This window comes from Microbulbifer elongatus (genome assembly GCF_020524885.1).
GTDB classification, from domain to species: domain Bacteria; phylum Pseudomonadota; class Gammaproteobacteria; order Pseudomonadales; family Cellvibrionaceae; genus Microbulbifer; species Microbulbifer elongatus_A.
In genome coordinates this window covers 56261-171603 of sequence record NZ_JAIVKJ010000004.1, presented here as the reverse complement: position 1 = coordinate 171603, position 115343 = coordinate 56261, and the positions used below count along the sequence as shown (strand labels likewise).

Sequence of the window (115343 nt, the reverse complement as noted above, 5' to 3'; positions counted from 1 at the left end):
AGATTCGGTCCGCAAACTCACGACACATGGCCACCAGGTCATTATCTCCGCGGGCGCCAAATGAACCGGCACACATGGTGAGGCCGTTGGAGGGGCTGGGGCAGGCGGCCAGCATCGCGCGGGCATCGTCCGCGGTGGAAACCACGCGCGGCAATCCGAACAGCGAGAAAGGCGGATCGTCGGGATGGACGCACAGCTTTACGCCGACCGATTCCGCCGCGGGGACGACTTCCCGCAAAAAAAGAAACAGGTTTTCACGCAGGCGATCGGTCCCGAGCTCATTGAATAACTGGATAGTCTTGCGAATACCGCCCCGATCATGGGAACCCTCGCCGCCGGGCAGCCCAGCAATGATATTGCGCTCCAACTGCAGGATCTGTTCGTCATCCAGGCTTTTGATGCGGGCATTGGCCTTGTCCAGCAACTCCTGTGAATAGTCGCCTTCGGCGCCGGGGCGATTCAATACATGAATATCGTAGGCCGCGAAATCGGCCATCTCGAAGCGCAAAGCCTGCCCACCATTAGGAAGCGAATAATTAAGATTCGTGCGCGTCCAGTCCACTACTGGCATAAAGTTGTAGCAGATGGTTTTAATACCTACGTTGCCGGCATTAATCACCGACTGGCGATAATTTTCGATCATGCGTGCGTAATCGCCACTGCGCGCCTTGATATCATTATGCACCGGAATGCTCTCGATCACTGACCAGGTAAGCCCTTCGGAATCGATGAGATCTTTTTGGCGACGAATATCCTGCTCCGACCAAAGCTCTCCGGCTGGAATTTCGTGCAACGCACTGACAATTCCAGACGCACCAGCCTGTGCGATATGTTTCAGTGAAATACTGTCGGTGGGCCCAAACCAACGCCACGTCTCTTGCATCGGAGTATTCCTAATAATCGATAGTATGCCTTCCATTGAAGGCTTGAATGTTTTCTTTCGGGAGGAAGAACCAGGCGCCCGACGCGATCACGCGAGACGCCTGGCCCAAACGGGCTATTTATTTCACAGGCAATTAGAAGTTAGCGCGGAAACCAAGCTGGAAGGTTCGACCATAATCCTGGACGCTCTCAAACATACGCGGTGCGTTGTTTCCATTGCGGAATACACGCACATCTTTGGCCTCATTTAGATTGATGGCATCGAAGTAAATACTCATAGTTTCCGACAGGTAATAGCGGGCTCCGAAGTCCATGGAGAAGCGAGCTTCACGAATTTCATCCGCTGCCGGATCAGAAGCAATCGTCTCCAGTTTTTCACCCACGTAGTTACCGGACAAACGCAGCGAAATCAGCTCGTTTTCGTAGCCTAGTGACAGGTTACCCACGGACTTTGGCTGGTCCGGAAGGCGGAAGGTCTCGCCAGGACGAATCTGCTCGACGCGGCTGGTACTATCCGCAAAGGTCACGTTACCGTCAACGAAGACTCCCGGGATGGCAGCGAAGGACTGGAAGTAGTTGAGCTCGACACCCTGTACTTTAGCCGTTTCCCCATTAAAGAAAGTGGTAACAACATCGTAGCCACCGTTCTGGGTACCATCGCCAACGCCAAACCCGGCCTGAGTTACCGTGCTCCCTTCCAGCGTACCCTGAACGATAAAGTCCGTGATGTCCTTGTAGAACAAGCCACCGGAAAGTGCGAGATTTTCGCTGGGGTACCAGCTAACCAGGAAATCCACCTGATCGGCGTGCAAGGTTTCGAGGTTCGGATTACCGCCGACATAGGCGCGAGAGTAACTGCCGTCCTCCTGCTCTTCGGTAATAACGGCGATATTCGGACGGTTCTCGTTGAATGCTGGGCGCTTGACCGCTGTAGTCAGTGCCAGACGCATCACCAGCTCATCACTGGGCTCATAACGGAAGTGCACGCTGGGCAATACATCCGAATAGCTTTGCGATTCAACAAGGTCCTCACCCAATATCTGGGTCGTGGTGTACATAGCGCATTCGGCGTCATCGCAAGTGCGGAGGCTTTCGGTGATATTGCCAGCAGATTCCAGCTTTGTCTGTTCAACTCGCGCACCCGCAATAACGCTCCACTCTTCACTGAAGTCATACTGCCCCATGACATAGGCAGCATTGATCTTTTCGTCAATGGTGAAATCGTCATTCGGATTGCTGGTATTGAATCCATTTGGCACCATCAGGTCGCGCGCCTGGAAGAAGAGATCCTTAGCGGCATCCAGGTCCGGAATCAATACGAAGTTATCCAGGTTGGTGTCTTTCGGATTGAAGTAACCGATGTCAGCCATGGTTACGTCAAACCCGAAATCACCCGGGCTCATGTCCAGCTGCTCTTTGTCCTGCAGCTTACTGCGATCGCGAACCTTGATACCTGCTTTGATGTACCCGGTGTTACCACCAAAATCGAAGTTCCACTTGCCGTCCACCCGCGCGGAGCTGATCTCATCCTCGGACCGCACATCGTCGATGAGAATATTGTCGAATGCAAAATTGGCAGGATCGCTAATATCGACACCACTCTTGTTTCGGCTGTAATCATCGGTATCCGGCGTCGCGTCGATCATAACGCTGTCGTTGGTCACGGTATATTTGATCAGCTCATCACGTTCGCGAAAACGACCACGGGTACCCAGCGGGTTGTCATAGCTGCTTTCCGAACGATCCACCTGATAGCTCAGCTCAAACTGGTCGAACAGATGTTCGCCGCCAAGGCTAACAGAGAAATTCTTGCTGGTAGTGTCTTTGTAGAAAATCTGTTTTTCCAAATCTACATCGTCGAGGACGCCGCTATTCGGGCCGATAACCTTGATCTCACTGCCAGAAGCACGGCGGGTTTCCCATTCCTGCTGCACGCGGACATCTTCGTCGCGCAACTTTGACGCTGTCAGGTTGAGATACAGCTCGTTATTTTCGTCCGGGCGAAATGCAATATTGGCGGTTGCGCCGGTGCGGGTACGGGTGCCGATTTCCAGGCGCTGGTCGATTTCCTGCGGCTGGTAGAAGGTGCCTTCGGCCGTTTCCCGCGCAATCAGGTCGGTGCCGTCGGAGCGGGCCACCCGGAAGTCGTCGAGACGGATATCCCGCTCAAAGCCGCTGCCAGTCAGGGCAATACCCAGCGTATCTTCACCGAAGGCGGTATCGAAGAGCTTGGTGAAGCTGCCAGAAACCTTAGGTGACATTTTGCCGGAACGCTCGTTATAGCTGCTCTCGGTACGCACCGCGAATGAGTCACCCTTGCGATCGAAGGCGGTCAGTGTCTTCAGGTTGACGGTACCGGCAATGGCGTCACCATCCATATCCGGGGTAGAGGCTTTGGACACCTCAATGCCATTGAGAAGGTCGGATGGAACAGTGTCGAGCGAAACGATATTGTCGCGCGACTCCTCTCCGGTGCCCCCCATGCGCACACCATTGATGGTGACATTATTGAACGCAGGCGAGAGACCGCGAACGATCACATTACGACCTTCGCCTTCATCGCGACTAATGGAAAGGCCGGGAAGACGCTGTAGTGATTCGGCAACATTCTGGTCCGGGAAGTTACCGATGTCATCTGCAGCAACCACGTTCTTCCAAACGTCGGACTGGCGCTCCAGGTCACGCGCACGCTGGAGGCTAGCCTGGGTACCAACAACGGAAACCTCCTCAACGAGCTGATCATCAATTTTTGATTCTGTACCGGCTTCCTGCGCCTGCGCATGCACGGCGGAGGCAATAGAAATTGCCAGCAGAGTTCGGGCGGGAGTCGAATTTATTAGCTTGAATTTAGGAAACATGGAGCCTCCCCGAGGCGATCTATTGATAATTATTATTAAGCTTTGCGCCAATTAACGACGCTTCATCACCGTACCACAACATACATCAGTCATCATACGACTGATGTATGTTGATAGCATATTACATACAGCCGATCAAACCCGTTTTGAAAATTTTGGGAAATTCCGGCCACAATGAATGCGAGCGCGCCGATCAAACAGTGAGCAGCCCCCCTTCCTAATACACCGCCTCCAACATACGCCATCTCAGACTGTCCGGCTGAGCGAGAACAATAACAAAATTACGCGCCAGAAAAAGTGGTGTGAACTTTTACATGAGAGCATGAAAGCGAAGTTGAGACAGCCACCCGTCACTGATGGTTAGAAGCGGAAAAAGAACTGAAGATCCGACGCCGCTGGCTTATCCAGGTACAGAGCAACATCCGGGTGGACACGCAAAATGGATGCGGGACACGTTCGCCCAATTTCCCCCTCAAGGGCAGCCTGCACAGCCTTGGCCTTACGCGCATCCGGGACGGTACAAATAATCGATTTCGCCTTCAGAATCTGGCGTAGGCTCATGGATATCGCGGTTTTCGGAACCTCATCGATATGTTCGAACCAACCCTCATTAACCTGCTGCTGGCGCGATACCTCGTCGAGGGTAACCAGTATATAGGGGGAGGTCGCATGAAAATCTGCCGGGGGCTCATTGAACGCCAAGTGCCCGTTCTCTCCGATACCGATAAATGCCACATCAACCGGCGCCCGCTCTATCGCACTGCCGAGACGGATGAGCTCGGCATCAAGGTCTTCCGCGTCCGCGTCAATCCAGGTAAAAGACTTCAACCCCGCAACGCGGTCGGTAAAGCGCTCCCTCATATAACGACGAAAACTAACTGGGTGTTCACGGTCGATGCCACAATATTCATCAAGATGAAAAGCCGTCACTCGCGACCAGTCGATCGCTTCCCGGGTCAGGACCTCCAGCATTTCCAGCTGACTTGCGCCGGTTGCCAGCACAATGGTTGCCTCCCCCCGGTCGCGAATAGCCGCACGAATAGCCGCCGCGCCGTCACGAGCGGCACATACCGCCATCTCGCTTGCGGTATCAAGAATTTGCACACGCACAGATATCTTCCTCACGCATTATTGTTATCACTATGCCGGCGGCGGACTGATCACTTTTTATCCGCACAGGTTCCGATGTCGTCAGAATATCCAACGGTTCGCCGATAAACAGATCACTCCAACGACAAGTGCTGTTATAGTACATCATACATCTGTAGTTGGCGATCAGCCGACAGAGAGACATCAGTTCCAGGCTTGATAACATATGAAAATAAAAGGAAGCAGCATGACACCGATATTTGAAAGGCGGCCCCGCTCACGCATTGCGATGGCCCTGAGCGGCCTGTTGACGGTGGGCGCCACGGGCGCACTGGCAGCAACGTCCAGCAGTCCGCTCGCTCACTTGCTCGCACATGACGCCACCCTGACTTTCGATGCAGGCACTCCGCAACGGCAAACTGCTGACAGCCTGCTCCTGGAAACCAACAGCCGTTACACGCCACAGCAAGGCTACGGCTGGCTGCCAGGCAAGAATGAGCCCACTTTACTCGTGCGCGATGAGCTCGCACGCAGTCGCGACGACCTGACTATCGACAGCCTGGGCGCAAAGGAACTGCGCTTTCGCGTGGACCTGCCCAGAGGCGAATGGCGACTAAACCTGTGGATGGAAGCCGGACTGGAGTTTGTGAATACTGCCAGGGTGACAGCCAATGGCCGTCCACTGGATCTCAACTGGCACAAATTTGAGCGACCCGCGGAGCCGGTAACCAGCCTGCGACCGGAATACCGCCTTTGGCAGGGGCAAGTGTCCGTGACGGAAGATGCGCTCGAATTGGTCTTCAAGGGCGGCGAAGACGACATTCGTGTAAACGGACTGCAATTTGTCCGTGCCGGGCATGAGTCCACCCCCACTCAGGACATCAGCCTGGCAAATGCACAGGACATGCTGAGATTAAAAGCGGCCGGGCGATTCAACAGCAACGTCTCTCTCGACGCCCTCGCCAATCGCTTCAAGACGCGCCTGTCTGCGGATGGGACCGACCGCTTCGCAGCTTACTGGCTACCCCAGGTCGAAGCACTCGCCAAGGCGGAGGAATATTTCGAAGGCCTGCGCGGCTGGGAGTGGGCGCGCCAACAAACCGGCCTGAGTATGTTCGGACGCTATAACCAGGCCATCATGCTCATTGATGGACTCCTGGCGACTGCTGACGAAACGCATCCACTCTACGAGCGCGCGCGCTACCAACGCGGCCGCCTGCTGTACTGGATCGACAGGGAAGCCCACGGCAAGCATTATGATGGCTGGATCGCACCCGACCTCGCCTACCTCGCGGCGAAGTACCCGAGCCATAATCTGCTGAAAATGTACGTCGGCGGCAAAGTCGAAGAGTCCGATGCCTGCGACAAACTGTCCACAGCGAAGATGTCTCCAGCCTGGAGTATTGGCCAGAGCGAAATGCTGTGCCGCACCCGCATGCTGAGCAACTGGTGGGTGCAGGAACGGCAGGATGACAACGGTGAACTCGGCGGCAAGTACGGTGATGACGTCGAAATGCTGCGCTGGTGGGCCCTGCCGCTGCTGGCCGGCGATCCGGTGACCGCGGAAGGCTGGCAGAAACTGGCCACCGGCGTGTGGCACAGCGACCGACTGGAAGACGGCTACTTCAAGAAACCAAAAGACGTAGAACACGCCTCCGAGCCGATCTCTGACACTGCGCCCCTACTCAGCTACCTTGGCGACCCGCTCTATGTAGAGCGGCTTTCTCACTCTGCACGCCACTTCCTGGAGCGCTGGACCAAGGAAGAGGACGGCACGCGCCTGTTCAAATCAGCCTGGTTCGGCGCCCATACCATCGACGAGCGCCCGCCTCGCAACCGCGATGTACCTATGAATGGTCGCGCCGCGAAGGCCGTCGTCTATTACGCTTGGGCGAGCGGCGATACGGCGGTGATTGACGGCCTGCACCAGTGGGCGAAAGGCTGGCACAAGGCGGCGATGAGCACCGCCAAGGGTAAACCCGCCGGCCTGATTCCGGCCTCGATTCGCGCAGAAGACGGTGTAATCAATGGCGATGAACCCAATTGGTACCACGCCAATATGTTCTGGGAATATTTCAACTGGGACCACGAATCCGGCCAGCAGATTTACGACCTGCTCCTTTTTGTCTCCCAGCTCACCGGCGACGAGGAGCTGCTTGAGCCACTGTATACCAGTGCCGATCTGGTGGCCGCGCACCTGGCATCCAACCCCAAGAGCGCTGAGGCCTATAAGAAAGGTTCCCGCGATTGGGCCGCGGCGACGCTCGCCTCCAAGGGCGGCTTCTGGAGCGTGCTCGAACAGTGGCGTCTGCTTAGCGATGACAGCCGCTACGATGCATTGCTGATGCAACACGGCGGCGCCTATACCAAATTCCGTCTGAGCGGCGACGAACGCTACCTCGCGGATGCCGCAACCCCGATACTCGACAACATTCGCTACAACTTCCCGATGCGCACCAGCGAAGCCCTGTTTACCGACCGTGTATACATCAGCAAGACAGACGCCATACCGGCAAACCTGGGCATGCTTACGGGCGGCGTGCGCACCTCAGCACCCTATGCCGCAGTCACCTGGCAGGATGCGCCCGAAGGTTTTTCCGCCCTGGTGCGGGACAGCGGAAAAGATCGACTGAAGGTGGAGTTGTTCATCAACAGCGACGAGGAACAGGCCCCCATTAATCTGCGCTTATGGCAACTTGCCGCTGGAGATTACCGCCTGACCCTGAAGGGAGGTGACACGGATATCCGCGGCGAACAATTTGCCGTAGAAGGCCCCGGCAAACCCTTCGAGCTCCAGGTGCCCACACGCAAGCGCGTCACCTTGGAAATTGCCCGACACTGAGCTGGGACACGCCCCCAAAACAGAAAAGGCCGCGAGTTTTGCTCGCGGCCTTTTCTGCTTATGCACATTTCTTTACGCCTCGGCTTACCAGCGTAGCGATTACCCGCAGTCAGCCGAGCAGCACTCGCTGCCAGCGGTCCCGAACCGCAGCCAGCCCATCTTCCGGCGCCAGCAATCCTTCACTGGCAAAAGCACGCACCAGCGATTTTTCTGCCTCACAATTGAGATACTCAACCGGGGATTTGCCATCTACTCGTGCCAGCATCATCGCGTAAAGCAGGCTGACCGCACGCCGCTCCAGTTCTGCCACCGGTTCCCAGCACACCGATTCCGCATAACTGTCACGGAAAACCGTAAACGCATCCAGGAAGTCATCGCGGGCTACCGGGCACCACAAACACTTGAGCAGCAGGTGGTTCAGGCAAAACGCGAGGTCAAACGCGGGATCACCATACCAGGCGGTTTCCGCGTCAACGATAAAGGGGCCGCTGGGGCCCACCAGAATATTCTTCGGGCTCAGGTCCCCGTGTACCAGCGCCAGCTTGGTCTGCATCAGGCGATCTACCAATTCGTGCAGCACCGGTGCAAGCTTGGGATTACGCTTGGCGGCAGTCAGGAAATAGGGATCCGGTCGCAGCGACATGAACATATCATCGGTGGCGAAAGTACACGCAATACGGGAATCCCCCGCGGTCTGTGCGTGAATGGCTGCAATGGCCGAGGCGATTTCCCGGGCAACCTCGCGGTCCACCCGACCTCCCGCAAGCAATTGTTTCCAGCTCGAATAATCCTCGGCAGGCAGGTACTCCATTGCGAAGCTGCCACTTTGGCGATCCTCGCCCACAATTTCTAAGATGTTCTGTGGCCGTATGGAGAAGGCCTCCTTGAGCCACAGAATCTCAAAGTGTCCGCGCTCCACGGGTGCCTGCCAATCAGCGGCGACCTTTAACTGGGCCAAGGCTCGCTTGATGCAAAAGCTACGCGTACCTTCAGCACCAATAAGATCCACCTTCCAGATATCCGACGAGACACCACCGGTTAATGAACGGGCCTCGATGCGCTCGCCTTCGCTCAGCAAGCGCATATTTTTCAGCCCCACCTGAACGAACTCTGGAACCTGTTGCAACATCATTTACCGGCCCACTCGCAGTGGCGCCGCGCCGGCGTAGACCGCCCTGCCACCCAGGGCTTCTTCCAGCCGGATCATGCTGTTCCATTTAGCCATGCGCTCCGAACGGGAAAAGGAGCCCACCTTGAATTGCCCGGCGCCCCAGCCATAGGCGAGATCTACGATCGTCGTATCTTCGGTCTCGCCGGAGCGGGCCGACACGATCACATTCCAACCGTGCCGGTGGGCGCAATCCAGTGCCTGTTTTGCTTCGGTAAGCGTCCCGGCCTGATTGGGTTTACACAGCAGGGTATTGCAGGCGCCGGCTTCCGCTGCGGCATTTACTCGTTCCGCACTGGTCACCAGCAGGTCGTCTCCAATAACCTGAACACGCTTACCGACTTCTGCGGTAAATGCCGCGTGACTCACAAGATCGGACTCGATGAACGGGTCCTCAATGGACACAACCGGGTAATTCCGCACCCACCGCAGCATCATTTCGTACCACTCTTCATCGCAGAGATGGCGCTGCTCCGCCTTGAGAAAGTATCCCCGTCCGTCGTGCACCTGATTGGCAGCAATGTCGAGGGAAATACCGACCTGTGTCGCCGGGTCATACCCCGCGCGCTCAACGGCTTCGACCAGGGTCCGGATGGCCTCTTCGTTGTCGTCGAACAGCGGCCAGTAACCCCCCTCGTCGGCGACACCGGCACATTTGCCGCGCCGGTCCATAATCCGCCCGGCGGCCAGGTAGACTTCGGCAACCCACTCCAGGCCCTGGGCGAAACTGTCAGCACCAAATGGCACCACCATAAAATCCTGCAGGTCCATCGAGCCGCGGGCGTGCGCGCCACCACCAAAGATCTGGATCTCAGGCAGTGGAATATGGTGTACCCGTTCTCCGGCGAGGTACTGCCACAGTGGCATACCAGCACCGGAGGCCGCTGCATGGGCAACCGCCATCGACACGGCAACCATCGCATTGCCGCCCAGCCGGCTGCGCGTTCGCGTGCCATCCAGCTCGATCATGGTGTGATCAATCAGCGCCTGCTCACTGGACTCCAGCCCCACGAGCGCTGGCGCAATGACATTGTTGATGGCTGCCACTGCGGAATTGACCCCGTAACCGCCCAGACGGCGGCCGCCATCGCGCAGGTCCAGCGCCTCACCGCCACCGGTGGATGCACCAGCTGGCGCAATGGCGCGACCAAAGCCACCGCCGGCAAGCCGCACTTCTGCCTCGACTGTGGGGCGACCACGACTATCCCAAACCTGACGCCCGACCAAAGAACGGATTTTCAGTTCCGACACGCTGTGCTCCGTCACGCTTCTTCGATAACTTGCTGCGTCTGCACGCCAAGTTTTTCGATACCGAGGCGCATGTGATCACCCGCCTTCAACCAACGCGGATTTTTCATGCCCGCTGCCACCCCGGGCGGAGTGCCCGTAGAAATAATGTCGCCAGGCTGCAGGGACATGAACTGGCTGATGTAAGACACTACCTCTGCCACCGGGAAAATCATCTGATCGGTGTAGCTCTCTTGCGCCATTTCACCGTTGAGTTCGAGCCAGATTCGCAGGTTTTGCGGATCACCCACCTCATCCATGGTCACCAGCCAAGGGCCAACCGGACCAAAGGTGTCGCAACTCTTGCCCTTTACCCACTGGCCACCTCGCTCCAACTGGAAAGCGCGCTCGGACAGGTCGTTCACCACACATAGTCCAGCGACAGACTCCAGCGCATTTTCCACGGCAACATGCTTGGTGTGTTTGCCGATGATAACACCCAGCTCGACTTCCCAATCCGCCTTGCTGTGCCCCTTGGGCAGCATCACCGGATCGTCGGCACCCTGTACCGCAGAAGTCGCCTTCATAAACAGGATCGGCTCTTCCGGCGTCGGCAGCCCAGCTTCCTTCGCGTGATCCGCGTAGTTCAGACCGACGCAGATAAACTTGCCGACATGCGACACCGGCACGCCCATACGGCATGAGCCCTCGACCAGAGGAAACTGGGCCAGGTCCATTGCTGCCAGCTCAGCAAAAGCGTCACTGGCCAGAAAGGCGGGTGTAATATCATCGGTGTAAGTTGACAGGTCCCGCAGCGCGCCCGCGGCGTCAATGATTCCGGGTTTTTCCTGTCCACACTCTCCAAAACGTACCAGTTTCATATAAATTTCCCCTTACAAACTGAATCCACCGTCGATGACGATGTCCGACCCCGACATAAAATTAGCCTCACCTGAGGCCAGCATCAGCGCCACCGCGGCGATCTCCTCGGGCTGCCCGAGCCGCCCCATCGGCTGACGCGCGACAAAATCGCGCAGCGCCTGCTCGCTGTCGCCGGAGGACGCGATCCGCCCCTCGAGTGACGGCGTGAAGATGGTGCCGGGACTGATACTGTTACAGCGAATACCTTGCTTGATGTAATCAATGGCTACCGATTTAGTGAGGGCGACGACCGCGCCCTTGCTGGTCGCATAGGCAAAGCGATTGATCGCACTTTTGGACGCTGCGGCCGCAGAAGCGATATTGATGATCAGGCCGTCTTGTTTCGCGAGCATATGCGGGAGACACACGCGGATGGTGTGGTACATCGACTCCACATTGATATGGTAGGCCTCCCGAAAATCCTCTGCGGGACAATCAAGCAAGGTCCCGTGATGCACAACGCCCACGCAGTTGACGAGAATGTCCACGTCCGGGTGCGCTGAGCCGCACGCATCAATCATTACCGTATCACTGACATCGAGCCAGTATGGCGTGATGCCATCAACCTGAGAAATCCCACCCAGGCTCTCTTCATTAATATCCGCCGCGACAACCTGAGCGCCCTGCCCCGCATAGGCCAAAGCAATTGCCCTGCCGATTCCCTGACCAGCACCCGTAACCAGTGCCTTTTTGCCGGCAAGCTTGTTATTTGTCCCCATATCCTACGGCCTATTTTTTTATTGCTGTTATTCATTGCACTGTTTGTAACGCAGTACTCCCCACAATTACTGCAGGCAAAGGTAATATTGCCGATCTAAAGGAAGTCCTGGATCATGCGGTGATGGCCGCTCGTCAGACCGCCATCTACGACCAGGCTGCTGCCATTGATAAACGCCGCCTCTTCCGAGGCGAGAAACGCTACCGCAGCTGCGACATCCTCTGGGCGCCCAACAGCTCCACCCGGATACCACGCGTTCATTTTTTCCATCACCCCCGGATTTTTTTCGATGCGATCGTCCCAGGCCGATGTACGAATGGTGCCCGGCAACACGGCGTTGGCTCGCAGTCCCCGAGAGGCATATTCGGTGGCAAAGCTGCGGGTTAACGCAAGCATCCCCGCTTTCGCCGCGCTATATGCGGGAACACCGATCGTCATCAATGCATTGACCGATGACACATTCACGATCGCAGAGCGCTTATTGGTAAGCAGTTGAGGCAGCACCGCCCTGGATACGCTAAATGCGCCATTGAGGTTGACGTCTACATTCCAGCGCCAGGTTTCATCGTTGGTCTCTTCCAGGCTCTCACCGCGCACAGCGCCGGCGCAATTTACCAACACCTGCAGGCCGCCGAGGGCGCCAACCAGATCTGCTGCCGCCGCTTTGACCGCACCGGGATCGGTGATATCAGCCGCAGCAAAAAATACCGGCTTGCCCTCGGACGCGCACGCCTGCGCATAGGCTTGCCCGGCGGCGACATCCGCATCCATGATGCCTACGCGCGCGCCTTCTCTCAGGAAACGCTCTGCAATCGCACTGCCAATGCCCTTGGAGGCACCAGTAACCACTACAGCCATGTCAGCAAATCGCCTCATACTCCAGCCCCCGGCTGAAATTCAGTACATAGTCAGACATCATACAAGTAACCGAGTGATGAAAGAAAGTGTTTTCTACCCCGCCCGGCTCGTGTCGCCCGGCGGGGTGAAGGGGTCCATCCCGCGCTAGTTAATTGAGTATCTGATAGCGGTTCTTGTGCGCTGCCACCTGGTTTTCCGGCAGGTTGAACGAAAACTTCATATCACCACCGTGACGCACCAGTTTGACCATCAGGTAGTTTTTGCCCGCCTGCAGCGGCAGGCGGATGGTGTCCTCGTCGATCACCAGCGGCCGCTCGCCATCGTGGCGGTATACGCTTTCACCGTTCACGAACACCTCAATCGAACCCGTAGAGCCCACCGTTGCCTTGGCCAGACGCTCGTCGGGACTGGTAAGCTCGGCAAATTCGTAGATTACTGTCTCTTCAGGAACGCTGGGGTTCAGGCTGAGCAAATCCACCGCATCGGAAGCATTCGCCAGCACCCGGTGCCAGCGGTACTTATGTCCGCCCGAGACAATCGTATTGGTTACCTTCGGTCGAGCTGCGGCTTCGCCACCGCTTTCAGCCAGGTAATCGAAATCCAGCGCAGATGCGGTGTCCTCGACCGGGAACGCATCCAGCTCCAGCCAGCCCATAAAATACTGCCCCGATAGTGGCTCAATCGACAGGCGCACGTTCGCAGGCGCCTCTATTGCACGCCCCATATCCAGGTCGCGCAGACTCACCTTGACCCGCGCATGGGCATCGGACCAGTTATCGATGTGGTCTTGATAGCGGTCGAGCACGTGATCCAGCGAATAGCTGTGATTTTCCCTCAGCCATAGACTTTCGTAACGGTCGTGCAACTGGCGCCAGCCGCCGGACACCTCGCTCAGCAAATCGAGAGAGGCGAGCAGGTGTCGCCGCGCCAGAACCGGGTCGCGGAACTGGTTGCGCGACGCCAGGCTGTAATTGGCCGCTGCATCCAGCGCATTGAGACGTGTCTTCGCCAGGGTCGCGAAAAGCGCGGCGGAAAACTCGTATACCTCGGCATCTTCGTTGTAGATCGGCAGATCCGCCGCAGCCATCAGTACCTGCGCCCGCTCGGCCCGCTCGAGTACTTCGGCCCAACCTTCCGCATCGATACGCCCGGTTTCACCACGGGACGGGATGGCGTTCCGCCACAGAATGCGATCCTTGAAGCCCCGGGTGGGTTTGAGGCCGTCGAGCTCGAACAGCACATCCAGTGCGGCCGTGAATGTACTATCTTTCGCGCCATAGACACCGGCGAGCAGGCGGCGCTCGAAACCCTCTTTATCAATGGTTTCCGTGTTTTGCCAGCTCTGGTCCGCGGCATAGGCGAGTCCGTACCAATCGTGATTGAACAGCGCCATGCCGCCGTCGTCCCACACGGTGGTCCAGGCTCCAAGCACTCCGGTCTCCACGGCAGCACCAATAAAATTACGCAGGTTCTGTCGCGCCTCGTCGAAATTGGGAATGATGCGGTAGCTATTCAGGATCCCGGCCGTAGCAATGACGTCGTAGCCCGCCTCCGCGAGAGGCTTGATCATACCGACGAAATCACCGGTGGCACTGTAATCCCAAGGCATCATGATGGTGTCCTTGGGAATGCGGTGCGCGATTTCCGGGTGTTTGGCCACAATATCCGCCCACAGCATCATGCGCACACCGTGACGGCCGGTCTGCTTGTGGAGCCAGTTGATATGGTCGGCGTAAACCTCTCCGATACCCCGGCTGTCCACAGCGACCTTGGAGTAACCCTGCCCGAGGTCGAAAGTCTCGTCGCTGTTGATACAGAAATAAGGTGCATCAAAAGCAGGGATAATCTCATCGAGCATGTCCGTCAGGAATGCGCGACTCTCCGGCAACACCGGCGAGATCATACGATCCTTTTCCCCTAGCGCGCGCACCGCAGGGTGCGCGAGAGATTTCTCGAAGTGGCCAAAAGACTGGTAATTACCCACCAGCATGATATGACGGTCACGCGCATAGGCCGCAAGGGCCTGCCACTCGGGTATCGAGATCGAACCCGTCGCGGGCGCGACTTCCGGGTGACTCCCGGTCTGAATGATGTGTTCCGAGTAATAAGACAGGCGGTTGAATTTTAGCTCCGATAGCCGGTCGATCTGGTGTCGGATATAGTCGACCGAAGGCACCGGTCCACGACTGATATCGTCGAGCACGCCGCGGAATTTCAGGTCCGGCCAGTCCCGGATCGACTGCACCGGAATCGCCCCAGAAGCGGCATGTGCGCGCAACAACTGTCGCAAGCTCTGCACCCCGTAGAAAATCCCCGCCTCCGTTGCGGCCCGCACCGAAATACGGCGCTTTTCCACTCGCAGGCGATAGGATTCATCGTTGGCATCGCCGCCGCTGGAGAGTTCGAGGTGCACACTGGCACCCGCCTCGGCATCATCAGCCACCACCCTGGCGCCCGCGCGGGCCAGCTCCTGCCGAAGTTGGTCGAGTTCCAGCGTAAAATCGACCGAACCATTCTCAACAGTTAGCGCGATCGGTTCGCCCGCGATCGCGAATCCGCCCCTGCCAAAGCTGACCTCCTGTGGCGCCGGCACGATAACGGTTTCCGCCGCGAGTACCGGGACGGCCCCCATGCAGGCCAGCATTGACAGGCAGCCAAAGGCCAATGCGCGAACGTTATTGTTATTTTTCATGATCACCTCTGTATTTTCTATCCGCCAATCTGCGCCAGGCCGATACCCAGGAGGATAAGCCCCCCCACCAGCAGCCAGGCAAGCGCGAACCCCACCACGTCGATGCGGTAGCGTTTGAACGTGAATTTCCTCGGCAATGACAACAGGTCCACCAGCAGCAAGCTGTACCCGCGCTCCAGCATGGGCCCTTTGGCGGGATCCGCCTGCTTGATATTGTCACCCTCGAGCATGATGTCCACGCCCGCCGCTTTCAGCTTGTCCTCTTCTCCCACCGGCGTTTTGAGCAGTGCATAGAATTGATCCAGCTGGCGCTCATTCTCCGGCCTGGTGATCAGGCTGGCGATTATAAATGTAACAATACCCGCCGGCAGATACAGCGCAATCTGGTATTCAATATCCCAGTCCAGACCAAAACTCGTAATGTCACTGGTGACGAGTACGCAGGCTATCATGACGATAACACTGGTAAAGACGCCGTAGCGGTTTGCCCGGCGCCATACCAGCGCCATCCAGAAAGCCACGCCGAAAAACGCGGTAAATTTCCACAACAGCAATACACCCTGAATCACGGTGTCCAGCCAGTAGGCATAAGCAACGCCGCCGACGACCACCACCAGCGACCCCAACCGGGCCACGCGCAAATAGTGCTGTTCACTGGCATTGGGCTTGAAATACTTGGCATAGAAGTTACGCGTAAACAGCGCCGACCCGCCCACCATAAAGCTGTCGCAGCTGGACATGACCGCTGCCGCCATAGAGGCCAGCATCAGGCCGATCAGGCCCGCCGGCAGCAGGTGATTAACCGCCATGCCAAACGCTTCCTCGCGGTGCTCATTACCCAGCTCAGGAAACAGGAACGCCGCGAACACCCCCACAAAGGCCCACCCGAGTGTCATCAGCCGTTTGACGAAGTTGCCGTAGGTCCAGCCCATGCGACAGGAAAATTCGTCCTTCCCCGCACCGCCTACCGCCATGTGGTGGGGCTGCACCACGATACTGACCAGGCCATTGATAATGACCATCACGATAAAGAAGAGGGTGATCCCCTCCGGGGCAATAAAGCTGAACATATAGTCAGGCAGGCCGCTGTGAATTTCCGAGATACCGCCGGCGGCGTTCAACGCAAAGGGAATCAGCAAAAAAGACAGAACTAGGATAAACAGCCCCTGAATGAAATCGGTGATCACAGCAGCCACCAAGCCGCCGATCATGCTGTAGGTGACGAACAACACCGTCATAATGATCACCGCGTAATCGCTCGGAACCTGACCGCCGGTAACCACATCTACGGTTGTAGCGGTCCCCTTCAGCATCAAGCCACAGTTGGTGGTGAAATACAGCAGCCCCATAGCCGCATACCAAGCACCGAGCGTCTTGCCGTAGCGCTTTTCGAAAAAGTCGCCGGTTGTGACGTAACGCAGACGCCGATAGACCGGCGACAGCAGCCAGTAGAACGGCGTACTGAACATCCACATCCACTGATACCAGATACCAGCCAGCCCGTACTGGTAACAGGCGCCAGCCACGGCTACTGGCTGATCGGTGTGGGTGCCGGTTCCCATCGCGTGACCGACCATCAAGAATTTATTGAAGCGGCGCCCACCCATAAAGTAGTCGCCGGTATTCTTGATCGAGGAATAGGTTGAAACACCAATCCAAGTAAGACCGGCAAAATAGGCAAAAATTACCGCAAGGTCGAGATAAGACAGGCCAAACATACCGCGCCCCCTAGGCTTCACTGCCAAATACGAAGGGCACCGACCAGCGCTCCTTCAAGCGGAAGGCGGCGAGCTTCGGTTCACGCGTGCGGGTGAACACGCCCTTCAGATTCAGAATCACGCGGCGATGATTTTGCGCGGTGCGAAAATCCGCGAAGTTCCACACATGCGTACCGATGGCATTGGGATGGTTTTCAATAACATCGCAATAGGTTTCCAGGAAGCGGGCCTGATACTCCTCGGTAAACAACTGGTCGGTTGTACTGTGGGCGCCGGCGATGGTATCTGCACCGAACTCCAGCACCAGGATCGGCTTGTCGTGCTCTGCAGCAATATCATCGAGCTCCTTCTGCAGGCGCACTGCGGCACGGTCGAGCTGGCCCGGCATGTCATACCAGCCGTAATAACGATTGATAGAGACAATATCGACGTAATGAAAGGAGGGATCGTTGGTGCTGATGCGGCCGACGTTTGCCACCGTAACCGGGCGGCTTGCATCCAGCTCCCGGGTGTAGTCGCAGAGATTTTTCCAGTAGTGGTGGCTCGCCTCTCCTTGGTACTCCTCTTCACCGAGATAGCCGGGCTCGTTCGCCACCGACCACATAATCACGCTGGGATGGTTCTTGTCGCGCGCTATCTGCCGCTCCAGTGTGCGGCGGTGATTGCGCAAGGTTTCCTCGTCAGCGATACGGAAATCGAGATTTACCGATGCCAGCTCGGAAATGACCAGCACACCTTTGCGGTCCGCGTAATCCAGGATTTCTTCGGCGTAGGGGTAGTGGGAGGTGCGGAAAGAGTTGGCACCGATCCAATGCATCAGCCCAAAGTCTTTCACCATTAACGGCAGATTGAGGCCCCGACCGTGAACCGGGAAATCCTCGTGCTTGCCGAAACCGCGCAGAAATACTTTCTCACCATTCAGATATAGGCGACGACCGCGCACCGTAATCTCCCGCACACCGGCGTGCAGTGCATAACTATCTACGGTCGTGCCATCCACTTCGAGCTCAAGGCTCACATCGTAAAGGTAAGGGTCCCGCAGCGACCAGAAGCGGCAGTCCTCAATACGAAACTGGGCTACGGCATTGCCTTCGACAATCGGCAGGGTCTCTACCTGACCATCAGATACAGCAACCTTCAATTGCCCCCCATCAGGAGCGTTTACCTGTGCGCGCACGGTAAGCAATCCAATGCTGCCGTCGATATGCGTATCCAGGGTCACATCGGCGATATGAACCCGCGGAATCGCGCACAGCAGCACCGGCCGCTGAATACCGCCATAGGGAAAGAAATCCGGTCGCGTTGCCGGAAATTGCTCGTCGCGAATACGCTGCTCGCGGATGTAGTCATCGATCGCCACTCCGGGCGTAATCGACTGATAGCGCTGCTCATTATTGACCCAGATCACGATCCTGGCCTTTTCGCCAGGAGTGATATAGCCATCCAGCGCACCGTCGTATGGCAGGCACAGCAGATCATTCTCGGCAATCAATTGGCCATTAACCCAGAGCTTGCTTTCAAAATCCGCCGAGCCGACCCGCAGGAAGACCTGCTTGCCATCAAAGTGATGGGGGATGTGGACCTCGCGCTGGTACCAGGCGCCGCCCACGTAGTTCATCAGGTCAAATTCCTGCAGCTGCTCGTTCCAGCTCCCCGGGACTGCGCACTCGTGGGTGGACTCAAAGCCGTCACCCCATCCATCCTTCAGGCCGAGCCCTTCCGGATCGGGGCGGAAATCCCACACCCCCGAACAATCGACAATATCCCTGTGGGCATTTGATTTGGGAAACAGCACAGCACCCCCTAATTCTTCAGTGACTTTATTCTTATTTATCGGCTCGCAGCATCGCCTGCGGTGCGGATTTTAACGGCCAAACAAACCGCTTGTAGGATGACATACAAGGAAACCGCACGCGACGGAATATATCTTGTCAGATATATGATGACAAGATAAGCTGAATTGAACTTATCGATGGCGCGCCAGGCGCTACCCGCTGGACGCCCACTGTTTACGGCGTATGGAAGGGATAAAAAGAGGCCAATAACCGATGCATAAAAATGTAACTCCCTGGTCAAAACATATTCTGATGACCTGTACCGCGCTTGGATTCAGCCTGCAGGTTGCCGCGACACCCCAATCCTCAGTGACGATTCCGGATCCTGCCAAAGTGGTCCAGACAGTGGCGGACCGCCTGATTGCCGACACCACCTTTGCCCTGAAGCCCGCACTACCAAGGGCGCTCGATGAGGGTTATAGCTACATCGACTTTTATGACTCGCTGGCAGAATCCAGCGGGGGAATCTATTTTGCTCGCGCCCAGGTTCACGTGAACACCAGCGAACCGTCCCATGTGCTCCCGCACGATGCGCTGTCAACCGCCCGCTTCGGCATCTCCCATTCCGCGGGAACCGTGCGTGTCCTTCTCGATGGCGAAGTCATTTACCAGCGCACCACTGAGAGCGACCACAAGCCTCGCGGCACAGATTACGACCGTTACAATGCCAAGAGCTATGTGAAAGTCGACCTGCCACCCGGCAGCGAACATGAACTCATCGTTAAAATGAAGCCCGCCGGGAGCGAAGCGCGGGTGTGGCTGGGCTTCTTTGGCGCGAGCGGCGCCTCGCTGGGCCACAGGGTCTCCCTGAACCCACCCGGACTGGAAGAGGCACCCGAATACCTACACTATCTGGTCGCCGGCCCCGTTGATGGCGAGCAGCACAAATTTGCCGATCGCCACCCGTTTGAAGCGGATACCATCGACTACACCCGCCCCCAGATCGGCGCAACGGGTGAACAACTACTCTGGGACCTGCCGCGAGTACACCTGCACCGCAAGCACAGCGACAAACTTGAGTTTGCAGACTGGCGCTATTTCTCCGGCACCATTCTCGACTCCCTATATACAGTGAGCGACACCTTCGACAGCCTCGACTATGGCGACTACATCAACCGCCATATGAACTTCTTTCTGCAAAACCGGGACTCGGTCGCCCGCGAACGGGATGCCCACGGCCTGCTGCACAGCCCATTTGGGCACTATTTCCGCTACGCACTGCTCGATGACACCGGAGTCACTTCACTGCCCTTCGCCGAGCGCTATATCCGCACCTACGGTGCCGGCAGCGGCAAAGGACTCGACAGCACTGATTTCCGCATTGCCAAGCGCGCCGCCGAGCACATCGTGAACGATATCCCCCGGCTCGACGACGGCACCATCGGTCGCGTAAATCCGGTGCCATTGACCATCTGGGCCGACGACATGTACATGGGTGCGGGCATTTTGATGCGCATGGCGCAAGCGGAGGGCAACACCGCGTACCGGGACGAAGCCATCAAGCAGATCTTGCGCATCGACAACCACCTCCGCGACAAGGAAACCGGCGTATACTGGCACGGTTTTTTTGGCGACAATCAGCAACATTCCTCTAGTAAATGGGGGCGCGCCAATGGCTGGACCATCATGGCCAAGACCGATGCACTGCTGGCCCTGGATGATGAACATCCCTCACGTCCGGCACTGCTCGACGCCTACCGCAAACAGGCGGCCGGCCTGCTGAAGCTGCAAAGTGCGGAGGGTCGCTGGCACCAGGTACTCGACAACCCCACCACTTATCTGGAAACTTCCGCCAGCAGCATGTTTGTCCGCGCCTTTGCCGAGGGCATTCGAAACGGCTGGCTGGAGCGGGATATCTACCTGGACGCGACAATCAAGGGCTGGAAGGCAGTATCCGCCCAGGTCGACGCGAACGGCCGGGTCCAGGGCATCGTCAAGGGAACACCCATCCTGTTTAATGACGAGCAATACAACCAACAGCCTATCCGGCTGAATGACCCGCGCGGGCTCGGCGCATTCCTTTATATGGCGAGCTCGGTGGAGAAACTACTAGAAGCCGAGAAACCGGCTTTACATGCGCGACTGAAACGCTAAATACGGCGATCTCCGCGAATGCAATAAACGGCAGATTTTTCGATATGGCCCATGAAATGATCAAACCCCTGAACAAGCGCAAGTCCCTGACGGCGGAGTTAATTGAACAACTTCGCTCGCAGATCCTGAGCGGCAAATTAGCCCCCGGAGACCGTCTGCCCACCGAACAGACACTGGTGACCAGTGCGGACGTCAGCCGCACCGTGGTAAGGGAAGCGGTGGCCGCCCTTAAAGCTGATGGTCTGGTGATTACGCGCCAGGGGGTTGGCGCCTTCGTTGCGGAGAATGCCGGGAAGGACACTTTCCGGATACGTCCCGGTGAACTGGCGACGCTCGAGGAAATCATCAATGTGCTTGAGCTCCGCATGGCCGTGGAGATCGAAATGGCCGGTGCCGCTGCCGAGCGCCGCAACCAGAGTGATATCGACGCCATGCACACCGCCCTGAAAGCGATTGACGACTGTATCGCAAGTGATGTAGATGCATCCGCGGCGGATTTTGAGCTACACAACGCCATTGCCGCTGCGGCCAATAACCCACAATTCGTGCGCTTCCTCAGCTTCCTGGGAACTCACCTGATCCCGCCTCACGACCTGCTAATGAAGTACGATCTCGATCAGGCGGGAACCAGCGAGAGCGACCGTCAGGCCAGCCTTCTCCAAGAAACGCAGCAAGAACACAAGGACCTGGTGAGGGCGATCGAAGCACGCGATCCACAGGCTGCGCGGGAGGCATCCCGTCGCCACCTGGCGAACAGCATCAATCGCCATCGCAAAGCTTTCCACATGCGCCAGGAACTGGCCGCATCCTGAACCTCCTCCGGCTCCACTCACCCCCGCTCCGGGGGTGCGGTCCGGGCCGCCCCCATCAATTTTCACGAATTTCCACTGGTAGTCCCCGCGAATCCCAATTTTTCAAGACCGCACTTGTCACATGTCTGACATCGCAGTAACTTGGGAGCAATTCAAATAATAATGAGGGGATCGCCGTGAGTAACGAAAATCTAACTACAACCAACGAGGGAGTGGCAACCGCCGGCCACATGCTCGCCAAAAACTCCCTGTGGAAAAAGATCGCTCTGTTCCTGTCCACCATCGGCCCGGGCCTGTTCCTGGTGGGCTACAACATCGGTACCGGCAGTATCACAACCATGGCATCGGCAGGCGCCTCCCATGGCATGATCCTGTCATGGGCGGTGCTGCTGTCCTGTATTTTCACCTACTTCCTGATTGTCTATTTCGGACGCTACACGCTGCTTACCGGCGAGAGTGCACTGCAGGCATTTCGCAAGCATTTCGGGCGCAAGGTGGCGCTGTTTGTGCTGTCGGTACTGGTATTCACGGAAATGGTATCCAGTATCGGCGTCATGGCCATTGTTACCGATGTGGTCAACGAGTGGTCCAAACCCCTCACCGCCGATGGCGAGGGTATCAGCACCATTTTGCTCGCGATCCTGTTTGGCGGCATGCTGGTATTCCTGCTCATCAACAACCGCTACGGTTTTATCGAAAAACTGCTGGCACTGTTCGTTGCCCTGATGGGCATATCGTTTCTGATGACCGCGACCATGGTCATCCCGGACGCCTCGGTGGTGATTGCCGGGCTGGTGCCCAGCATTCCCGACACCGCTAATGCGGGCTTGATCGTCGCCGGCATGATCGGTACCACCATGGGCGGGGTACTCTATGTTGCCCGCTCCATCACGGTAAAAGAAAAGCAGTGGAAAGCATCCGACCTCAAGCTGGAAAAGCGCGATGCCTTCATTTCTTCTTTCCTGATGTTTTTCCTCAGTCTCTCCATCATGGCAGCGGCCGCAGGCACCCTGCACCCGCAGGGACTGCATGTGGAAAATGCCATCGACATGATTCAGCTGCTGGAGCCACTGGCAGGCCGTTTCGCAATTTCCATTTTCGTCGTGGGTATCGTCTGTGCGGGCCTTTCCTCACTGTTTCCGCACTACATGCTGGTACCACTGCTGCTGGCAGACTATCGCAACAAGCCGATGGACCTTTCCTCTAAAACCAACAAAACCATCATCATTTTTTACGCAGCGCTGGGCCTGGTCGTACCCATTTTCGGTGGCCGGCCGGTACTGGTGATGATTATCACCCAGGTATTTGCACTCTTGATCACCCCGATCATCCTGATCCTGATGACGATACTGCAGAACCGCAAGTCGGTGATGGGCGATCAAACGGTATCCCCGATTTCCACCTTGATGCTTGTGGCCATGACCCTGTTCACCATTTTTATGGCCGTGGTCGGTGTCATCGGCATTATCGAAGCGATTTAAATAATTAGGATTTAGTTATGTACCATGACCGCATTGTCTGCGCCTACCTGTACAGTATTACCAAGTACGGCTACCCACCGAAGGCGGAGCTGACGGAAACTTACCTCGAAGAAATGCACTCCCTTGGCTTTTCCTCTGTGGAACTGGAAGGGATCCGAGAAGAGCACCTGATGACGGTTTACGAATATCGTCATCGGATTGCCGACAAAATCAGGGAGCTGAACCTCTCTGTCCCTTATTTCTGCGTGGTATTGCCCGGCCTGTCTTCACTCGATGAGCGCGAACGGGAAAAGCAACTGGCCCTGTTCGAGCGGGGCTGTGAAATTGCGCAGCTCTTCGGCGCCAAAGGCGTGCTGGATAATGCCCCCCTGCCCCCTTACCAGTTTCCAGCAGATATTCCGGTGGTGCGGCACTACAATGAAGAAGTCCTGGCGTCGGCGTTTCTGCCACAGAAGGTGCGCTGGGAAAATTTCTGGGCGACGCTGGTCGAAACCTACGGGCACGCATGCGATATCGCGGCGAAATACGGCCTGACTTTCCATATGCATCCGGCGGAAGGGTTACTCGCCTCCAGTACCGATGCCTACCTGCACTTCCACGACGCAGTCAAACGCGACAACTTGCGCTTCACTTTGGATACCGCCAATCAGTTTGTCATCCGCGACAATCTGGCGCTGTCGATGATGCGACTCAAGGATCACGTGGACTACATCCACATCTCCGACAACGGCGGCAAAAAAGTGGAACATCTGGCGATCGGTGATGGCCGTATCCGCTGGGACATTTTCTTCGACACACTGAATCGGGTGGGCTTCGAAGGCCACCTGGGACTGGATATCGGCGGCGATGAATCTGCCGTGCCCGATCTCGACCAGGCGTATAAATTCGCCGCGGAGTGGCTGCAGAGGGAATACCTGGACGGTTAACACGCCAGTGCCGGTGCCCATCACAATGGGCACCGGCTATTGAGCAAACGGCGCAGTGAGACGATTAGCTCGGGGGGCAAATCTCGCTCAGCATCTTCACAAGCTCCGCGGTCACCAGGGTAAAAATTTTCTCACCCTTCTCCGCCGTGGCGTAACTCGGCGCACCGTACACGCCGGTACCGGCGGTCAGCTCTGACATGGAGCGCTGGTGCGCACCACGGCTGCCGGTCAGCAGATCGGCATCCGCCCAGGCGTAAGTGGATTGCAGCGGGGTATCTTTAATCGTACCGGTATCAATCAATTCCGGCGCGACATGCATAATCATCGAGGTTTCAAATTCGCAGGCATGTCCCACACCACCGAATTCACTTTCCTGCAGCGCCCTCAGTGCATCTGGAGCCAACTTCCACCAAGTGAGCATAAAGAAATCCACTTCCGGGTGACGGTGCCCCAACTTTTCAATGATGACCTGACCAATGGCGAGATTACCGCCGTGACTGTTGAACAGCACGATATTGGTAAAGCCGTGTGCAACCACTGACTGCAAGACATCACATACATAGGCCAGCATGGTCTCGTGAGTGACCGTCAGACTACCCGGGAAACTCATATGATGCTCACTGCAGCAGACCGCCACTTGCGGCAGTATAAGCACCTGGTCACCGAGCGCTTGGTCCGCCAGCTCGAGAAAGTGACGACCAATCAATGCATCGGTCACCAGTGGCAGGTGTGGCCCGTGTTGCTCGATGGCACCTACATTCAGGATGACGGGAGTACTGCGATCAAATTCATCCAGCGCGGGGCTGGTCAGGTTCTCCCACTTCATCGTTTTGCCGCCCACATTTCAAGTTCCACCAGAAGTCCCGGCAACAGTCCAGCCTGAATGGCAGTGCGTGCCGGATAGGGTTCACGCATATAATCCACATAAATTTCGTTAAAGCGGCCCCAGTCAGAGAGATCCGGCAGGTAGACATTCACCTTGAACACATCACTCAGGTCACAGCCACCATTGGCGAGCTGTCGCGCACAGTTTTCCAGGGTGTAGCGCACCTGCTCTTCGAAGGATTCACCAACGATATTGCCCGCCATATCGATGGCACACTGGCCGGAGATGACCACCAGTTCTTCGGCGCGCACGTTCAGCACCGGCGAATAGGGACCCGCGGTTACATGCTGCTGCGCGGGCGGAGCCGTGATTGACGCGGCACCATCTTTCCCCATGACTGACGGTAGAAAACCGACGAAAGAGGCAATTTTCCAGCAGCCGTCGACCTTGCGCATTACATAGAGTGTCTGCCAGTCGAGAAGGTCCTTGCTGCCATCCTTTTTCGGCACCGCGCCTTTAATTTCTTTGTGTGCGATAGCGTGACCGCCATTGACATCGATACTCTTCAGGCGCGAGGCCGCGTAAAGCGGCTCACGTACAGTCTCCCGTTCGGACTCCGCGGCCGAAGCCTGCGCCGACTGCAACCACACGTCGCGATAGGAAGCGAGGTCTGGAAAAGTCATGACCCAGTGATCCGGATTGTCTTTATTCTGGCCATCGATACCAAAAAAGCCCTCTTCGACAAAGTCGTGTTTTATCGCATCCCAGTCTGCGGCAAGGAAGGCCTCAAGATCCCGACGAACAAGGATCTCCCAGATTTCGCCGCGATCCGCGTCACCTGTAAACGGGTTATCAAATACACTCATTCGCTATCTCTCACTCTACCGTCGTCGTCGATACGCGATGTTCAGCGATCGCCTCTTCATCCAGCTCGATACCGAGACCGGGCCCCTCATCGGGTACAAACGCATAGGGCGGATCAAAGCGAATAGGGGATTTAAGCAGACAGTGAGACCGCAGCATGCGCCCAAAGATATCCCCCGGCCACACGCAGCTTTTTGCAGCGATGGATTGGTGCAAATACATGGACTCAAGGATACCCAAGTCAGCCTCCGAACCGTGCCAGCAATTTTTGCGCGCGGCGGAAGCAATCGCATCCAGCTGGCGGAACTTTGCCAGTCCCGCATTAAAGTTGAAACCGTCCACCGCATTATGCTCGATTACACTGATGGCATCGTGCACCCTTTGCCCCTGGTATACGTAGGGCAAGGAAACGTGTTGCACGATCGGGATGGTGGTGAAATTGCGCAGTTCGGCGTAGTCGCGCAGCATCCATTTACAGATCGGGTCCTCCAGCAGCAGCACGTTGCCAACCGCCTCCAACCCCCTCAGGCGACGGCGCGCCTCACCGGAATTTTCCCAGCGTTGGTTCGGATCAAAAATCACTTTCATGCCCGGGGCGTGGTGCTTGATCTGTTCGCACCAGCCAACCACGTCGTCCTCCAGGTCGCACTTGAACTTGATGCAATCGTAGCCCTGTTCCGCGTAATTCTTTGCCACCAGGCCAGCTTCCTCGACCGTGCGATGGCTGGACCAGGCGCCCACATACACCCGGTCGCGCACAACGCCGCCAAGCAACATGTACAGCGGCACACCGAGCGACTTGGCGTAAGCATCCCAGATGGCGCATTCAAAACCATCGTATTCGCGACAAAGTGGGATCGGCAGATCCTGCAGGCAAATGGTGCGGATATCCCGTCCCAGCAGGCTTTCCGCCACCTCACTAACCAATGTCCAGTTGTGGTCACGGTAGAATTCACCGTACCCCACGGTGCCGTCAGAAAGTTCCAGCTTGAGAATTAGCTTAGGCAGTTCGTCGAACTGCATGCTCCACTCACGCTTGCCGCCAACCGGCAGCATATGCAGCGGCTTGCGCATCCCCGCGGAATCGATTACACCCGGCTTGGCCGGAACCACCACTTCGTCAAAATGAAATCGTTTTATTGTTATCTTTTTAGTCATGCTTTACCTACCTGATTCCGGGCAACCAGCGAATCTTCGCCGGGCCAGCGCCCGATCGCACACCGAGGTACCGCTTGCTGCCGCCCAATAATCCACGGCGCAGCACCTAGTTTGCACTACTGAAGAACACATGCATCCGGCACTGTGCAACATCGATACATTCGGGATAAAAGTACAACCTTGCCGGGCACCGGAAACGTGAGATGAATCTTGCTTATTCTTACTCTTGCATTGTCGCGCACCACCAAGGGAAAGATGCGCGAGATCATTCAATCCATGCTATCCATGGCCCTATTCCATGTCCAGATTTATCGCCTCTAAAATGGGGATTTTCTCGGGTAATTGCCGATCAATCTTCAGCCTGATAGAAACATCTACTACTCAATTACCATGTAACACCACGCATTCCAAAACTTGTCGTCATCCGGAATAACAACAACCAGGTGATTCACTCACACCCGTCAATTCCCCCCCAGGCTTGCCATAATCAGGTGACGCTGATAATTTTCTACGCAGGGATGTGCAGTGATAATAACAAGCCGTTCAGAGCAACCCGCCCCTTGTTTTCACCTCGCCATCGGCGGCATTCAACATTAAGAATATTTAACAGTTAGAATAATTTTCTAATTCTGAATGTCATTTTTGCTCAAACGCTACCAACGTGCCAATGAGCGCTGCCCGATTACTGAGCCAGGACGTCCAATTGCGGAATACCTGCGCACCCCGACTGATTATCGCGACCGCCACCAGCGAAAACCGTCGCAAAATTTTGGATGCGTCTACTAAAAAGAGAAAAAACCATGACCCGTTCCAGCAAATATTCATCCCATTCGATCCACGGCCTCGGCGCGATTGCCGGTGCACTGCTGCTCGCCGGCTGCGGCCACGAAGCTTCCACAACCGCCAACGAAACGAAGAGCGCGATCGCCACGTTTTCCGCGAGCAACCCTTCGCAATTTGCTCGCCACGATGCCCGGGTCACCTGGCCCCTGTCCGAGCTCGGCCTGACTCCAGAAAAAGCCAAAAATCTGGTGGCGAGATCCGGAGATGCGCTGCTGAGCGGACAGCTCATCGACAGTAACGGAGACGCCACTGCGGACAGCTTTTCGGCCGTCATCAACCTTGACATACTGGAAACGCGAAAAATTGAACTGCTCGACGATGCGAGCCTGGCCTCAGAGATTGAAGAGCACGCACCACGTACGCGCGCGGAGATTTCGATAAAAGAGGGTGGACAGTGGAATGGTAAGCGCTACGAAGGTGGCGAGTTTGTCAATGTGGAAACAGTAACGCTGCCCGCGCAGTACACCGACCACAGCGAGTGGATTCGCTACGAGGGCCCGGGGATTGAATCCGATCGCGTGGCCTACCGCATTTATCTCGACTGGCGTAATGGGTTCGATATTTTCGGCAAGAAACAACCGGGGTTAAAACTGCGAGATATCGGCCTCGACGGCTACGATAGCTATCACGAAATGTCCGATTGGGGCGCCGACATTCTGAAAGTAGGCGATAGTCTCGGAATGGGCGGGTTCGGCTTCTGGGATGGCGAACAGGTAATCCGTGTCGAGCAAACCGATGGCCGCGGAGCAACCGTTAACAGCAGCGGGCAGATCCTGTCCTCTCTAGCCATTGACTACAGTGGCTGGGCCCTACCCGACCTCAAGACCGACCTGGATGCAAACCTTTCCATGAGCGCAGGCAGCCCGCTGGTGCACGTGACGCTATATACCAGTGAAACGCTACCGAATATGGCAATCGGCCTCGGTAAGCACGACGCCGCGGAGTTAATAACCGGCGACCTTGGTGACGATAGCGGCTGGGCTTTCCTCGCCACTTTTGGCCAGCAGACCTTGTTCGACGACGAGCTCGGCAAATTCATTCTCTATCGCAAGAGCGATGCGCGACAGCTGGTCGAAGATCCACACAACCACGCGATCGTCATGAAGGATACCGACGGCGGACTCGAATATTTCTTTGGCGCAGTGTGGTCCGGCGAAGCGCAGGGCATCAGCGACCGCGGCACCTTTGAAAAATTCCTTGCGCAAGAAATCGAGAAGCTTGCGCAGCCGGTTGTACTGGTGCGCAACACCGAAAATTAACCCGAGTCGCGGGCAGTGCCCGCTTTACCCCGCCCAATAACGAATATATAACCCGAAGAACCTTGTGATGACTGTAGAATTTGAAGTTCGCCATGCCGTCCACCCCCAGGACTACACCACCTATACCAATAAACGCCTACGCGAAAATTTTCACGTCGGCAGCCTGTTTGTCGCAGACCAACTGAAGCTCGTCTACACACAGATCGACCGCTTTATCGTCGGCGGTGCCATGCCGCTTAACGGCGATATCGCCCTGGAAACCATCGACCCGCTCAAAGCACCCTATTTTCTCGAGCGCCGCGAACTCGGCGTCATCAATGTGGGCGGGCCCGGCCGGGTAACGGTCGACGGTGAGACCTACGAGCTGGACTACAAAGACGCACTTTATGTGGGAGCCGGAAACCGGGAAGTGACGTTTGCCAGCGACGACATCAACCGGCCTGCGAAGTTTTATCTCAATTCCGCCGGCGCCCACAAAGCCTGCCCAACCAAAAAACTGTCGCTCGCAGACGCGGTCAAGGTCGAACTTGGAGCCATGGAAACCTCCAACCACCGGGTCATCAACAAACTGATGGTCAACCAGGTGGTGGAAACCTGCCAATTGCAGATGGGCATGACCGAGCTCAAGCCCGGTAGCGTCTGGAACACCATGCCGGCACACACTCACAGCCGTCGCATGGAAACCTACTTTTATTTCGAGGTGCCCGAGGACCAGGCGGTTTGCCACTACATGGGCCCACGGGAGGAGACCCGACACCTGTGGATGGCCAACGAGCAGGCTGTTATTTCTCCAACCTGGTCGATCCACTCCGGCGCGGGCACCTCGAACTACACATTTATCTGGGGAATGGCCGGCGAAAACATGGATTACGACGATATGGACAAGATTTTTCCGGCAGACCTGGCCAGTGGGGAACCCGCATGATGGACCTATCAGCGTTCGACCTGAGCGGCAAAGTCGCGCTGGTAACCGGGGCCACCCACGGACTCGGCATGGCGATGGCAAAAGGACTGGGGCGCGCGGGCGCAATCCTGGTCATCAGCGGCCATTCCAGCGATGAGAAAATCGCGCACGCGGTCGAAGCCTACCGCGCGGAAGATATCGAGGCGTACGGCTATCGCTTTAACGTCACCGACGAGGCGGCGGTAGAGGCCGCCGTTACCAGGATCGAGGCAGAGGTCGGCCCCATCGACATCTTGGTAAATAATGCCGGCATCATCAAACGAATCCCACTGCTCGAGATGGACGTAAGCGAGTGGGAGGAAGTGATCAATACCGACCTGACCGGCGTCTTTATCATGAGCAAGGCGGTGGTACCGGGGATGATCCAGCGCGGTGGCGGCAAGGTCATCAATATCTGCTCGATGATGTCGGAACTCGGTCGCAACAGTGTTGGCGCCTACGCAGCCGCCAAGGGCGGACTGAAGATGCTGACCCGCAACATGGCCACCGAATGGGCGCGTCATAACGTACAGGTAAACGGCATAGGTCCGGGCTATTTTGCCACCAGCCAGACAGAACCCATTCGCGTCGATGGCCACCCATTCAACGAGTTCATCATCAACCGCACGCCGGCAGGTAAATGGGGTGACCCCGACGACCTACAGGGCACTGCGGTGTTTCTAGCTTCGAACGCCAGCAATTTTGTAACCGGGCAGGTGGTCTATGTTGACGGCGGCATCCTGGCCACCATCGGCAAGCCCCTCGGCGAAAGTTGATGTACGCGGCCGCCGGCGCTCTGCGCAGCGGCCGCCTGGATAAAGTCGCTAAAAAAGCACATGACGGGATTGAGGGGGAGATACCAGTAATGCAGGTCACCGGGCTGGATTGGACAATAATCGCCATAACACTGGGCACCATTCTGCTTGTGGGCAGCCTGGTTGCACGGCGCGCATCCAAGGACAGCGCATCCTATTTTCTCGGCGGGCGACGCATGCCCTGGTGGCTGCTCGGTACCAGTATGGTCGCCACCACTTTCGCCGCCGACACCCCCAATCTGGTCAGCGACCTGGTGCGCTCAGGGGGCGTTTCCGCAAACTGGAGCTGGTGGTGCTTCCTGCTGACCGGCATGCTGACGGCTTTCGTGTACGCCAAGTTGTGGCGTCGCCTGGGTGTGACCACCGACAATGAGTTCTACGAGCGCCGCTACACCGGCAGGCCCGCGGCCTTCCTGCGCGGCTTCCGCGCCATTTACCTGGGGGTATTTTTCAATGTCCTGATCATGGGCAGCGTGACCCTCGCGGCGATCAAGTTTGGCGCCGTGCTTTTCGACTTACCACCGGAAGTGGTGGTGCTGGTCGCCGGCGGAATTACCGTTATCTTTTCTGTAGCGGGTGGCCTGCTGGGTGTACTGATTACCGACCTGATTTTGTTTGTCATCGCCATGACCGGTGCGATATTCGCGGCCTACTTTGCTCTGGAACACCCGGCGGTTGGCGGCCTCCATGCGCTTACCCAGCACGCTGATGTCATTCCGAAGATGGCCATGCTGCCGGATTTCTCCGATATGGATGCGCTGGTCACGCTGCTGATCGTGCCCCTTGCGGTACAGTGGTGGGCGAGCTGGTATCCTGGTGCCGAGCCCGGCGGTGGCGGTTTTGTTGCCCAGCGCATGCTTGCTGCCAGAAATGAGCGTCACGCTGTCGCGGCGACGGTATTTTTCAATTTTGCCCACTATGCCCTGCGCCCGTGGCCGTGGATTTTGGTGGCGCTGGCATCGCTCATTGTATTCCCCGATCTCGCCAGCCTGCAGCAGGCGCTGCCGAATGTGGACCCGGCAATCGTCAGAAACGATCTCGCCTACCCGGCAATGCTGACCTTCCTGCCGGCGGGTATTCTCGGCCTGGTGCTGGCGTCGATTGTCGCCGCCTACGTATCCACAATATCCACCAGCCTCAATTGGGGTGCTTCCTATCTGGTAAACGATGTCTTTGTCCGGTTTGTGGCCCCAGACGCATCGCAGCGCGCCCAGGTCATGGCCGGGCGGGTCATAACCGTACTACTAATGGTGCTCGCGGCGCTGCTGGCACTGCAGCTGGAAAGCGCGACCCAGGGCTTCAACCTGCTGCTGTCGGTAGGTGCCGGCACCGGCCTGCTGTTCCTGTTGCGCTGGTTCTGGCACCGCATCAATGCATGGTCCGAGATCTCGGCCATGGCCATATCCTTTAGCGTTAGCTGTGCACTGGCCTTCACTGAACTGGGCCTCGCGCAGTGGCAGGTATTCGCTCTGTCGGTGGCGATTACCACGGTGGGCTGGGTAGGCGTAACACTGCTGACACCGAAAACCGATGCGGCCACCCTGGCGGAGTTTGACCGCGTCAATCGCGAATACCTTGCCGGCGAGAGTGTGCGCACAGGGATAACCGCCATGCTGTGGGCGGTGCTCGCCGTCTACTCGCTGCTGTTCGGTACGGGTCATGCGCTGTACGGCAATACAGACTACGCCCTGGGCTTTGCGCTGGCTGCGCTCATCGGTACCTGGAAAACCGTGCGCAATATCCTCGCGATCAGCGAAACCGACGCAGCAGGCGGCGCACTTACGGCGTCGACATCGGCACCGCTCGGGACGGCATAGCCCCAGTGGGCGCTGTTGTAGCACCGCTCGAAGGAATAACTGGCCTTACCATAATCGTCATGGCGGGTTGCGGTATTTACCGGAAATACGGCGGGGTGATTCAAATGAACATACGTGCCGGCCTTATTTTGGAAGAGCCCGCGGAAATTTAAAGAGAAAGGGCCTTACCACAAGCATTGACCGGCAAGGCCAATTTTTGGCAACATGACGACAACCAGTGCCGGTCTCGATTCCGAGCCGGCTCTGCGGTTTTCTCCATCGCCTGGCGCATCGGGCGCATGAGGCTGGCTTGGGCCCGAGCACCCGTCTTTCGCGCATGCCGCCGGCTTCCGCCACAGCCATTCGCTGGGCGGCGAGCCGGGCTTTTTCTGTGCGTGCGCTCGTGACGATGACAGGAATACACAACAATAAACCCGGCCGACCGGAACCCGTCGGCGCGGCTAATGGCAACCCCAAATACTGGAAGTATCCAACATGACACGCCCTCTGATCCTGCACCCCGACCGTCTGTTTCCGGCCGATAAAGTGAGCCGGGATATCGCCCGCAAGCTTTACGAGAGCGTAAAAGACCTGCCGATCATCAGCCCGCACGGGCACACCGACCCGTCCTGGTTTGCCGAGAACCGGCCCTTCGGCAACCCGGCAGACCTGCTGATTCGCCCGGACCACTACGTATTCCGCATGCTCTATTCCCAGGGCATCCCGTTGGAAAGTCTGGGCATTCGCACCCAGGACGGTACTCCGGTAGAGCAGGATCCACGCAAGATCTGGCAACTGCTTGCCGACAATTACCACCTGTTCCGCGGCACCCCGTCGCGCACCTGGCTGGATACGGTATTCCACGATGTGTTCGAGCTGGACGTGCAGCTGAGCTCAGAGACCGCGGATCTCTATTACGAGCGTATCGACAGCTACCTGCGCCAGCCGGAGTTTCTGCCGCGCGCACTGTTCGAGCGTTTCAATATCGAGGTGATCGCGACCACCGAATCCCCGCTGGATGACTTGCGTCACCACCAGAAGATTCTGGACAGTGGCTGGAAAGGCCGCGTGATTACGGCCTTCCGCCCGGACCCGGTACTGGATCCGGACTTCGAGGGCTTTACCGATAACCTGGCGCAGCTGGCGGAAATCACCGGTGAAGATACTTCCACCTGGTCCGGTTACCTAGCGGCGCTGCGCAACCGTCGCGAGTTCTTCAAGCAGATGGGCGCGACGTCGACCGACCACGGTCACCCCACCGCCACGACGGCCAACCTGTCCCCGGCGGAAGCGGAAGCGCTGTTCCTGAAGGTGAGCACGGGTAACGGCAGCGCGGAAGATGCGGAGCTGTTCCGCGGTCAGATGCTGACCGAGATGGCGCGCATGAGTATTGAAGACGGCCTGGTGATGCAGATTCACCCGGGCTCTTTCCGTAACCACAACAAGGTGGTATTCGAGCGCTTCGGTCGCGACAAGGGTTGCGATATTCCTTCGCAGACGGATTACGTACACGCGCTGCAGCCGCTGCTGGAAGCGGTGGGCAACGAGCCGAACCTGAGCATTATTCTGTTCACGCTGGATGAGACCAGCTACAGCCGCGAACTGGCACCGCTGGCCGGTCACTACCCGGCACTGAAGCTGGGTCCGTCCTGGTGGTTCCACGACAGTCCGGAAGGCATGCGTCGCTTCCGCGAGCAGGTGACCGAGACTGCCGGTTTCTACAATACCGTCGGCTTCAATGACGATACCCGCGCATTCCTGTCCATCCCCGCCCGTCACGATGTGGCGCGTCGTATGGACTGCGTATGGCTGGCACAGCTGGTCTCCGACCATCGCCTGCAGGAAGACGAAGCCTTCGAACTGGCCGAAGATCTCGCCTACAACCTGGCGAAAAAAGCGTACAAGCTCTAATAGGTAGAAGAAAATGAGCCAGCAAAGACTCAACAACACTATTCTCGAAAGCCTCCCCGTGGAAGTGATCAAGCCCGCTTACGACCGCAGTGAAGTTACCACCGGTATCGTGCACCTGGGCATCGGTGCTTTCCATCGCGCGCACCAGGCGTGGTACACGGAAAACCGTATTGCCGCCGGTGAAACGGACTGGGGCATTGTGGGCGCAAGCCTGCGCTCCGCCGGTGTACGCGACCAGCTGGTGCCGCAAGATGGCCTCTACTCCGTGGTAGAAAAATCCAACGCGGGCACCAAGGTGCAGATCGTCGGCGCCGTCAGCGATGTACTGGTGGGGCCGGAAAGCCCGCAGCAATTACTGGAACTGCTGGCGCAGGAGAACGTGCGCATCGTTTCTCTAACTATCACTGAGAAAGGCTATTGCCACGATCCCGCGAGTGGCGACCTCAACCCGCAACACCCGGACGTAATCCACGATCTGGCCAATCCGCAGAATCCAAAATCTGCGCTGGGATATATCGTTGGTGCGCTGGCGCTGCGCAAAGAGCGCGGCCTGCCGGGCTTTACCGTGCTGTCCTGCGACAACCTGCCCTCCAACGGCAAGCTACTGGGCAAGGTGTTAGGCCAGTATGCAGAGAAAGTGGATAGCGAGCTGGCGGTGTGGATTGCCAACAACACCACCACCCCGGCCACCATGGTCGACCGCATTGTGCCGGCCACGACCGACGCGGATCGCGCGGAGCTGGAAGACCTTCTGGGCTGCCGCGACGAGGCGGCCGTGATGGCGGAACCTTTCGCGCAGTGGGTTGTGGAAGACAACTTCCTGCGCGGTCGCCCGGAGTGGGACAAGGCCGGTGCGACTTTCGTGGACGATGTGGAAGTCTACGAGCTGATCAAGCTGCGCCTGCTGAATGGCAGCCACTCTATACTGGCGTACAGCGGCTACCTGGCTGGTTGCGAAACGGTAGCAGATGTAATGGCTGTACCGGCGTTCAACAAGTTGGCCCTGCACTTTATGCGATCCGAAGCCACCACTTCCATTGATGTGCCTGCCCAGTTTGATATTGCCGCTTACCAGGCAGAACTGATCGAGCGCTTTGAGAACCGTGCACTGCGCCACCGCACCTGGCAGATTGCCATGGACGGTTCGCAGAAGATTCCGCAGCGCTGGCTGGGCACCCTGCGCCACCAGCTCGATAATGACGGTCCTATCGAAATTGTGGCCTTTGCGCTTGCGAACTGGATTCGCTACGTGTCGGCCGTGGATGAGAAAGGTGAGACTATCGAGGTTTCCGACCCGCTGGCGGCAGAGCTGAAAGCGCTGAGCGATCAGTACAAGCCGCAGGGTAGCGAAGCACTGGCTTCCGCATTCCTCGGGTACTCACCGGTATTCGGCGATGACCTGCGTAACAGCGAGCGCCTGCAGGCAGCTCTGTCAGGTTGGCTGGAAAAGCTCGAGGGCGAAGGCACCCTGGCCTGCGTGCAGAAATATTTTACTGCATAGCGCTAACCGTAACGGCACCAATATGCTATTCACCTGATTCAGGCATGTTTTTTGTCACGATTTATTTTTAGTTTTCTCGCTAGTTTCCATCCCTCATCTGAGGGTTTCTCTTGGAGGCAACCTTTTCATCCCGCGATTTCTATCGCGGGATTTTTTTACCCCGTCATAACAGAAACCTCACTCATCAGTTCTGCTCAGGTTCGGGGACTTGTTCATCCTTCTTCCTATCCAGATCGAGCGGATTATCTTCACCGAAGCGACTGGCATCGTGGGCGGGATTATCCGGGCCCCAAGCGTCCTCGTTCTGCATATTTGGCAGGTGATGCGCGATACCACGGTGACAGTCGATACAGGTCGCATTACCGGTCGCGAGCTGGGTCGAGTGCAGCTTGCGTGCACGCGCGCTCTGCACACTGAAATCCATAAATTCGAAGTCATGGCAATTTCGGCATTCCAGAGAATCATTCGCCTTCAGCCGGGCCCACTCGTGGCGCGCCAACTCCAGACGCTTGTCGAGAAATTTATCCCGCGTATTGATCGTGCCGAAAACCTTGCCCCACACCTCTTTAGAGGCCTGCATCTTGCGCGCTATCTTGTGCGTCCACTCATGGGGAACGTGACAGTCCGGGCAAGTAGCACGTACACCAGAGCGATTGGTCCAGTGGATGGTTCCCTTTAGTTCTTCGTAAACGTTATCGCGCATTTCGTGGCAACTGATACAGAACTTTTCCGTATTGGTTGCTTCGAGCGCAGTATTAAAGCCACCCCAGAAAATAATGCCGGCTATGAACCCGCTCAGCACCAGAAAGCCGAGGCTGAATGCCGTTGCCGGGCGGCTGAGGGTCTGCCAATAGCCTTTAATCCAGTTAATCATCGCTCAGGTTCCGGATCCGTTACTGGGAAGGTTGCTGCTTCTCGTTCCGCAGCAAGATATCCACATCCTTGAAGGTATTACCAACAGATGATTTGGCATTCGTCTGTGGGACATGGCACTGCAGGCAGAAATAGCGGCGCGGTGCTACATCCGCAAGCGCCTGGAAATCACGGTCCATAAAGTGCGTAATACTGATCATCGGTGCGCCACTAACACCGGTTTGGATCCGGTTGTGACATTCCAGACAGCGGTTTACATTCTTGTTGATCTGATAATCGCGAATGGTGTGGGGGATGGTCGGCGGCTGTTCCGGATAAGCGCGTACGCGCCTCCCTTCCGCATTGACCGGATCAGCGAGTTCCGGGGCCGGCTTTTCTTCAAACAGGGTGCCGCCTTTGCGAATACCGTCCGGCCCGGGTGTCACCGGGAACTGCTCCGCAATGGCCGCCAGGCCGAAAACAAAGACGACAAGGGCGATGGCGGTGGAAAAAACCTGCTTTCTGCTCATGATCGCTACTCAGCTATAAGTTTGGCGCCGGATGGGCCGGCTTTAGGCCAGCGACACTAGCTCCAGCTTAACGGCACATTTCTTGAAGTCTGTCTGCTTGGAAATCGGATCCGTCGCATCGAGTGTGACTTTATTGATTAGGCGCTGGGCGTCGAAGAACGGAACATACACCAGGCCCTTTGGTGGACGTGCGCGACCACGGGTTTCCACCCGACCGATCATTTCACCGCGCCGACTCACCACCTTGATATCACTGCCGCGACGAAATCCCTGCGCCTGGGCATCGTCCGGATGCATGTACACCACCGCATAGGGAACCGCGCTGAATAGTTCCGGTACGCGCTGGGTCATGGAACCGGTATGCCAGTGTTCGAGCACCCGCCCCGTACACAGCCAGAAGGGGTATTCTTTGTCCGGAGATTCTGCTGGAGGCTCGTAGGGAAGAGCAAAGATGCGCGCGCGACCATCTTTATTACCGTAGAACTCCACCCCGGCGCCTTTTTTCACGTAGGGGTCATACCCCTCTCGGAAGCGCCAGCGGGTTTCCTTGCCATTCACCACCGGCCAGCGCAGACCGCGCACCTTGTGGTAAACATCAAAGGGCGCCAGATCGTGGCCATGTCCGCGACCGAATTCCGCATACTCTTCAAACAGGCCCTTCTGGATATAAAAGCCGAAGGCATCCGACTCGTCGTTGGCAAAATTTTTGTCCCGTTGCTCGTTCGGGAAACGATTGGCATGGCCGTTAGCAAACAATACCTCGTAGAGGGTTTTCCCCTTGTAGCCGCGCGCCTTGCTCAGCGCTTCCGGCCATACTTCATCTGTGGTGAAGCGCTTGGAAAACTCCACCAGTTGCCACAGGTCTGACTTGCTTTCGCCCGGTGCTTTTACCTGCTGATGCCAGAACTGGGTACGTCGCTCCGCGTTGCCATAGGCCCCCTCTTTTTCCACCCACATGGCGGTAGGCAGAATCAGGTCGGCGGCCTGAGCCGATGTGGTGGGGTAGACATCGGAGACAATCACAAACGCATCCGGGTTACGCCAGCCAGGCAACAGTTCCTGCATGAGGTTGGGGCCGGCCTGCGCATTGTTGGAAGCCTGGGTCCAGTAGACCCTGAGCTTGCCATCTTTTAATGCCCGACTTTGGGCGACCGCGTGAAAGCCGGGTTTTGGCGGAATGGTGCCCTTCGGCAATCGCCAGATTTTTTCTGCGGTTTCCCGGTGCTTGGGATTGGTCACCACCAGGTCTGCGGGTAGCCGATGCGAAAAGGTACCAACCTCACGGGCGGTTCCGCACGCCGACGGTTGACCGGTCAGGGAAAAAGGACTGTTGCCAGGGCTGGAAATCTTGCCGGTCAGCAGGTGTATGTTGTAGACCATATTGTTCGCCCAGACACCTCGTGTGTGCTGGTTAAAGCCCATGGTCCACAGGGACATCACTTTCGTTTTCGGGTCCGCATAGAGCTCGGCCAGCTCCTTTAGGCGCGCCTTGGGAACACCAGTTTCTTTTGCGGTGCGCTCCAGTGTGTAGGGCTTCAGAAATTCAGCGTATTCCTCAAAGGTCATATCCTCCCAGGTATTCGCTTTTTTTCGTCCACTGGCCTTCATTTCCCGCGGGTCATCATCCCGCAAACCGTAACCGATATTGGTTTCCCCGCGCACGAATCGGGTGTGATTTTTGACAAACTCCTGATTCACTTTGCCATTTTCAATTATGTAGTTGGCAATAAAATTCAGAATATGCAGATCCGCGTGGGGGTTAAATACAATGGGAATGTCAGCGAGTTCAAAGCTACGGTGTTCATAGGTGGATAAAACCGCTACTTTGCAGCCAGGATGCGACAGTCGGCGGTCGGTGATACGTGACCACAAAATGGGGTGCATCTCCGCCATATTGGAGCCCCAGAGCACAAACGCATCGGCGTTTTCGAAGTCGTCGTAACACCCCATGGGCTCGTCGATACCGAAAGTGCGCATGAACCCCATCACGGCAGACGCCATGCAGTGACGAGCGTTTGGGTCGATATTATTGGACCGGAACCCGGCCTTCATCAGCTTACTGGCCGCATAGCCTTCCCACACGGTCCACTGCCCTGAGCCAAACATGCCAATGGACTCAGGCCCGTAATTCTTGATCGCCTCTTTGTACTTTTGCTCCATGATGTCAAAGGCCTGATCCCACGACACCTCAGCAAAGTCTCCCGATTTGTCATACTTGCCATTTTTCATTCGTAGTAATGGCTTCATCAGGCGATCACTTCCGTACATAATTTTCGACAGGAAATAACCTTTTACACAGTTGAGCCCACGATTGACTTCAGCCTTGATATCACCATGGGTAGCGACAACACGGTTATCTTTTGTAGCGACCATTACGCTACAGCCAGTACCGCAAAATCGGCATGCAGCCTTGTTCCACTTCAGTTCATTTGCGCCGGCTTTACTCACCAGATTCTGTGTTTTTGCCGGTACCGACAGCCCAGCCGCTGCCGCTGCCGCCACGACAGCGCTGGCTTTGCTAAATTCACGCCGGGTGATTCCCATGTCACAGTTCTCCTGGAATTTTTACCGGTTGCGCGGCATCGAGTTCGTTTTGTGACCCGCGGCGCCCCGCTTCTTCCGCAAGCTCGTCATATAGATCTGCCAGCGCGAGTTCCTCGTGATAGACCATCGCCACATTCAGCACACCGGTTTGATCCTTGATGGATTCAATCAACGGATTGATCTGATGGTGATCCCGGGTTTCCACAATGACTACCAGCTTGCCGGCATCATCGGACAGGTGGATCTCCAGCTCGGATTGTGTGTTAAACCATTCGCTAACCACCCCCAGGTTTTCCGGTCGTACGTGTACCAGTAGACTGGCGATATGTAAGCTTTCAGGCTTTCCCTGGCTGCTGCACTGACCGGATTTCGCGTCTTTCATCTGCTTTCTCATTCATTCAATGTCTTGGACTCGCACCGTCACACTTCCCGCTCATGGAGCGGCAACCTCTCTGGCATTCATGCGGGAGGCCCGGGTGGCCCGAAAATCATTTGCAGTATCCATACGGCAAATCCATAGCCACCGACAATGGCAATCGCCAGGATCGGAAACAGGAATACAAGAATAAACAGCACCAATCGCCCTTCCCGTTTGCGCTGCTCAGTTGTCGTCGCGGGTTTCAGATCAGCCAAGGGAGCCCCCTGTTCATTAAGAAAGGAAATTAGCGATGGGCCTTATATATGGAAATACCGCTTTCGCGGCACGATCACATCGCATCGGAGCGAGATTGATGGGCGCGCAAAGTGTTGCGCCAACTCAGGCCACCTACCTTGAGTCTAGAAAGGGCGTGCGTTCCGGCAAGAAATTCCGCGGATATCAGAAAATTTCTACGTCGAAATCAGGAGGGAAGCGTAAATTGATCTTAGCCAAAAAAAATGCCGGGCAGAGCCCGGCACCAAATGCGAATATCTATCGAAAACTTAAGGAGGAGATGAGCCAATACTCATCGTCGTGACGTGAATTTTAACAAGCCAGTTATTCGTTGGCGGGTTTACCAATGGTGGCGAGGATTCCGCCATCCACATAGACCACCTGACCGTTGACAAAATTACTCGCATCACTGGACAGAAATACCGCGGCACCCTGGAGGTCTTCCGGATTTCCCCAGCGGCCAGCTGGTGTTCGACCGACAATGAAGTCGTTGAACGGATGGCCGTCCACGCGAATCGGCGCGGTCTGGCTGGTAGCGAAGTAACCCGGGCCAATACCATTAACCTGAATATTGTGGCGCGCCCACTCGGTGGCCATATTCTGGGTCAGCATTTTCAGGCCGCCTTTGGAGGCCGCATAAGCGGAAACACTATCGCGCCCCAGCTCGCTCATCATCGAGCAGATATTAATGATCTTGCCGGCACCACGCTCGATCATGCGCTTCACTACCGGGCGAGTCATTACCATCACACCGGTGAGGTTTGTTTCCAACACCTTGTTCCACTCGGACAGCTCCATTTCCAACAGCGGCACACGACGGATGATACCGGCGTTATTCACCAGTACATCGATGGGTCCCTGCTCCTGCTCGATCACCGGCACCATCTCGTTTACTTGATCTTCGTTGGTGACATTGAACAGGTAACCGTGGGCGTCGTAGCCCTTTTCGCGCAATTCGGAAACAGCCTTGTCGAGTTTCTCCTGAGAGGAGTGGCCGGTGATGACCAGTTTGGCGCCGGCATTGCCAAGGCCTTCTGCCATGGCCATACCGAGGCCATGTGTGGCTCCGGTAATCAGTGCGAGCTTTCCGGTTAAGTCAAACAGTGACTTTGACATTTTCTAACTCCAATTTTTCGCGATCTTTCTGGATCAGCGCAACTCGGTAGGCTGCACTTTATCCATATCATCGTAATCGTGGTTTTCGCCCGCCATCCCCCATATAAAGGTGTAGTTACTGGTACCGACACCGGAGTGCAGGGACCAGGTCGGGGAAATTACGGCTTGTTCGTTGTGCATCCAGATAGTCCGCGTTTTCTGGGGTGGCCCCATAAAGTGGCACACGGCCTGGTCTTCCGGCAGGTTGAAGTACATATAGACTTCCATGCGACGACTGTGTGTGTGACACGGCATGGTGTTCCAGCAGCTCCCCTGGGCCAGCTCGGTCATGCCCATCTGCAGCTGGCAGGTTTGCAGTACATCTTTTACCAGTAGTTTGCGCAGGGTGCGCTTGTTACAGGTTTCCGCCGCCCCAAGCTCGATTACCTGAGCATCACCCTGCCCCACTTTGGTGGTCGGGAATTCACGGTGTGCCGGAGTGGATAGTATGTAAAACTTCGCGGGAGCAGATTTCACATTGCTGGAAAACTTCACATTTTCGGAACCGCGGCTGACATACAGCGCTTCCTTTGTGCCAATCTCATAGACGGTGCCATCGACTTCCACACAGCCCGGCGCACCGATGTTAATAATGCCGAGTTCACGGCGTTCGAGAAAATAGTCGGACTTCAGCGCGTCCACAGTTTCCAGTTTTACTTCCGCTTCGACGGGCATCACACCACCCACGATCACCCGATCGACGTGGGTATAGGTAAGGTTAACGGTGTCGGCGGTGAAAAGCTTCGGCACTAGATACTCGTCGCGCAGACGGTCGGTGTCATACTTCTCATAGTCTGCCGGGTGGCTGGCATAACGCTCTTCAAATACGGTTGTCATAACTCTATCCAGAAAATTCGGTAACAGCTCAGGATTCGGATTTCAGCAGCTTGTACATCTCAACACCGGAAGTGATAAACGGCGCGGTGCCTTTGGGGTCGTCATCGTAGATCGGCTCGCTCATGTAGTAGTCGTAGCTGCCGTCGCGGCCATAGCCCAGCCCTGCAACCTGACACATATCGGTGATACTGATGGTGCCATCGGCGTGTACCTGAACGAATTCATCCAGCAGCCCCTGATACGCTTTTTTCGCAGTATCCAGGTACTGGTCCTTAGGTAAGTAACCCTGATTCAACGCCTTGGCATAGAAGTAGGTGAACATGGTACTGGCAGTGGATTCCAGGTAATTCGCGCGCTTACCGGGCTTGTCGATGATCTGCCACCAGGTGCCGGTTGCGGGGTCCTGGTATTTCGCGATTACCGGTGCGATTTCGCTAATCATGCCCAACAGGTACTGACGCTCTTCGACATTTTCCTCGGGGATAAAGTCCAGTACATCCACCAGCGCCATGGCCAGCCAGCCCATGCCGCGCGCCCAATGGTATTGCGACAGGCCGCTTTCCTTGTCTGCCCATACCTGCTCTCTCTTCTCATCCCAGGCGTGATAGAACAGACCGGTTTCCGGGTCTTTGAGGATTTCATTGACCACTTTGAATTCCGCCAGCACTTCCTGAACGTCGGGCTCTTCATGCATCAGCTGCTCGTAGTGGGCGAGGAACGGAATCCCCATGTAAACACCATCCAGCCACACCTGGTAGGGGTAGCGCTTCTTGTGCCAGAAGGCGCCCTGGGAAGTGCGGGGGTGGTGTTCCAGCTGTTCGAATAGGGTATCGACAGCTTTCTTGAAGGCAGGATTCTGGTTGCGCTCATACATGCGTAGCAGCATGGTGCCGGCGCGGATACTGTCAATGTTGTACTTTTCCTGCATGTAGCCGTTGATGCTGCCATCTTCGTTAACGAAGGAGCCCATCACCGTTTGCACGGCATCGGCATAGCGCGCTTCCGGCGCAACCTGGTTCAGTTCGTCATATGCCTGCAGCACCATGCCGGTGGTGTATTCAAAATAAGACGGGCGCTTGCGGATATGGTCGAAACCGCCGAAGCGGTAATCGAGGGTTTTGCGCTCCAGTTCGGAGTCCGCGAGCTTTTTGCTCCACTCCAATGCAATCTCAGCGGTGAGCGGCTGGTCGGTTTGCGCAATACTCGCGGCAGTGGTCAGCCGCTGGCGCAGGGGCATAGTCAGTTTTTCCGCTTCCTGTTGCAGATAGGTTTCAAACTCGGCTTTGCTGGTAATGGGGCCATGCTCGCTTTCCACTTCGTTGCCCCAGGCGGCGACAAAGTAGTACTGAACCTCGTTGCCTGCGGGCTTCAGAATCGCAACCTGGTTGTGTTCATCGGTCGCCGTTTCCTTGATGGCCTTGCGCTTGGCGATCACCGCCATACCCAGGTTAGCGCCATCAAGGCTCTGAGGACCGTAAGTACCGACGTAGGTGTAAGCATGGCCGGTGATATCCATATTGCCGACAATCAGCTCGGTGCCTTCGTGGTTGACGATACCCGCAACCAGGTTATCCAGTTCTTCGCTGGTTTTCGCATTCACTTCCACCAGGCGGCTGCCCGCGTGCATGGACAGTACGGCGGTCAGGTCCGTCTGCTGGTCGGCCGTGGGCTTCCAACCCTGGTACTGCATTTTGAAGGCAGAGTAGAGATCGCCATTTTCGGTGATGTCGACTTTCCAGTCCTGTACGTCACTTACACGCACAACTTTCTCGCCATCCCAGTAACCGTAGCCACCGACACCCAGGGAGCTGCCCACTTTCAGGATATCCATGCCCCAGTCGGCCGGTTCGTGGTAGGAATCAAAGCCATCCTGCCCCACACCTTGCAACACAGGCGCCGTGGTGGATTTGCCGAAGATATCGAAACCATTGCGCCAATCGAGGTATACACGGTACCCGACCAGGTCGGACTCGATACCCGGGCCTTCATAACGGATAAAATAGGAGTGATCGGTGTGCTCTTGCGGCACATCGAGTGAGCTTACGTTCTGGAAGCTGCCGCCCTTGTATTCGCGTTCAACCCACTCACCGCCCACCTTATGGGAGATTTCTGCCTGGGTCCGCTTTACAGCAGCCTCTGCGTTGGCATCGGCTTCGGCAATGCGCAGTTTTAGGGTTTCGTCCACCGCCACATCCACCGTGAAGAGGATGCCATCTTTTTTTCCATCGGCATCTTTATCGATGGCCTGTACCGGGATTTGTTCCGCCTGGTTCCACACCGCAATCGGCGATGCAAATCCGGCGCTGAGCCCGAGTTCGTAGTAGCTTAAGTAAACTGCTTCGTCCAAACGCGGAAAGTCTGAGGGGTTGGCCAGTTCGATGGTTGCGATGGCGCCGGGCTTTTCCGCTGCCGCCGCGGGCGCGGAAGATTCTTCCGGGGACTGAGACACTTTTTCGCCACATGCGGTGAGCGTCGCCGCCGTAAGAGCAAACGCAAGGGCATTCAGGCCCAGTTTGTTTTTGGACTGGTCAAACAGTTTCACAGAGGTCTCCACGAAGTCGGGTTTTATTCTGTTTTTTTCAGGCAATCAATTTATTTTGATCACCGATAAATTGAAAACGGCCGGGTGCGAATTCGAATCTGTGCGCCGGTGTTTCCACCGGCAGATCCCTGCACCCGGCCGTTAGCTTCAGCTCTTAATCATCCTGCGAGATTAGAACTTGTACTGAGCACCTAGGTAGAACTGACGACCAGTAGTGTGGTCGACCACGATGCGGTCGAAGTCCACTACCTGCACATTGGCCTGGTTGGTCAGGTTGATACCTTCAAAGCTCAGGGTGGTATTGTCGTTCAGGTTGTAGCTCGCTACGAAGTCGACGTTGGTGGTGCCCAGGGTACCTTCGTAGTTCTGGCCGTTGCGGGTAGACGCCGGGGAGCGGGTCATGTAATCGCTACGCTCAGACAGGGAGATACGCGCACTGAAGAGGTCATTTTCGTAGTAAACGGTACCGTTGTAGGTATTTTTTGACATACCGGTCAGCGGCGCGTAGAGCGGCTCGTCGGAATCGCCGTAGTTCATCTCGGAATCTACGTAGGTGTAGTTCAGGATGACGCCGAAGTTTTCCATAATCGGCTGCTGGTACTGCACCTCGAAACCACTCAGCTCACCGCCTTCACCGTTGATTTTTTTGTTGACGTTCCAGGGGCTGCCAACTCCGAAGGTACCGCCGGCGCCTTCGAGAGCAGAAGCATCCAGGCCAGTCTGCGCCCAGGAAACACCGTCTTCAGAAGCACTGGTGATAAAGGAGTTTACGTCCTTGTAGAAGTAAGCCAGCGCTACGACTGCGTCGTCAGCAAAGTACCACTCATAAGACAGGTCGTAGGCACGTGCTCGGAAAGGATCCAGTTTCGGGTTGCCGAAGCTCACCTCACCGTTGTAGGGGTCGATGCTGCCGTAGGGTGTCAGGTCACCCAAGGATGGGCGAGCCATAACGTCGGCAACAGAGAAGCGCACAACCATATCTTCGTGCACGTCCAGAGCCATGTTCAAAGACGGCAGGGTATCGGTGTATTCGTTGGACGCGGCGACCGGAATGATTTCGCTACCGTCAGCAGTGGCACGCTTGGTCCAGCCGTTGGACTCTGTTTCGGTTTTCACGTGCCTTACGCCGAAGTTACCGCGGAATGGCAGGCCTGCAATCTCGCTGTTCCAACCCAACTGCGCATAGACGCCGGTGCTGTCTTCAGCAACAGAACGGTTGTCCTGTGGACGAGTTTCCTGAGGGTTGTCACCGATAGCGGCGTTGATGTCGCCCTCTGCCCAGTCGAAAATCTCGCTGACACTGGGGGACCACCAGGAAGTACCATTGATTGAGGCTACGCTGCCTCCGAAGTCTGCGGCAGAAACGTCAGTGAATTTCGGCTCACCACGGTATTCTTGCACATCAAACTCGAAGCTCTTGGTGGAAACACCGGCTTTGGCACTCCAGGTGTCGTTGAAATCGAATTCGACGTTGAACGCTGCAGTCTGGAAGCTGTTTTCAACGCTGTTCGGACGATGACGAACCTGGATCAGATTAAATTCGCTGGCGTCCGCAGTGTCGATTCCGCCGAAGCTCAGGTCGCCATCCGCGGTATAAGTGAAGTCACCGTCAATGCCGTAGGCGTCAATGATCGCGGTGGTCTGCATCGGGTTGGTGAAGTCGGACTGGGAAGTACCGAACACACCATCGATACGGAGTCGGTCGCTGATGTCGTGCGAGCCACGAATTGAGAGCTGGTCGAACTTGGTTTCCAGGACATCGAAACGATTTTCGATGCGAACACCGTAGTTGTTCATGGTCATGGAAGTCAGGGTGCCGTTGGCATCCTTGGTGAAGTCGGTTACGTCGACTACCGGGTAGTTGAATCCCTCTTTGATGCCAACAGAGACAAACTCTTCCTGACGGGTCGCATCGAAACTTGAAGTGAGGTAATCCACCAAAATTTCGGTGTCATCGGTCGGGCGGAATTGCAGGGTACCGGTAAAGCCTTGGCGCTCCTGCTCGTGTGTGAAATTACCGTAACGCGGAATTCGCGGGAAGAAACCTTCGTTCAGATCGGCCAGTTCAGCGTCGCTGGAGCAGGCGGAACAGGTGACGAAATCCTCGGAGTTGCTCCAGCGCACAGTGGAGAAGCCTTGCTCCAGAATATTGCGCTTGGAGTATGAGTAGGAAGCCAGCCAGCCGAAGGTGTCAGCATCATTCTTGCCGGCAACCAGGAAGGACGTACGGGGATCCATTTCTTCAGACTGGGTGTTGTAACCCATCTGGCCATTGGCCGCGAAGGTCAGGCTCTGATCCATATCCAGCGGCTTACCGGTGTTTAAATCTACGGTAGCGCCGAGTGAGCCTTCGTCTAGATCGGCAGAAGAGGTCTTATGCACGGTCAGGTTGGAGAAAAGCTCGGAAGCAAAGGTATTGAAGTCGAAAGAACGGCCGCGGTTGGCACCGCCGGAAGAGTCCGCACCACCGGTGGTGGACACGGCTTCCAGGCCATTGATGCGCACGCGGGTGAATTGTGCACCCAGGCCACGTACCGAAATATTCCGACCTTCGCCGGCGTCACGGGTAATGGCTACACCCGGAATACGCTGCAGAGACTCTGCCAGGTTGAGGTCGGGAAAATCGGCAATGTCTTCCGCCAGAATGGCGTCTTTGCTGCCCACGGCGTCGCGCTTCTGGTCCAGAGCCTTGGACAGGCTGTCACGGTAACTGGCGGTTACAGTGATCTCTTCCAGAGTTGCATCGTCGAGATTGGAATTGGACTCTTGCGCAAAAGCCGGTACCGCAACAATGGCCATCGCAAGCGTAAGTGGTTTCAGCTCGAAGGTCTTCATGACTCTCATCTCCGCTTATCGTATTTATTTTGGTAAAACCTGTTTTTGGTAATACCGCTTATTATCAAAGCAAACCGATATTCGCACACGGATTACCAACTGGCAACTTTTGGCAGACCAATTCGGCATGAAACCGGCTATTTTATTATCAATATGAAGAATATCGCGCCAACGCCCCCGCGGCCAGTGAAGATTCACAGGCACTGGCCTTCTTTTCGGGAGCGTTGAATGGGCGCATTAATGCGGGTGAATCAGCCGGGCTGGAAGGCCTGACCATTGATCGTGACATTGTCCACGGTCAGGCCAGTAACTTCTTCGATGACACCGAGGGAACCGGCCTGGTCAATACGGCTGTCGGAAATTTGCAGACCACGAATAGGGGCACGCTCGAACCCGCGGATATGGAAGGCGCGGCTGGCCTCTTTACACACCAGGTTCTCGACCTGAATGTTGTAAACATTGGGATCGAAGTCGCCCTTGTCGCCTTCCTCGTAGAAGAAGTTGATAACAATGACATCCTTCACCTGACCGATGGTCAGGTTGCGCACGTAGATATCGTGGATATTGCCCCCGCGCATGGCGTTGGTCTTGATCCGCAGGCCACGCTCCAGGTGCGGGCTGCTCATCACGCAGTCTTCCAGGAATACATTGCGCACGCCGCCAGAGATTTCACTGCCGAGCACCAGGCCACCATGACCATCCCGCATCTGGCAGTTTCGCACCACCACATTCTCGGTGGGCACATTGACCCGGCGGCCGTCGGCGTTGCGCCCCGACTTGATGGCGATACAGTCGTCACCATTGTCGAACAGGCAGTCTTCTATCAGTACGTTTTTGCAGGATTCGGGATCGCAGCCGTCGGAATTGGGTCCGTGGCTTCTTGTCGTAACGCCACGTACGGTCACACCCTCACAGAGCACCGGGTGAATCACCCAGAACGGTGAATTTTCCAGGGTGACACCTTCGATCAGCACGTTATTGCACTCGTAGAACTGCACCAGCGGCGGGCGCAGGAAGGAACCCTCGGCATAGCGACGCTCGGCCACCGGCACACCGGCTTCCATTTCCTCCATCAATTTCGCGCGCGCGGAGTGCTGGGTATCCCCTTCATTGGAGCTGTTGTCGCACTTGGTGTTTTGGCCTTTCCACGGCCACCAGGTGTCGCAGTCGGCACCGCCATCGATCAGCCCCTTACCGGTGAGCGCCACGTTTTCACATTTGTGGGCGTAGATCAGCGGGGAGTAGCCCATCATTTCCATGCCTTCCCAACGGGTTTTCACCGCCGGCAGATAACGCTGGGGCTCGGGGATAAAGTGCACCTCCGCCCCTTCCTCGACGTGCAGCTCGGTATTGGAAACCAGGTGAATTGGACCCGTGCGATATGTGCCCGGCGGCACAACGATGCGCCCACCACCGGCCTGACGACAGGCCTCTAAAGCGGCAGCAAAGAATTCGGTCGCGTCCTCGCCCTCTCCTTTAGCCCCCAATGCCTTCAGGTTGAAGTCTCGCGCGGGTATCTCGGGCAATTTGATGGAGGACAAGATTTTCGGCACGCGGGCCCAGGGGCCATTGTACTGAGACCGCGGCGGGCGGCTCATGGCGATTGCCTGCGGCAGAACCCCGGGGATGGCTGGCACCGCCGCGGCGGCCAACAGAGATTGCAGGAATACTCGGCGGTTAAATCCAGTCATAAATACCTCCCGGCTTATTCTTGTACTGACTAGTTGTGGTGCTGGCTAGATCGCTTTGGCGACTGTCCTGGCAACTACTGAGGCAGCTATCGCGCTTACTATGAGCACTCATCATCGCATAGACGCTGCCTGCACTTCTGGCAAGACCAGTCGAAAAATCCAGCCAATACTGTCATACCAATTTTGGAAGGGCAACAACCAGCCTGTCGCAATACGTCTTGAGTTGGCAGCCGCGTTCATCGCATTACCGGAAACTAACAACTCGCCGGAGGGATCACACAGGGGCAAAACAGGAGCGGGAATTTACGCGAGACACAAAAAAGCCGGCGCTGTGGCCGGCCTCGAATTCATGCAGGAATAAACGACTCAGGGCAGCGCAAATCGCTGGCGCGCCGCACTCATCTCGCGACGCGCCTGCTCCAGGGCTTCCGCCTCGGTAGCGTCCAGCAGCTGCTGTACCACACGCTGGAGGTGGTCACGCATGGCATTGCGGGCGGCTTCCGGGTCGCGGTTCTGGATCGCCTCAAGAATACGGCGATGCTCTTCAATACGGGGCTTGGAGCCGGCCTGGCGCACCTTCTCCAGGATGCGGGCCGATACAGAAGAGTTGTTGCGCAGTTTCCACAGGTGCTCGCACACGGAGACAACGGCGTCGTTGTGGGTGCACTGAGCGATATGCAGGTGGAACTTTTCATCGGCCACTTCGGCGGAGGATTCGGTGGCATTCTCCGCCACCATTTCATCGAGAATGTCCGCCAGCTGGGCAATTTCGGAATCGCTCATCTCGCGTGCGGCCAGGCCAGCGGCCTCACCCTCAAACATCATGCGCGCCTGCAGGATCTCGAAAGCGCCGATATCACTCTCGCCGGCAGAAAATGCACTGGCTTCGGTATCGGTGACATACACACCGGAACCGCCCTTCACCTCGACGCAGCCCGCAAGCTCCAGGGCAATAATGGCCTCGCGCACGGTGGGACGGCTAACCTCGAAGCGCTCGGCAAGCTTGCGCTCAGCGGGCAAACGCGTACCGGCCGGGTAGTCACCGGCGGCAATCGCGGCAGCCAGTTTTTCGGCTACCTGTTGATAAAGTCTGGCACCCTGCATCGAGCCACTCTCCTGCAATTAAATCTGCATCAGTTCTTTTTTGTATATACCGGCGGGAGTCTTCGATCACACGCCTTATGCAATTAGGCAGACCAGTCGCGCTACAGACCTGAAGCCACGAACCTGCCTTACCTTTTTAAAACCCATCCAACCTGACCAGTCGTCCCGGCCGGCTGTGAAAAGCCCATCATGGCGCCATCTCCCACATGGATATGGGGCAATAATGGCGATCCTGCAGTTTAACAGAACGGGTTTAACCACCACAACACGCATATTGACATTACAGTCTTACCAAATGCTACTATCCTTTCGATTGCGGCCTTACCAATATAGTGTTAGATTGCAACCAATCATAACGACAACTGACCGCGAGTCCGAATTAGCGGAGTCAGGAAAAGATGGATCTCATTCATATACATACCGACGATAACGTCGCCGTCAGCAAGGTTCCCCTGCCCGCGGGCACGCTGGTGAACTGGGCGGGTAGCATGATGCCGCTGGTTACCGATGTACCGGCGATGCACAAAGTCTGCGTGCGCACGATCCGCTCTGGTGAAGCCGTTATCAAGTACGGCCAGGTCATCGGCTTTGCGCGGGAGGATATTGCTCCCGGCACCCACGTACACGAATTCAACATGGAAGCGGGCAACCACGAGGTTGCGCACGAATTTTGCCGCGACTATGTCCCCACCGAGCTGGTGGCGCCGGAAGACCGCGCCACCTTTATGGGTTACCGCCGCCCGAGTGGCAAGGCTGGCACCCGCAACTACCTCGCAGTAGTTTCCACGGTTAATTGTTCGGTTACCGTTTCCCGCGCGATTGCCTCTCACTTCCGCGATAGCGGCAAGCTGCGTGATTTTCCGAATATCGATGGCATTGTGGCACTTGGGCACGACAGCGGTTGCGGCATGTCCACTTCCGGCGAGGGCTACCAGACGTTGCTGCGCACTCTGCACGGCTATATTGCCCACCCGAACTTCGCCGGTGTTCTGCTGATCGGCCTCGGTTGCGAAGCAATGCAGATCACCAGCCTGATGCGCGAAACCGGCCTGCAGGAAGGCGACAGCTTCCAGGTGATGACCATCCAACAGCAAGGCGGCACCCGCGCTGCCATCGAAGCTGGTATTGAACGCCTGACCGAAATGCTCCCCGCCGCGAATGCCTGTGAACGCGAACCGGTTCCCGCATCTGAACTCACACTGGCTGTCCAGTGTGGCGGCAGCGATGCCTACTCCGGCATTACTGCGAACGCAGGCCTGGGTGCAGCAGCCGATATTCTGGTGCGGCAGGGCGGCACGGTTATTTATTCGGAGACGCCCGAAATTTACGGTGCGGAACATTTGCTGACTCGCCGCGCCTGCTCTCCCGAAGTGGCACAAAAGCTGGTTGATCGTATCAAGTGGTGGGAGCACTACACTCAAATCAACGGTGTTGAGCTGAACAACAACCCATCGCCGGGCAACAAGGCTGGCGGCCTCACCACCATCGCGGAAAAATCGCTCGGCGCGCAAGCCAAGGGTGGCACTACGGCGCTGCAGGATGTTTACCTGTACGCAGAGCAAGTGCGCAGGAAAGGCCTGGTATTTATGGATAGCCCGGGCTTTGATCCGGTTTCTGTTACCGGCCAGGTGGCGAGCGGTGCGAACGTGGTTTGCTTTACCACCGGCCGCGGCTCTGCCTTCGGCGGCAAACCGGTTCCGAGCATCAAGCTGGCGAGCAATTCAAACCTGTTCGAGCGTATGCGTGAGGATATGGATATTGATTGCGGTGGCATCCTCGACAAGCGCTATTCCGTAGCGGAATGCGGCGAGATGATTTTCCAGCATGTGCTCGCGATTGCTTCCGGCGAGAAGAGTGCCAGTGAAAAGCTGGATTACGGGGATAACGAGTTTGCGCCCTGGCATATTGGGGCGGTGGTTTAAAGCCCGCTCTTAAATGTAAAAAACCGGCCTTGTGCCGGTTTTTTTGTTTTGAGGAACTACGTATCCCGATTACTTCGGAATTAATCGTGTAATTTGGCTGGAGCCTTGCTGAGCAACACGAGAACCAATGTCGCCAGCGGGCCAAATATCAAGCTCAAAACCCACCAGATCAAGCCACTACGATTTTTCCCCTGCGCCAGACCTGCATTAATCAGAGAGAGGGTTCCCCACCCGACCAGCCATTCCCGCGACTGGATCATCACTTGATACTCTTCCATAGCCTTTTTCCAATTAATCTAATAAACCGCCAAGCTCCGAATCGAAGGCAGAGTGACGGGGATCTGTTTTCAAAAGCGTCGGCGACAGGGGCCGAAGGCACCGCGCTGAAGCGGCCGGGCCACGTCGCCGCCGCAGCGCCCATGGATGGGTTTACAGTGGTCCTGAAAACCCTCCCCCGGTGCTCCGCCGCCACCAAACTACTAAGTGGTTTTCACAAAACCTTGCGCAGCCAATCAGTTATCCAACAGGAACCGAGCAATGGTACGGAACCCGTGCCCCTTGGCTCCCTGTGCCCACTGATCATTCGGACCAGGCAGGTAAGAACCGGAAAGATCCATATGCACCCAGCCGCGACCTTCATCCCGCACAAACTTGGCCAGGAATGCCGCTGCAGTTGAAGCACCAGGCGTGCCATCCATACCCACGTTGGCGATCTCCGCGAAGCCCGAAGGGATCTGCTCCAGATGGAATTTTTCCAGCGGCAAACGCCAGGCTTTTTCGTTTTCAGATTTTGCCGCGCTCAAAACCTTTTCAGCCATCTCGTCTTCGAGACTCAACACCGAATTGTAATCGCGACCCACTGCCATTTTCGCCGCACCGGTTAAGGTTGCCGCATCGAGAATAATACGAGGGTTCTGTTCGCTGGCTTCGATGAGACCATCCGCCAGCACCAGTCGCCCTTCCGCATCCGTGTTCAGAATTTCCGCGGTCACGCCATTTTTATAGCGGATAACGTCACCGAGCTTGAAGGCATGGCCGGAAATCAGGTTTTCGGCGCAGCAGAGATAGAGTTTCACACGCTTTTTCAGCCCGCGTGCAATGGCCAGCGCAAGACCGCCGGAGACCATCGCCGCACCGCCCATATCGGATTTCATATGAGCCATACCTGCAGAGGGCTTGATGCTGTAACCACCGGAATCAAAGGTAATGCCCTTGCCCACCAGGCAGATGTCCACCTCGGCATCCGCATTGCCCGTGGGGTTGTAGTCGAGCTGCAGCATGGCACCGCCGCGCACGCTGCCACGACCGACGTTGTAGATTCCCATATAGCCTTCGTCGAGCAACTCGTCACCGTGCACGATACGGTAGCTCACCGCATCGGGCGCCAGCTTTTGCAACATGTCGGCGGCGCTTTCGGCCAGCGCCCGGGGGAAGACGTTTTCCGGTGAGCCATTGGTAATTTCCCGCACCCACAGGCTGGCGGCCTTGCGCGCATCCAGCTCTTTACGTTCCTCACCATCACCGATGCCCCAGTCCAGGGTGCTCTTGCGGTTCGGGTTGTAATAACCGGCCCAGAAGCTCCAGCGGCTCTCCAGGTCCCAGCGATCACCGGTGAGAACAATGTCCGCCACCCCCATGCCATCCAGACGACGCGCAGCGCGCTGTACGGCTACCAGGGTACCACCGGTAGCCTCGGTGGCGTGAATACAGGCATCACTTTCGCTGAAACTCAACAGAGCATTCTTACCCCAGTGTTCCGCCGCCTCGGTATTGTCCAGCCGTACCTGCATCGCAGTTGTCATTTATACACCTTGTCAGATTTTGTCGATTTTTGAGATATAGAACACACAATATTGGGGTCATTCTAGCAGGCTGCAAGTGTGGGTTTACGCCGCCGGGGGAGGCGGTTTGCGCCACTGGTAAAAGTGCCGATACACTCTGCTGGCTAAAAACAACGACAAGGACGCTTGGGGATAACAGTATGGGAACAAACTGCCACTACCACTCCGGAGCAGGTGCCATCTGGCAATGCACCGGCTGCAGCAAAGACTATTGCAGTAACTGCGTCCCTGGCTCGCTGGACAACTACTTCAAGTCCACTCCCAAGTGCATCCTGTGCAATAACCGGCTGGAAAACATCGCCGCGAGCAACAAGGCGAAACCTTTCTGGCAGATGGCACCCTTCTACTTCCGCTACGCCCTTACCGCCGGGCCACTGACAGTTTCAGCCATCTGTGCGGTGGCAGCGCTGGCCATGACAGGGTTGGGCCTGCTGTCGATTTTCGTGTTTGTGGCAACGCTCGCGGTAGTGATGCGCTACAACCTGCTGGTGATCGAAAAGCTCGCCAGCGGGCAAATGAATGCGCCGACGTTCGGCGACGCCCAGGATGGGCGCAGCGCAGCGATCTTCGCAAAAGTCATTGGCATGATTCTCGTGGCTGGTGGTGTGGGCATGTTGTTTGCCGGGATGGGAGAGAGCGCGGTGCAGGTGTATTCAATCGCCCTGTCACTGCTGGCACCCGCCGCCATGATCGTGCTGGCACTGGAGCACAGCATGCGCGCGGCGGTAAATCCACTGAAGTTGCTGCAGTTCACCCTGATTATCGGCTGGCCATACTGGCTGCTGTGGCTCTCCACCAGCGCGGTATCCGCTGCACCCGCCTATCTGCTACCGGTGGTGATGGAGAAAATTCCCGCGTGGATGCTGTTACCGCTACTGGCGTTTATCACCAGTTACTTCTCCATCGTCACCAGTGCCATGATGGGTTACATCTGCCTGACCCGGCAACGCAAACTGGGTGTTATTGCGCAGGTGGAAACTGAAGAGTTTCTCGAAGAGCGGGAATTCGATCGCCTTAAGGCACTGGCGGACACCGGGATCCTGTTGCGCGAGGGCCGCCACGATGAAGCGCGCAAGACGCTGGTGAAAGTGCTGCGCGAGCAACCGGACAATATTGCACTCAATGAGCGCTATGTGCGCCTACTGCTGGCAACCGACGACAAAAAGGCGCTGCGGGAACTGGGGCCCCACCTACTCGAGCGCCTGGTTAAACTGAATCATGCACACAAGGCCGCGGAAATGTATCTGGCCATTGCCAGCAGTCAGGGCGCCCCGGCAATCGACAAATCGCTCTTGCGACATCAGCTAGCGGAGGCGCTGTACCAACAACGCCAGTTCAAGCCTGCACTGGCATTGATCAACAACCTGCACAAGGAAGACCCGGACTACACGCGGCTGGACCGAGCCTACCTGTTACTGGCGAAAATCTATATGGATGGTTTCAACCGCACGGATAACAGCCGCAAGTTGCTGGCGTTTGTACAGAAGAAATTTCCAAACAGCAGTGTATTGGGTGAGGTGAAGCAACTGCAGGCAATCCTGTCTGCAGAAAAACGCGCACAACCAGCTTAAATCGCTGAGGGCTGCAAGGTGCGGGCTATTTGCAGTGCCTTGCGCGCGCGCTCTTCGTCACCGCTGCGGCGGTAATGTTCCACCAGGCCATTGGCCAGGCGCGCCATTAACGGATGGCGCTGCTCGGTCTGCTGCAGCCGCTGCAGCAGACGCTCCACCAGCACCCAGTGTTTCTCTTTCGCCGCCCGCTGCGCCAGCAGCAGGCACACGCGCGCGTTCAGTGCACGCGGTTCGCCGGCGCGCTGCAGATACTCCTCCAGACCGCGGGCGACCGGTGCAAAGTCCTGCTCAGGAATTCGAGCGAGAGCAAACAGGGCCAACCAGGCCCGGTGGTGCGCTTCGCTCTGCGGCGCCAGCGCGCTCAGCTCAATGGATTTGTGAATCAAGGGAAGGGATTGTGGATGCTGGCGCCGTGCACTGGCGGCCGCCTGCCCTGCCTCCACTAGTTTGCCACTGTTCTGCAGGGATTCGATACGCGCAAGCGCCATCTGCTCCGGTGAGGGGGGCAAGTCCTCTTCGACGTGGATCTCGCGGCTGGGGCGCAGTCGGATCAGAGCCATCGTGCACACAAAACCGGCTACCAGTCCACCAAAGTGCGCCCAGTAAGCAATATTGTCGCTGCCGAAGAAATACCCGAAAACCTCCTTGCCCAACCACAGCGGCAATACCAGTAGGGCGGGAGCGGTGAATTCCCCGAAGGCAAAACCGAGGGTGTAAAAGAAGCGCAGACGGCGCACGCCGTAAACCGCCACAAACATACCCATTACCGCAGAGACCGCACCGGAGGCGCCGATCACCGGCATCATACTCCCGGCTTCCACGCCCATATGCAGGCCGGCAGCGGCGAGGCCGCCGAGCAGGTACAGGCCGATAAACCAGGTGGCTCCCAACGCCAACTCGACCGACAACCCGAACAGGAGCAGAAAAATCATATTGCCCAGTAAGTGCTCCCAGCTACCGTGCAAGAACATATGCCCAAACAGCCCTTGCAGCGTTGGCTCCGCAGGAGTAAGCCCATAGGCAAAACTGGACAGGCGATCCCGCAGCGCACTGAACTGGTGGCGCTGATCGAGCCACAGCTGCTCACCCTCGGCGGCCAACTGAGGCATCAACCAGTCGTGGAACTCGTGGCTCCACAACAGCTGCTCGTAGATGAACTCTTCCCCCGCGCCCTGGGCCAGGGTACGCCACTCGGGTTTTTCCGCATCCACAAACTCGTAGAACAGCTGCTCCTCGAGCACCGGAAGGCCACTGGAGAAGTAATACTCCTCAGCCACCTGCCAGCGGGCCTCATCGCCACTCTGATAGAGCACGAAGACCAGAAGATTGACCAGAATCAGCGCAAAACAAACCAGAGGCGGGCGACGCCAGTCAGGCTTGTTCTGGATGGGGATAATCAGCAAGGGCGGACCTGCGACTCAGTTGCGATTTGGAGTGATCAACACCGGTGATCCATTCGAGCCACTCAGAATACAGCGGCTGGAGATTATGAACAGCCCCGCTGGCGGTATTTTGGGCAAAAAGGTGGCCGAACGCGTCAGTGGCTGGGGGAACCGCCGTCATCACCTCCACCGCCTGCCCCGTCAGCGCCGCCCTCTCCGTCGGCGGCATCTTCGCCGCCGGCGCCCGGCCAGTCTTCGGCGCCCGCTGAGCCCCGGCGTTCTGCGGCCTGACTGTCCGCCGGCTGCGAACTCGCCAGCCCCACGGCCGCCGCCGCGGGAACAGATTCACCCCAACTGCGCACGTGAAGATCCCGCTGGGGAAAGGGAATCTCGATATCCCGCTCATTGAATTCCCGCAACAGTTCGATGTTATACAGCGCAGTGAGATCACCCAGGGATGACACCGCATTACTGTTGACCCAAACCACCAGCTTGAAGTCCAGCGAGCTATCGCCGAAACCGGCAAGCCAAACCTCGGTCTTGCGCTGCCAGTTGGTGAACGTCACTGGCACCCGCTCCGCCGCTGCCATCGCCGCTTCGCGCACTACTTCCGGGTCGGTGCCGTAGGCAACACCAAACATGACATGAATGCGCCGCACCGGGTCTTCCAGGGTATGGTTGGTGACGCGACCAGTGACAAATTCTGAATTGGGGACAAGGATATCCACGTTGTCGCGGGTCGTAATACGCGTGGAGCGCACATTGATATCGCGGATACGCCCGAAGACCCCAGATTCCAGTTCGACCAGATCTCCCACCCGCAGTGGCTGCTCAAACAGCAAAATGATGCCGGAGATAAAGTTGGAGAAAATCGCCTGCATGCCAAAGCCAATACCCACGGAAAGCGCGCCAGCGATCAACGTCAGCTTCGAGGTGTCCAGCCCCACCATAGCGAGCAGGATAATGAAGGTGATAAGGACAATACAGTAATTGAGGATACGCCACAGGGTGTAAGCCCCCTGCTCACTGGTGCGGTTTTTATGCACCATCCGCCGCAGCACCCAATTCAATATCCGCGAACAGGCCCAGGCGGCAAGAATCACCAGAATCATCTTGGCGATGTCTTTCAGGGTGATCGGCTGCTCGCTAATGGCAAACAGCTCGTAATTGGCGAGATTGCGCCAGCCCGTGCGCACTTCCTGAAGCTGCAGCAGGAGGCGATTGCCCATGGTGCTCCACCAGCCCTGCTGGCGCTGGTACACAAACAGTTGTGCGGCCTCGTAGCGCTTCACATCCTCGGTAAGGTCACGCACGCGACCGAGACCACTGGCAACTTTCTCAAACTGCCGCCACCATTTGCGCATGGCTTGGGAATCTTCTCCTACCCAAGCGACAATCTGGCGCTGGCGCACGTTCAACTGCCGCACCAGGTTTTCACGTATGGTTACCGCGTTGTTCACCAGGTCTTTACTGACTGAGAGTTTTTCATCGGAGCCGTCAGCGTCCAGCACACTGTTCATTGCCAATAGCAGCTCCTGCTTGCGCAGCTGCAGGCGATTCTCCAGTGCCTCAACGTTGTAGATCATCATCTGGATCTGCTGTGCCATGGTGACGGCAGCATCAGCGCTTTCAAAAATCAGATCGCGAGAGTCACTGCGCTCCCGCGTCAGTTCTTCGAGATTCGACTTTTCCTCGGTACGTGCCGCCGCCAGCTTCTCTGCCGCTTCACTGCTGAACTGCAACTCCTTCAGCATCCGGGTCAACTCCCCGTCGGCGTACTTCAATTCATCGCCCCAGGCCGTCAGCTGCTCCATCAGCATGCTCTGCTCTTCCAGCACCAGCAGATGATTTATCTGGGCCTGAAATAAATTCACTGTGGCCTTAGCAAAGCCCGGGTTCGAACGATGCTTATCCCGCAGCGCACCGGCTGTTTCCCGCAGGCGGTTGAGCGACAGATCAACGCTCTCGTCCATCTGCGACTTTTCAAGCTTAAGGCCGTCATACCGTTGCTTGCCGCGAATAACGCCCGCGTCCGACTCTGCCCACTGCAATACCGTCGGATTCGGAGGGAAGGCGATTTCCGGCAGGACACCGACCTTTTTCAGCCCCTCGCGTTTCGCCCAGATTTTGCGGATACCTTCGAGCCGCTGATTGACGGTCGCAATATCATCGGCAAGCTCCCCCTCTTCCGGCAATGTCGCGCTCCACTCCTTCCAGGCCTTGTCCACTTCAGCCAACCATTGATCGCGCTGCTCGAGGGTGGCATCCGGCCACTGTGTCCACCAGTCGGCTGCAAGGCTATTGAAGTCAGGTATTACCGGGGAAAATTCTTTCGGCTTGGTGGTGGGAAGTTGCGCGCCGGCAAAAGAAGGAACCAGCAGGCAAAACAGACACAGACAAACGGATAAGGCACGTACGATGAGGGCGCAACTGCGGAGGAAACACGGAAAAAGGGCGGCGTTGAAAACTCCCATGAATGAGACTATCCCTGTACCTCTTTGCCTGTAACCCTATGCACTGCAACCCCATCCCTGTGGGGAAATTACATCTGAATCAGTTTAGATGAGAAATCCCAGCGTTCAGCGTCGTTTCTCGTAGCGCTGGATACAGTCGCGATATTCCCGCTTGTAGAGTCGCAGCCGCTGGTCTTCCAGGCTGCTACCCCGGCGCGCCGCATCGAACGCGTCCTGGCGGCAGGCGGCTTCCAACAGGGCGCGGTTGTCGTTGCGCTCTCCACTGAGGTCGTAGGGTGGGCGCACATTGGCGTAGGGCCTGGGAGCGCGGCGGCGCCGGTCACGATATCCATCGGCCTCGAATAGCGGGACTCCATCGTTATCCTGTTCGTCTGGGGATAGGGCGTCCGGCGGATAGGCGCGGGGGATGCCCGAGCGATCGCGCAAGTCATCCAGATCTTCGTCGGGGTAACCGTACAGGCGATCCTCATAGGCACCCGCAATGCTTGTGTTGCCCTCAAGCGCGCGACGCCATGCGTACGGCGGCATGGTCACGATATAGCTGCGACGCCGCGGCTCGTAACGGTAAAAGGTGCCCGTGCCGCTGAGAAAAAAACTACGCCCCTCAATCTCAAACCCCCGACTGCCGTAAGGGACGAAGGTAAGTTCCGCCCCCAGTGGCGGCTCTACCCGCAGGTAACCATCGTCTTCTTTTTTGTAAAAGTAGCCGCCCTGGTAGTAGTAGATGTTGCCGCTCAGGGTCAGCCGGGTAGCACCCGCAGATAGCTCGCGCTGACGATTGGGGTCGCGCTGGTAATCCTCCTCGGACTCACCACTGGAACTCCCTACGGTCTGCGCGGTGACCAAACAGGATCCCGCAAGTAGTGCAACGGAAAGGCACCAGAGCAGCAAACGGGAAGAAGAAATCAGCGGGGGATGTCGCATGTGTCACCTCACAACTGCACAACACTGGCTGTCACCGAAATGACAAACCACGACCCCTACCCGATTTCGGTTATGAAAAAATGAAGAGAATAAAAAGAGCTGCGCCCGGCCCCCGCCCGCCGCGAAAGGCGAAGCGCACAGAGGCCGGGCGCGCTGGTAGCCGGAGGCGCCGCTCCACAATGTGACCGGCGAAGTCAACAGAGCGCACAGACCATTACGATCTCGCACTTTTGCTGCACGGCCGACTACAACTTTCATTGTAGATTGGCACTTTCCGTAACCCAACTGCATCCCGATTTTTCGGCGCTCGCTTTGCCCTCACGCAAAGCGAGCGCCGACGGGGCTTATGCCAGGCTGGAAATCACCTCACGCAGCTTGCTGACGATCTCATCGATCTGGTGCATCTCGATAATCAGCGGCGGCGACATACACAGGGCATCGCCAATACCGCGCGCCATTACACCCGCCTCCCAGGCCAATGCGGACGCCTTGCCGCCAAACTTGCCTTTCAGGTTCTCCGGCGCGCGCAGCTCGATGGCACCGACCAGACCGTAATTGCGCACATCAATCACATTGTCCAGATCCGCCAGCGAGTGCAGGGCATTTTCCCAGTACTTGCCGATATCTCCGGATGCGCGGGTCAACAACCCCTCACGGTCGTAAATATCCAGCGTCGCCATGCCCGCCGCACACGCCACTGGATGCGCGGAATAGGTGTAACCGTGGAACAACTCCACCATCCCCTCGGCCGCCGCATCCGTGACCGTGTTGTAAATCTTGTCACTGACAAAGACCGCACCGAGAGGCACTGCCGCGTTGGTAATACCCTTGGCCGAAGTAATCATGTCCGGCGTCACACCGAACTCCTGTGACGCGAACGGCGAACCGGTGCGCCCCCAACCGGAGATCACCTCATCAAAAATCAGCAGCAGGTCGTGCTGATCGCAGATCTCGCGGATACGCTTCAGGTAGCCCTTGGGCGGCAACACCACACCACCGGCACCGGAGAAAGGCTCAATGATTACCGCCGCGATCTGATCCGCACCGTGGAATGCCACCAGACGCTCAAGATCCTCCGCCAGCTCCACACCATGCTCCGGCAAACCTTTGGAGAATGCATTGCGCTCAATATCCAGGGTGTGACGCATGTGGTTCGCTTTAACCGGCTGACCAAAGCTCTGGTAATTGGGCGCAATACCACCCACAGAAATGCCGCCGAAGTTCACCCCGTGGTAACCCTTCTCACGACCGATAAACATGGTACGCGAACCCTTGCCGCGGGCACGCTGGTACTGCAGCGCAATCTTCAGCGCCGACTCTACTGCTTCGGAACCGGAGTTGCCGAAGAACACATGATTCAGCGGCTCCGGTGTGTACTGCACCAAGCGCTCCGCGTATTCAAAACTCAACTCGTGGCCGAAGTTGAAAATGGAACTGTAATCCAGCTTCATCGCCTGCTGATGAATCGCCTCGGCAATCTCACTGCGGCAATGGCCCGCGTTGGAACACCACAGACCTGCGGTGGCATCGATGATCTGACGACCGGATTTTTCAAAAAGATAAATCCCCTCCGCGCGCTCAACAATGCGCGGCGCCGCCTTGAAAGTGCGGTTGGGGGTAAAGGGCATCCAGAATGCGTCGGTTTTCAGTTCGGACATGGTTCTCTCCGATGTTATTTCGTACGTATCTCTAACGTAGTAAAAAAATTGATGCGAAGGCAAAGCACCGGGTGCGGGTTTTCAGGAGCGTCGCAAACAGGAAGTTTGCGCCGCAGCGCCCAGGGATGGGTTCACAGCGATCCTGAAAACCCGCACCCGGTGCTTTGCCGCCCAAAAAATCATTTAGAAGGATCAAATGCAGCGAAGACGCTTAAACGCCGTAGCAGCAGTACTTCGTCTCATAAAACTCGGCCATACCTTCAACACCGCCCTCGCGGCCGATGCCGGATTCCTTGCAGCCGCCAAACGGCGCTACCGTGGTCGAGAAGACGCCCGCATTACAGGCCACCATTCCATACTCCAGCGCCTCAACCACCCGATTCGCTCGACGAATGTTTTCACTCATCACGTAAGCCGCCAACCCGAATGGCGTATCATTGGCGCGACGGACAACGTCATCTTCGTCACGGAACTTCTGCACCACCGCCAGCGGCCCAAAAATCTCCTCCTGGGCAATCCGCATCTCATCGTGCACATCCGTCAGCAAAGTTGGCGCATAATAGTTCTCGCCATTCGGCAGGAAATCCCCACCCAAGATCAGGCGCGCCCCATTGGCCACCGCCTCTTCCACCAGACCGTGCACCCGATCCACCGCGCGGCGGAAAATCAACGGACCAAAGGTCGTTCCCTCTTCCAGCCCATGCCCCGGCTGCAGCTTCTCCATCTGTACACGCAACTTTTCCACAAACTCGTCATGCACCGCCTCGTGCACATAAATACGGTTGGTAGACACGCATGTCTGACCCGCATTGCGCATCTTGGTCGCAATACAGGCGGTCACCGCCACATCGATATCGGCATCGTCGAACACGATAAACGGCGCGTTGCCACCGAGCTCCATGGACATCTTCTTGATCGTGCTCGCGCACTGGGCCATCAACAGCTTGCCCACCGGCGTGGAACCGGTGAAGGTGAACTTCGCGACACGGGGATCCTGGGTGAGCACCTTGCCGATGGCAGCGGAGTCAGTGCCCACCACCACATTCAGGGTGCCGGCCGGCAGCCCAGCCTCTTCTGCCAGCGCGCAAAGCGCCAGCGCCGACAAGGGTGTTTCCGATGCGGGCTTGATCACCACCGTGCAGCCCGCGGCGAGCGCCGGTGCCGCCTTGCGGGTGATCATGGCATTTGGGAAGTTCCATGGGGTGATACAGGTCACCACACCCACCGGCTGGCGGATAGTGTGCAGTCGCATTGCCGGGTTGTGGGTTGGGATGGTCTGACCGTAGGCACGGCGACATTCCTCTGCATACCACTCGATGTACGAAGCGCCGTAATCGATCTCGCCCATGGACTCCGCCAGGGGCTTGCCCTGTTCCAGGGTCAGCAGGCGCGCCAGGTCTTCGCGGTTTTCCGCGATCAGCTGGTACCAGCGCTTTAGCACTGCCGCGCGCTCACTGGCGGTTTTGCGGCTCCACTCGGGGAAGGCGGCATGGGCGGCGGCCACTGCCTGCTCAGCATCGGCGGCGGTGCCATCGGCAATTTCTGCCAGCAGTTCGCCACTGGCTGGGTCAGTAACCGCTAGCTTACCAGTACCTTCTTTGCCGGCACTATCGCGCCACTGGCCGTCGATAAAGTTCTGGGTCTTCAGTAACTGGTTATTGTTCAGATTCATCGAACACTCCCTGATTATCGTGTATATGGGCTTTTCAGGGATTCTGGACCGGGAGTCTGACCGCGAATAGTAAGATCTTTGCAACTAAAGTTCAGATCCATCAAACTTTACTCAATCAACCCCAACTTCATGCGAGCAGACCATGGCCAAGAGCACACAATCCCTAACTGGGCGCCTGAGCGATATGGACCTGCGCCTTCTGCGGGTCTTCCGAGAAGTCGTGCAGGCCGGCGGACTGGCTCCGGCGGAGGTGGCGCTCAACATCAGTCGCTCCACCATCAGTGTGCACCTGTCGGACCTGGAAACCCGCCTCGGCATGCAGTTATGTATCCGTTCCCGCGGACGAGCCGACTTCAAGCTCACCCGTGAGGGCGAGGCCCTTTACCAGGCCATCGAGGAGCTCGACGGTCACCTCGCCAGCTTCCGCAGCCAGGTGAACGCCATTCAGTCGCAGCTCACCGGCCAGCTGCGCATCGTGCTGCCGGACGACATGCTCGCCATGCCTCACCTGGATATGCCGGCCACCATTGCGCGATTGCGCGAGCGCGCTCCCCAGCTGCAACTGGAGATAAAACTGGCAGCCCCTCACGAGCTGGAACTGGAGATCCTCGGCGGCCGCGCCGATGTGGGCATAAACCCCCTGCACTCCCGTCGCCCGGGGCTCAGCTACCAGCCCCTGTTCAGCCACCAGTCCCTGCTCTACGGTGCCGCACACCACCCGTGCGCCAGTGCAGGGGAAACCGATGAGGAATTAGTCACCCAGCAGGAACTTGCCGCCCCCGATCACGCCGTCCTATCGGGCGCGGCACACCTGTACAGGCTTTTTCCGCAGAAAAGTATCGCCAACCACATGGCGGCACGGCTGGCGATGATCCTGTCGGGGAAGTTCATCGGGTTTTTACCGCAGTACCTGGCGGCGGAGTATGTGGCACAGGGGAAACTAGTCGCCTTGTTTCCCGACCGGTTCCGCTACCAGATCCAGAATGCTCTGACATTCAAAAGTAGTGCTGCAGAACAGCCCGCGGTGCGGTTGTTTCTGGAGGTCTTGGTAGTGAACGGGTAGAGTTGAGCAATGCAAACTTTTCGATACAACGTCTTCGGCCGGGAGCTCCTGATAGAGAAAACCAACCGCGGCTGGTCGACCTTCTATCCAGGGCCGGAGGGCAAGCGCAGAAGTGCCGACATACATATTCCGGACAAGATAGACGAAGCGGAGCTAACCCAGTTTCTCGACGACCTGTGTCACGAGTGGGCATCAGAAAAGTATCCCGGAGTAATCCGCATAAGTCACAACGCACAACCATAAGAATTTCGTGATGGAACAGAAGATACGCTTTTATACCGAGCAAACGCTAAAAAGCTGGGACCAGGCCGCCGAAGTGCATGAGCGCCGTAACCCCGAGTTGATCAACCGGGTGTCCGAGAATACATACAATGGCCTCGAGCCAGACTTCAACCGGCTCATGGACAGCCAGGACATCACTGGCAAGTCCGTTGTGCAGGTTTGCTGCAATAATGGCAAAGACCTGATTTCCATAAAGAACAAGGGCGCCGGCTACTGTCTCGGGATCGATGGCTCCCGCAAATTCGTTGAACAGGCCCGAGCGCTCGCCAACGCCAGCCCCCATTCCGACCTGCAGTTCGAGCATCACAACATCTATGCCCTTCCAGACAGCTATAACAATACCTTCGACTTTGCCGTAGTGACCGTGGGCGTGCTTGCGTGGATGCCGAGGGTTAAAGAGTTCTTTTCCATCGTTTCTGCCCTGCTGAAGCCCGGTGGCATACTCCTGATGGAAGAGATCCATCCTGTACTGAATATGTACGAGGAAGGGACTCCATCCAGCCTGGCATACTCCTACTTCGACAGAAGCGCGCAGCGGGAAGAGGGTGGACTGGATTATTTTGCGGGTGAAAAGTACGAGTCCGCCGAGAACTACTGCTTCCAACACACATTCAGCGACATCCTGATGGCCGCCATTTCCGCTGACTTCTCACTCCAGTATATCGAAGAGCTCCCCGCCAACGTCGGCAACTATTGTGCCGACCTGGAAGAGACTCCAGCAAATCCGCCTCTGGCATTTATCGCAAAATGGAAAAAAGCCCATGAATAAAGAATCCTTCATGAAGGAAGTTGAACGCCGCTTTATTCAACTATTCAAGGTTTCCAAGAGCGGGCATCCGATACCCCCTGTGGAACGCCACCGGCTTCAGGGTTTTATGCAGGCGGGTGTATTTATGGAGCTGTGCAATCGCAGTGAGCTCAACGAAGTCATGGAGCGCACGCATCTCGAGATCTTCCGCAAGACGATTGAACAGCGCAAGGTGGATGCGCCGATTTCATGGATTTATGAAGAGACTGACTATAGTCCCTATGAAACTCCCGCCTATGAAAGGCGGACATAGCTAGGGCCGCGCTTGCCGGGCGGAAACCAGACCACGCCGTTGCTCTCGGCAGCGCGCAAGCGCTTCTGGGGATGGGCTAACCTTTTCGACACCCTCTGCTCGCAAAGGCGAACTCATGATTAAAGACGCGCAAGGCAATCCCCTGACTGGAGCCACGACGACTGCCGCCGACCTGTATGACAAAGGAAGGCGAGCATTCAACCTGTACAGTGAAGACCCCTTTCCGAATATGGAACAGGCTGTCATCGAGGCGCCTGAATTCGTTATGGGCCACCTGCTACAGGCGTATATGTACGCCACAGCCACTGAACCGGAGGCGACCCGGGTGGCGCAAAGGATACTCAAAACGGCCCGTAAACTTCCCATGAGCGAACGGGAGGCCTCACATGTTTTTGCTCTCGAGCAGTTGATCGCTGGCAACTGGCACGCTGCTGCAGAGCAGCTCGACTTCCACAATGCGCACTATCCTCACGACCTGGTCGGCATCCAGTGCGGTCACCTGATGGACTTTTACCGTACCAACAGTCGCAACTTGCGGGATCGGATCGCCCGAGTATTACCGCACTGGTCGGCGGAGATCCCCGGTTATTCTCTGCTCCTCGGTATGTACGCATTCGGACTCGAGGAATGCGGCGAATATGACCGCGCGGAAGAATACGGCCGCCGCGCCCTCGACCTGGAACCTTTCGATTGCTGGGCCCATCACGCAGTAACTCACGTGCTGGAAATGCAGGGGCGCGCACAAGAGGGTATCGAGTGGATGAAAAACCGGGAACCCTTCTGGGCGGACAAGGAAAATTTCTTCAAAGTGCACAACTGGTGGCATCGCGCCCTGTTTCACCTGGACCTGGAGGAAATTGACGAAGCAACAAGGCTCTACGATAACGCCGTGCGTGCCGAGACCAGCTCCATGGCACTGGACCTGGTGGATGCCTCTGCACTGCTGTGGCGCCTTTGGATGCTGGGTGTTGACGTAGCGTCGCGCAGCGAAGAAGTAGCCGATTGCTGGCTGCCGCTTGCGGATGGACATTCCTACCCGTTCAACGACTGGCATGCCGTAATGGCCTACTTGGTGGCCGGACACACGGAACGCGTGAATGTGTTGCACAAGAAATTGCGCGAGCAAGGGAATGCCACGAACGACGTGATGCGCTGGGCCAGCCAGACTGGTCTGCCACTGGTTGAAGGATTTATCGCATTCGCACGCGGTAACTACGCGGAGGCCATGCAGCAGCTGCATGGCGCTCGCTATATTTTCCAGCAATTCGGCGGTAGCCACGCGCAGCGCGATATCATCGACTGGACTCTCGCAGAAGCGGCTATTCGCAGTGGCGAGCGCGCCCTCGCGGAAGCATTCGCCAACGAGCGGCTGGCGCAAAAGCCCGAGAGTCCGATGCAAATGGCAACGCTGATGCGCGCTACGCAGTTATCCAGCTAGCACATCGTGAAGGTGCTGCCAGCGAGCGGCCACTGTCGAATTCTGGGCACGGTGGTCACTGGAAAATTACGAAGGCTGATACCAATCGACGTTTCCAGGCAATAAAAAGGGGAGCAAAGCTCCCCTTGAATAGTCTGTCAATTTGGCAAAGAAGCCTGCGAGTAATCAGGGCGTTGCCTTGCTGGAGCCCCCAGCCGCCGTATTGTTTTTCTTGTCTTTTACCGAAGCGTTGCCCTGGGTTATCGATTGACCCACCGCTTTGGGCTTCAGTTCCGCCAGCATATTTTTCATCTGGTTGTACTCGGCTTCATCGGTCAGCTCCAGCATCAGCGGCTGTGCCACCTCGGCGAAGTAGTCCGCATCTTTGCGTTCGTACAGCTCCTGAGCCATCCACTGGGCGATGTGCAGTTCGCGGGGGGCGCGCAGGTAGGCCTGCTCAAGCATTTCCACATACTGCTTTTTCGGGTAGCCCAGCATCTGCATGCTGATGGCGAGGCCGTACCAGTTCATCGCCTCACCGGACTGGTTATTCACCAGCTTCACAAATTTGTCCCGCGCACCTTTCAACGCTTCGTTGCTGCGGTCGCCACCCATGGAGCCGATCTCGCGATTCAGCCACAACCAGGCCTGGGCCTTCTGGTACCAGAAATTACTCCGGTCGGAAGGCGCCACCTGGGCCAGCAGGCGTGCTGCCTGGTCGAAGTCACCTTCACGGGTTGCCGCATCGGCGCGCACTGCGGTCAATTCCGGGGCGTACAGGTTTTCGCGCTCCGCGAATTCCACCAGCTCGTGGATACCGTGAGTGTTGTAGCCGGATTTCACCAGGAAGCGCGCCAGCTCCACTACGGTTTCCTCACCGCTCAATACTTTCAGCTTCGGGCGCTCGGATTTAAAGGTCGCAGGTACCTTGCCGCGCGCCAGCTGGAAGCGGCCTTCACGGAACTGCTCGTTGTAGACCTTCTCGATCTCATCGATGGACATACCCAGGTTTTTCGACAGCGCCTTCACCGGGTCGGCACCGTTGTTGTAGTCCTTGACGAACTGCTTGAACTCCTCGGTCTTGCCACTCTTCATCACGATCCAGTGGGCCAGCATCCAGCCGCTGGCGTACACGCGGCCCTTCTCTTCATCCGGCGTGTTGTACACGGTAGCGCGCAACAGTTCCTTCAGGGGCAGCGGAGAGGTGTAGAGCAGCGTCATGGCGCGCTCGCCGGGGATAGCGCCGATATCGTAGGTATTGCCCCGGCCAAAGGTCATGGTGGACATGAACTCGGCAAAGCCCTCGCTGTACCAGTACGGATAATGGGTAGTGGTGCCGTTGTAGCTCAGGAAGTGGGTGTACTCGTGAAACAGGAACTCCCGCGCTTCCAGCTGGCGCTCACCGGTGCGGCCGTCCAGGTTCACCAGGGCATAGCTGCCCTCGGCGGTGGTGTCGAACAGGCCGTTGGTCAGCTCGGAAAGATCCTCGCCCACCAGACCGGCATAGCTCTCGCGGTCCGCAGCGGCGTAGATGGTCAGCTTGGCACCGTCATCTTTTGCGCCCAGCAGACTCAATGCCACCGCGCGGTAGCGCTCCAGATCTTCCGCAAGGCGACGCACCGAACTGGGTTCACCATTGGTGATGATCTGAAAGTTAGCGCTGTCAATTTCGTACCAGGTGTCTTTCGCCAGATTGTCCGCCATCACATCGCTGGTAAACAGCCATGAGCCGGAAAAAACGACTAAGTACGCGAGCATTCTTGAAAACATATTCTGACCACCCGGATTTTCGCTAGATCTTCTCGACGGAAGCAACTGATCACTTTCTGAACAATGTTGCGCGAGAAGCCACAATACAGGTTTTGACTGGTTAAAAAAAGAACAATCTTAAACGGGAACCTGTAATTCACCCTGAGCATAAGCCGGTCACAGACCGGCTGGTCGCAAGTAGTCACAAACTGACCGAAAAGTTCTGCGTATAGCCGTACGCCACTGACCGATAACCAGTTCTCAGTCAAATAAAAGACAACTTCTTTCCCCGCACCATCTCCCTAGACTCAACTTCCGGCCACTCAATGCAATCGGCCAACGCGATGACGCTGTAATAAAAGAAATAAATACAGAGAAAACACCATGAAAACACTTGCCCTGCCGGCGCTGCTGGCCAGCGCCCTGTGCGCCACGTTCACCCCCAGCTCCCAGGCCGCACCCACGTTTATTGCCGATGTGGTTATCACCACCTTTGACGGCACCGGGATCGACGCCAATCTGTTTGTCCCCGATACCCCGGCACCTGCCGGCGGCTACCCCACGGTGCTGTTCACCAACAACTGGATGCTCGACAAGAACCAGTACCTTCTGCAGGCAAAAGAGCTCGCCAAAAATGGTTACTTGGTAATGAGCTACTCCACCCGTGGCTTTGGGGCCTCCGGGGGGCTGGTGGATGTCGCCGGCAACAACTCCATCGCCGACGCCAGCGTGCTGATCGACTGGCTGGAAGACAATTACGCGGTAGGCAAGCTGGGATTGGCCGGCATTTCCTACGGCGCCGGGATCTCGCTGGTCACCGCGGCACAGGATCCCCGTGTGGATGCCGTCGCGGCACTTTCCGGCTGGCCCGACGTTATCGAGGGGCTCTACCCGGGCAATACCGTCAACCTGGTGTGGGGCACTATCCTCACTACCACCGCGTTCAACCTCGACCCGGAAGTGGATACCATCTGGGCCAACCTGCGCGCTGCCGAGAACATCCAGGGCGTACAGGCGTTCGCCGCGCCCCGCTCCGCACTCTCCTATGTGCCCGAACTGAACAGCAACGGCACTGCCGTACTCATGTCCAACAACTTCGCCGACTACCTGTTCAAGCCCAACAGCATGACCCAGCTCTACAGCCTGCTGGACGGCCCCAAAAAACTGCTCCTCAACCCCGGCACCCACGCCGTCACCGAAACCCTCGGCGGCAATAACGGCCACATCTGGGCCACCACCTTCCGCTGGTTCGATCGTTACCTGAAAGACCAGCCCAACGGCATCGACAGCGAACCCAAGGTCGACATGACCGTGCGCATCAGCAACAAGCTTGAACAGTTCGACGACTTCCCGGTAACAGACAAGACCACCCGGTACCACCTGCACCCGAGGTTCAGCTACTTCAACAACGGCAGCATGAAAACCAGCCCCTACAGCGGCTGGGGCTGGAGTAATGAGTTCCACGGCGGCGCTGATACCAAAGCAGGCACCGGCATCCCAGTCATCTCCGACGCCCTCGAAGGCTTCGGCATCCCCGTGTACACCAACATGACCGGCATCAACGGCTACTACGCCATCGAATACAACTCACCAGTACACTGGAGTACCTTCAAAATCCGCGGCACACCAAGCCTCGAAATGTGGATAAAACCCAGCAAGCCCGAAGTGCAGCTCCAGGTACACCTATACGACACCGGCCCACTCGGCCTCGGCCGCCTCATCACCCACGCCCCCTTAACCCTGCGCAACGCACAGGTGGGCCAGGCACAAAAAATTTCCATGGAACTCTTCACCACCTCCTACGACGTACCGCCGGGACATGTGGTGACACTGGCGATCGATACCGAGGGAACGATTTATCAGAGGCTTGAAGACAGGAATTATGAAATTGTGGTGCCCTATCGCAGCAGCAGGCAGTCTGTGCTGACGATTCCGCATTTGTAGTCCGTCGCGACAAAAGCACTGCAGTAACAAGCAAAGGTCGGGTGCCGGGGATTGGTTTTCAAAAGCGTCGGCGACAGGACGTCGCCGCCGCAACGCCCATGGATGGGTTCATAGGGGGGCGCCTAGCTTGGTTTTGAAAACCAATCCCCGGCACCTGGCCGCCACGGTACCCGCTACAAAGCACCACTTAAAAAGCCACCGAGCTGACACGAGGCTCATCCTATCCCGATGCCCCTGCAAACCATCCCACCCAACCCGCTACAATGGGAGAGACCGCGAACCAACCATTCCAAAGCAAAGATTTACCATGCGAATTGTTACCCTTCCGACGCTACTTGCCGGACTGATACTCCTCTCCGCCTGCGGAACCGAAAACAAAACCACCACAGACAAACCCGCAGCGGAACCCGCCGCCAAGGAACAGGCGGCCACCACTGAAACCACTGCCAAAGCGCCCGAACCGAGCGTCGCAGAACAGCCACCCGCCGGCAAACTCCCCGACGGCGTCCGCCCAAGCGCCTACCGCCTCGACCTCACCCTCGATCCTCGTGAAGACACCTTTCACGGCCAGGTAGAAATCGACATCGATATCGACAAGGCGACCGACCACATCTGGATGCACGGCAACAACATCGATGTCGCCGAAGCCAAGGCCATAGTCCCCGCCGAAAACAACAAAGAGGTACCCGCCCACTACCGCCAGATGCTCGATAGCGGCGTGGTGCGCGTTGACTTCGCCGGTGGTGTACCGGCCGGCAAAATCACCCTGCACATCAAATACAGCGCCCCGTTCGATAAAAACCTCGCCGGCCTGTTCAAGGTCGAAGAAAAAGGCGATGCCTACGCCCTGGCCAAATCCGAATCCATCCAGGCACGCCGCTTCCTGCCCGGGTTCGATGAACCCGGTCTCAAGGCGACCTACGACATCAGCCTCACCATTCCCGAGGGTTACAAAGCCATCAGCAACGGCCCAGAGACCGAGCGCGTGGATGCCGGCAACGGCATGGAGAAGGTCACCTTTGCCCAGACCCGCCCCATGCCCACCTATCTGCTGTCCCTCGCCGTGGGCCCGTTCGACGTGGTAGAGCGCCCGGCAATCCCCGCCAACAAGTACCGCAAGGAACCACTGCCCTTACGCGGCTTTGCGCGCAAAGGTCGCGGCAAGGATATGAAATACGTGCTGGATAAAACCCCGGAAATGCTGCGCATTTTTGAAGAGCAGCTCCAGCGCCCATATCCCTTCCGCAAGCTGGATATTATTGCCGCACCCCAATGGCCCAGCGGCGCTACCGAGCTCTCCGCCGCCATTACCTATCGCGAGCAGCGTATTTTGGTGGAAGGGGATGAACCCGCCCCCGGCCTGCGCCTCGCCCTGCTTGGCGTACACGCTCATGAAATCGCCCATATGTGGTTCGGCAACCTGGTCACTCCGCCCTGGTGGGACGACCTGTGGCTGAAGGAAGGCTTCGCCACCTGGGGCACGCCGCTGGCGCTCACCATCATGGAGCCGGACGGTGGCCACGACTTGAACGCCGCAGTGCGCGCCATCAGCGCCATGAAGCTGGACTCCCTCGCCAGCACCCGCGCCATTCGCGAACCGATTACCGACAATAACAATATTCGCAACGCCTACGATGCCATCACTTACTCCAAGAGCCTCGGCGTTATCCACATGGTGGATGAATATTTTGGAGCCAACACCTTCCGCCCGGCTCTCGGCCGATATATCGAACAGTTTGCCGACGGCGTGGCTGATTCACCGGACTTCTACAAAGTCATCGGCGATGAAACCAACAGCCCGCAGCTGACCGAAACCTTCCGGACATTTGTGGAACAGAAAGGTGTGCCCCTGTTGTCGGTCACCCTGGACTGTAATACCGAAGGCGCGGCCAAGGTACGCATCAGCCAGCAGCGGTACAAACCGCTGGGATCACCGATTGCCGACAGCGGCCAACAGTGGAGTATTCCATTCTGCATCCGTGGCGATGGCGGTTTGCAACAGTGCGAATTCCTCACCGGCAGCCAGCAGGCTATCGACCTCAAGGGTGGAGCTTGTCCCAATTGGGTAATGCCCAATGTAAACGGCAGTGGCTACTACCGCTTCACGATGGATGAAAAAAACTGGCTGGCGCTGCTGGAACAGTTTGACAACCTTACTCCCACCGAGCGCCTGTCATTGATCGACAGTGCCTTCGCCGCCTTCGAGGCCGGTACGCTCAAACCGGGCACCCTGCTGGAGGTGATCCGCCTTTCTGCCACCTCCGACAAGCGCCAGGTAGTGGAAGCAACTCTGGGTTATCTCGCCAAATACGGTGACCACTACGTGGATGATGCCAATGCGGCCAACTGGCAGGCATTCCTGAAAAAGCACTACGGACAAAAAGTGCAGCAACTCGCACAAAAGAAGGACTCGGAAAGCAAACTGCTGAACAGCCGATTGCTCGGCTTCCTCGCCCTGGAAGGCAAGGACAAGGACATCCGCAAGCAACTTCAAAAGCAGGCCGAGCAATTTACCGGCTTTGGCACAGAACGGGACTCCAACGCCCTCGATTCAGACCTGTATGAGAGCGCGCTTACCGTGGCGATACAGGATTCCGGCAAGGAATTTCTCGAGCACCTGATCAAGATGCGCGGCGAACTGGACGATCCACTGTTCGAAAATGCCAGCGCCAATGCCATCGGCCGTGTTACTGACCCGTCGCAGCTGGACATCGTCCATAACCTCGCACTGAGCGATGACATGGGCGCGCGGGAAGCCTTTGGGCTTATCCAGAATGCGATGGTGGAGCCTGAGCTGCAGGCCAAGAACTGGCAGTGGCTGCAGGATAATTTCACCGCGGTGGTCGAAAAAATTCCCGAGCAGTGGCGACGCAACACCCCGCGCTTCGCCGCCAACTTCTGTGATCAGCAGTCTCTGGAGCAGGTACAGATGCTGTTTACCCAACAGCAAAAGCTGGTGCCCGGGTACCAGCGGGCTCTGGATCAGACGGAGGAAGGAATCAAGCTTTGCATGGCGCTGAAGGAAAAAGGGCAAGTGCTGATGGGCAGCTTGAAATAGCAAGCTTTCCTCATCATATAGAAATGGCAGCCTCGGCTGCCATTTTTATTTTCTTGCTTAAATTTGCACACCGCCGCGTTCAAGGACTTCCTGAAGTGGCCTCAACTGCCGGTGGTAATTCTTCCACTTCCCTATCGATGAGGCGTAGATTGGCTGGCGAACCTGAGTAGCACTGGCCGTGGTCGATGCCTGCCGGCTATCATGAAAGGCAAGACATTGCGCCTGCCACTCCAATCCACAATAGTCCAGCACTCCGCGTACACTGCCCTCGGTATCTGCCACCAAATCCTCATAGCGCACCTGACAGATCCGCCCCTTAGGCAACACGGACTCCCAGTGTTCCATTAAGTGACGATAGGCAAGATAATACTGCCCGAGCTCATTCAAATCATAGGAAAATGGATAAGCACTCTGGAACAACTGCTTGTAGATGGCATAACAGGTGTCCATGGGGTCACGGTGCACATGAACAATCCGGGCATTGGGCAGCGCCGCATGTATTAGCCCAATATACAAGTAGTTGAACGGCAATTTATCGATGAAATGCTTATTCGTACCAGTTAGCATTCTCGTACTGGCAATGTAGCTTTCTCCCAATACCCGAAAATCGACTTGGCGGCTGGACTCGATCAGCGATAGCTTATTCCGCCCCACATTAGTTCCCGCACTCTGAACCAGACGAATCATCTCGCGGGCAAAATTGTTTAGCTCGCCGGCGGATTGGACCCCAGTATGAGATTCGAGAATTCGTTCAAGTAAAGTACTACCCGTGCGGGGCATTCCGAGAATGAAAATGGGTTCGTTGGACTCGCAACTTTCTCTTTTGACTGCGAAGAAATTTGAATCGAAATTATTTTGCAATGACTGCATTACCGCCAGATCGCCCTGAAGGTCGTAGCGCATATGCTCTCGCCGCAAGCCGGCGCCAACCTGAAGGTTGGAGAACGCCTCTTCCCAGTTCCCCAGGTCCTCAAGCTCCTTGGCAAGCGCGTAGTGCAGGTTGACACGATCCCGCACAGAGACCCCGCTGCGGGTAAGTGATACCTGCAAAGAGGTCAAATGGTTATTTTCCTCTGTCTGTCGGCGCAACCCTGAACGCAACAGATGCGCGTCACTATCCGCGGGATTGAGCTCAATCGCCCGACTAGCCGTCTGCTCGGCCTCTCCTATCTCGCCGAGAAAACGCTGTGCAGTGGCCAGGTTGTAATAAAATCCTGACTCATTGCTGCTCAGTTCTACGGCACGCTGATACTGATGTTTTGCTTTTTGATGTTGATCAATGGCTGTGAAGAGTCTGCCAAGCTCATTTAACTGATAAGCGCTCAAGCGCGGCATTCCAGCCAAACGATTTAGATACAGGCTTATTTGTTCTGCTCGATCACCCAATGCATGTGCACAGCGACAGAACTGAAGCAGAACCTCCGAATTCTCCGCTCCCAGACTTATCGCTTTTTCAGAGGCCATCACTGCGGCCTGGAAGTTTCCTGTCGCCGCCTGGATTTCACTTAACACCAGCCAACCATCAGTGCTCTCGGGCCGAGCCTCCAGCAAGACTTTAATGCAAGCCATGGATTCACGCAGCTTACCTTGCGCAAGCAGCGCACGCGCCTCCAGACAATGCTGATCCACTGTAGTCATTGATTCCCGCTTCGCGCTGAACGATTTCTCCATACTGTACCAGTACCCAATCGAAACTATCCAGTTGCACAAATAAAAAAGGCCGGGGATTGCCCGGCCGTTGAAGCAACAATGCGATAATGATTAGAAGGTATAGCTTGCGCTAAGGCCAAGGGTTCTCGGCGTTGTGATGTACTGACGCTGGTTGTTGCCGTAGTAGTTTTCAAATACTCCGGTGTCAGTGCTCATGTAGGCACTCGGGTAGCTACCGGTTACACCTTCGTTGTTGAACAGGTTTTTTGCATACAGCGACAACACCCAGGTATCGGTAAGGAGCGATGCCGAAGCATTCCAGAGACTGAAAGCGTCGTGCTCATCCTGGATACTGGTATCCTGTACCGAGTTGATCGTCTTGGACTGGTAGTAACCACCGATACGACTCGCCAACTCGATACCCTCTGTCACGAAGTAGCGGTGGGAGAGCGCTACCGTGGCAACATTTTCGGGGATGCCAGGCAGCTGGTGGCCATCTTCCGCAATCAGGCTGCCGGTCTGCACCTGCAGTAGATCTGCGGTCAGCTCCGCTTTGGTATAGGTGTAACCGGTCTGCAGGCTCAAATTTTCCGAAAGCGCAAATTCCGCTTCCAGCTCCAAGCCACTGGTCGCAGCAGAGTCCCCGTTTTGTGCCATAAAGAAAGCATACCAAGCTGTAGCTGTATTAAGCTGCGGCTCCTGCCAATCTACGTAGAAAACGTTCGCAGAGTAACGCGCCCGATCGGTTTCACCCTTCAGGCCAACCTCATAGTTTTGGGCGGTGTCTTTCCCGAAGGTATTGGCGGCCTCACAATTAGGCTCGGCGAAAAATCCATCACATGGGACAGCATTGGAACCGCCGCGACGGAAACCCTCCGAGTAAGTCGCGTATACCATTAGGCCTTCATTGAGGTCCCAGGAAGCATTCAGTTTGAACTGGACATCGTCCTCTTCCTGATTTGGATATTCCTCGAAGGCCACACTGTCGCCCTCAATAAGCGGGTAACCCAGTGCGGTGCTATTAGTCAGGGTGTTACTGAACCAACGCATTCCGCCGGTCAGGTGGAAGTTATCGGTAAGGTGATACGTAACTTCGCCGTATATCGCCACGTCCTCAAAGGTTTCCTCGCGGACGTAATCGAAGTCGGTCTCCTGCAGTGGCAGCCCGACCCACCAATCTCCATCAGCAGCACAAGCCGCACCCACTTCCACACACGCCTGTCCGTACTCGTCCAGGCCAAGCAAGTAGCTCAGATTGTAAGTCTCTCGCTCCTGGTCCATGTAATAGGCGCCTGCAACCCAGTCAATATTGCCGTCGGTATTGGAAACCAGACGGAATTCCTGTACCAGTGCCTTTTCGCTATAGCCCGCATCTACATGGGCTACCGGACGTGGGTTTCCGGTATACCATGCATTAAACCAGTCATTAGTAAAGGCATTACGATCGGTTACCCACAGGCTGGTATTGTCGCGCCAGCCGTTACCGGTGTGCTCGTACTGAGAGGTAGTGGAAGTCAGTGTGGCAAAGCCCAGGTCCGCCTCGACTTCGAGGCTGAACAGGTCAACTTCGCGCTCGGACGGCTCCAGCATGGTGGATCCGTTATCGTAGTCACCAAAAGTGTCTCCCAGCAGGTTTCCACCGAGCGTCACAGCGCGACGCGCACCGATTTCGTCACTCTGCATTTGATAAGTAGCGGTAGCGCTGACTTTATCAGTCATATCCACACGCAATGCCGCACGCGCATGCATGATTTCTACCGTATCGGCATCTTTTTCTGACGTATAGCAAGAACCATTGAACGCGAGCTCATCAGCACTCAGGGAAGAGCTGTTTACACTTTGGCAGGAACCATCATCGGCCATGACAACTGGCTTGCCATCAGCCAGTTCATAGAGGTTCACGTAGTCGATCACACCGGCATTATCTATAGTGCCGCCCGAGAAACGGAATGCAGCCTTTTCACCCAGTGGCAGGTTCAAAGTCACGTCGGCGCTGTAGTTGGTACCGCTCGACCCATCGGTCTGACTGAGACTGGTGGACGCCTTCACCAAGGTCTCTTCGAGGTTCGGCTTGTTCATGATATAGCGCACGGTACCGCCCATGGCACCCGATCCATACAGGGTTCCCTGTGGTCCACGCAGCACTTCCACACGTTCGACATCCTTCAAAATGAAGTTCGCAAATATCGGCGTGGAATCGACATAGGTAGAAACAGGAGAAACCGCAGATAGGCCGACATCACCATTTGCGCCGTTATCCACGTTCAGGCCGCGGATAATCATATTATTTGCCATACCGGAATTGCGGTACCCCCGATCAAGTACCGCCACGCCAGATACACTGCGCAACAGCTCTGTCGCGTCAACAATATTCTGCTCAGCGATGTCTTCACCATTGACGGCAGAAATGTTGTAAGGGATATCCTGGACGTTTTGCGCTCTTGCAGTCGCGGTCACTATTACCTCTTCAATCAGTGACTCTTGCGCAATCGTGGCTTGTGGGATGGCGAACAGTGACCCTGCGGATACCGCCGCAACGGCACTGGCCAGTGTAGATTTGCTAAACCCCTGCTTGATTGGTTGTTTCATGATGCCCTCTGCTAGGTTTGGATCTCTTATCGTGAGTTATCTCTGCTGGCCAAACTGCGCCGGCTTTTGTTTTGATTCGTTTGTATATCCGGACCCTGGTCCATACCTAGTGCCAGTTAGTCTACAACGACTGATCCAGTTGTGAGTTTTTAAAAAATCATCCTGCGAAAAATGAATTCTTTCCGAACCGCCGTTACTCCGGGATTTTCAGCTCGCCGAGCTGCTCCAGTGCGGGCGATACGGCGCCGGCCTCATATTGCGGATAGCGCACCTTGCCATCGCGGAAACTCTTTAGAGTCTGGCCGAGACCCTTCATACCGCGCTCGCGTACATCAACAACTTTTTCTACATCTAGATAGAGAGCGATTATTTCCTCCTCTACCGATGCCTCATGCAGGGTCTCCCCTTCGGGCCCAACCACGATTGAACGGCCGTTGCCCTGTGCACCGGCACTGTTCACATCAACGATGTAACACTGGTTCATTACCGCACTGGAGCGCACCATCGAAAGCTCATCGATGCGATCAATGGTGTCGGTCTTGGTGGGGTGGATAATGACCTCTGCCCCCATCCAGGCGAGAGCGCGCGTAGTTTCGGGGAACCACATGTCGTAGCAGATGGATACGCCGAAGCGACCCACCTCGGGCACATCGAACACCACGAACTGGTCACCGGCGGTAACGCCCTTTTCGTAGGGCAGGAAAGGATAGATCTTGCGGTAGCGAGTAATCACTTCCCCAGCGGGGTTGATTACCGGTGTGGTGTTGAATACGGCACTGCCACACTTTTCATACATGGAACCAGGGATCAGCCAGATACCCAGCTCCCGCGCGGTGCGACAGAAGGCTTCTTCCTCTGCAGAAGGCAACTCCCTTGCATGCTGGGCGCCCACACCACGCAGTGCCAGCTCGCTCAGTACGATCATCTTTACCCAGGGATAGCGCAATTTGGTGCGCTGGATCTTATGCAGCAGTAACTCGAGGTTGTCAGTCTCCTCAAGTTTCAATTGCAGCGCTGCGATTCCGAAAGACCTGCGGTTGCTACTCATCACACCGGTTCCTGGCTCTGAATTTTGATTTTTCGTTCTTGTCCGGGTTGCCCGTTATTGTCTGGAATAAAACTGACCAGATCAGGGTTGGCTGGATCAATACTGGCCCAAAGCAAGATCCGGCTATAGGGCCAGATGAGGAAAGCGCATGAGTCCAACGGGCTTTGAGCGCCCGACAGACGGCAAGTGGACCCACCGACAGTACCCATCTGGCACTATCGCGCAGGCTGTAATAAGTTAGCTTTGGTCCGGCAAGGCAACCGGCTGCACCAGATTCCACTGGGCATCGGTTCTTTCAAGAACAAGACCAGTATCAAATCGCCGTAATCTCCGGAGCCTCCATGGAAAACCCAGCCCGAGCCGCAGCAACAGACGCCCCTGATTCAGGCTATTCCGGAAGCAGCCTTCCACAGGGCGCCAGCAACGGCCTATTGGTCAGCGATGGCTGGATCGCGAGCATCTTCCTCGCCTTCCTTTCTTCCGCCGGCCTCTACTATGTGAATATTTTTCCGGTGATTGTGGACGCGCTGATGGCCGGTGCCGGGCTCAGCGCCGAGCAGGCGGGAGAGATAACCTTTGCCAACACCATTGGTGCAGTGATCGGGGCGTTTACGGTTTCCTGGCTGATCCGGCATATTCCACGCTGGAAGCGCGCCGCCGCCGTTCTACTGTGCTGCTCGATCGGTATGGATGTGCTGACCATTCAACTGGCGAATCTGGACCTGTTGATTCCCCTGCGGTTGGTCCATGGAATACTCGGCGGCGCGCTGGTGGGGCTTGGGTTCGCGGTAATTGCCCGCAGTGGTATCGCCGGACGCAGTTACAGCATGGTACTGCTCGTGCAATACACCGGTGGCGCTATCGGCGTGGGTTTTTTGCCTGCACTGGTGGCTGAACACGGCACCTATGTACCGTTTTACGCACTGATCACCTTCAGCACCATTACCCTATTGATGCTGCCGTTGATCGCCGACTACCCCCTACCCACGGCAGAGGAAGTGCGTGTTCAAGCAGAGAACCGGGTACCGCTTCCCATGCTGCCCATCGCTGTGACGCTGCTGGCCCTGTTCTGCTTCCAGTTCGCCAATATGGCCCTGTTCGCGTTTATTTTTGATCTCGGGAGGTCTTTCGATCTGCCGCTGGGCTTTATCAGCCAGACGCTGTTCTGGGCAAACCTGATTGCCATCGGCGGGGCAGCGCTGGCGGCGGTGACCGGGCAAAAATTCCCGCTCGCCAAACCATTGGCCATTGCACTGCTGATCACCCTTGTCGGGCTGCTGATGTTCGCATTCAGCGATATTCGCCCGGTGTTCATAATCGCCAATGTGGTGACGGGCATGACCTGGGCGCTCTGCGTACCCTACTTTCTGACCATGGCATCGCGCTTTGACAGCGCCGGGCAGATGGGGGCGTTCGGCGGGTTTGCCTCCAAGCTGGGACTCGCTTGCGGCCCCTTGGTGGCTGGGTACTTCATTACCGGCGGCGGCAGTTATACACAGCTGATCATTCTCGCGACCGCGGTGCTGGCAATTTGCCTGGCCGCGGTACCCGCTGCAGCCAGACTCGACCGCTAACCGGTCAGCTCATGCGGAAGAAGTGTTCCCGGTAGTGCTTTAGCTCGTTGATGGAGTCGTGTATATCGTCCAGCGCGAGATGCGAGGAGGTTTTCTTGACTCCATCCAGCACATCCGGGCGCCAGCGTCGTGCCAGCTCCTTGACCGAGCTGACATCGAGATTGCGGTAGTGGAAGTAGCGCTCCAGTAGCGGCATGTATTTGACCAGGAAACGGCGGTCCTGGCCGATGGAGTTGCCGCACATGGGCGAGGCGCCCTCGGGCACCCACTGCTGCAGAAACTCGATAGTCTCCCGCTCGGCCTGGTGCTCACTGATCTGTGACTCCTTTACCCGCGCCACCAGCCCGGACCCCCCGTGCTGCTCCGTGTTCCAGTCATCCATCGCGTTCAACAGCGCATCGCTCTGGTGGATCGCCATTACCGGCCCTTCCGCCAGCACATTCAGCCGCGAATCCGTCACCACCGTGGCAATTTCAATGATGCGCTCTTTCTCGGGATCCAGGCCGGTCATTTCCAGATCGATCCAGATCAGATTATTCTGATCCACAATAGTCTCCTTAACAGCCTCTGACGGCGCAGTAAAAACGAGGATAGCGGGCAAGGTACCGCAACCACCCATCGATGCAAGTTATAATCCGGCGCTTTCCGCAAACCGAGCCCTCATGAGTAAACGCAAACTCAATCGCCGCCAGCAGTGGCGCATCGCCAAAATCCAGCAGGAACGGGAGGCCCGCGCGCGCAAGCGTGACGAGAGTTTCGAGCACGCCGAGGAAGAGGGCGACTTGGGGCAAGAGCAGACCGGCCTGGTGATCGCCAACTACGGCAGCCAGGTGCTGGTGGAAAGCGACACGGACAGCGAACTACGACAGCGCTGCCATATCCGTGCCAATATCGACACCCTGGTCACTGGCGATAAAGTCGCCTGGAACCCCGCCACCGGTGATGCCACTGGTGGACTCGGCGTCGTGGGCGCGCGCCTGCCACGCCACTCGGAGCTTCAGCGCCCGGACCGCTATGGGGATATGAAGACCGTCGCCGCTAATATCGACCGAATCCTGATCGTCATCGCCCCCTACCCCGAGCCCTTCGCCAACGCCATCGACCGCTACCTTGTGGCCGCAGAAACCACGGGGATTCAGCCGCTATTACTGCTGAACAAGATAGACCTGATTAACGACGACAATCGCGACAGCCTCGAAGAATTGCTCGCGCCCTACCCAGAGCTGGGCTACGAGGTACTGAAGTTATCCACAAAGACCGGCGAAGGTTTGGACGGACTACTGAAAACCCTCGCCGAAGGTACCAGCGTGTTTGTCGGCCAGTCCGGTGTAGGCAAGTCGTCCCTGATCAACGGGTTACTCCCCAGTGCCGACGCACGCACCGGCGCACTTTCTGAAGCTACCGGCAAAGGCACCCACACCACCACCGCCGCGGAACTGTTTCATCTGCCCAGCGGCGGTGATCTGATAGACTCCCCGGGCATCCGCGAGTTTGGCATCTGGCACATGAGCGAAAAGGCGTTGCTGGAAGGCTACGTAGAATTCCGCCCCTTTATCGGCTACTGCCGCTTCCGTGACTGCCGCCACCAGAGCGAACCCGGCTGTGCAATTCAGGAAGCACTGGAGCGCGGCGATATCAGCCAGCGACGCATGGATAGCTTCCTGCACCTGCGCAACAGCCTGGAAAATGAGTGAGCCCCAACACAAGGCCAGAGCGCAAGACCAAACCAATAAGGAATCCCACGAGGAAAACCAAGTGAGTGAAGTACCCCTGATCCTGGAACCGGAGCAGCTGGCCCCGCTGCTCGAGCACGAGGAGATTCGTGTAATCGACCTGAGCGCTCCCGCCAACTATCACGCGGGCCATATTCCCGGCGCCCTTGGCCTTCCCTTCCAGGCACTCATGGCCGGCACCCCACCCGCACCCGGCAAGCTCCCGTCGATTGAGCGTCTTACCGAAGTCATGCGCGCCATCGGCCTCACCCCCGACACCCACATCGTCGCCTGCGACGACGAAGGCGGCGGCTGGGCCGGACGCCTGCTGTGGACGCTCGAAGTCATCGGCCACAAGAAATACAGCTATCTGAACGGCGGTATGGTCGCCTGGAAAAACGCGGGCCTGCCCCTGTCCACCGAAGACGTCGCCGTCACCCCCAGTGACATCGACATCAATGTCTCTGACAACGCGCCGATGATAGACGCGGAACAAATTCAGCAGCGCCTTGATCAAAACGATCTGCAAATCTGGGATGCACGCTCGCCGGCGGAATATACCGGTGAACGTATTGTTGCCATGCGCGGCGGACATATTCCCGGTGCGATAAACTGCGAATGGACGCAACTGATGGATCCGCAGCGGGACTTGCGCATTCGCTCTGATGCGAAAGAGTTTCTCGCAGCGCTTGGGATTAATGGCGAAAAAGAAATTGCGACCCACTGCCAGAGCCACCATCGCTCAGCATTTACCTGGTTGGTGGGAAAATCTCTTGGCTTACCGATCAAGGCTTACCCGGGGTCGTGGAGTGAGTGGGGCAACCTGGCAGACACACCAATAGAGAACTAACGGATAGCCATGCTCGTTTTCGCTAACGAAGCAAGGAAGTTCGAATCGAAGGGCAGGTGCCGGGTACGGGTTTTCAGGAGCGTCGGCGGCATGGACGCCGCCGACGCAGCGTACAGGGACGTATTCACAGCGGTCCTGAAAACCCGTACCCGGTGCCTGACCGCCATACTACTTAAACCGAGCTCGAATAGAGCACGGCACCAGACACAAACCAACGGGACCAACAAACCTTCATGCACCCGAAATTGTTTATCTTCCTGCAATACATTACCCCCCAACACTTGCTCTCCAGAGCGGCTGGCTGGTTAGCCGAAACCCGCATCGGCGGTATTAAGAACCCGTTTACCAAATGGTTTGTGGAAAAGTACCAGGTTGATATGAGCGAAGCCCTCGAAGAGGACTACACCGCCTACACCTGCTTTAACGACTTTTTCACCCGCGCCCTCAAAGAAGGCGCCCGCCCCATCGTCGAGGGTGAAGGCACCATTGCCGGCTGTGCCGACGGCGCCATCAGCCAGTTGGGTGAAATTCACAACGGCAGAATCTTTCAGGCTAAAGGCCAAGACTACAGCCTGCTCGAACTGGTAGGTGGCGATCCCGAAGTTGCCTCACAATTTACCGGCGGAAAATTTGCAACTGTCTACCTCTCACCAAAAGATTATCACCGCGTTCATATGCCGCTCGATGGCGTGCTTCAGCGTATGATCTATGTCCCAGGTGAACTCTTCTCGGTAAATACCACCACCGCGGAGAATGTTCCCCGCCTGTTTGCCCGCAACGAACGCCTCGTATGTATCTTCGATACCGCCGCCGGTCCCATGGCAATGATTCTTGTGGGCGCCATGATTGTTGCCGCCATCGAAACCGTCTGGGCTGGACAGGTTGCGCCCATCAAGCGCCAGATTCGCACCACCCGCTACGACGAGCAAAAACCCATCGCACTGAAAAAAGGTGACGAAATGGGTCGCTTCAAGCTCGGCTCTACCGTGGTGCTGTTGTTCGGTGCTGACAAGGTGAACTGGCTCGAAGAGCTGGCCGCGGAGACACCGGTAAAAATGGGCGAGCACTTCGGGGATTTGATTTAACTCAAAGCTGATTCACCTCATCGCACATTCGCAGCTCGAAATTCCGAGCTAAGGTGGCGATACCGGGTACTTGTTGGCGAGACCTTCCGCGAGAGGGACCTCGCGGAAGAGCCCCCATGGATGGGTTAAGGGGGAGCGCCTAGCTCGTGTCTCGCCAACAAGTACCCGGTAGCGGGACCGCCACAGGATTTACATTCAAACGATCCACCGAACCCGCCGAATCTACCATGCCTGCAATTCCATCCTTCATCCGCAGCAATCCCAAACTCGCGTTTTTCGCGCTGCTCGCCGTCGCCGCCTCCGGTTTTGGCCAGACATTTTTTATTGCCATTTTCGGCGGCGCACTACGGGAGGAATTCAACCTGAGCAATAGCTGGTACGGCGCCAGCTACAGTGGCGCAACACTGCTATCAGCATTCGTATTACTAAGTGCGGGAACTCTGGTAGACCGATGGCCGCTGAGACGGGTAGCGACTCTGGGAGTCTTGATGTTGTGCGGCGGCTGCCTGGTTCTCGCTTTCGCACAATCTGCTTGGATGCTGCTGCCAGGGTTCTTCCTGCTGCGCTTTGCCGGCCAGGGTTTTATGACCCATATGGGAATGACCACTGCCGGGCGCTACTTCACCGCAAACCGGGGCAGAGTAATTGCACTCGCGGCGCTGGGCTTCCCCATCGCCGAGGCACTGCTGCCCACCGGTGGCTCACTGATGATTGATACCAACGGTTGGCGCAGTGTATGGGTGATTGCAGCAGCGGTTTTGTTTACTGCGGTGTTACCCGCGCTGATCTGGCTCGCCGGTGATACCGGCAACAGGACCACAGAAAGCGGTGACGGGAGCGACCAGGAATCTAGCGATTACACGCGCTCGCAGGTTTTGAGGGATCGCGGGTTTTACTGCCTGCTACCTGCAGCGCCAATGACTCCCTTTGTGGTTACTGCAATCCTGTTTCACCAGACCGCGATTGCCGATGAGCGCGGCTGGTCCATGGCCGTGCTTGCCGGTGCATTTGGCAGCTACGCTGCCGGACATTTGCTCGCGCTGTTTTTTGCCGGCGGGCTGGTGGATCGGTTCGGGGCCCAGCGCAGTCTGCCGCTTGCTTTGTGCCCAATGATTGCAGCTCTTGCTCTGCTGGCGCTGTGCCACAGCACTTGGGTGCCGTATTTGTACCTCGCGCTAATCGGTATTGCGCAGGCGGGTACAGGCACCGCAGGCAGCGCCCTGTGGCCGGAACGATATGGCAGTACACATCTGGGCGCCATACGCTCGGTCTCCCAGGCGAGCATGGTGTTTTCCACCGCAGCCTCACCACTTCTGCTGGGTTTCCTGCTCGATCGGGGCTGGGATGTTCAGGCACTGGGGTTGCTGTTAGCGGGGCTGATACTCGCCGCCAGCCTGCTTACCCTGCTGGCGCCAATGACCACAAAACAGAAGCCGCTAACGGTCACTGCCTGAAGAGAAGGGCGGATAAAATTTATCGGCTGGGAATTAAGCGCGCGATAAAGGCGGGAAGGCGCTGCTCGTACAAGTACTGGTCGCGCACTTTGGCCACATCAATTTGAGGGTAGCGGCTTGGGTCCAGGTCCTGAGTGATGGTGATCAGGCCCACTTCTGCCAGGGATTTCTTACCCTTGTTGACGATCGCCTGCTTGCGATCATCATCGGCGGCCATATCGAACAGCCGCGGCTTTTCCAGCAGCTTTTTATTTCCGTCGGTCACCAGCATGACTCTCGGTTTCAGTCTGCGTTTATGGCTCTGCTCCACCACTACAGCAATCTCACCAGTTGAGAGCTCGACCTGAGTACCGGTGGGGTACAGCCCCATGGACTGGATAAACTCCACCACCAGCTGTTCCTGAAAAGCACTATTGCGGAGATCGTACAGCTGACTCACAGCCCTCGACGGCGGCAGTGGAAATTCTGCACCGCGGGGATTTGTCGCTTCGTCGTAGAAGGTGACGATACCGCACATCCGGGCCAATACCGGAATCTGTCCACCGCGCAGGCCGCGTGGGTAACCGCAGCCATCGTACTGCTCCCTGTGACACTGCACGATGGTGAGCACCTGCGGATCGATATTCGCATCGGAGGAAAGCAGCTTCACGCTGTAATCCACAAACTTGCGATACTCCAGCTCTTCCCGCGGCTCCCGTTTCTTAGCTTTCAGGATTTCTTCAGGGAGGTAAAGCTTGCCAACATCTTTCAACAGAGTGGCAATCGCCAGCTGTACCAACTCCTGGCGCCGCAGACCGATATGGCGGCCAAACACTACGGACCATACACTCGCGCGCACCGAGTGACTGTACGTGTGCTCGTCTTTTTCGCGTACCCGCGCCAGCCAAGAAAATGCATCCGGGCTTCGCAGCACGCTGTCTACCATCTGCGTGACGGTCTGGTTGACCTGCGCGGTGGGCAGCGGGCGGTCCGCATTCAACTGAACCATGACCTCATGCATGCCCTGGATAATACGATCGTGCAGCTGCCGGGCCTTGGCCGCTTCTTTGCGAGCCGGCTCAGGGGGAGCGTAGCTGTCGTGCTTTACCTGTACCGGCTTGCAGTTGATAGCAACGGGAACGCGCCGCTGGGTACCTTTGGCGGGAGACGAGCCAGATCCGGCTTCGCTGGCGGCGCTGGTCAGCTTGCGAAGCTTGACGCCCACGTCGCCCACGGTCTTGACTACATCTACATAGACATAGCGGCAGTATTTCTGCAGCTGTCGAACTTCTTCGAGATCGCGGATATAGAAGCCCTGAAGGGCAAAAGGAGTGCGCGTCCACGGGCGATCCAGACGGGACACAAACATGCCCCGTTGCAGGTCTTCAACGAATACCTTCGCCTGTTGGATTGCCACTTGATAGTTGCCGCGTGTTTTTGTTTTGTTCTGGTGTTCTGTATTAATTCTGGGAGCCGCCGATACCAGCCGGTAACGGCATGACTGGTACACACTAATGCCCCGCTTTGGGGCATACCCAAAGCGGGGCAAATTGTCACACAAGTCTACACGCTAGTAGACACTATATTTGTGATACGCGTCACACATGGGTGGTCAGTGATTACTCACCCCCACAATTCATTCCGATTCACTGGTGGTATTGAGGAGACAATTCCACCACTGCATCAAACATAGCGCCCGCGTGGGCCGGATCTACCTTCGGAGTAACCCCGTGGCCGAGATTGAAGATATGCCCGCCGCCCTTACCGTAGGCGGCGAGAATGGTCTTCACTTCTTCGCGTATCCGCTCTGGATTTGCCAGCAGGATGGACGGATCCATATTGCCCTGTAGAGCCACCTTGTCGCCAACTCGGGCGCGCGCCTGAGCGATATCCGTAGTCCAGTCCAGGCCCAGGGCAGTAGCACCGGTATCCGCCATCGCCTCCAGCCACTGCCCACCACCCTTGGTGAACAGAATTACCGGGACCTGACGGCCATCCTGTTCCTTGATCAACCCCTGCACAATACGGGCCATATAATTCAGGGAAAATTCCTTATAGGCACTGTGGCTCAGCGCCCCACCCCAGGTATCGAAAATCTGTACCGCCTGGGCCCCAGCACGGATCTGGGCGTTCAGGTAGTCAATCACCGAATCCGCCAGCACGCTGAGCAGCTGGTGCATATCCTGCGGGCGGTTGTAGAGCATTTCCTTGGCGCGGGCGAAATCCCGGCTGGAGCCACCTTCAATCATGTAGGTTGCCAGGGTCCAGGGACTGCCGGAGAACCCTATCAGCGGCACGCGACCGTTCAGCTCGCGGCGGATGGTGGTGACGGCATCGGTGACGTAACTCAGGTCGTTAGCGGTATTGACCACTTCAAGAGCAGCGATATCGGCGCTGGTGCGCACTGGTTTCTTGAATTTGGGGCCTTCACCTTCCTCAAAATACAGCCCGAGGCCCATGGCGTCGGGAATGGTGAGGATGTCAGAAAACAGGATGGCGGCATCGAGGGGATAGCGCTCCAGCGGTTGCAGAGTCACTTCGCAGGCCAGTTCGGTGTTGCGACACAGATCCATAAAGGTGCCGGCCTTGGCGCGGGTGGCGCGGTATTCGGGCAGGTAGCGACCGGCCTGGCGCATCATCCACATGGGCGTACGGTCGACGGGTTGGCGCAGCAGGGCACGGAGGAATCGGTCGTTTTGGAGGGGGGCGAACTGGGTATCAGACATGATCACAAGGACTGGGTAAATGGCCGGCCATTGTACTCTCGAGGTCTCTTTTAGGACAGAGACTCGCCTGACTCAGGATTTATGTGGGTGATTGGGGCGAGCTACGGATCTTTATTTTGGCCCCAGATTTGGGCGTCGGTGGTACGTATTCGGGCAGGACGGTAGCGGCTTTGCTACCGGGTGGCTTTATGCGGGACACGCCGTGAACCCATCCCTGGGGGCTCGGCTGCGGCCGTCCTGGCCGCAGACGGTCCCGCATAAAGCCACCCGGCATCAAAGCCTTCGCATCGGGCTCATGAGAAGTCCGGAACTTCGGAGAAACCCGTCTGTGATTCAGGCTCAGCGCTGAAATTCGATGAAAAGGTGCTGATGCCGGTAAACGTTTGCCAGACCTTCTAAAACAGGGACGTTTTAGAAGAGCCCCATGGATGGGTTCACGGCGTGTCTGGCAAACGTTTACCGGCAGCAGTACCGCCACAGAACCAGCTAGCGGTACAACATAGGCAAATACAGAGGAAAAACTAAACCTCGAGGAAATCGAGAATACCCTCAGCAGCCTGGCGCCCTTCCCAGATAGCAGTAACAACGAGGTCAGAGCCGCGAACCATATCGCCACCAGCAAAGACTTTTTCATTGCTGGTCTGGAATTTGTATTCCTGCTTCTCAGGCGCAACAACACCACCCCAGTCGGCGACTTCGATATTGTGGTCACCGAACCACTCCGCCGGGCTCGGACGGAAGCCGAAGGCTACCAGTACGATGTCCGCCGGGATGATCTCTTCGGACCCGGGTACCACTTCCGGACGGCGGCGGCCGTTTTCGTCGGGCTCGCCGAGCTTGGTGGTTACCACCTTTACGCCTTCTACCTTGCCGTCACCGACAATCTCAACCGGCTGGCGGTTGAACAGGAAGCGTACGCCCTCTTCCTTCGCATTCGCCACCTCGCGGCGGGAACCCGGCATGTTTTCCTCATCACGGCGATAGGCACAGGTCACCCGCTTGGCGCCCTGGCGAATAGACGTACGGTTACAGTCCATCGCAGTGTCACCACCACCCAGAACCACAACGCGCTTGTCCTCTACCGAGATGAAATCTTCCGGTTTCTTCTCAAAGCCCAGGTTGCGATTCACATTGGCCACCAGGAACGGCAGTGCATCGTACACACCAGGCAGGTCTTCACCGGGAAAACCGCCCTTCATGTAGTTGTAGGTACCCATCGCCAGGAATACCGCATCGTAATCGGCCATCAGCTGGTCGAAGGTGATGTCCTTGCCGATTTCCGTTTCCAGGCAGAACTCCACGCCCATTTCGGTGAAGATCGCGCGACGCTGCTGCATCACGGATTTTTCGAGCTTGAATTCGGGGATACCGAAGGTCAGCAGGCCGCCGATTTCCGGGTACTTATCGAAGACGACTGGCTGCACACCGTTGCGCACCAGCACGTCCGCACAAGCGAGACCCGCGGGACCGGCGCCTACAACGGCGACACGCTTGTCGGTCTTCTTCACCGCGCTCAGGTCCGGACGCCAGCCCAGGGCAAAGGCAGTATCGGTAATGTACTTCTCGGCATTGCCGATGGTCACCGCACCGAAGCCGTCGTTCAGGGTGCAGGCCCCCTCACACAGGCGGTCCTGCGGACATACGCGGCCACACACTTCCGGCAGGGAGTTGGTCTGATGACTCAGCTCCGCCGCTTCCATGATGTTGCCTTCGCTGATCAGGCGCAGCCAGTTCGGAATATAGTTGTGTACCGGGCACTTCCACTCGCAATAGGGGTTGCCGCAGTCTAGACAGCGGTGCGCCTGGCTGGCTACCTGACGCTGGGTAAACGGCTGGTAAATCTCCACGAACTGGTTGGTGCGCGTGATGATGTCTTTCTTGGCGGGGTCCACTCGGCCCACGTCGACAAACTGGAAATCGTTGTTAAGACGCTGTGACATAAGTAAATATCCCCCTTATTCGCCGCGCTTGCGTACATCGGACAGCAGTCCGGCGAGGCTGGCGGCCTTCGGCTTCACCAACCAGAATTTATTGAGGTAATCGTCGAAGTTGTCCAACAACTCCTCACCCCAGGCACTACCGGTCTCGGCAACGAACTCCTCAATCACTTCGCGCAGGTGACTCTGGTATTCCTCCAGGCTCTCACTGCTGATGCGGCGCAGCTCGATCAGCTCGTGGTTGCACTTATCGAAGAAGTCGCGATCCATATCCAGCACATAGGCGAAGCCGCCGGTCATACCGGCACCGAAGTTGACCCCGGTCTTGCCAAGCACCGCGACCATACCGCCGGTCATGTATTCGCAGCAGTGATCACCTGCGCCTTCAACCACCGCGAAGGCGCCGGAATTACGCACGCCGAAGCGTTCACCGGCACAGCCAGAGGCAAACAGCTTGCCGCCGGTGGCACCGTAAAGACAGGTATTGCCGACGATGCTGGTTTCCTGAGATGCGAATTCGCTGCCCTGGGGCGGACGGATGACCAGCTTGCCGCCGGCCATACCTTTACCCACATAGTCGTTGGCGTCGCCTTCCAGGTACATCTCCAGGCCGCCGGCGTTCCACACACCGAAGGACTGACCGGCAACGCCGGTGAGACGCAGTTTGATCGGTGCATCCACCATGCCCTGGTTGCCGTGGCGCTTGGCAATCTCACCGGAAAGACGCGCGCCGATAGAGCGGTCGCAGTTGGTGAGCTTGAAGCTGAACTCGCCGCCGGCCAGGTTTTCGATCGCCGGCAGAGTTTCTTCCACCATGCGCTCGGCCAACAGGCCCTTGTCCCAGGGCTCGTTCTTGGCCTGCTGGCAGGTCTGCGGCTTGCTGTCGAGCAGTGCATCGGTGTGCAATAGCGGCGACAGGTCGAGTGTCTTCTGCTTGGCAGTGCGGCCTTCCAGGGTCTCCAGCAGGTCCACGCGGCCCACCAGCTCGTCCATGGTGCGCACACCCAGGCTCGCCATCCACTCGCGGGTTTCCTCGGCCACGAACTTGAAGAAGTTCATCGCCATTTCCACGGTGCCGATGTAGTGCTCGTCGCGCAGGTCCTTGTTCTGGGTGGCGACGCCAGTGGCACAGTTGTTCAGGTGACAGATACGCAGGTACTTACAGCCCAGCGCCACCATCGGCGCGGTGCCGAAGCCGAAGCTCTCGGCACCCAGCATGGCCGCTTTGACCACGTCGAGACCCGACTTCAGACCGCCATCGGTCTGTACCCGCACATTGCCACGCAAGTCGTTAGCGCGCAGGGTCTGGTGGGTTTCCGCCAGCCCCAGCTCCCAGGGGGAACCGGCGTAGCGGATGGAGGTGATCGGGCTCGCGGCGGTACCGCCGTCGTAACCGGAAATGGTGATCAGGTCCGCGTAGGCCTTGGCCACACCTGCGGCGATGGTGCCGACGCCGGGACGGGATACCAGCTTCACCGAGACCAGCGCGTCCGGGTTGACCTGCTTGAGGTCGTAAATCAGCTGCGCCAGATCCTCAATGGAGTAGATATCGTGATGCGGTGGCGGCGAGATGAGGGTCACACCTGGCACGGAGTAGCGCAGGCGTGCGATCAGCTCGTTTACCTTGCCGCCGGGCAGCTGGCCGCCCTCACCGGGCTTGGCACCCTGGGCGACCTTGATCTGCAGCACCTCGGCATTCACCAGGTAGTGCGGGGTAACTCCAAAACGGCCGGAGGCGATCTGCTTGATTTTGGAAACCTTGTCGGTACCGAATCGCACCGGATCCTCACCACCCTCACCGCTGTTGGAGCGGCCACCCAGGCGGTTCATAGCCTGGGCCAGCGCCTCGTGCGCTTCCGGCGACAGGGCGCCGAGGGACATTGCGGCGGAATCGAAGCGGCGCAGAATGTTTTCCGCGGGCTCCACTTCTTCCAGCGGAATCGGCTGCACGTCTTTTTTAAGCCCCAGCAGGTCACGCAGGGTAGCGACCGGTCGCTGGTTAATCAGGGTGGCGTAGTCGCGCCAGGCACCGTAGTCACCGCTGCGCACCGCTTCCTGCAGCGCCTTGACCACATCCGGGTTGAACGCATGGTATTCCTGACCGTAGACAAACTTGTGCAGACCGCCGGGGGAGACCTTCTTGCGCGGTTTCCATGCCAGTTGCGCGCGCGCGCGCATGTCATCTTCCAGCTCATTGAAACCGGCACCCAATACGCGGGCAGGAGCTTCCGGGAAGCACAGGTCAATGACGTCCTGGGACAGGCCCACCAGCTCAAACAGCAACGCACCACGGTAGGACGCAATGGTAGAAATACCCATCTTCGACAGGATTTTCAGCAGGCCCTTGATAATGCCGTTGCGATAGTTTTTCTGTGCGGTCGCCGCGTCCAGCAGCAGCTCACCGGTTTCGATCAGGTGATTGATGATGCTGTAGGAGAAGTACGGGTGCACCGCGGTCGCCCCCACGCCGATCAAACACGCCAACTGGTGTGAGTCACGCGCGGTGGCGGTGTCCACCACAATGTTGGAGTCGCAGCGCAGGCCGTTGTGCACCAGGTGGTGGTGTACTGCACCGGTGGCCATCAGCGCATCGATGGGCAGCTTGCCCTCTTTGATATCGCGATCCGACAGAACCACAATGGCCGTGCCGTCCTTGCGCACAGAGTCCGCAACAGCACTACACAGTTTTTCGATGGCGCTCTTCAGGTCCAGCTGCGCAGGATCGTAATTGAGGTCGAAAACTTTTGCCCTGAACTCTTCTCGACCGAGATCGAGCAACGCCGTGTATTTCATGTGCGAGAGCACTGGCGAAGACAGAATCACACGGTCCGCGTGTTCCTGGGTCTGCTCGAAGACAGATTTCTCACGGCCCAGGCAGGTCTCCAGAGACATGACGATGGTTTCGCGCAGCGGGTCGATGGGCGGGTTGGTGACCTGCGCAAACTGCTGACGGAAATAATCGTACAGGCAGCGGTTGCCTTCGGACAGTACCGCCATCGGCGTATCGTCGCCCATGGAGCCCACGGCTTCCTGCCCCGCTTCCGCCAGCGGGCGGATAACCTGATCGCGCTCTTCCAGGGAAGAACTGAATAGCTTCTGGTAAACCTTGAACTGGTCGAAGGAGAAGTTGTTGTCTACCGGCGCGGTCACCAGGGTGGAACGGATGCGACGAGCCTTTTCCTTCAGCCATTTTTTATAAGGCTGCGCATTTTTCAGCTCACCATCCACATCGGCGGTATGGCGCAGCTCGCCCTTCAAAGTATCCACAGACAGAATCTGACCGGGACCCAGGCGGCCTTTTGCGACGACGTCGGCCGGGTCGTAATGGTAGGTACCCACTTCGGACGCAACGGTAATGAAGTCGTCCTTGGTAATCACCCAGCGGGACGGACGCAGGCCATTACGGTCCAGGGTACACACGGCGTGACGGCCATCGGTCAGTACCAGGCCGGCGGGGCCATCCCATGGCTCCATATGCATGGAGTTGTATTCGTAGAAAGCGCGCAGGTCCGAGTCCATGGTGTCCACGTTCTGCCATGCTGGCGGAACCAGCATGCGGATGGCGCGGTGCATATCGATGCCACCCACGGTGAGCAGCTCCAGCATATTGTCCAGGCTGGAGGAATCGGAACCCACACGGTTTACCAGCGGCTGCAGCTCGGACAGCTCTGGCACCAGCTTGGTAATGAATTTGTTGGTACGCGCCACGGACCAGTTGCGGTTACCGGTGATGGTGTTGATCTCACCATTGTGGGCAAGCATGCGGAACGGCTGTGCAAGCGGCCAGCGCGGCATGGTGTTGGTAGAGAAACGCTGGTGGAAAACGCAGATGGCCGTTTCCAGGCGCGGATCCGCCAGGTCCGGGAAGAACGCCGGCAGGTCCGCCGGCATCATCAAGCCTTTATAGGAGAGCACCGATGTGGACAGGCTGCCGATATAGGTGACATCAGTCAGCTGCTGCTCCGCCTTGCGGCGGGCAACGAACAGGCGCGCGTTAAACTGCTGCTGCTCCAGCGGTGATTGCGCGTTGTTGATCAGCAGGTGCTCAAATCGCGGCAGGCTTTCCCTGGCGATAGGACCCAGACAGTCCTCATTGGTCGGCACGACGCGCCAGCCGGCCACCTGCAGGCCCTGCGCTTGCACAGCGCTCTCAAGAATGGCGCGTGCGCTGGCGGCCTCGGCCTCGTCCAGCGGCAACATGATCGAGCCGACCGCATACAGATCGCTCAGGTCCCGGCCAAATTGCTCTTTGGCTACGGCACGCAGGAAACCATCGGGTTTTTGCAGTAACAGGCCACAGCCGTCACCGGTTTTACCATCGGCGGCAATACCGCCGCGGTGAGTCATGCAGGTCAGCGATTCAATCGCCGTCTGCAGTAACTTATGGCTGGTTTTGCCCTTCAGGTGGGCGATCAGTCCAAAGCCACAGTTATCTTTGAACTCATCCAATCGATACAGACCGCTACCCATAGAATTCCTCAAAGTGTTATCGCTACCCCTATACCATGACGGCGCACCGAACCGGCCATCATTCACCGGCGGTGGCAATCAGGTCACAGTCAATAGACTGTCCCTGGGGGTATATTTATCTAGTCTTGAGCCAAAGGTGCCGCAGATTTCACTGAGTTTTCTGTACTCCAGTGACAAAAAAAGCCCGCGTAAGGGGCTTGGTGGTGCTCGCTCGGTGCGAGCCTGCGTTTGTTATTATCGGCTCCTAACCCCGGCTTTCACCGAGGGGGCGCGCAATATTACTCGTGCCCCCCTGCAATTGCAAGATTCGCCAGTTTTTTCCGCTGTTTGCGGGCTACTTAACCGATTTATCTTCTTTTACCGTACGGAGTTGTCAAAGAATCCTCAGACGGGTAATAAAACTACAAAACTGTCACTTCGCTCCACAAGCGCGCAAGGCATCCACCAACTGATCTCTGGGCGTATCATCGATAATCTGGGCATCACCCAGCGCGCGCAGTAACACTAGACGCAATTTGCCATCCTTCACTTTTTTATCGACAGACATTGCACGCAAATAATCGTCCACATGCATATCGGCGGGGGATCGTTGCGGCAAATTCGCCTGGCTTAGCAGCGCTTTCAGTCTTTCTACATCGCGCTCCGGGATCCAGCCGCGCAAATGAGAGAGCTCGGCCGCCATAACCATGCCCGCCGCAACCGCCTCTCCGTGTAGCCAGTTGCCGTACCCCTGAACCGCTTCAATGGCGTGACCAAAGGTGTGCCCGAAATTAAGGATGGCACGGCGCCCCGACTCGCGCTCGTCTTCCGCAACCACCGCTGCTTTGTCCGTACAGCTCCGCTCGATCGCGTAGGCGAGCGCGTCCGGCTCACGCGCCAGTAGCGCGCCCATATTAACTTCGAGCCACTCAAAAAACGGGGCGTCACAGATCATGCCGTATTTGATGACCTCGGCAATTCCGGCGGAAAGCTCTCTATCCGGCAAGGTCATCAATGTATCGATATCGATCAGAACCAGTTGCGGCTGGTAGAAGGCGCCAACCATGTTTTTACCGAGCGGGTGGTTTACGCCGGTCTTGCCGCCCACCGATGAATCGACTTGAGACAGCAGTGTTGTCGGCACCTGCACAAAGTCGACACCACGCTGATAGCAGGCCGCGGCGAATCCACTCATATCGCCGACCACACCACCACCGAGCGCAACAATTGTGGTGCTGCGATCGTGCCGCTTTTCAAGAAGTGTATCGAAGACGCGATTGACCGTATCCAACGTTTTGAATGCTTCACCATCCGGGAGCTGAACGGTGTCGACTTTGGAAAAGCCTTTTAGCGCTGTGAGAACAGTTTCGAGATACAGGGGCGCAATGGTCTCGTTGGTAACAACGAGAACCTGTTTACCGCGAATAGCTTGCTCAAAATATTCCGGGGCCTTCAGCAGTCCGGATCCAATCAGAATCGGGTAACTACGATCACCCAGGTCGACTTGAAGGCTGTGCATGGCAACTCCCTTTAGCGCACTTTTAGCGGAATATACTTGAAAACGCGGCCACTCTAGCACAAGTGGTTGCATATGCTCATGCGGAGAACGGTTAAATAGCGATCGCCAAATCAGTGATCAACGAGCGTGGCGCCGGTCAGCCATCCACACCAGACAGCAACCGATCTGAAACCAGAATGGACGCCTGCTTGGGTGTGCAGTCGTTGGTATCACATACAAGGTCAGCCACTTCGCTATAGAGCGGCTCCCGCTGCAGAAGGATTTCACGCAGCTTGCCCTTGGGGTCTGCAACTTGAAGCAGAGGGCGGTTGTTGTTCTTTGACGTACGCTCTACGAGCTGATCGAGACTAGCCCGCAAATACACGACAAACCCGTGCGCCTTGAGCAGCGCGCGGTTTTCTGGCGCCAGCACGATACCACCGCCAGTGGCGATCACCTGGGGCTCACCGGTGCAGAGGTCTTTTAAAACCTCACTTTCTCGTCGGCGAAAACCAGCCTCCCCTTCCACATCAAAGATCCAGGGAATATCGGCACCAGTACGGTCTTCGAGAACTTTATCGGAATCGGCAAAAGGCAGCCCCAGTTGGGCTGCCAGTAACTTGCCTATAGTGGACTTGCCGGCCCCCATGGGGCCGACAAGAAAGATGGGCTGGGTAATCACTTGCTGAAGGACATGAACTCGTCTTGCATGATGCGCGGAGTGATGAAGATCAACAGCTCGCGCTTGTCTTCCTGCTTGGTAGTAGTTTTGAACAAGTGACCAAGGAACGGAATATCGCCAAGTACCGGCACCTTCACCTCACCCTCAATGGCCTGAGCTTCAAAGATACCGCCCAGCACGATGGTTTCACCGTTGGCCACCAGCACCTTGGTCTGCAGGGAGTTCACGTTAATCGCCGGAATCTGTGCCCCGGTAATCACGTTAGTGAACAACTCACCCACACTGTTCTGGTCAATATTGAGGTTCATGATGATGTTGTCATCCGGCGTAATCTGCGGGGTGACATTCAGCAACAGCACTGCTTCCTTAAAGGTTACCGAGGCAGCACCGGAGGAAGTGGCTTCGAGATAGGGAATTTCCACACCGGAGCGAATACTCGCTTCCTGCTTGTCACCGGTCACAACTTTGGGCTGGGAAACAATCTCTGCCTTACCCACGTCTTCCAGGGCGGACAGCTCAAGTCCCAGCAGGAAGTCTTCTTTCAGAATGGCGTAGGCTACGCTGCCCGCGGGATTGGCAATACCCAGGTCCACCAACATAGGATCATGCAGGGTTTGAGGCGCAGAGAGGTCCGGACCATTACCGTCGCCATCGGAGAGACCCGGAATAAGCGAGCCGGAACCAATACCAATGGAATCATCACTCATATTGTGATCTTCCAGGTAGCTCCAGCGTACCCCCAGGCTCTTCTCGAAGTCGGTATTCGCGGTGACGATGCGCGCTTCGATCATCACCTGACGAATGGGAATATCGATTGCACTGATCAGGTCGCGGAACTGGGCAATTTTATCTTCGGTATCGGTCAGAATGATGGTATTGGTGCGCTCATCCACAATGGCACTGCCGCGGGCAGAAAGAATACTGCGACCGTCCTGATCTTCGCGACCACCGGCAAAGTTGCCCTGCCCTAAGCCTCCACCCTGGCCACCACCCTGCTGCCCGGCAAATAGGGTAAACAGCTCGCGGGCATCGGCGTAGCGAATCTGGACATATTCGGTGCGCAACGGCGCCAGCTCTTCCAGCTGTTTGCGGGTTTCCAGCTCGCGGCGCTCACGCTCGGCGATTTCTGCCGCCGGCGCCACCATGATCACATTGCCTTCCTGGCGTTTGTCGAGGCCCTTGGCCTTCAGAATAAGCTCCAGCGCCTGGTCCCAGGGCACCCCGTCAAGGCGCAGGGTAATGCGCCCCTGCACGGTATCACTGGCGACCAGGTTCAGGTCGGTGAAGTCCGCGATCAACTGCAGTACAGAGCGCACTTCGATATCCTGGAAGTTCAGCGACAGCTTTTCGCCGGTGAACTGGAACTCTTTCTGCTTTTCACGCACCTGTGCCACAGTCAGCGGTTTTACACTCAAGACGTACTCGGTATCCGCCTGGTAGGCCAGGTAATCGTATTCGCCATCGTGGGGATCCACTGAAATAACCGTATTGCGGCCATCGTAGTCGACACTGATGGAATTCACCGGGGTGGCGAAGTCGGTAACGTCCAGACGCTGGCGAAGCTCCGGAGGCAGTTCAGCACCGAGGAAAGTGAGAACAATCTTGCCGCGGGTACGCTCCACATCGATATTCACCGCGGGATCGGTCAGGCTGACAATGACCTTGCCCTCACCGCTTTCACCGCGACGGAAATCGACATTACTGATGCCCACATTACCCGCAGGCTTGAACTGGGCATTACCGCCGATATTAGTGCTCGTGTGCACCGGCGCAGCAGCAACCGCCGCGGTGGTGGCTGCATCGGCACCAACTTCCAGCACTACCTGGTTACCAACGCGCTCGCTGGTGTACACCGGCAACTCGTCAAGATTCAGAATCAGGCGCGTACGGTCTTCACTGGAAACGATCACCGCGCTGCGGGCAGAACCGATATCCAGGGAATATTTTTTTTCGGGCAGAGCGCTTTCGACACCGGCAAAGTCCATGACGATGCGCGCTGGCTGCTCAATGGTGTAACCGGTGGGTTCCGGTGGAACGTCACTAAACGTCAGGCGCAGCTGCAAGCGGCTGCCGGGCAGTTCGGAGAACTGGATATCGTTTAATTGGCTTGCCAAGGACGGCGCCGCCAATGGCAGTAACAGCAGGCCCAATAGCGGTGCTTTCGCGCGCAGCACTACGTTGGCGACCCGCGCCAATACTCTGGCGAGTTGCTTGGTGATCATTTTTAGTTGTCCTTATCTTCCAAAGTCAGAGCCCGTGGCCGTTCGATCCAGCCACCGGTGCCATCCGGCACAATTTCCAGTACATCAAGCTGCGATGATGATGCGTTGACTACACGCCCGTGGTTTTTACCCATGTAGTTGCCAATGGTGATGCGATGGATCCCCCCGTCGCCATCATTCACCAACGCCCACAACTGACCGCCGCGGGATAAGGTGCCCACCATGGAAAGGGCATCAAATGGGAAACGTTCCAGCAACTCTTTCTGTCGATTCTGATCTGGAGCCACGTCAAGCTTGCGGCCTACCAGTCGCTGATCCGCGTCCAGTACCGGGCGAACAAACGGGCTGCGCATGGCGGCGGCACTGTATACGTATGGACTGTACGGAGTGAAGGTGGGAATCGGCTCAATCTGCCCCTTGGGCTTGTGTTTTACCGCTGCCATTTTCTGGCGCAGATCACTGTGGCTGCCGTCCAGGCTACAACCTGCCAGCGCCAGCAGCGCAGCACTCAGAGCGAAGTATTTTTTCATCCTTCTTCTCCCTGATCTTTGTAGCGGTAGGTTTTCGCGTTCACCACCATATTCAGTAGTGCTGCACCGTCTTTGCTTGTTTGAATTTCAAAGTCATGCAAGGTAACGATACGGGGCATACCGGCGATACCACTAATAAAGGCTCCGAATTCGTGATAACCACCCTGCACTTCGATGCGGATAGGCAGCTCGACATAAAACTCTCCGACCTGCTCGCCTTCCAGCGCGACCTTCTGAATTGTCAGGCCACTGCCGCGACCAAATTCATCGATATCTTCTAGCAGGCCTGGGACTTCGGTGTCTTTCGGCAGCTGTTTCAGCAGCGCACCAAAGGTCTCTTCCATTTCCGCCAGCTGCTCGCGATAGGCTTCCAGGTTGGCGGCCTCGAAAGATTTGCGCTCGAACTGAGTAAACAGTTCGCGCTCTTTTTTGGCGGCGAACTCCAGTTGTGTGTAGCGATCTTTGATCGCAAAGAAATAACCACCACCAACGAGCACGGCGGCAATTACGATCAGGAGCGCCACGCGTCCGGCAAGCGGCCAGACACCGACACGGGAAAAATCGATATCGTTGATATCCAGCTGATTGAGCTGTTTTAGAGTATCTTCAAGCGCCACGGTTACGCTCCACTATTGGCGCCATCAGCGCTGTCTTCTTCTTTTTTTCGGCCGCTGACGTTAACCGTCATCTCAAACGCACTGGCCTGCTCGCCGAACTCGGGCTTGGCGGTAACGCCAGTCAGGTTCGGAGACTGAAACCACTCAGACTGATCCAGGCTACGCATAAATGAGGAAACCCGGTTGTTGGATTCAGCCACCCCGGATATCTGCAGTGTTTTCCCGGAGCGCTTGAGATTGGTCAGCCACAAACCTTCCGGTGCCGCCCTTACCATGTCATCGAAGTAGCGCACCGCCAGTGGACGGTTGCCCTGCAGTTCCTGAATGACGCGCATGCGGTCAATCAGTTCCTGACGGCGCTTCTTCAGATCCTTGATCTCGCGCACCTGTTTGTTGAGTGCGGTGATCTCTGTATTCAGTATCTGGTTGCGCTCGTTCTGGTTGGCAATCTGCGAGTCGACCGTCTTCATCCACATAAATACAGAAAAGCCGGCCGCAATGACCACCAGCGCTGCGACCTGCTGAAACTCTTTCTGTTTTTGCGCCCGGTATTCCTGGCGCCAGGGTAATAGGTTAATTTTTGCCATGTCTTAGAACTCCCGCTCGCGCATGGCGAGGCCGGCGGCAATCATCAGCGACGGTGCCTCGCTGGCAAGCGCCTGGCGATTGACGCGGGATGCAACACTCATATCCCGGAAAGGGTTGGCCACCATGGTGGGCTTATTCAGCTTCTGGCCTACCAGTTCGGCAAGACCGTCCATCGCGGCAACACCGCCGCCGAGAAGGATGTAATCCACATCGCTGTAGGAGGTGGAGGAGTAAAAGAACTGCAGCGAGCGAGTCACCTGCTGCACCACCGCATCGCGGAAAGGTTCCAGCACTTCCGGGTAGTAGTCGTCGGGAAGACCGCTACCGCCCTGACGCTTGGCCAGCGTGGCCTCTTCGGAGGACAGGCCGTAGCGGCGCTGGATCTCATCGGTTAGCTGGCGACCGCCAAACAGCTGCTCACGGGTGTATACGGTACGCCCGTCGACCATCACCGACAGCGCACTCATGGTGGCGCCGATATCAATCACCGCAACCACCAACTGCTCCTGGGCTGGGAACTGATTGTCCATCAAGGTGTAGGCCCTCTCGATGGCATAGGCTTCTACATCCACCACGCCGGGCTGTAGATCGGCTTCACCGAGGGCAGAAACACGCTGCTCGACATTCTCACTGCGGCAGGCTGCCAGCAGCACCTCGACCTGCCCCTCACCCTTTTCGGAGGGCCCCTGGACCTCAAAGTCCAGATTCACCTCATCGAGTGGATAGGGAATGTACTGGTCCGCCTCCAGCGCTATCTGGGCTTCCAGAGCATCATCGGACAGGTCCGCAGGCATATCCAGGGTCTTGGTAATGACCGCAGAGCCCGAAACAGCCACTGCCGCCTGACGCAGGCGGGTCTTGGAGCGACGCACCACTTGGCGAATAGCTTCCGCGATCGCAGTCACGTCATTGATGTTTTTATCCACTACCGCATTCGGTGGCAGGGGCTCGGTTGCATAGCTTTCTACGCGGTATTTGTCGCCACTGCGACTCAGTTCGAGCAACTTTACCGAGGTAGAGCTAATATCGAGCCCAAGCATTGCTTTCGGACCCTTATTGAAGAAAGGGAGCATCCCCATTTTTCTTATCTTTTCCGTGGGTTATGGAAGTTTGATGGTATAGCACTTTAAATTACCGCCGCAACCGCCTTTTGCATAGGTAACAGCGCACATTCTTCGTATAATTGTCGAACAGTGCCGATAAATTGACCAAGACGTACACAGAAGCATTTCCATGACCGAAAAAGCCCGCAACCGACTGTTATCCCTGCTGTGGCTGATTCTGGCCGGGGCCGCCGCTGGCGCCATGGCATTTTCCAGCATTTATCTCTACCTGAAACCGGGCCTGCCCTCGGTCGAGAGCCTGCGCGATATCCGCCTGCAGACCCCCCTTCGCATCTACTCACGGGATATGAAGCTCATTGGCGAGTTTGGCGAAAAGCGCCGCAGCCCCATCACCATCGAGCAGACCCCGGATATGTTCATCAAGGCGATCCTGGCGGCAGAGGACGATGGCTTTTACTCCCACAGCGGCGTTTCCATCAAGGGCCTGATGCGGGCTGTCCGCCAGCTGGTGGCCAGCGGCTCCATCCAGTCCGGGGGCAGCACCCTGACCATGCAGGTGGCGCGCAATTTCTTCTTGAGCCGCGAACAGCGGTTTATCCGCAAGTTCAACGAGATTCTTCTGTCCTTGCAAATCGAGCAGGAACTCTCCAAGGACGAAATTCTCGCCCTCTACATCAACAAGATCTTCCTTGGCAACCGCGCTTATGGCTTCCAGGCGGCGGCACAGGTGTATTACGGGCAGGATATCAACAACCTCAACCTGGCCCAGTGGGCAATGATGGCCGGCCTGCCAAAGGCACCGTCCACTTACAACCCCATCGCCAACCCGTCGCGGGCGCTGGTGCGCCGCAACTGGATTCTCAAACGCATGCTCGATCTGGGGTACATCGACCAGGATGAGTACAAGAACTCCATCACTGCGCCCGTTACCGCCCGTTTCCACGGCCGCGACCTGGATCTGAGCGCACCCTATGTGGCTGAAATGGCGCGCAAGGAAGCCGTTGACCTGTTCGGCGATGCGGCCTACACCGATGGTTACCAGGTAATTACTACCGTCGACAGCCGCCTGCAGGATGCCGCTCGCAACGCCCTGCAGCACGGCCTGGAGACCTACGACGGCCGCCACGGGTATCGCGGCCCGGAGCAACGTCTCGATATTGAGCTGCTGGCCGACAATGACCAGCTGGTGGATCTTCTGAAGGAAATCCCGGTGCTCGGGGATTTAGAGCCTGCCGTCGTCACTGCGGTTGCTCCGCAGAGCCTCAGCGTGCAGCTCCGTGACCGTCGCGTCATCGAGATCCCATGGGAGCATGGCCTCAGCGACATCCGACCGTATATTTCCGAAAATGCCCGCGGCGCCCGCCTGACCTCTGCGGAAGAAATGTTTGCGCCGGGTGATGTAATCCGCCTGCGGCGCGTGGTCATTTCCGCCGAGGAGGTTGCCCGCGAGCAACAGGATGCACAGGCTGAAGCACGGGAATCCGCCGCCGAAGCACTGGCAGATACCGATATCACCGATGACCCCTTTGCAACCCCGGAAGGTCTGGAACGGGAAACTGAGGAAGACCTGCCCCAGGCCCGCGAAGAATGGCACCTGACCCAGATCCCGGCAGCCCAAGGTGCACTGGTTTCACTAGAGCCGGAAGATGGCGCCATCCGCGCCCTGGTAGGCGGATACGATTTCCGCCAGAGCCATTTTAACCGTGTGACCCAGGCGGCTCGCCAGCCGGGATCCAGCTTCAAGCCGTTCATATACTCGGCAGCACTGGAAAACGGCTATACCGCCGCCAGCATCATCAACGATGCGCCGATCATTTTTGAACAGGCCAACCTGGAAGACGTATGGCGCCCGGAAAACGACGGCGGCGACTTCCTTGGCCCGACCCGCCTGCGCAAGGCGCTGTATTTGTCTCGCAACATGGTATCCATTCGCCTCCTGCAGGCGCTGGGCCTCGACCGCGCGCTGACCTTTGCCGAGGGCTTTGGCTTCGAGCGCAGCAAACTCGCGCGCAACCTGTCCATTGCTCTCGGCAGCTCGGCGCTGACGCCGCTCGAAATGGTGCGCGGCTATGCGGCATTTGCCAATGGCGGCTACCGGGTAGAGCCCTACCTCGTGGACCAGGTTCTGGATGTACACGGCGATGCCGTGTATCAGGCTCTGCCGCTGACGGTTTGTCATGACTGCCCGGCAGAGGGGGAGTTAGCCGGCGAAGAGCGCGAGCCGGGAGCCGAACCCATTGACCTGCTCGCGGTGCAACAGGGTTCCGACCTGGAATCGGAAGAAAGTGAGCCACTTGAATTGCGCACCCTTCCGGTGGCACCACTGCACGCCGACGAGCAGGCCCGCCCGCGGGCACCCCGCGCCATGTCTGCGGAAACCGCGTACATCATGGATTCGATGCTGAAAGACGTCATCAAGCGCGGCACCGGTCGCAAGGCGCTGGTGATGAAGCGCGGTGATATCGCCGGCAAAACGGGTACGACCAACGGCCCCCGGGATGCTTGGTTCTCCGGTTACAGCCCTTACCTGGCAACCAGCACCTGGGTAGGATTTGACGACAACACGCCCATTGGCCGCAATGAATACGGTGGCTCGGCAGCACTGCCGATCTGGATCGACTTTATGTCGGCTGCACTCGACGGACTGCCAGAACGCCACCTGGCACAGCCGGACGACATCGTCACCATGCGCATCAACCCGCGCACTGGCCTGCGCACCTCCCGCGGTGGAATCTTTGAGATATTCCGCGCCGATCGGGTACCCGGGCGCGAGACCTATGGTAACTACCCATCGATCTATTCCAACGATGGCCCCGGCACGTCATCAAACAGCAGTAGTGAGCAAGACCAGGAAGCACTGCCGGAAGAGCTGTTCTGATCCTCGAAAGGACAACAAAGCAGACAGCAAGACACAAAAAAGCCGCTCAATGAGCGGCTTTTTTGTGTCTGTATTCTGCAACGTAAGTTAGCGACGACTGCGATACGCCAGGCAGGCCTCTTCCAGTTCGGACAGGTTCGGGATGACCGCTTCCTCACCGGAGAGCGCCACATGCATCAACTCGCCCATCGCACAGTCACCCTCGCGCCCCGCCAGTTCCGCCGGGGTAACCCGCACCAGTCTCGGCGTACCCTGAAGTACCACCGCGAAGAATGGCAGGTCGCCTTCGCTGTTACCGCTGCTCAGCACCGCGATTCGACAGTTACTCCGCAGCACCGGCATCGGATTGCCTCGCATCACTTCAAAAGAGATCAGCGGCAGGCGGAGTTCCCGCCAGTGCAGCTCACCCATATACCAGTCCGGCGCATCGAATGCGGACACCGGACTCTGCAGCGCGATGATCTCCGACAGGGTATCTACCGGCACCAGTAACTGACCATCAGCCAGCGGCAACAGCAGGCTGCTGAGCTCCTGGGGCATCTCTGTTGTGGACATGGCGCCTACATCGGTTCCGCTCATGCTCTGATCTCTCCACAGCCCTGTAGGGCTTCAATACATTCTCTGGTTGCTGCGCGGGGCATCAAGCATCCGCCTCTACTTCGGTAAAGTCGTGGATGGCGCTCAACAGCACTTCTTCCTGATAGGGCTTACCGAGGTAATGGTTTACGCCAAGCGACAGCGCGTGATCGCGGTGCTTCTTACCGGTACGGGAGGTGATCATAATGATGGGAATATCCCGCAGGCGACTGCTGGAGCGGATATTACGCGCTACCTCGAAGCCATCCATACGCGGCATTTCAATATCAAGCAGCATCACATCCGGAATCACATCCTGTAGCTGGATGATCGCGTCCTGACCGTCTTTGGCGGTGATCACCCGGAAGCCTTCCCGCTCGAGGAAGCGCGTGGTCACTTTACGCACGGTTACCGAGTCATCGACCACCATCACCAGCTTCTGGGTAACCGGCTCTTCGCGGCCACTGGCCTTGGGCAGATCTTCCAGCAACGGCGCTTCGGGGCGCGCCAACAGTGCAGAGTGCTTACGCAACAGCGCGTGGGCATCGAGAATCACTACCACGGTACCATCACCCGTCACCGTTGCACCGGAAACGCCCTGCACACTGGCAAACTGCGGGCCCAGGCTTTTCACCACGATCTCGCGGCTACCCATGATGGCGTCCACCTGCAGTGCCATGGCGGTATTTTCCGAACGCACCAGCAGTACCGGCATCTGCATATCTTCTACCGCCAGGCGCGGCTGCGCGCTGGACTGCAGCAGACTGCCGAAATAGTTCACCTGATAGGGCTCACCCGCGTATTCAAACCGGGCATCTGGCGTGCGGTAGTAGTGCTCAAGCTCAAACGGGCTCAAGCGCACGATACCCTCAATGGTATTCAGCGGCAGGGCAAACACATCGTCCCCCACCTTCACCATAAGCGCGCGGTTCACCGATACGGTGAACGGCAGGCGCACCACGAATTCAGTACCCTGGCCGAGCTGCGAACCAATGGTGACACTGCCACCAATCTGTTTGATCTCGGCTGACACTACGTCCATGCCGACACCGCGACCGGAAATCTGGGTGACCTTGTCAGCGGTGCTGAAACCCGCCTGCAGAATAAACTGCATAATCTCGTTGTTGGACAGCTCCGCGTCGGGACGCATCAGGCCGCTTTCGATCGCTTTCTCACGCACACGCATCAAATTGATACCGGCACCGTCGTCGCTGATGGTAATCACCACCTCACTGCCCTCACGGGCCAGTGCGACTGAAATGCGGCCGCGCTCGGCCTTGCCGGATTCGCGTCGCTTCGCCGGGGACTCGATACCGTGGTCCACCGCGTTGCGCAGCATATGCTCCAGCGGTGCAACCATACGCTCGAGCATGGAGCGGTCCAGTTCACCCTCAACGTTGGAGAACACCAGGTCCACCTGCTTGCTGAGCTCCGCACTGACCTGACGCACGATGCGGCGCAGGCGCGGTACCAGACGGGAGAAGGGCACCATGCGGCTGCGCATCAGGCCTTCCTGCAGCTCGGTATTTACCCGCGACTGCTGCAGCAATAGGGTTTCGGTATCCCGCGCTTTATGTCCAAGGGTCTGTTTCAGCTCCAGCAAGTCGGACGTGGATTCCAGCAGTGACCTGGACAGCTGCTGAATGGACGAGTAGCGGTCCATTTCCAGTGGGTCGAAATCACCGTCCTGCTCCGCCAGCTGTTCCTGGCGAAACAAAATCTGGGCTTCGGTTTCCTTATCGAGGCGGCGCAGCTGTTCATTCAATCGCGACAGGGTGGAGTCCATCTCGTCCAGGGCGAGACCGAATTCACCCACCTGCTCTTCCAGTCGGCCCCGCGAAATTGAGGTCTCACCAGCGAGGTTTACCAGCTCCTCGAGCAGTTCAGAGGCAACCCGCACCATTTCCTGGGGCTGGTTACGCGGCTGACCACCATCGCGGTCGCCGACACCTTTTGACTTGCGCACAAATGGCAGCACATTGCTGGCAGCGGCCGGCACCTGGGGCTGCAGGGCGGTGCCCTTTTCGATGACCTCGACTTCGGGAGTCGGCACTGGCGGCACAGCGGAGCTGTTATCATCGCTGGACGTTTCGGCAGCATCCGCTGCAGACGTATCGGTGGGGTCGATAACTGGCGTCTGCTCAGCAGCAACCGGCAGAACCTCTTCAGACTCCATGCCGTAATCCACCGGACTCGCATCTTCGGCAACCTGCTCATCGGCCCAGCGGGTCTCCAGCAGCGCGCAGAAAGATTCAAGCTCCTCACCGCCCATCCAGGCACGCACGGTTTCCACACCCGCCGCCAGGCGGTCGTAGATGCTATGGGCATCAGCAAAGAATTCGGCCGATGGCGAGCTGCCGCTCTGCATGTTTTCGATTACGGTTTCGAAGCGGTGGGCTACTTCACCAAGTCCCATCAGGGCAGCCATACGTGCACCACCTTTGAAGGTATGCAGCACCCGCTTCAGGGCTTCTGGCGGCTCTCTATCGTCCGGGGACTGTTCCCAGTTCTGGATCAACTCTTCGAGTTCATCCATGAGGTCGCCGGCTTCCTCCAGGAAGACTTCGACCACGTCTGGGTCGATATCCGCCAGCAATCCACGCTGGGCATCGGTAATACCCCCGCTGGAATCGGCGGCAGCCGCGGCTGCTGTCTCAACGTCGGTGCCCGACGACGGCACGACCGTTTCCACCGGCTCGGCTTTCTCTGCCCCCAAGTGTTCTGCGCTTGCGACAGCGTCTTCCAGCCAACGGGTATCAGCGAGCTCCTCAGAGAACCCTTCAGGCTCGAGTTCGGCTGGCGCCTCTTCCACAGTGATTTGGATTTCGGTGTCGCTTGCAGAATCGATAGAGTGCTCGCCAAGAGACTCTTCTGCCGGCAACTCTGCCGACAACTCGGATTCGAGCCATTCAACAGTAAGTTCGGGCTCTGAGGCTTCCACGTCAGGCGTCGCACCATCAACTTGGTCGTCGCCCGCACTTGCGGCAGTTTCTTCTGCGACAAGGTCATCGAAGCTGAAGGCTTCTTCATCATGGTCAGACGAAGCTTCATCCGCTTTTACATCGACGGCACTGGTGTAACCATCGCCAAAGCTGAATTCACTGCTATCGATACCGTACTCGGAAAGATCGATCTCTTCTTCGGCTTCGCCGTCATCCCCTTGTGCCAGGTAGCGCAGGGCTTCGCCAACGGCTTCGCTCACCGGCGGCAGATCGGTGGAAGCGGCTACCGCATCGACCAGATCCAGCAATTCGTTGTGCCCCTGCTCCAGCGCCGCCCACAGCGCCGGCTCTTCCTCCAGATGTCCATCGATAACCTGGCGGTAAACCGCCAGTAGCAATTGGGCCAGCTCCTGCAACGTCGGCAACTGTGCCTGACCTGCAGCCTGCTGCAGCACATCCAGTTCCTCTGCCACCGGCAACAGGATGGACTTGTCACCCGGGTGCAGACGCCAATGGTTTAGCATCTGGTCGGCGTCGAGCAGAACCTTCATGCCGTCGGCCATGATCACCGCCAGCAGTTGCGGATCGACAGCCTTGGGTTCGTTCGCTTCACGCTCGCGGATCAAATGACCTACAGCGCGCTCCTGTAGTTCGGCGACTCGCGCCAGGAACTGCTCGCTGCGTTCAACACGCAGTGGCTCACCGTTGTAAATCTGTTGCAGTACCGCCTTCACATAGCGGCGCGCATCGCTGATCAGTTCGAAAATATCGCTGTCGATGGGAACCTGATAGGTGCGCAACTCTTTGGCGAAGCGCTCCAGGGGCGCCATAAGCTCAGCCACCTGGGTGACTTCCGCCATATGCGCGGAGCCTTTAAGGGTATGCAGCGCACGGTGCAGCGGGTCGGAGGGCACACCGTACAGTGGCGCGGCGCGCTCCATCTCGCTAAGGAATTCAGCCACGGTCGCGAGGTGGGTTTCTGCTTCCTGGGCAAAAATTTCCCACAGCTGTGCGTTGTCATCCACCTCGGCCAGGTTTTCGACTGGCTCTACGTGCGGTTCAGACTCCGCCGCAACCTGCGCGTCGCCACTGGCAGCCTGTAACAGTGCTTCCGGGACTTCACCGTGTGAAAGCTGTTTGGCCCAGCTCTCCAGCTGTGCAGTGCGTGCGGGGTCAGGATCGCCGGTGCGGGTGCGGAAGCCATCGACCATAGAAGGTAACTTGGCCACTACCTGCTCGATCAGCAAAACATGGCCACGGCCCGGCGCCACAGTCTCGTCGAGCACCCGGTTCAGCATATTCTCGACGGCCCAGGCCAGTTCGCCCACTTCCAGGGCCTCGACCATGCGGCCGGATCCTTTCAGGGTGTGGAAGCCCCGGCGGAATTCCACCAGTGCGTCGCGGTTTTCGAAGTTTGCCGCCCACAGGGGGAAGTAATGCTCGATGGTCTCCAGTACTTCACCGGCTTCCTCAAGGAAAATCTCAACGATTTCGTCATCGATGATGCTGGTATCGTCGTCTTCCAGAACCGGCGCAGGCTGTTCGGGCTGTGCGCGCTCGGACTCCACTTCGGCATCGGTCGCAGGCTCCGCAGCAGAGGACACGTCCGCTTCACTGTCGCCGGCGAACCAGCTCTCTTCGATCAGGGACGGCTCTTCTGTAGATTCCACTTGTGGCTCTGTGGCCGGCTCTTCGATCACCGCACTGGACAGGCCGGCCAGAGGGTCTTCAGTGAGCGGGGCAGACTCTTCTGCAGCGGGCTCAGCGCTGACTTCATCCAGATCGAGGGTGAAATCAAAACTGTCGAGGGCATTCTGCTCTTCAGCATCTTCGGAAACAGTCACATCAGCGACCGGTTGTTCCTGCGGCACATCTGCAAAGGGCTGAGTCTCTACCTCTGTGACTACGTCATCGCTGTCAGCGACTGCATAGCCCAGGGTGGCCACACTGTCTTCCGCCAGCGCCAGCAGCATATCCGCATCTTCAATACCATCGGCGCGGCGCTCGAGGTAGTACTCGACACTGGTCACGGCGTCCGCGAGGGTATCCAGCAGTTTCCAGTCCGGCTGGTCGCCTGCATTGATCAGACGCTCTTCGATGTAGCTCTTACAGGCACCGACAATTTCTGCAGCGCGGCGGTATCCCACCATATCCAGTCCACCGCAGACTTCCTGCAGGCGCTTGGGCACCTGGGACAGCTGGCCCGCATCCCAGTGGCTGGCAATATATTCGACCACCGCCTCTTTGACGGTCTCCAGGCCAATACGCGCTTCGCGCAGCACCTGTTCAGTGGCCTCGCCCATCAATGGCGATTCACTGTCGATGCGCTTGTCGCGCTCGGCCGCAGCTGCCAGACCCGAATCCAGCTGTACCAGCTCCGATGCCGCCTGCATTAACAGGTCGTCGGGGGCCTGGCTGCGCGACGCGTCGCGCAGGTATTCGTATATGCTGCGCGCACGAGTGCGCTGGTTTTCCAACCCCAGGACACCGAGCGTATCGGCAAGGCGCTTGGCAACCACCGCGGTATCGGCGAGCGGTGGGCGCTCGCTGTTGGCAATGCTAGGGTCCAGGGCCTCGCGCACACTGGCCAGCTCTTCGCGCAGGGCGGCAACGGCAGTGCCCATGGCTTCGGGGCCCATGGCCAGCGCATCTTCGGTATCCGGGCGTGGAGTGCCGGGGACAGCGCGATCGAGGGCAAATTTCTGATACAGAGCCTGTGTGCGCGGGCCATTTGGGCCGCACAGATAGACGTAAAACAACAGGTTGCGGGTCAGATCCCGATCCGGGCGCAAGTCCAGGACGCGTGCGCCCTGCCCCTGCAACAGGCGGAATTCCACGTCGATTCGACGCAGTAACTGGCGCAATGCCGGCAGTACGTTAACCCGGTGATCGGCGATGCCCTCAAGCAGGCCCTGCAGGATTTCCCACAGATGCTGGCGCTGGCTGCCACTATAAAGCAGCAGCATTTTTTCGCTGACTTTGTTCAGGTAGGCAAGGCTTTCGCCACTATTTACATCACGGATCAGGGAAGCGGCAGCCACGTGGTACATCTTGCGTAGCTTGACCACCAGCTCCTGCAGCTTGTCTGCGTTAGAAAGCAGTGGCTGGCGTGCACCAGCAGCCTGATCCAGCGCGCTAAGGTCCGGCGCAAACAGGGCACCCTCGGTGATCAGGCGCTCGCGACGCACTGCCCGCAGGTCATTCAATAAGGGAAGTAGCAGCACCGCATTGTCGCGGCGCTGGAAGGCAATTTTCTCAAGGTACAGCGGCAATTCCAGCAGTGCACGCATGAGAAATTCACGGGTTTCATCGCTGTTTTCGACTTCACCGCTGGCCAGGGCATGCACCAGCTGCTCCATTTCCTCGGCGAGCATCGCAGCACCGGTCAGCTCTGCCATATGCAGACTGCCGTGTACCTGGTGAATTAGATCGAGACAACTTTTCAGCAGGCCGGAGGAGTCGCCCGCCCCACTAACAGAAGAAGAGTCCGAGGAAGAAGAGTCCGCAGAAGCGGAGTCCGAGGCAAAAGTCTCCAATTGCTGGCGCGCTTGCGCCAACGTTTCGTTGATTTCGCCGATCAGCCAATCCAGGGCTACAAAATTGGGATTGTCGCGACTCACGCCAAGTCCTCGGTAATTCAGGTTGCTCGCTGACAGGCGGCCGTCAACCGCCGACGCCACTCATCTGCTGCTCTACACCGCGGGGCCGCGAGCCCCGCTGGTGTCCGCTTAATTGTCGTTTTCGGTTGCGGAGATTCAGGCCATGGCCCGCTCATCACGCTCTTCGGAGGAGAGCGCTGCGAGACCATCTTCTTCGGCAGATACACCGTCAATGGAATCGTCGTCGAGCATCGGGAACTCTTCAGACAGCTCGGCCAGATCGCCATCGTAGAGATCGCTCTCGCCATCCACTTCTTCGTCGCTCGGCAGCTTGAAGCCGGCAACGGAATCGCGCAGGGCGGAGGCAGTCTGGGCCAGGTTACCAATGGACTGTGCGGTAGCCTGAGTACCGGCAGAAGTCTGTGAGGTAATTTCCTGAATGACGTTCATCGTGTTGGAAATGTGACCCGCGGACGAGGCCTGCTGGCGAGCCGCGTTGGAGATGTTCTGAATCAAGGATGCGAGGTTGGTCGATACCGTTTCGATCTCTTCCAGCGCAACACCCGCGTCCTGCGCCAGGCGTGCACCGCGCACCACCTCGGTAGTGGTGGATTCCATCGATACTACCGCTTCGTTGGTGTCCGACTGAATCGCTTTTACCAGGCCTTCAATCTGCTTGGTCGCGGCAGCGGAACGTTCTGCGAGGCGCTGTACCTCGTCCGCAACCACCGCGAAGCCTCGGCCTGCGTCACCAGCCATAGAGGCCTGGATCGCGGCGTTAAGTGCCAGAATGTTGGTCTGGTCAGCAATGTCGTTAATCAGGCTTACGATGTCACCAATCTCCTGGGAAGATTCACCCAGTCGCTTGATTCGCTTGGAGGTGTCCTGAATCTGTTCACGGATCGTGTCCATGCCCTTGATGGTGTTCTGTACCACCTTGGCGCCATTGCTCGCGATCTGTACCGAGCGTTCCGCTACCTGGGCAGATTCGGCGGCGTTGGCAGATACCTGGTCAATGGTCACGGCCATTTCGTTCACGGCCGCGGATGCACCAGCAATTTCCTGGGCCTGGTGTTCAGAGGCCTCGGCCAGGTGCAGTGCGGTCTGCTGGGTTTCCTGGGACAGGGAGGATACTTCCTGTGCCGCACCGTTGATTCGAGATACCAGTACCCGCAGCTGGTCGATGGTGTAGTTGATGGAGTCCGCGATCGCACCGGTGAAGGCCTCGGTTACCGTCGCAGTGGTGGTCAAGTCACCGTCTGCGAGGTCGGCCAGTTCGTCCAGCAGCTGCATAATCGCCTGCTGGTTACGCTCGTTGGTCTCGGTCTCTTCTTTCAGGGTTCGGCGAGTACCGGAGAATGCGGTAATCATCATGCCGAAAATCAACAGTACGAACACACCCGCAATAATCGCGATGGTCTGGTTGTTCGGCTGGCGCTCGCCGGACAGGCTCACAATGCGGTCGTTCAGGGTGGACAGCGCTTCCAGCAGCTGCGGCGATGAGGTCGCGATACCATCGGCTGCCTGACGGGTGGCAAACAGCGCTGGGGTGGCTTCGAAGATCTCGCGTACAGAGGAGCTCACGAATTCGAACAGCTCGGTAATCTCTTCCAGAGACTCGCGGGCTTCGGTGTCGGTTACGCGGGAGATACCCATCACCACGTCACCGCCTTTCATGCCCTCTACCACCTTACCGAACAGGCTGGCGTCGGTATTGAACTGGTCAGCGGAAGACTCCGCGTCGTCGCCACCCTGGAGCATCTTGTCGATATTTCGACCGATACGCTCGGCGCGCCATACCTGCAGCTGGGCCTGCTCTACCTGGTTGGCCGGGGCGTTGTTGGCCAGCAGGATTTCCACGATGTTGTTGTGCTCTGCCTGCAGTTCCGGCAGTGAGTCGTTCAGGGTACTCGCCACATCGTTCAGGAAGATGATCGAGTCCTTGTTACCAAGAATGGTATCGGCCTGCTCGCGCAGCGTACGCCAGATCTGGCCATAGCTGGCCAGCTCTTCGTTCAGGGCACTTTTACTGCCGCTGTCCATGGCCTGCAGTTCGCTCCAGGTCGCTGCCATTTGGTTAATGGTGCGCTCCAGGTCGGCAAATGCCTGCTCATCGCCGGCGGTCGCCGCCGGTGCGTAGGACACAACCTGATAAGACAGAGCGCGCAGTTCTGCCACGTCTTCGAGATACTCCTGATCCCGGTCGGCGTGGGTCTGCACCAAATAGATGCTGACAATCAGCCCCGCCAGTGTGGCGAGTACCAGCAAACCCATAAACAGCGCGGCAGGGTTACTGC

Annotated in this window: 78 protein-coding genes (2 of these 78 running past the window's edge); 27 read left to right on the top strand and 51 right to left on the bottom strand. The window is 57.3% G+C overall.

Translation table 11 applies throughout. The features are described from left to right. From uxuA to LC059_RS15175, 3 genes are all read right to left on the bottom strand, one after another. A protein-coding gene (gene uxuA / locus LC059_RS15185) for a mannonate dehydratase (protein ID WP_226704716.1) crosses the window boundary here: on the bottom strand, positions 1-883 show its 5' portion. Its footprint begins 299 nt before the window's first position; the window shows 883 of its 1182 coding nt (coding positions 1-883); it begins with the start codon at positions 881-883; the stop codon falls past the left edge of the window. Positions 884-1016: 133 nt separating this feature from the next. Next, positions 1017-3740, bottom strand: a complete 2724-nt coding sequence (locus LC059_RS15180) for a TonB-dependent receptor (RefSeq protein WP_226704715.1) — start codon at positions 3738-3740, stop codon at positions 1017-1019. A 360-nt stretch (positions 3741-4100) separates the two neighbouring features. Then, complete coding sequence (locus tag LC059_RS15175; protein WP_226704714.1) at positions 4101-4850, bottom strand: glucosamine-6-phosphate deaminase; 750 nt, start codon at positions 4848-4850, stop codon at positions 4101-4103. 226 nt (positions 4851-5076) lie between these two features. Between LC059_RS15175 and LC059_RS15170 the strand changes: the two genes are divergently transcribed. Beyond that, a complete protein-coding gene (locus LC059_RS15170) occupies positions 5077-7671 on the top strand; it encodes a hypothetical protein (RefSeq protein ID WP_226704713.1) in 2595 nt (864 codons plus the stop codon). Between the two features lie 109 nt (positions 7672-7780). On the opposite strand, the gene LC059_RS15165 is transcribed toward LC059_RS15170, so the two are convergent. From LC059_RS15165 to uidA, 8 genes are all read right to left on the bottom strand, one after another. Next, positions 7781-8803 carry a phosphotransferase gene (locus LC059_RS15165; RefSeq protein WP_226704712.1) on the bottom strand — a complete coding sequence of 341 codons (1023 nt, stop codon included), beginning with the start codon at positions 8801-8803 and terminating at the stop codon, positions 7781-7783. Continuing rightward, positions 8804-10090 carry a phosphopyruvate hydratase gene (gene eno / locus LC059_RS15160; protein WP_226704711.1) on the bottom strand — a complete coding sequence of 429 codons (1287 nt, stop codon included), beginning with the start codon at positions 10088-10090 and terminating at the stop codon, positions 8804-8806. It abuts the gene before it with no gap. An 11-nt stretch (positions 10091-10101) separates the two neighbouring features. Then, on the bottom strand, positions 10102-10947 hold the full coding sequence (locus LC059_RS15155) for a fumarylacetoacetate hydrolase family protein (protein WP_226704710.1): 846 nt from the start codon (positions 10945-10947) through the stop codon (positions 10102-10104). A 12-nt stretch (positions 10948-10959) separates the two neighbouring features. Beyond that, a complete protein-coding gene (locus tag LC059_RS15150) occupies positions 10960-11706 on the bottom strand; it encodes an SDR family oxidoreductase (RefSeq protein ID WP_226704709.1) in 747 nt (248 codons plus the stop codon). A gap of 95 nt (positions 11707-11801) precedes the next feature. After that, positions 11802-12581, bottom strand: a complete 780-nt coding sequence (locus LC059_RS15145) for an SDR family NAD(P)-dependent oxidoreductase (RefSeq protein WP_226704708.1) — start codon at positions 12579-12581, stop codon at positions 11802-11804. A 130-nt stretch (positions 12582-12711) separates the two neighbouring features. Next, entirely contained in the window at positions 12712-15255 is a 2544-nt protein-coding gene (locus tag LC059_RS15140; RefSeq protein ID WP_226704707.1) for a beta-N-acetylhexosaminidase, read from the bottom strand. Positions 15256-15272: 17 nt separating this feature from the next. Then, positions 15273-16973 (bottom strand): sodium:solute symporter family protein, encoded by a 1701-nt coding sequence (locus LC059_RS15135; RefSeq protein WP_226704706.1) that lies wholly within the window; start codon positions 16971-16973, stop codon positions 15273-15275. A 10-nt stretch (positions 16974-16983) separates the two neighbouring features. After that, positions 16984-18768 (bottom strand): beta-glucuronidase, encoded by a 1785-nt coding sequence (gene uidA / locus LC059_RS15130; protein WP_226704705.1) that lies wholly within the window; start codon positions 18766-18768, stop codon positions 16984-16986. Positions 18769-19021: 253 nt separating this feature from the next. On the opposite strand from uidA, the gene LC059_RS15125 reads away from it, so the two are divergent. The 4 genes from LC059_RS15125 to LC059_RS15110 all read left to right on the top strand — a co-directional run bounded on the left by LC059_RS15125 (position 19022) and on the right by LC059_RS15110 (position 24121). Further along, positions 19022-20902, top strand: coding sequence for a glycoside hydrolase family 105 protein (locus LC059_RS15125; protein WP_226704704.1), 1881 nt, complete (start codon positions 19022-19024; stop codon positions 20900-20902). Positions 20903-20946: 44 nt separating this feature from the next. Next, positions 20947-21714, top strand: a complete 768-nt coding sequence (locus tag LC059_RS15120) for a FadR/GntR family transcriptional regulator (protein WP_226704703.1) — start codon at positions 20947-20949, stop codon at positions 21712-21714. A gap of 176 nt (positions 21715-21890) precedes the next feature. Further along, a complete protein-coding gene (locus tag LC059_RS15115; RefSeq protein WP_226704702.1) occupies positions 21891-23195 on the top strand; it encodes an Nramp family divalent metal transporter in 1305 nt (434 codons plus the stop codon). A gap of 17 nt (positions 23196-23212) precedes the next feature. Next, positions 23213-24121 carry a sugar phosphate isomerase/epimerase family protein gene (locus LC059_RS15110; protein WP_226704701.1) on the top strand — a complete coding sequence of 303 codons (909 nt, stop codon included), beginning with the start codon at positions 23213-23215 and terminating at the stop codon, positions 24119-24121. 64 nt (positions 24122-24185) lie between these two features. On the opposite strand, the gene LC059_RS15105 is transcribed toward LC059_RS15110, so the two are convergent. Genes LC059_RS15105 through LC059_RS15095 form a run of 3 tightly spaced genes read right to left on the bottom strand, consistent with a single transcriptional unit; the run spans position 24186 to position 26969 of the window. Then, positions 24186-24947: a creatininase family protein gene (locus LC059_RS15105; protein ID WP_226704700.1), complete on the bottom strand. Its 762-nt coding sequence runs from the start codon at positions 24945-24947 to the stop codon at positions 24186-24188. Then, a complete protein-coding gene (locus LC059_RS15100; RefSeq protein WP_226704699.1) occupies positions 24944-25813 on the bottom strand; it encodes a RidA family protein in 870 nt (289 codons plus the stop codon). The genes LC059_RS15105 and LC059_RS15100 overlap by 4 nt, the downstream gene beginning before the upstream one ends. 10 nt (positions 25814-25823) lie before the next feature. Further along, positions 25824-26969: a mandelate racemase/muconate lactonizing enzyme family protein gene (locus tag LC059_RS15095; RefSeq protein WP_226704698.1), complete on the bottom strand. Its 1146-nt coding sequence runs from the start codon at positions 26967-26969 to the stop codon at positions 25824-25826. A gap of 800 nt (positions 26970-27769) precedes the next feature. Between LC059_RS15095 and LC059_RS15090 the strand changes: the two genes are divergently transcribed. The 6 genes from LC059_RS15090 to LC059_RS15065 all read left to right on the top strand — a co-directional run bounded on the left by LC059_RS15090 (position 27770) and on the right by LC059_RS15065 (position 36037). Further along, complete coding sequence (locus tag LC059_RS15090; RefSeq protein ID WP_226704697.1) at positions 27770-29071, top strand: DUF4861 family protein; 1302 nt, start codon at positions 27770-27772, stop codon at positions 29069-29071. 67 nt (positions 29072-29138) lie between these two features. Beyond that, positions 29139-29996, top strand: coding sequence for a 5-dehydro-4-deoxy-D-glucuronate isomerase (gene kduI / locus LC059_RS15085; protein WP_226704696.1), 858 nt, complete (start codon positions 29139-29141; stop codon positions 29994-29996). Continuing rightward, positions 29996-30790, top strand: coding sequence for a gluconate 5-dehydrogenase (locus LC059_RS15080; protein WP_226704805.1), 795 nt, complete (start codon positions 29996-29998; stop codon positions 30788-30790). Before kduI (LC059_RS15085) ends, LC059_RS15080 begins: the two co-directional genes overlap by 1 nt. Then, the gene (locus LC059_RS15075) at positions 30790-32646 is read left to right on the top strand and encodes a sodium:solute symporter family protein (protein ID WP_226704695.1); all 1857 of its coding nucleotides are present in this window, start codon (positions 30790-30792) and stop codon (positions 32644-32646) included. The genes LC059_RS15080 and LC059_RS15075 overlap by 1 nt, the downstream gene beginning before the upstream one ends. A 474-nt stretch (positions 32647-33120) precedes the next feature. Beyond that, positions 33121-34536 carry a glucuronate isomerase gene (gene uxaC / locus LC059_RS15070; protein ID WP_226704694.1) on the top strand — a complete coding sequence of 472 codons (1416 nt, stop codon included), beginning with the start codon at positions 33121-33123 and terminating at the stop codon, positions 34534-34536. A gap of 13 nt (positions 34537-34549) precedes the next feature. Continuing rightward, positions 34550-36037, top strand: a complete 1488-nt coding sequence (locus tag LC059_RS15065) for a mannitol dehydrogenase family protein (RefSeq protein WP_226704693.1) — start codon at positions 34550-34552, stop codon at positions 36035-36037. A 184-nt stretch (positions 36038-36221) separates the two neighbouring features. Here the strand turns inward: LC059_RS15065 and LC059_RS15060 are convergent, their stop codons facing one another. The 5 genes from LC059_RS15060 to LC059_RS15040 all read right to left on the bottom strand — a co-directional run bounded on the left by LC059_RS15060 (position 36222) and on the right by LC059_RS15040 (position 40596). Beyond that, positions 36222-36911, bottom strand: coding sequence for a cytochrome c3 family protein (locus LC059_RS15060; RefSeq protein WP_226704692.1), 690 nt, complete (start codon positions 36909-36911; stop codon positions 36222-36224). A gap of 19 nt (positions 36912-36930) precedes the next feature. Further along, positions 36931-37419: a nitrate reductase cytochrome c-type subunit gene (locus tag LC059_RS15055; protein WP_226704691.1), complete on the bottom strand. Its 489-nt coding sequence runs from the start codon at positions 37417-37419 to the stop codon at positions 36931-36933. A gap of 42 nt (positions 37420-37461) precedes the next feature. Then, complete coding sequence (gene napA / locus LC059_RS15050) at positions 37462-39963, bottom strand: nitrate reductase catalytic subunit NapA (protein WP_226704690.1); 2502 nt, start codon at positions 39961-39963, stop codon at positions 37462-37464. Between the two features lies 1 nt (position 39964). Beyond that, positions 39965-40345, bottom strand: coding sequence for a chaperone NapD (locus LC059_RS15045; RefSeq protein ID WP_226704689.1), 381 nt, complete (start codon positions 40343-40345; stop codon positions 39965-39967). A 77-nt stretch (positions 40346-40422) separates the two neighbouring features. Next, positions 40423-40596 (bottom strand): periplasmic nitrate reductase, NapE protein, encoded by a 174-nt coding sequence (locus LC059_RS15040; RefSeq protein WP_226704688.1) that lies wholly within the window; start codon positions 40594-40596, stop codon positions 40423-40425. A 98-nt stretch (positions 40597-40694) separates the two neighbouring features. Here LC059_RS15040 and LC059_RS15035 point away from each other — a divergent pair, with 98 nt between their 5' ends. Then, positions 40695-40919 carry a hypothetical protein gene (locus tag LC059_RS15035; protein WP_226704687.1) on the top strand — a complete coding sequence of 75 codons (225 nt, stop codon included), beginning with the start codon at positions 40695-40697 and terminating at the stop codon, positions 40917-40919. 20 nt (positions 40920-40939) lie between these two features. Here the strand turns inward: LC059_RS15035 and LC059_RS15030 are convergent, their stop codons facing one another. The 6 genes from LC059_RS15030 to LC059_RS15005 all read right to left on the bottom strand — a co-directional run bounded on the left by LC059_RS15030 (position 40940) and on the right by LC059_RS15005 (position 50779). Next, positions 40940-41731 (bottom strand): gluconate 5-dehydrogenase, encoded by a 792-nt coding sequence (locus tag LC059_RS15030; RefSeq protein ID WP_226704686.1) that lies wholly within the window; start codon positions 41729-41731, stop codon positions 40940-40942. Positions 41732-41764: 33 nt separating this feature from the next. Then, complete coding sequence (gene kduI, locus LC059_RS15025; RefSeq protein ID WP_226704685.1) at positions 41765-42607, bottom strand: 5-dehydro-4-deoxy-D-glucuronate isomerase; 843 nt, start codon at positions 42605-42607, stop codon at positions 41765-41767. 28 nt (positions 42608-42635) lie between these two features. Continuing rightward, positions 42636-45149 (bottom strand): DUF4861 family protein, encoded by a 2514-nt coding sequence (locus tag LC059_RS15020; RefSeq protein ID WP_226704684.1) that lies wholly within the window; start codon positions 45147-45149, stop codon positions 42636-42638. Positions 45150-45320: 171 nt separating this feature from the next. Next, on the bottom strand, positions 45321-47984 hold the full coding sequence (locus LC059_RS15015; RefSeq protein ID WP_226704683.1) for a TonB-dependent receptor: 2664 nt from the start codon (positions 47982-47984) through the stop codon (positions 45321-45323). A gap of 251 nt (positions 47985-48235) precedes the next feature. Beyond that, positions 48236-49675 carry a glycoside hydrolase family 28 protein gene (locus LC059_RS15010; protein ID WP_226704682.1) on the bottom strand — a complete coding sequence of 480 codons (1440 nt, stop codon included), beginning with the start codon at positions 49673-49675 and terminating at the stop codon, positions 48236-48238. Between the two features lie 366 nt (positions 49676-50041). After that, positions 50042-50779, bottom strand: a complete 738-nt coding sequence (locus LC059_RS15005) for a FadR/GntR family transcriptional regulator (RefSeq protein WP_226704681.1) — start codon at positions 50777-50779, stop codon at positions 50042-50044. A gap of 398 nt (positions 50780-51177) precedes the next feature. On the opposite strand from LC059_RS15005, the gene LC059_RS15000 reads away from it, so the two are divergent. Beyond that, positions 51178-52701, top strand: coding sequence for a UxaA family hydrolase (locus tag LC059_RS15000; RefSeq protein WP_226704680.1), 1524 nt, complete (start codon positions 51178-51180; stop codon positions 52699-52701). An 80-nt stretch (positions 52702-52781) separates the two neighbouring features. Here the strand turns inward: LC059_RS15000 and LC059_RS14995 are convergent, their stop codons facing one another. Further along, a complete protein-coding gene (locus LC059_RS14995; protein ID WP_226704679.1) occupies positions 52782-52979 on the bottom strand; it encodes an antitermination protein NusB in 198 nt (65 codons plus the stop codon). A gap of 234 nt (positions 52980-53213) precedes the next feature. After that, the gene (gene pepB / locus LC059_RS14990; RefSeq protein ID WP_226704678.1) at positions 53214-54503 is read right to left on the bottom strand and encodes an aminopeptidase PepB; all 1290 of its coding nucleotides are present in this window, start codon (positions 54501-54503) and stop codon (positions 53214-53216) included. 179 nt (positions 54504-54682) lie between these two features. Here pepB and LC059_RS14985 point away from each other — a divergent pair, with 179 nt between their 5' ends. Beyond that, positions 54683-56113 (top strand): tetratricopeptide repeat protein, encoded by a 1431-nt coding sequence (locus tag LC059_RS14985; RefSeq protein ID WP_226704677.1) that lies wholly within the window; start codon positions 54683-54685, stop codon positions 56111-56113. On the opposite strand, the gene LC059_RS14980 is transcribed toward LC059_RS14985, so the two are convergent. The 5 genes from LC059_RS14980 to LC059_RS14960 all read right to left on the bottom strand — a co-directional run bounded on the left by LC059_RS14980 (position 56110) and on the right by LC059_RS14960 (position 64223). Further along, positions 56110-57516 (bottom strand): rhomboid family intramembrane serine protease, encoded by a 1407-nt coding sequence (locus LC059_RS14980; RefSeq protein ID WP_226704676.1) that lies wholly within the window; start codon positions 57514-57516, stop codon positions 56110-56112. The genes LC059_RS14985 and LC059_RS14980 overlap by 4 nt on opposite strands. A gap of 134 nt (positions 57517-57650) precedes the next feature. Beyond that, positions 57651-59969 (bottom strand): mechanosensitive ion channel domain-containing protein, encoded by a 2319-nt coding sequence (locus LC059_RS14975; RefSeq protein ID WP_226704675.1) that lies wholly within the window; start codon positions 59967-59969, stop codon positions 57651-57653. 105 nt (positions 59970-60074) lie between these two features. Further along, on the bottom strand, positions 60075-60893 hold the full coding sequence (locus LC059_RS14970; protein ID WP_226704674.1) for a DUF6515 family protein: 819 nt from the start codon (positions 60891-60893) through the stop codon (positions 60075-60077). Positions 60894-61237: 344 nt separating this feature from the next. Continuing rightward, positions 61238-62551, bottom strand: a complete 1314-nt coding sequence (locus LC059_RS14965) for an aspartate aminotransferase family protein (RefSeq protein ID WP_226704673.1) — start codon at positions 62549-62551, stop codon at positions 61238-61240. Between the two features lie 211 nt (positions 62552-62762). Further along, a complete protein-coding gene (locus LC059_RS14960) occupies positions 62763-64223 on the bottom strand; it encodes an NAD-dependent succinate-semialdehyde dehydrogenase (RefSeq protein WP_226704672.1) in 1461 nt (486 codons plus the stop codon). Positions 64224-64365: 142 nt separating this feature from the next. On the opposite strand from LC059_RS14960, the gene LC059_RS14955 reads away from it, so the two are divergent. From LC059_RS14955 to LC059_RS14935, 5 genes are all read left to right on the top strand, one after another. After that, entirely contained in the window at positions 64366-65286 is a 921-nt protein-coding gene (locus LC059_RS14955) for a LysR family transcriptional regulator (RefSeq protein WP_226704671.1), read from the top strand. 9 nt (positions 65287-65295) lie between these two features. Further along, positions 65296-65529: a hypothetical protein gene (locus LC059_RS14950; RefSeq protein ID WP_226704670.1), complete on the top strand. Its 234-nt coding sequence runs from the start codon at positions 65296-65298 to the stop codon at positions 65527-65529. A gap of 10 nt (positions 65530-65539) precedes the next feature. Continuing rightward, positions 65540-66337 carry a class I SAM-dependent methyltransferase gene (locus LC059_RS14945; protein ID WP_226704669.1) on the top strand — a complete coding sequence of 266 codons (798 nt, stop codon included), beginning with the start codon at positions 65540-65542 and terminating at the stop codon, positions 66335-66337. Next, a complete protein-coding gene (locus tag LC059_RS14940) occupies positions 66330-66629 on the top strand; it encodes a hypothetical protein (protein ID WP_226704668.1) in 300 nt (99 codons plus the stop codon). Before LC059_RS14945 ends, LC059_RS14940 begins: the two co-directional genes overlap by 8 nt. A gap of 115 nt (positions 66630-66744) precedes the next feature. Beyond that, positions 66745-68067 carry a tetratricopeptide repeat protein gene (locus LC059_RS14935; RefSeq protein WP_226704667.1) on the top strand — a complete coding sequence of 441 codons (1323 nt, stop codon included), beginning with the start codon at positions 66745-66747 and terminating at the stop codon, positions 68065-68067. Positions 68068-68232: 165 nt separating this feature from the next. Here LC059_RS14935 and LC059_RS14930 read toward each other — a convergent pair whose 3' ends face one another. Then, a complete protein-coding gene (locus LC059_RS14930) occupies positions 68233-69804 on the bottom strand; it encodes a hypothetical protein (RefSeq protein WP_226704666.1) in 1572 nt (523 codons plus the stop codon). 375 nt (positions 69805-70179) lie between these two features. On the opposite strand from LC059_RS14930, the gene LC059_RS14925 reads away from it, so the two are divergent. Both LC059_RS14925 and LC059_RS14920 read left to right on the top strand, forming a co-directional pair. After that, a complete protein-coding gene (locus LC059_RS14925; protein WP_226704665.1) occupies positions 70180-71739 on the top strand; it encodes an alpha/beta fold hydrolase in 1560 nt (519 codons plus the stop codon). A 307-nt stretch (positions 71740-72046) separates the two neighbouring features. After that, entirely contained in the window at positions 72047-74797 is a 2751-nt protein-coding gene (locus LC059_RS14920; RefSeq protein ID WP_226704664.1) for a M1 family metallopeptidase, read from the top strand. 57 nt (positions 74798-74854) lie between these two features. On the opposite strand, the gene LC059_RS14915 is transcribed toward LC059_RS14920, so the two are convergent. From LC059_RS14915 to LC059_RS14905, 3 genes are all read right to left on the bottom strand, one after another. After that, positions 74855-76468 (bottom strand): tetratricopeptide repeat-containing sulfotransferase family protein, encoded by a 1614-nt coding sequence (locus LC059_RS14915; RefSeq protein ID WP_226704663.1) that lies wholly within the window; start codon positions 76466-76468, stop codon positions 74855-74857. A 90-nt stretch (positions 76469-76558) separates the two neighbouring features. Continuing rightward, entirely contained in the window at positions 76559-79036 is a 2478-nt protein-coding gene (locus tag LC059_RS14910; RefSeq protein ID WP_226704662.1) for a TonB-dependent receptor, read from the bottom strand. A 193-nt stretch (positions 79037-79229) separates the two neighbouring features. After that, on the bottom strand, positions 79230-80084 hold the full coding sequence (locus tag LC059_RS14905; RefSeq protein ID WP_226704661.1) for a carbon-nitrogen hydrolase family protein: 855 nt from the start codon (positions 80082-80084) through the stop codon (positions 79230-79232). Between the two features lie 341 nt (positions 80085-80425). On the opposite strand from LC059_RS14905, the gene LC059_RS14900 reads away from it, so the two are divergent. Further along, positions 80426-81658 (top strand): MFS transporter, encoded by a 1233-nt coding sequence (locus LC059_RS14900; RefSeq protein WP_226704660.1) that lies wholly within the window; start codon positions 80426-80428, stop codon positions 81656-81658. Between the two features lie 4 nt (positions 81659-81662). Here the strand turns inward: LC059_RS14900 and orn are convergent, their stop codons facing one another. Continuing rightward, the gene (gene orn / locus LC059_RS14895; protein ID WP_226704659.1) at positions 81663-82205 is read right to left on the bottom strand and encodes an oligoribonuclease; all 543 of its coding nucleotides are present in this window, start codon (positions 82203-82205) and stop codon (positions 81663-81665) included. Positions 82206-82320: 115 nt separating this feature from the next. Here orn and rsgA point away from each other — a divergent pair, with 115 nt between their 5' ends. From rsgA to LC059_RS14875, 4 genes are all read left to right on the top strand, one after another. Continuing rightward, a complete protein-coding gene (gene rsgA / locus LC059_RS14890; protein WP_226704658.1) occupies positions 82321-83352 on the top strand; it encodes a small ribosomal subunit biogenesis GTPase RsgA in 1032 nt (343 codons plus the stop codon). A 61-nt stretch (positions 83353-83413) separates the two neighbouring features. Beyond that, positions 83414-84220: a sulfurtransferase gene (locus LC059_RS14885; protein ID WP_226704657.1), complete on the top strand. Its 807-nt coding sequence runs from the start codon at positions 83414-83416 to the stop codon at positions 84218-84220. Positions 84221-84453: 233 nt separating this feature from the next. Then, the gene (gene asd, locus LC059_RS14880) at positions 84454-85305 is read left to right on the top strand and encodes an archaetidylserine decarboxylase (RefSeq protein WP_226704656.1); all 852 of its coding nucleotides are present in this window, start codon (positions 84454-84456) and stop codon (positions 85303-85305) included. 227 nt (positions 85306-85532) lie between these two features. Next, the gene (locus tag LC059_RS14875) at positions 85533-86759 is read left to right on the top strand and encodes an MFS transporter (protein WP_226704655.1); all 1227 of its coding nucleotides are present in this window, start codon (positions 85533-85535) and stop codon (positions 86757-86759) included. A 19-nt stretch (positions 86760-86778) separates the two neighbouring features. On the opposite strand, the gene LC059_RS14870 is transcribed toward LC059_RS14875, so the two are convergent. The 11 genes from LC059_RS14870 to LC059_RS14820 form a co-directional block, all read right to left on the bottom strand. Further along, positions 86779-88155 (bottom strand): HD-GYP domain-containing protein, encoded by a 1377-nt coding sequence (locus tag LC059_RS14870; protein WP_226704654.1) that lies wholly within the window; start codon positions 88153-88155, stop codon positions 86779-86781. A gap of 229 nt (positions 88156-88384) precedes the next feature. Further along, the gene (gene hemE, locus LC059_RS14865) at positions 88385-89464 is read right to left on the bottom strand and encodes a uroporphyrinogen decarboxylase (RefSeq protein ID WP_226704653.1); all 1080 of its coding nucleotides are present in this window, start codon (positions 89462-89464) and stop codon (positions 88385-88387) included. A 521-nt stretch (positions 89465-89985) separates the two neighbouring features. Next, positions 89986-91404 (bottom strand): FAD-dependent oxidoreductase, encoded by a 1419-nt coding sequence (locus LC059_RS14860; protein WP_226704652.1) that lies wholly within the window; start codon positions 91402-91404, stop codon positions 89986-89988. Positions 91405-91419: 15 nt separating this feature from the next. Continuing rightward, positions 91420-95871 carry a glutamate synthase large subunit gene (gene gltB / locus LC059_RS14855; protein WP_226704651.1) on the bottom strand — a complete coding sequence of 1484 codons (4452 nt, stop codon included), beginning with the start codon at positions 95869-95871 and terminating at the stop codon, positions 91420-91422. A gap of 412 nt (positions 95872-96283) precedes the next feature. Beyond that, the gene (gene aroB / locus LC059_RS14850) at positions 96284-97369 is read right to left on the bottom strand and encodes a 3-dehydroquinate synthase (protein WP_226704650.1); all 1086 of its coding nucleotides are present in this window, start codon (positions 97367-97369) and stop codon (positions 96284-96286) included. A gap of 136 nt (positions 97370-97505) precedes the next feature. Then, on the bottom strand, positions 97506-98027 hold the full coding sequence (locus tag LC059_RS14845) for a shikimate kinase (RefSeq protein WP_226704804.1): 522 nt from the start codon (positions 98025-98027) through the stop codon (positions 97506-97508). Then, the gene (gene pilQ / locus LC059_RS14840; RefSeq protein ID WP_226704649.1) at positions 98027-100252 is read right to left on the bottom strand and encodes a type IV pilus secretin PilQ; all 2226 of its coding nucleotides are present in this window, start codon (positions 100250-100252) and stop codon (positions 98027-98029) included. Before pilQ ends, LC059_RS14845 begins: the two co-directional genes overlap by 1 nt. Before the next feature lie 2 nt (positions 100253-100254). Further along, positions 100255-100782, bottom strand: a complete 528-nt coding sequence (locus LC059_RS14835) for a pilus assembly protein PilP (RefSeq protein WP_226704648.1) — start codon at positions 100780-100782, stop codon at positions 100255-100257. Continuing rightward, complete coding sequence (locus LC059_RS14830) at positions 100779-101399, bottom strand: type 4a pilus biogenesis protein PilO (protein WP_226704647.1); 621 nt, start codon at positions 101397-101399, stop codon at positions 100779-100781. The genes LC059_RS14835 and LC059_RS14830 overlap by 4 nt, the downstream gene beginning before the upstream one ends. Positions 101400-101401: 2 nt before the next feature. Beyond that, positions 101402-101986 (bottom strand): PilN domain-containing protein, encoded by a 585-nt coding sequence (locus LC059_RS14825; protein WP_226704646.1) that lies wholly within the window; start codon positions 101984-101986, stop codon positions 101402-101404. Between the two features lie 3 nt (positions 101987-101989). After that, a complete protein-coding gene (locus LC059_RS14820; RefSeq protein ID WP_226704645.1) occupies positions 101990-103066 on the bottom strand; it encodes a pilus assembly protein PilM in 1077 nt (358 codons plus the stop codon). A 154-nt stretch (positions 103067-103220) separates the two neighbouring features. On the opposite strand from LC059_RS14820, the gene LC059_RS14815 reads away from it, so the two are divergent. Beyond that, positions 103221-105929 (top strand): penicillin-binding protein 1A, encoded by a 2709-nt coding sequence (locus LC059_RS14815; protein WP_226704644.1) that lies wholly within the window; start codon positions 103221-103223, stop codon positions 105927-105929. A gap of 87 nt (positions 105930-106016) precedes the next feature. Here LC059_RS14815 and LC059_RS14810 read toward each other — a convergent pair whose 3' ends face one another. From LC059_RS14810 to LC059_RS14800, 3 genes are all read right to left on the bottom strand, one after another. After that, positions 106017-106508 (bottom strand): chemotaxis protein CheW, encoded by a 492-nt coding sequence (locus LC059_RS14810; RefSeq protein WP_226704643.1) that lies wholly within the window; start codon positions 106506-106508, stop codon positions 106017-106019. A 61-nt stretch (positions 106509-106569) separates the two neighbouring features. Beyond that, positions 106570-113127 carry an Hpt domain-containing protein gene (locus tag LC059_RS14805; RefSeq protein ID WP_226704642.1) on the bottom strand — a complete coding sequence of 2186 codons (6558 nt, stop codon included), beginning with the start codon at positions 113125-113127 and terminating at the stop codon, positions 106570-106572. A 75-nt stretch (positions 113128-113202) separates the two neighbouring features. Then, on the bottom strand, positions 113203-115343 hold the 3' portion of the coding sequence (locus LC059_RS14800; protein ID WP_226704641.1) for a methyl-accepting chemotaxis protein. Its footprint extends 37 nt past the window's final position; 2141 of the gene's 2178 nt are visible here — the last part of the coding sequence; its start codon lies off the right edge, out of view; its stop codon occupies positions 113203-113205.

Excerpts from the sequence above, each read along its gene's own strand:
- LC059_RS15180 (WP_226704715.1), bottom strand. The coding sequence starts at position 3,740 with ATGTTTCCTAAATTCAAGCTAATAAATTCGACTCCCGCCCGAACTCTG.
- LC059_RS15170 (WP_226704713.1), top strand. The coding sequence starts at position 5,077 with ATGACACCGATATTTGAAAGGCGGCCCCGCTCACGCATTGCGATGGCC.
- LC059_RS15165 (WP_226704712.1), bottom strand. The coding sequence starts at position 8,803 with ATGATGTTGCAACAGGTTCCAGAGTTCGTTCAGGTGGGGCTGAAAAAT.
- LC059_RS15155 (WP_226704710.1), bottom strand. The coding sequence starts at position 10,947 with ATGAAACTGGTACGTTTTGGAGAGTGTGGACAGGAAAAACCCGGAATC.
- LC059_RS15150 (WP_226704709.1), bottom strand. The coding sequence starts at position 11,706 with ATGGGGACAAATAACAAGCTTGCCGGCAAAAAGGCACTGGTTACGGGT.
- LC059_RS15145 (WP_226704708.1), bottom strand. The coding sequence starts at position 12,581 with ATGAGGCGATTTGCTGACATGGCTGTAGTGGTTACTGGTGCCTCCAAG.
- LC059_RS15140 (WP_226704707.1), bottom strand. The coding sequence starts at position 15,255 with ATGAAAAATAACAATAACGTTCGCGCATTGGCCTTTGGCTGCCTGTCA.
- LC059_RS15135 (WP_226704706.1), bottom strand. The coding sequence starts at position 16,973 with ATGTTTGGCCTGTCTTATCTCGACCTTGCGGTAATTTTTGCCTATTTT.
- LC059_RS15125 (WP_226704704.1), top strand. The coding sequence starts at position 19,022 with ATGCATAAAAATGTAACTCCCTGGTCAAAACATATTCTGATGACCTGT.
- LC059_RS15120 (WP_226704703.1), top strand. The coding sequence starts at position 20,947 with ATGGCCCATGAAATGATCAAACCCCTGAACAAGCGCAAGTCCCTGACG.
- LC059_RS15110 (WP_226704701.1), top strand. The coding sequence starts at position 23,213 with ATGTACCATGACCGCATTGTCTGCGCCTACCTGTACAGTATTACCAAG.
- LC059_RS15105 (WP_226704700.1), bottom strand. The coding sequence starts at position 24,947 with ATGAAGTGGGAGAACCTGACCAGCCCCGCGCTGGATGAATTTGATCGC.
- LC059_RS15100 (WP_226704699.1), bottom strand. The coding sequence starts at position 25,813 with ATGAGTGTATTTGATAACCCGTTTACAGGTGACGCGGATCGCGGCGAA.
- LC059_RS15095 (WP_226704698.1), bottom strand. The coding sequence starts at position 26,969 with ATGACTAAAAAGATAACAATAAAACGATTTCATTTTGACGAAGTGGTG.
- LC059_RS15090 (WP_226704697.1), top strand. The coding sequence starts at position 27,770 with ATGACCCGTTCCAGCAAATATTCATCCCATTCGATCCACGGCCTCGGC.
- kduI (WP_226704696.1), top strand. The coding sequence starts at position 29,139 with ATGACTGTAGAATTTGAAGTTCGCCATGCCGTCCACCCCCAGGACTAC.
- LC059_RS15080 (WP_226704805.1), top strand. The coding sequence starts at position 29,996 with ATGGACCTATCAGCGTTCGACCTGAGCGGCAAAGTCGCGCTGGTAACC.
- LC059_RS15075 (WP_226704695.1), top strand. The coding sequence starts at position 30,790 with ATGTACGCGGCCGCCGGCGCTCTGCGCAGCGGCCGCCTGGATAAAGTC.
- uxaC (WP_226704694.1), top strand. The coding sequence starts at position 33,121 with ATGACACGCCCTCTGATCCTGCACCCCGACCGTCTGTTTCCGGCCGAT.
- LC059_RS15065 (WP_226704693.1), top strand. The coding sequence starts at position 34,550 with ATGAGCCAGCAAAGACTCAACAACACTATTCTCGAAAGCCTCCCCGTG.
- LC059_RS15060 (WP_226704692.1), bottom strand. The coding sequence starts at position 36,911 with ATGATTAACTGGATTAAAGGCTATTGGCAGACCCTCAGCCGCCCGGCA.
- LC059_RS15055 (WP_226704691.1), bottom strand. The coding sequence starts at position 37,419 with ATGAGCAGAAAGCAGGTTTTTTCCACCGCCATCGCCCTTGTCGTCTTT.
- napA (WP_226704690.1), bottom strand. The coding sequence starts at position 39,963 with ATGGGAATCACCCGGCGTGAATTTAGCAAAGCCAGCGCTGTCGTGGCG.
- LC059_RS15045 (WP_226704689.1), bottom strand. The coding sequence starts at position 40,345 with ATGAAAGACGCGAAATCCGGTCAGTGCAGCAGCCAGGGAAAGCCTGAA.
- LC059_RS15035 (WP_226704687.1), top strand. The coding sequence starts at position 40,695 with ATGGGCGCGCAAAGTGTTGCGCCAACTCAGGCCACCTACCTTGAGTCT.
- LC059_RS15030 (WP_226704686.1), bottom strand. The coding sequence starts at position 41,731 with ATGTCAAAGTCACTGTTTGACTTAACCGGAAAGCTCGCACTGATTACC.
- kduI (WP_226704685.1), bottom strand. The coding sequence starts at position 42,607 with ATGACAACCGTATTTGAAGAGCGTTATGCCAGCCACCCGGCAGACTAT.
- LC059_RS15015 (WP_226704683.1), bottom strand. The coding sequence starts at position 47,984 with ATGAAGACCTTCGAGCTGAAACCACTTACGCTTGCGATGGCCATTGTT.
- LC059_RS15010 (WP_226704682.1), bottom strand. The coding sequence starts at position 49,675 with ATGACTGGATTTAACCGCCGAGTATTCCTGCAATCTCTGTTGGCCGCC.
- LC059_RS15005 (WP_226704681.1), bottom strand. The coding sequence starts at position 50,779 with ATGCAGGGTGCCAGACTTTATCAACAGGTAGCCGAAAAACTGGCTGCC.
- LC059_RS15000 (WP_226704680.1), top strand. The coding sequence starts at position 51,178 with ATGGATCTCATTCATATACATACCGACGATAACGTCGCCGTCAGCAAG.
- LC059_RS14995 (WP_226704679.1), bottom strand. The coding sequence starts at position 52,979 with ATGGAAGAGTATCAAGTGATGATCCAGTCGCGGGAATGGCTGGTCGGG.
- pepB (WP_226704678.1), bottom strand. The coding sequence starts at position 54,503 with ATGACAACTGCGATGCAGGTACGGCTGGACAATACCGAGGCGGCGGAA.
- LC059_RS14985 (WP_226704677.1), top strand. The coding sequence starts at position 54,683 with ATGGGAACAAACTGCCACTACCACTCCGGAGCAGGTGCCATCTGGCAA.
- LC059_RS14975 (WP_226704675.1), bottom strand. The coding sequence starts at position 59,969 with ATGGGAGTTTTCAACGCCGCCCTTTTTCCGTGTTTCCTCCGCAGTTGC.
- LC059_RS14970 (WP_226704674.1), bottom strand. The coding sequence starts at position 60,893 with ATGCGACATCCCCCGCTGATTTCTTCTTCCCGTTTGCTGCTCTGGTGC.
- LC059_RS14965 (WP_226704673.1), bottom strand. The coding sequence starts at position 62,551 with ATGTCCGAACTGAAAACCGACGCATTCTGGATGCCCTTTACCCCCAAC.
- LC059_RS14960 (WP_226704672.1), bottom strand. The coding sequence starts at position 64,223 with ATGAATCTGAACAATAACCAGTTACTGAAGACCCAGAACTTTATCGAC.
- LC059_RS14955 (WP_226704671.1), top strand. The coding sequence starts at position 64,366 with ATGGCCAAGAGCACACAATCCCTAACTGGGCGCCTGAGCGATATGGAC.
- LC059_RS14950 (WP_226704670.1), top strand. The coding sequence starts at position 65,296 with ATGCAAACTTTTCGATACAACGTCTTCGGCCGGGAGCTCCTGATAGAG.
- LC059_RS14945 (WP_226704669.1), top strand. The coding sequence starts at position 65,540 with ATGGAACAGAAGATACGCTTTTATACCGAGCAAACGCTAAAAAGCTGG.
- LC059_RS14940 (WP_226704668.1), top strand. The coding sequence starts at position 66,330 with ATGAATAAAGAATCCTTCATGAAGGAAGTTGAACGCCGCTTTATTCAA.
- LC059_RS14935 (WP_226704667.1), top strand. The coding sequence starts at position 66,745 with ATGATTAAAGACGCGCAAGGCAATCCCCTGACTGGAGCCACGACGACT.
- LC059_RS14930 (WP_226704666.1), bottom strand. The coding sequence starts at position 69,804 with ATGCTCGCGTACTTAGTCGTTTTTTCCGGCTCATGGCTGTTTACCAGC.
- LC059_RS14925 (WP_226704665.1), top strand. The coding sequence starts at position 70,180 with ATGAAAACACTTGCCCTGCCGGCGCTGCTGGCCAGCGCCCTGTGCGCC.
- LC059_RS14920 (WP_226704664.1), top strand. The coding sequence starts at position 72,047 with ATGCGAATTGTTACCCTTCCGACGCTACTTGCCGGACTGATACTCCTC.
- LC059_RS14915 (WP_226704663.1), bottom strand. The coding sequence starts at position 76,468 with ATGGAGAAATCGTTCAGCGCGAAGCGGGAATCAATGACTACAGTGGAT.
- LC059_RS14910 (WP_226704662.1), bottom strand. The coding sequence starts at position 79,036 with ATGAAACAACCAATCAAGCAGGGGTTTAGCAAATCTACACTGGCCAGT.
- LC059_RS14905 (WP_226704661.1), bottom strand. The coding sequence starts at position 80,084 with ATGAGTAGCAACCGCAGGTCTTTCGGAATCGCAGCGCTGCAATTGAAA.
- LC059_RS14900 (WP_226704660.1), top strand. The coding sequence starts at position 80,426 with ATGGAAAACCCAGCCCGAGCCGCAGCAACAGACGCCCCTGATTCAGGC.
- rsgA (WP_226704658.1), top strand. The coding sequence starts at position 82,321 with ATGAGTAAACGCAAACTCAATCGCCGCCAGCAGTGGCGCATCGCCAAA.
- asd (WP_226704656.1), top strand. The coding sequence starts at position 84,454 with ATGCACCCGAAATTGTTTATCTTCCTGCAATACATTACCCCCCAACAC.
- LC059_RS14875 (WP_226704655.1), top strand. The coding sequence starts at position 85,533 with ATGCCTGCAATTCCATCCTTCATCCGCAGCAATCCCAAACTCGCGTTT.
- hemE (WP_226704653.1), bottom strand. The coding sequence starts at position 89,464 with ATGTCTGATACCCAGTTCGCCCCCCTCCAAAACGACCGATTCCTCCGT.
- LC059_RS14860 (WP_226704652.1), bottom strand. The coding sequence starts at position 91,404 with ATGTCACAGCGTCTTAACAACGATTTCCAGTTTGTCGACGTGGGCCGA.
- gltB (WP_226704651.1), bottom strand. The coding sequence starts at position 95,871 with ATGGGTAGCGGTCTGTATCGATTGGATGAGTTCAAAGATAACTGTGGC.
- aroB (WP_226704650.1), bottom strand. The coding sequence starts at position 97,369 with ATGCACAGCCTTCAAGTCGACCTGGGTGATCGTAGTTACCCGATTCTG.
- pilQ (WP_226704649.1), bottom strand. The coding sequence starts at position 100,252 with ATGATCACCAAGCAACTCGCCAGAGTATTGGCGCGGGTCGCCAACGTA.
- LC059_RS14835 (WP_226704648.1), bottom strand. The coding sequence starts at position 100,782 with ATGAAAAAATACTTCGCTCTGAGTGCTGCGCTGCTGGCGCTGGCAGGT.
- LC059_RS14825 (WP_226704646.1), bottom strand. The coding sequence starts at position 101,986 with ATGGCAAAAATTAACCTATTACCCTGGCGCCAGGAATACCGGGCGCAA.
- LC059_RS14820 (WP_226704645.1), bottom strand. The coding sequence starts at position 103,066 with ATGGGGATGCTCCCTTTCTTCAATAAGGGTCCGAAAGCAATGCTTGGG.
- LC059_RS14815 (WP_226704644.1), top strand. The coding sequence starts at position 103,221 with ATGACCGAAAAAGCCCGCAACCGACTGTTATCCCTGCTGTGGCTGATT.
- LC059_RS14810 (WP_226704643.1), bottom strand. The coding sequence starts at position 106,508 with ATGAGCGGAACCGATGTAGGCGCCATGTCCACAACAGAGATGCCCCAG.